The sequence below is a fragment of the Rhizobium sp. Leaf384 genome, assembly GCF_001424065.1.
In the GTDB taxonomy this organism is placed as follows: domain Bacteria; phylum Pseudomonadota; class Alphaproteobacteria; order Rhizobiales; family Rhizobiaceae; genus Ferranicluibacter.
In genome coordinates, this window is sequence record NZ_LMQE01000001.1 from 761,885 (window position 1) to 877,227 (window position 115,343).

At 66.1% G+C, this 115,343-nt stretch carries 95 protein-coding genes, 1 tRNA gene and 1 pseudogene (2 of these 97 running past the window's edge); 54 read left to right on the forward strand and 43 right to left on the reverse strand.

Going from position 1 to position 115,343, the window contains the following annotated elements:
• Positions 1-2,290, forward strand: the 3' portion of a protein-coding gene (locus ASG25_RS03585) for a glucose/quinate/shikimate family membrane-bound PQQ-dependent dehydrogenase (RefSeq protein ID WP_062469324.1). 35 nt of this gene lie to the left of the window's left edge; the window shows 2,290 of its 2,325 coding nt (coding positions 36-2,325); the start codon falls outside the window, past its left edge; the stop codon is at positions 2,288-2,290.
• Between the two features lie 130 nt (positions 2,291-2,420).
• Positions 2,421-4,088 (forward strand): ABC transporter ATP-binding protein, encoded by a 1,668-nt coding sequence (locus ASG25_RS03590; RefSeq protein ID WP_062469327.1) that lies wholly within the window; start codon positions 2,421-2,423, stop codon positions 4,086-4,088.
• Between the two features lie 99 nt (positions 4,089-4,187).
• Here ASG25_RS03590 and ASG25_RS03595 read toward each other — a convergent pair whose 3' ends face one another.
• On the reverse strand, positions 4,188-5,150 hold the full coding sequence (locus ASG25_RS03595) for a pyridoxal-phosphate dependent enzyme (protein WP_062469330.1): 963 nt from the start codon (positions 5,148-5,150) through the stop codon (positions 4,188-4,190).
• Positions 5,151-5,239: 89 nt separating this feature from the next.
• Here ASG25_RS03595 and ASG25_RS03600 point away from each other — a divergent pair, with 89 nt between their 5' ends.
• From ASG25_RS03600 to ASG25_RS03610, 3 genes are all read left to right on the forward strand, one after another.
• Positions 5,240-5,701 (forward strand): Lrp/AsnC family transcriptional regulator, encoded by a 462-nt coding sequence (locus tag ASG25_RS03600; RefSeq protein WP_062469332.1) that lies wholly within the window; start codon positions 5,240-5,242, stop codon positions 5,699-5,701.
• Between the two features lie 94 nt (positions 5,702-5,795).
• A complete protein-coding gene (locus ASG25_RS03605; protein ID WP_062469336.1) occupies positions 5,796-6,245 on the forward strand; it encodes a helix-turn-helix domain-containing protein in 450 nt (149 codons plus the stop codon).
• A gap of 423 nt (positions 6,246-6,668) precedes the next feature.
• A complete protein-coding gene (locus ASG25_RS03610; protein WP_347360110.1) occupies positions 6,669-7,136 on the forward strand; it encodes a GNAT family N-acetyltransferase in 468 nt (155 codons plus the stop codon).
• A 398-nt stretch (positions 7,137-7,534) separates the two neighbouring features.
• Here ASG25_RS03610 and ASG25_RS03615 read toward each other — a convergent pair whose 3' ends face one another.
• The 4 genes from ASG25_RS03615 to ASG25_RS03630 form a co-directional block, all read right to left on the reverse strand.
• Entirely contained in the window at positions 7,535-8,449 is a 915-nt protein-coding gene (locus ASG25_RS03615) for a cytochrome c (RefSeq protein WP_062469339.1), read from the reverse strand.
• 337 nt (positions 8,450-8,786) lie between these two features.
• Positions 8,787-9,221: a cytochrome c gene (locus ASG25_RS03620; RefSeq protein WP_062469341.1), complete on the reverse strand. Its 435-nt coding sequence runs from the start codon at positions 9,219-9,221 to the stop codon at positions 8,787-8,789.
• 252 nt (positions 9,222-9,473) lie between these two features.
• On the reverse strand, positions 9,474-10,310 hold the full coding sequence (gene blaOXA, locus ASG25_RS03625) for a class D beta-lactamase (protein ID WP_062469344.1): 837 nt from the start codon (positions 10,308-10,310) through the stop codon (positions 9,474-9,476).
• Between the two features lie 189 nt (positions 10,311-10,499).
• Positions 10,500-11,162 carry a LysE family translocator gene (locus tag ASG25_RS03630; RefSeq protein WP_062469347.1) on the reverse strand — a complete coding sequence of 221 codons (663 nt, stop codon included), beginning with the start codon at positions 11,160-11,162 and terminating at the stop codon, positions 10,500-10,502.
• A gap of 142 nt (positions 11,163-11,304) precedes the next feature.
• Between ASG25_RS03630 and ASG25_RS03635 the strand changes: the two genes are divergently transcribed.
• Positions 11,305-12,000: a YafY family protein gene (locus ASG25_RS03635; protein ID WP_062469350.1), complete on the forward strand. Its 696-nt coding sequence runs from the start codon at positions 11,305-11,307 to the stop codon at positions 11,998-12,000.
• A gap of 90 nt (positions 12,001-12,090) precedes the next feature.
• Here ASG25_RS03635 and ASG25_RS03640 read toward each other — a convergent pair whose 3' ends face one another.
• Entirely contained in the window at positions 12,091-12,690 is a 600-nt protein-coding gene (locus tag ASG25_RS03640; protein WP_062469353.1) for a superoxide dismutase, read from the reverse strand.
• Between the two features lie 264 nt (positions 12,691-12,954).
• On the opposite strand from ASG25_RS03640, the pseudogene ASG25_RS03645 reads away from it, so the two are divergent.
• Both ASG25_RS03645 and ASG25_RS03650 read left to right on the forward strand, forming a co-directional pair.
• Positions 12,955-14,172, forward strand: a pseudogene (locus tag ASG25_RS03645) (hypothetical protein); the annotation flags it as partial.
• 428 nt (positions 14,173-14,600) lie between these two features.
• Entirely contained in the window at positions 14,601-15,386 is a 786-nt protein-coding gene (locus ASG25_RS03650; protein ID WP_062472071.1) for a hypothetical protein, read from the forward strand.
• Between the two features lie 121 nt (positions 15,387-15,507).
• Here ASG25_RS03650 and ASG25_RS03655 read toward each other — a convergent pair whose 3' ends face one another.
• On the reverse strand, positions 15,508-16,392 hold the full coding sequence (locus ASG25_RS03655; RefSeq protein ID WP_062469359.1) for a branched-chain amino acid aminotransferase: 885 nt from the start codon (positions 16,390-16,392) through the stop codon (positions 15,508-15,510).
• 304 nt (positions 16,393-16,696) lie between these two features.
• Between ASG25_RS03655 and ASG25_RS03660 the strand changes: the two genes are divergently transcribed.
• The 4 genes from ASG25_RS03660 (at position 16,697) to ASG25_RS03675 (ending at position 19,868) form a co-directional block, all read left to right on the forward strand.
• Positions 16,697-17,737: a zinc-dependent alcohol dehydrogenase family protein gene (locus ASG25_RS03660; RefSeq protein WP_062469362.1), complete on the forward strand. Its 1,041-nt coding sequence runs from the start codon at positions 16,697-16,699 to the stop codon at positions 17,735-17,737.
• A gap of 154 nt (positions 17,738-17,891) precedes the next feature.
• Positions 17,892-18,455, forward strand: a complete 564-nt coding sequence (locus ASG25_RS03665) for a hypothetical protein (protein ID WP_062469366.1) — start codon at positions 17,892-17,894, stop codon at positions 18,453-18,455.
• Positions 18,456-18,457: 2 nt separating this feature from the next.
• The gene (gene tam, locus ASG25_RS03670) at positions 18,458-19,243 is read left to right on the forward strand and encodes a trans-aconitate 2-methyltransferase (RefSeq protein ID WP_062472075.1); all 786 of its coding nucleotides are present in this window, start codon (positions 18,458-18,460) and stop codon (positions 19,241-19,243) included.
• 226 nt (positions 19,244-19,469) lie between these two features.
• A complete protein-coding gene (locus ASG25_RS03675; protein ID WP_062469370.1) occupies positions 19,470-19,868 on the forward strand; it encodes a response regulator in 399 nt (132 codons plus the stop codon).
• Between the two features lie 70 nt (positions 19,869-19,938).
• Here the strand turns inward: ASG25_RS03675 and ASG25_RS03680 are convergent, their stop codons facing one another.
• Positions 19,939-20,763, reverse strand: a complete 825-nt coding sequence (locus ASG25_RS03680) for a gamma-glutamylcyclotransferase (RefSeq protein ID WP_244479305.1) — start codon at positions 20,761-20,763, stop codon at positions 19,939-19,941.
• Positions 20,764-21,057: 294 nt separating this feature from the next.
• Positions 21,058-21,963, reverse strand: coding sequence for a LysR family transcriptional regulator (locus ASG25_RS03685; protein ID WP_062469373.1), 906 nt, complete (start codon positions 21,961-21,963; stop codon positions 21,058-21,060).
• Positions 21,964-22,114: 151 nt separating this feature from the next.
• Between ASG25_RS03685 and ASG25_RS03690 the strand changes: the two genes are divergently transcribed.
• Entirely contained in the window at positions 22,115-23,299 is a 1,185-nt protein-coding gene (locus tag ASG25_RS03690; RefSeq protein ID WP_062469376.1) for an MFS transporter, read from the forward strand.
• 192 nt (positions 23,300-23,491) lie between these two features.
• Positions 23,492-24,328, forward strand: a complete 837-nt coding sequence (locus ASG25_RS03695; RefSeq protein ID WP_062469378.1) for an aldo/keto reductase — start codon at positions 23,492-23,494, stop codon at positions 24,326-24,328.
• A 110-nt stretch (positions 24,329-24,438) separates the two neighbouring features.
• On the opposite strand, the gene ASG25_RS03700 is transcribed toward ASG25_RS03695, so the two are convergent.
• A complete protein-coding gene (locus ASG25_RS03700; RefSeq protein WP_062469380.1) occupies positions 24,439-24,825 on the reverse strand; it encodes a DUF2780 domain-containing protein in 387 nt (128 codons plus the stop codon).
• Between the two features lie 261 nt (positions 24,826-25,086).
• Here ASG25_RS03700 and ASG25_RS03705 point away from each other — a divergent pair, with 261 nt between their 5' ends.
• From ASG25_RS03705 to ASG25_RS03725, 5 genes are all read left to right on the forward strand, one after another.
• Positions 25,087-26,739 carry a helicase HerA-like C-terminal domain-containing protein gene (locus ASG25_RS03705; RefSeq protein ID WP_062472077.1) on the forward strand — a complete coding sequence of 551 codons (1,653 nt, stop codon included), beginning with the start codon at positions 25,087-25,089 and terminating at the stop codon, positions 26,737-26,739.
• Between the two features lie 432 nt (positions 26,740-27,171).
• Positions 27,172-27,381 carry a cold-shock protein gene (locus ASG25_RS03710; protein ID WP_062469383.1) on the forward strand — a complete coding sequence of 70 codons (210 nt, stop codon included), beginning with the start codon at positions 27,172-27,174 and terminating at the stop codon, positions 27,379-27,381.
• Between the two features lie 672 nt (positions 27,382-28,053).
• Positions 28,054-28,272, forward strand: coding sequence for a hypothetical protein (locus ASG25_RS03715; RefSeq protein WP_062469385.1), 219 nt, complete (start codon positions 28,054-28,056; stop codon positions 28,270-28,272).
• A gap of 1,010 nt (positions 28,273-29,282) precedes the next feature.
• Positions 29,283-29,573, forward strand: a complete 291-nt coding sequence (locus ASG25_RS03720; RefSeq protein WP_062469388.1) for a hypothetical protein — start codon at positions 29,283-29,285, stop codon at positions 29,571-29,573.
• 485 nt (positions 29,574-30,058) lie between these two features.
• Positions 30,059-30,769 carry a helix-turn-helix transcriptional regulator gene (locus ASG25_RS03725; RefSeq protein ID WP_062469391.1) on the forward strand — a complete coding sequence of 237 codons (711 nt, stop codon included), beginning with the start codon at positions 30,059-30,061 and terminating at the stop codon, positions 30,767-30,769.
• Positions 30,770-30,804: 35 nt separating this feature from the next.
• Here the strand turns inward: ASG25_RS03725 and ASG25_RS03730 are convergent, their stop codons facing one another.
• Positions 30,805-32,580, reverse strand: coding sequence for a flagellin (locus ASG25_RS03730; RefSeq protein WP_062469394.1), 1,776 nt, complete (start codon positions 32,578-32,580; stop codon positions 30,805-30,807).
• 339 nt (positions 32,581-32,919) lie between these two features.
• Between ASG25_RS03730 and ASG25_RS03735 the strand changes: the two genes are divergently transcribed.
• Entirely contained in the window at positions 32,920-38,475 is a 5,556-nt protein-coding gene (locus ASG25_RS03735; protein ID WP_062469397.1) for a DUF3320 domain-containing protein, read from the forward strand.
• Between the two features lie 97 nt (positions 38,476-38,572).
• Entirely contained in the window at positions 38,573-39,796 is a 1,224-nt protein-coding gene (locus ASG25_RS03740) for a hypothetical protein (RefSeq protein ID WP_062469400.1), read from the forward strand.
• Between the two features lie 347 nt (positions 39,797-40,143).
• Here ASG25_RS03740 and ASG25_RS03745 read toward each other — a convergent pair.
• Positions 40,144-40,218, reverse strand: a tRNA-Gln gene (locus ASG25_RS03745).
• A gap of 523 nt (positions 40,219-40,741) precedes the next feature.
• Here ASG25_RS03745 and ASG25_RS23380 point away from each other — a divergent pair.
• Both ASG25_RS23380 and ASG25_RS03755 read left to right on the forward strand, forming a co-directional pair.
• Positions 40,742-41,038 carry a cupin domain-containing protein gene (locus ASG25_RS23380; protein WP_062469403.1) on the forward strand — a complete coding sequence of 99 codons (297 nt, stop codon included), beginning with the start codon at positions 40,742-40,744 and terminating at the stop codon, positions 41,036-41,038.
• A complete protein-coding gene (locus tag ASG25_RS03755; protein WP_062469405.1) occupies positions 41,035-41,970 on the forward strand; it encodes an MBL fold metallo-hydrolase in 936 nt (311 codons plus the stop codon). Before ASG25_RS23380 ends, ASG25_RS03755 begins: the two co-directional genes overlap by 4 nt.
• A 273-nt stretch (positions 41,971-42,243) precedes the next feature.
• Here ASG25_RS03755 and ASG25_RS03760 read toward each other — a convergent pair whose 3' ends face one another.
• On the reverse strand, positions 42,244-43,218 hold the full coding sequence (locus ASG25_RS03760) for a DUF1499 domain-containing protein (RefSeq protein ID WP_062469408.1): 975 nt from the start codon (positions 43,216-43,218) through the stop codon (positions 42,244-42,246).
• A 565-nt stretch (positions 43,219-43,783) separates the two neighbouring features.
• On the opposite strand from ASG25_RS03760, the gene ASG25_RS03765 reads away from it, so the two are divergent.
• Positions 43,784-44,197, forward strand: coding sequence for a hypothetical protein (locus ASG25_RS03765; RefSeq protein WP_062469411.1), 414 nt, complete (start codon positions 43,784-43,786; stop codon positions 44,195-44,197).
• Positions 44,198-44,415: 218 nt separating this feature from the next.
• Here ASG25_RS03765 and ASG25_RS03770 read toward each other — a convergent pair whose 3' ends face one another.
• The 5 genes from ASG25_RS03770 to ASG25_RS03790 all read right to left on the reverse strand — a co-directional run bounded on the left by ASG25_RS03770 (position 44,416) and on the right by ASG25_RS03790 (position 54,475).
• Complete coding sequence (locus tag ASG25_RS03770) at positions 44,416-46,275, reverse strand: GGDEF domain-containing protein (RefSeq protein ID WP_062469414.1); 1,860 nt, start codon at positions 46,273-46,275, stop codon at positions 44,416-44,418.
• 74 nt (positions 46,276-46,349) lie between these two features.
• Positions 46,350-49,025 (reverse strand): pyruvate, phosphate dikinase, encoded by a 2,676-nt coding sequence (gene ppdK, locus ASG25_RS03775; protein ID WP_062469417.1) that lies wholly within the window; start codon positions 49,023-49,025, stop codon positions 46,350-46,352.
• A 194-nt stretch (positions 49,026-49,219) separates the two neighbouring features.
• Entirely contained in the window at positions 49,220-52,684 is a 3,465-nt protein-coding gene (locus tag ASG25_RS03780; protein WP_062469419.1) for a chromosome segregation SMC family protein, read from the reverse strand.
• A gap of 153 nt (positions 52,685-52,837) precedes the next feature.
• On the reverse strand, positions 52,838-53,689 hold the full coding sequence (locus ASG25_RS03785) for a DsbA family protein (protein ID WP_062469422.1): 852 nt from the start codon (positions 53,687-53,689) through the stop codon (positions 52,838-52,840).
• A gap of 276 nt (positions 53,690-53,965) precedes the next feature.
• Positions 53,966-54,475: a DUF721 domain-containing protein gene (locus ASG25_RS03790; protein ID WP_062472080.1), complete on the reverse strand. Its 510-nt coding sequence runs from the start codon at positions 54,473-54,475 to the stop codon at positions 53,966-53,968.
• Positions 54,476-54,593: 118 nt separating this feature from the next.
• Here ASG25_RS03790 and mutY point away from each other — a divergent pair, with 118 nt between their 5' ends.
• The 3 genes from mutY to ASG25_RS03805 all read left to right on the forward strand — a co-directional run bounded on the left by mutY (position 54,594) and on the right by ASG25_RS03805 (position 57,603).
• Positions 54,594-55,775, forward strand: coding sequence for an A/G-specific adenine glycosylase (mutY, locus tag ASG25_RS03795; RefSeq protein ID WP_062469426.1), 1,182 nt, complete (start codon positions 54,594-54,596; stop codon positions 55,773-55,775).
• Between the two features lie 16 nt (positions 55,776-55,791).
• Complete coding sequence (locus ASG25_RS03800) at positions 55,792-56,415, forward strand: HAD family phosphatase (RefSeq protein ID WP_062469429.1); 624 nt, start codon at positions 55,792-55,794, stop codon at positions 56,413-56,415.
• A 156-nt stretch (positions 56,416-56,571) separates the two neighbouring features.
• On the forward strand, positions 56,572-57,603 hold the full coding sequence (locus ASG25_RS03805; RefSeq protein ID WP_062469431.1) for a calcium-binding protein: 1,032 nt from the start codon (positions 56,572-56,574) through the stop codon (positions 57,601-57,603).
• Between the two features lie 551 nt (positions 57,604-58,154).
• Here the strand turns inward: ASG25_RS03805 and ASG25_RS03810 are convergent.
• Entirely contained in the window at positions 58,155-59,309 is a 1,155-nt protein-coding gene (locus ASG25_RS03810) for a site-specific DNA-methyltransferase (protein ID WP_062469434.1), read from the reverse strand.
• Positions 59,310-59,705: 396 nt separating this feature from the next.
• Here ASG25_RS03810 and ASG25_RS03815 point away from each other — a divergent pair, with 396 nt between their 5' ends.
• A complete protein-coding gene (locus tag ASG25_RS03815) occupies positions 59,706-60,401 on the forward strand; it encodes an HAD family hydrolase (protein WP_062469436.1) in 696 nt (231 codons plus the stop codon).
• Positions 60,402-60,519: 118 nt separating this feature from the next.
• On the opposite strand, the gene ASG25_RS03820 is transcribed toward ASG25_RS03815, so the two are convergent.
• Both ASG25_RS03820 and ASG25_RS03825 read right to left on the reverse strand, forming a co-directional pair.
• On the reverse strand, positions 60,520-61,806 hold the full coding sequence (locus ASG25_RS03820) for a calcium-binding protein (RefSeq protein ID WP_062469437.1): 1,287 nt from the start codon (positions 61,804-61,806) through the stop codon (positions 60,520-60,522).
• Positions 61,807-62,068: 262 nt separating this feature from the next.
• Complete coding sequence (locus ASG25_RS03825; protein WP_062469438.1) at positions 62,069-62,620, reverse strand: hypothetical protein; 552 nt, start codon at positions 62,618-62,620, stop codon at positions 62,069-62,071.
• A 280-nt stretch (positions 62,621-62,900) separates the two neighbouring features.
• Between ASG25_RS03825 and thrC the strand changes: the two genes are divergently transcribed.
• The 4 genes from thrC (at position 62,901) to ASG25_RS03845 (ending at position 69,239) form a co-directional block, all read left to right on the forward strand.
• Positions 62,901-64,307, forward strand: a complete 1,407-nt coding sequence (gene thrC, locus ASG25_RS03830) for a threonine synthase (RefSeq protein ID WP_062472083.1) — start codon at positions 62,901-62,903, stop codon at positions 64,305-64,307.
• Positions 64,308-64,322: 15 nt separating this feature from the next.
• The gene (locus tag ASG25_RS03835) at positions 64,323-65,624 is read left to right on the forward strand and encodes a pitrilysin family protein (protein ID WP_156379835.1); all 1,302 of its coding nucleotides are present in this window, start codon (positions 64,323-64,325) and stop codon (positions 65,622-65,624) included.
• 88 nt (positions 65,625-65,712) lie between these two features.
• Complete coding sequence (locus ASG25_RS03840) at positions 65,713-66,324, forward strand: GNAT family protein (protein ID WP_062469439.1); 612 nt, start codon at positions 65,713-65,715, stop codon at positions 66,322-66,324.
• A gap of 53 nt (positions 66,325-66,377) precedes the next feature.
• The gene (locus ASG25_RS03845) at positions 66,378-69,239 is read left to right on the forward strand and encodes an EAL domain-containing protein (RefSeq protein ID WP_062472088.1); all 2,862 of its coding nucleotides are present in this window, start codon (positions 66,378-66,380) and stop codon (positions 69,237-69,239) included.
• A gap of 202 nt (positions 69,240-69,441) precedes the next feature.
• Here ASG25_RS03845 and ASG25_RS03850 read toward each other — a convergent pair whose 3' ends face one another.
• From ASG25_RS03850 to ASG25_RS03860, 3 genes are all read right to left on the reverse strand, one after another.
• On the reverse strand, positions 69,442-70,551 hold the full coding sequence (locus ASG25_RS03850) for a putative zinc-binding metallopeptidase (RefSeq protein ID WP_062469440.1): 1,110 nt from the start codon (positions 70,549-70,551) through the stop codon (positions 69,442-69,444).
• Between the two features lie 419 nt (positions 70,552-70,970).
• Positions 70,971-71,162, reverse strand: coding sequence for a CsbD family protein (locus tag ASG25_RS03855; RefSeq protein WP_062469441.1), 192 nt, complete (start codon positions 71,160-71,162; stop codon positions 70,971-70,973).
• 249 nt (positions 71,163-71,411) lie between these two features.
• Complete coding sequence (locus tag ASG25_RS03860) at positions 71,412-72,011, reverse strand: YqgE/AlgH family protein (RefSeq protein ID WP_062472091.1); 600 nt, start codon at positions 72,009-72,011, stop codon at positions 71,412-71,414.
• Positions 72,012-72,243: 232 nt separating this feature from the next.
• Between ASG25_RS03860 and ASG25_RS03865 the strand changes: the two genes are divergently transcribed.
• Positions 72,244-73,236 carry a protein-disulfide reductase DsbD domain-containing protein gene (locus ASG25_RS03865; RefSeq protein WP_062469442.1) on the forward strand — a complete coding sequence of 331 codons (993 nt, stop codon included), beginning with the start codon at positions 72,244-72,246 and terminating at the stop codon, positions 73,234-73,236.
• A 121-nt stretch (positions 73,237-73,357) separates the two neighbouring features.
• Positions 73,358-73,843, forward strand: coding sequence for a peroxiredoxin (locus ASG25_RS03870; RefSeq protein WP_062469445.1), 486 nt, complete (start codon positions 73,358-73,360; stop codon positions 73,841-73,843).
• 225 nt (positions 73,844-74,068) lie between these two features.
• On the opposite strand, the gene rnhA is transcribed toward ASG25_RS03870, so the two are convergent.
• The 12 genes from rnhA to coxB form a co-directional block, all read right to left on the reverse strand.
• Positions 74,069-74,527 (reverse strand): ribonuclease HI, encoded by a 459-nt coding sequence (gene rnhA / locus ASG25_RS03875; protein WP_062469448.1) that lies wholly within the window; start codon positions 74,525-74,527, stop codon positions 74,069-74,071.
• Entirely contained in the window at positions 74,524-75,504 is a 981-nt protein-coding gene (locus ASG25_RS03880; RefSeq protein ID WP_062469451.1) for a homoserine kinase, read from the reverse strand. The genes rnhA and ASG25_RS03880 overlap by 4 nt, the downstream gene beginning before the upstream one ends.
• Positions 75,505-75,582: 78 nt before the next feature.
• Positions 75,583-76,623: a 4-hydroxy-3-methylbut-2-enyl diphosphate reductase gene (gene ispH, locus ASG25_RS03885; protein ID WP_062469453.1), complete on the reverse strand. Its 1,041-nt coding sequence runs from the start codon at positions 76,621-76,623 to the stop codon at positions 75,583-75,585.
• 269 nt (positions 76,624-76,892) lie between these two features.
• Positions 76,893-77,672 carry an SURF1 family protein gene (locus tag ASG25_RS03890; protein ID WP_062469456.1) on the reverse strand — a complete coding sequence of 260 codons (780 nt, stop codon included), beginning with the start codon at positions 77,670-77,672 and terminating at the stop codon, positions 76,893-76,895.
• Positions 77,673-77,676: 4 nt separating this feature from the next.
• Positions 77,677-78,075, reverse strand: coding sequence for a DUF983 domain-containing protein (locus ASG25_RS03895; protein WP_062469460.1), 399 nt, complete (start codon positions 78,073-78,075; stop codon positions 77,677-77,679).
• A gap of 334 nt (positions 78,076-78,409) precedes the next feature.
• Positions 78,410-80,386 (reverse strand): HAMP domain-containing methyl-accepting chemotaxis protein, encoded by a 1,977-nt coding sequence (locus ASG25_RS03900; protein WP_082479899.1) that lies wholly within the window; start codon positions 80,384-80,386, stop codon positions 78,410-78,412.
• Between the two features lie 371 nt (positions 80,387-80,757).
• Positions 80,758-81,633 (reverse strand): cytochrome c oxidase subunit 3, encoded by an 876-nt coding sequence (locus ASG25_RS03905; protein ID WP_062469462.1) that lies wholly within the window; start codon positions 81,631-81,633, stop codon positions 80,758-80,760.
• Positions 81,634-81,759: 126 nt separating this feature from the next.
• Positions 81,760-82,416, reverse strand: coding sequence for a cytochrome c oxidase assembly protein (locus ASG25_RS03910; RefSeq protein ID WP_082479901.1), 657 nt, complete (start codon positions 82,414-82,416; stop codon positions 81,760-81,762).
• A gap of 13 nt (positions 82,417-82,429) precedes the next feature.
• A complete protein-coding gene (locus tag ASG25_RS23095; protein WP_062469465.1) occupies positions 82,430-82,570 on the reverse strand; it encodes a hypothetical protein in 141 nt (46 codons plus the stop codon).
• Complete coding sequence (locus ASG25_RS03920) at positions 82,570-83,523, reverse strand: heme o synthase (protein WP_062469467.1); 954 nt, start codon at positions 83,521-83,523, stop codon at positions 82,570-82,572. The genes ASG25_RS23095 and ASG25_RS03920 overlap by 1 nt, the downstream gene beginning before the upstream one ends.
• A 329-nt stretch (positions 83,524-83,852) precedes the next feature.
• A complete protein-coding gene (ctaD, locus tag ASG25_RS03925) occupies positions 83,853-85,544 on the reverse strand; it encodes a cytochrome c oxidase subunit I (protein ID WP_062469470.1) in 1,692 nt (563 codons plus the stop codon).
• Positions 85,545-85,562: 18 nt separating this feature from the next.
• On the reverse strand, positions 85,563-86,456 hold the full coding sequence (gene coxB / locus ASG25_RS03930) for a cytochrome c oxidase subunit II (protein WP_156379847.1): 894 nt from the start codon (positions 86,454-86,456) through the stop codon (positions 85,563-85,565).
• Positions 86,457-87,147: 691 nt separating this feature from the next.
• Here coxB and ASG25_RS03935 point away from each other — a divergent pair.
• From ASG25_RS03935 to ASG25_RS03950, 4 genes are all read left to right on the forward strand, one after another.
• The gene (locus tag ASG25_RS03935) at positions 87,148-87,687 is read left to right on the forward strand and encodes an invasion associated locus B family protein (RefSeq protein WP_062469475.1); all 540 of its coding nucleotides are present in this window, start codon (positions 87,148-87,150) and stop codon (positions 87,685-87,687) included.
• A gap of 118 nt (positions 87,688-87,805) precedes the next feature.
• Complete coding sequence (gene tldD, locus ASG25_RS03940; protein ID WP_062469478.1) at positions 87,806-89,221, forward strand: metalloprotease TldD; 1,416 nt, start codon at positions 87,806-87,808, stop codon at positions 89,219-89,221.
• Positions 89,222-89,464: 243 nt separating this feature from the next.
• Positions 89,465-90,376 carry a hypothetical protein gene (locus ASG25_RS03945; protein WP_062469480.1) on the forward strand — a complete coding sequence of 304 codons (912 nt, stop codon included), beginning with the start codon at positions 89,465-89,467 and terminating at the stop codon, positions 90,374-90,376.
• Positions 90,377-90,612: 236 nt separating this feature from the next.
• On the forward strand, positions 90,613-91,650 hold the full coding sequence (locus tag ASG25_RS03950; protein ID WP_062469483.1) for a polysaccharide deacetylase family protein: 1,038 nt from the start codon (positions 90,613-90,615) through the stop codon (positions 91,648-91,650).
• A 45-nt stretch (positions 91,651-91,695) separates the two neighbouring features.
• On the opposite strand, the gene pdxH is transcribed toward ASG25_RS03950, so the two are convergent.
• Positions 91,696-92,316 carry a pyridoxamine 5'-phosphate oxidase gene (gene pdxH / locus ASG25_RS03955; RefSeq protein ID WP_062469486.1) on the reverse strand — a complete coding sequence of 207 codons (621 nt, stop codon included), beginning with the start codon at positions 92,314-92,316 and terminating at the stop codon, positions 91,696-91,698.
• Between the two features lie 103 nt (positions 92,317-92,419).
• On the opposite strand from pdxH, the gene ASG25_RS03960 reads away from it, so the two are divergent.
• From ASG25_RS03960 to ASG25_RS03975, 4 genes are all read left to right on the forward strand, one after another.
• Positions 92,420-92,890 carry an RT0821/Lpp0805 family surface protein gene (locus ASG25_RS03960; RefSeq protein ID WP_062472097.1) on the forward strand — a complete coding sequence of 157 codons (471 nt, stop codon included), beginning with the start codon at positions 92,420-92,422 and terminating at the stop codon, positions 92,888-92,890.
• 184 nt (positions 92,891-93,074) lie between these two features.
• Complete coding sequence (locus tag ASG25_RS03965; protein WP_082479903.1) at positions 93,075-94,238, forward strand: DnaJ C-terminal domain-containing protein; 1,164 nt, start codon at positions 93,075-93,077, stop codon at positions 94,236-94,238.
• A gap of 341 nt (positions 94,239-94,579) precedes the next feature.
• Positions 94,580-95,398: an enoyl-ACP reductase FabI gene (fabI, locus tag ASG25_RS03970; protein ID WP_062469489.1), complete on the forward strand. Its 819-nt coding sequence runs from the start codon at positions 94,580-94,582 to the stop codon at positions 95,396-95,398.
• Positions 95,399-95,485: 87 nt separating this feature from the next.
• Positions 95,486-96,070: a histidine phosphatase family protein gene (locus ASG25_RS03975; protein ID WP_062469492.1), complete on the forward strand. Its 585-nt coding sequence runs from the start codon at positions 95,486-95,488 to the stop codon at positions 96,068-96,070.
• Positions 96,071-96,092: 22 nt separating this feature from the next.
• Here the strand turns inward: ASG25_RS03975 and ASG25_RS03980 are convergent, their stop codons facing one another.
• Positions 96,093-96,353: a DUF1344 domain-containing protein gene (locus ASG25_RS03980; protein ID WP_062469494.1), complete on the reverse strand. Its 261-nt coding sequence runs from the start codon at positions 96,351-96,353 to the stop codon at positions 96,093-96,095.
• A 259-nt stretch (positions 96,354-96,612) separates the two neighbouring features.
• Between ASG25_RS03980 and ASG25_RS03985 the strand changes: the two genes are divergently transcribed.
• From ASG25_RS03985 to ribB, 3 genes are all read left to right on the forward strand, one after another.
• Positions 96,613-99,360, forward strand: coding sequence for an EAL domain-containing protein (locus ASG25_RS03985; protein WP_062469497.1), 2,748 nt, complete (start codon positions 96,613-96,615; stop codon positions 99,358-99,360).
• A 131-nt stretch (positions 99,361-99,491) separates the two neighbouring features.
• Complete coding sequence (gene aroC / locus ASG25_RS03990; protein WP_062469500.1) at positions 99,492-100,589, forward strand: chorismate synthase; 1,098 nt, start codon at positions 99,492-99,494, stop codon at positions 100,587-100,589.
• Positions 100,590-100,689: 100 nt separating this feature from the next.
• Positions 100,690-101,790, forward strand: coding sequence for a 3,4-dihydroxy-2-butanone-4-phosphate synthase (gene ribB, locus ASG25_RS03995; protein ID WP_062469503.1), 1,101 nt, complete (start codon positions 100,690-100,692; stop codon positions 101,788-101,790).
• 92 nt (positions 101,791-101,882) lie between these two features.
• Here ribB and ASG25_RS04000 read toward each other — a convergent pair whose 3' ends face one another.
• The 3 genes from ASG25_RS04000 to ASG25_RS04010 form a co-directional block, all read right to left on the reverse strand.
• The gene (locus ASG25_RS04000) at positions 101,883-102,209 is read right to left on the reverse strand and encodes a HepT-like ribonuclease domain-containing protein (protein WP_162242164.1); all 327 of its coding nucleotides are present in this window, start codon (positions 102,207-102,209) and stop codon (positions 101,883-101,885) included.
• A 41-nt stretch (positions 102,210-102,250) separates the two neighbouring features.
• Positions 102,251-102,601 (reverse strand): hypothetical protein, encoded by a 351-nt coding sequence (locus ASG25_RS04005; RefSeq protein WP_062469509.1) that lies wholly within the window; start codon positions 102,599-102,601, stop codon positions 102,251-102,253.
• 119 nt (positions 102,602-102,720) lie between these two features.
• A complete protein-coding gene (locus ASG25_RS04010) occupies positions 102,721-103,965 on the reverse strand; it encodes a winged helix-turn-helix domain-containing protein (RefSeq protein WP_062472103.1) in 1,245 nt (414 codons plus the stop codon).
• Positions 103,966-104,130: 165 nt separating this feature from the next.
• On the opposite strand from ASG25_RS04010, the gene ASG25_RS04015 reads away from it, so the two are divergent.
• From ASG25_RS04015 to ASG25_RS04035, 5 genes are all read left to right on the forward strand, one after another.
• A complete protein-coding gene (locus ASG25_RS04015; protein ID WP_062469512.1) occupies positions 104,131-104,811 on the forward strand; it encodes an ABC transporter ATP-binding protein in 681 nt (226 codons plus the stop codon).
• Positions 104,805-105,410, forward strand: a complete 606-nt coding sequence (locus tag ASG25_RS04020) for an energy-coupling factor transporter transmembrane protein EcfT (RefSeq protein WP_082479904.1) — start codon at positions 104,805-104,807, stop codon at positions 105,408-105,410. The genes ASG25_RS04015 and ASG25_RS04020 overlap by 7 nt, the downstream gene beginning before the upstream one ends.
• Before the next feature lie 35 nt (positions 105,411-105,445).
• Complete coding sequence (locus tag ASG25_RS04025) at positions 105,446-106,009, forward strand: biotin transporter BioY (protein WP_062469515.1); 564 nt, start codon at positions 105,446-105,448, stop codon at positions 106,007-106,009.
• 193 nt (positions 106,010-106,202) lie between these two features.
• Positions 106,203-107,132: a histone deacetylase family protein gene (locus ASG25_RS04030; RefSeq protein ID WP_062472110.1), complete on the forward strand. Its 930-nt coding sequence runs from the start codon at positions 106,203-106,205 to the stop codon at positions 107,130-107,132.
• Positions 107,133-107,161: 29 nt separating this feature from the next.
• Positions 107,162-107,431, forward strand: coding sequence for an exodeoxyribonuclease VII small subunit (locus ASG25_RS04035; protein WP_062472113.1), 270 nt, complete (start codon positions 107,162-107,164; stop codon positions 107,429-107,431).
• 5 nt (positions 107,432-107,436) lie between these two features.
• On the opposite strand, the gene ASG25_RS04040 is transcribed toward ASG25_RS04035, so the two are convergent.
• Positions 107,437-108,609, reverse strand: coding sequence for a thioesterase domain-containing protein (locus tag ASG25_RS04040; RefSeq protein WP_062469518.1), 1,173 nt, complete (start codon positions 108,607-108,609; stop codon positions 107,437-107,439).
• 289 nt (positions 108,610-108,898) lie between these two features.
• On the opposite strand from ASG25_RS04040, the gene ASG25_RS04045 reads away from it, so the two are divergent.
• The 4 genes from ASG25_RS04045 to ASG25_RS04060 all read left to right on the forward strand — a co-directional run bounded on the left by ASG25_RS04045 (position 108,899) and on the right by ASG25_RS04060 (position 114,767).
• Positions 108,899-110,257 (forward strand): APC family permease, encoded by a 1,359-nt coding sequence (locus ASG25_RS04045; RefSeq protein ID WP_062469533.1) that lies wholly within the window; start codon positions 108,899-108,901, stop codon positions 110,255-110,257.
• A gap of 347 nt (positions 110,258-110,604) precedes the next feature.
• A complete protein-coding gene (gene dxs, locus ASG25_RS04050; RefSeq protein WP_062469536.1) occupies positions 110,605-112,533 on the forward strand; it encodes a 1-deoxy-D-xylulose-5-phosphate synthase in 1,929 nt (642 codons plus the stop codon).
• A 171-nt stretch (positions 112,534-112,704) separates the two neighbouring features.
• Positions 112,705-113,520 carry a TlyA family RNA methyltransferase gene (locus tag ASG25_RS04055; protein WP_062469540.1) on the forward strand — a complete coding sequence of 272 codons (816 nt, stop codon included), beginning with the start codon at positions 112,705-112,707 and terminating at the stop codon, positions 113,518-113,520.
• On the forward strand, positions 113,517-114,767 hold the full coding sequence (locus ASG25_RS04060) for a class I SAM-dependent RNA methyltransferase (protein WP_062469542.1): 1,251 nt from the start codon (positions 113,517-113,519) through the stop codon (positions 114,765-114,767). Before ASG25_RS04055 ends, ASG25_RS04060 begins: the two co-directional genes overlap by 4 nt.
• A gap of 115 nt (positions 114,768-114,882) precedes the next feature.
• On the opposite strand, the gene ASG25_RS04065 is transcribed toward ASG25_RS04060, so the two are convergent.
• Positions 114,883-115,343 carry the 3' portion of a crotonase/enoyl-CoA hydratase family protein gene (locus ASG25_RS04065; RefSeq protein ID WP_062469545.1) on the reverse strand. The gene runs 292 nt beyond the window's last position, so 461 of the gene's 753 nt are visible here — the last part of the coding sequence; its start codon lies beyond the right edge, outside the window; it ends in the stop codon at positions 114,883-114,885.

Here is a 115,343-nt window from a genome sequence, read left to right on the forward strand (position 1 = left end):
AGGACTGGGGCTCGCCGGCTTCGGGGCCTGGCTCGCCGTTCTCGGCGGCAGCTGGTACTACGTGCTGGCCGGCTTGGCCTTTCTCGCGACGGCCATCCTCCTGTCGCGCCACAGATCCTCGGCGCTGACCGTCTACGCGGTGTTCATTCTCGCCACGCTCGGCTGGGCCCTATGGGAGGTCGGTTTCGACTGGTGGCAGCTCGGCCCGCGCGGCGGCGTCGTCATCCTGCTCGGCCTCTGGCTGCTGCTGCCGTCCATCCGCAAGCCGCTCGGCTTCACCAGCCCGACGGGCCACGTGTACCGCGCGAGCGGCTGGCCGCTCGGCATCGCCGTCGTCCTGTCGGTGGCCGTCGCGGTCTACTCGATGACGCAGGATCCGCTCGACATGGCCGGCACCCTGCCGACCACGGTCGCCAATGCGACACCAGCCCTCGGCGGCAACGTGCCGGACGGCGAATGGCACCAGTATGGGCGCACGCAATATGGCCAGCGCTATTCGCCGCTCGCCCAGATCACCACGGCCAACGTCTCGGACCTGAAGGAAGCCTGGCGCTACCAGACGGGCGACGTGAAGCGGCCGGAAGACGTCGGCGAAACGACCTATCAGGTGACGCCGCTCAAGATCGGCGAGACGCTCTATGTCTGCACCCCGCACAACTGGGCGATCGCCATCGATGCTGCGACCGGCAAGGAAAAGTGGAAGTTCGACAGCAATTCCGGCATGAACCCGGACCGGCAGCACCAGACCTGCCGCGGCGTCAGCTACTACAAGGACGCAGCCGCTGCCCCGGGCAGCGCTTGCGCCTCCCGCGTCTACCTGCCCACCTCAGACGCCCGCCTGATCGCGCTCGACGCCGAGAACGGCCAGGTCTGCACCGGCTTTGCCGACCAGGGCACGCTGCATCTGGAAAGCGGCATGCGCTACCAGCCGGCCGGCTACTATTACTCGACCTCGCCGCCCGTCATCACCGGCAACAAGATCATCATCGGCGGCGCCGTCAACGACAACTATTCGACGCAGGAACAGTCGGGCGTCATCCGCGCCTTCGACGTCAACACCGGCGCGCTGATCTGGAACTTTGACAGCGGCAACCCGGACGCGACCGCGCCGCTGCCGGAAGGCCAGCACTACACGACCAACTCGCCCAACAGCTGGTCGGTGTTCTCCTATGACGAGGCGCTCGGCCTCGTCTACATCCCGCTCGGCAACCAGGTGCCCGACCAGCTCGGCATGAACCGCAGCGAGAACGTGGAGAAGTTCTCCTCCTCCATCGTCGCGCTCGACATCAACAGCGGACAGCTGCGCTGGGTCCGCCAGACCGTGCATCACGATCTCTGGGACATGGACGTTCCCGCCCAGCCCGTGCTGCTCGACATCGACGGTCGTCCGGCGCTGGTCGGCCCGACCAAGCAGGGCGATCTCTACGTGCTCGACCGGCGCACCGGCGAGCCGATCATCCCCGTGAAGGAAATCCCCGCGCCCTCCGGCGCGATCCCGGAAGATTTCACGGCACCGACCCAGCCGATCTCCGACCTGACCTTCTCGCCGCCGCCGCTGACGGACAAGAACATGTGGGGCGTGAGCATGTTCGACCAGCTCGCCTGCCGCATCCAGTTCGAGCGGCTGCGCTATGAAGGCCGCTACACGCCGCCGTCGCTCGAGGGATCGCTGATCTATCCGGGCAATTTTGGCACCTTCAACTGGGGGTCCGTCGCGGTCGATCCGGAAAAGCAGCTGATGTTCGGCATGCCCACCTATCTTGCCTTCACCTCGCAGCTCGTGCCGCGGGATCAGGTTCCGCCGAAGGGTCAGGACCAGAAGGGCAGCGAGCAGGGCCTCAACCGCAACGACGGCGCGCCCTATGGCGTGTTCATGGGACCGTTCCTCGGGCCGCTCGGCATTCCCTGCCAGGCGCCGCCCTGGGGCTATGTCGCGGGCGTGGACCTGAAGACCGGCGACATCGCCTACAAGCACCGCAACGGCACGGTCTACGACATGACGCCGCTGCCCCTGCCCTTCAAGGTCGGCGTTCCCGGCATCGGCGGCCCGATGATCACCAAGGGCGGCGTCGCCTTCCTCGGCGCGGCGGTCGACAACTACCTGCGCGCCTACGATCTCTCGAACGGCCGCGAACTCTGGCGCGGCCGCCTGCCGGCCGGCGGCCAGTCCACGCCGATGACCTACAGCACCCAGGACGGCACCCAGTATGTCGTGATCGTCGCGGGCGGCCATGGCTCGGTCGGCACCAAACCCGGCGACTACATCATCGCCTACACCCTGCCGAAGTAAGGCCGGGTCTAAAACGCGCAGAAAGCCCGGCCGCGAAATCGCGCCGGGCTTTGTCGTGAAAAGCGGTTACGGCACTTCTTGGATCATAAGAATCATCTAATACTTGCGCTCCGAAGCCTCGGAGCATCTGATGTCGTCCTCACCGCCCGCGCTTGTGCGCAGTCTTCTCATCGATTTCTGGCGCGCATCGCGGCTGACGCTGTTTCTGGTCGCGGCGCTCGTGGTCGCAGCCTCGATCTCCACTGTCGCAGCACCCTATCTTTTTTCCCGCTCCATCAATCGCCTGGCAGGCGGCGGCGTGCCGGAAGCGCTGGTTTACGGGCTCCTTGCCTATGCCCTGCTGCTCGGCATTTCGACGGCACTTTCAACCGCGCAGATCTATCTGGCGCAGGTTTGCACGGAGAGCCTCGGCCTCATCGCGTCCACCGTCTTCTTCGGACGACTGCTGCACAAGACGGCCCCGTTTTTCGTCGAGCATAATTCGGTAGAGATAGAAAGCGCCGGTCAGCGGGGCCAGGATGCGCTGCTCATTCTGGTGCATCTGGCGCTGGCACTGCTAATCCCCGGTGTCGTGCAGATCGTCCTCACCCTGGCGCTACTGGGCGCAACGGTCAGCCTCGATATCGTCGGCGTGGTCACGGCTTACGGCATCGTCTATGTGCTGCTCGCCGTCATCTCTAACCGTCGTACACGAGTCTATTTCGAACGGGCCATCGCGGCCGGGCAGGACAATGCCCGCTTCATCGGCAATGCCATGAACGGCATGGAGACCCTGCGCCATTTCGGCGCTCATGGCTGGCTGCGGACCATCTTCCGGAACAAGGCGCGCGACGTGTTCGAGAACTGGCGGGCCTACTGCCTCGTCCGCATCGGCATAACCAGTCTTCAGGCAGGAGCGCTTACGATCCAGATGGCCGTCACCTTCCTCATCCTCATGCCGCGCATGCGGGCCGGCGCGATTTCGGTCGGCGATATCGTTCTTTTCAACGCCCTTCTGCTGCAACTCAACCAGCCATTCGAGGCCATCGGTCACATGATCAACGAAATTGCGATCTCGCGTGGCAATCTTGCGCCGATGCGGACGCTGTGGATGGCGCCGGAGGAGAGCGTCACCCTGTCGGGCGAGCCTCTGCATCTCCCCACGGGAACGGTGCGTTTCGACGCGGTGTCCTATCGCTACGACAATGGGCGCGGCGTCCATAACATCAGCTTCACCGCCACGCGCGGCGGCATCACCGCCCTGACCGGCGAAACCGGCGCCGGGAAATCGACCGTCTTCCGGCTGGCGCTGAAATCGCTGGAGCCGCAGCGGGGCACCATCACCGTCGACGGCAGGCCGCTCTCCAGCCTCGACCGCGCCGACTGGTACGCCCGCATCGCCGTGGTGCCGCAGGATATCATGCTGCTGAACGACACGCTCGCCGTCAACATCGCACTTGGCCGCTCGCTCGACCCTGAACGCCTGCGCCGCGCCGTGTCGCAGGCAGCGATCCTCGACACGATCGACGCATTGCCGGACGGCTTCGAGACGCCGGTGGGAGAACGCGGACTAAAGCTCTCGGGCGGCGAGCGCCAGCGAATCGCCATTGCCCGCGCGCTTTACGGCGATCCCGACATCCTGTTTCTCGACGAGGCCAGTTCGGCGCTGGACGCAGCGACCGAGCAGGATATTCTCCAGCATCTCCGCGAGATCTCCGACCGCGTCACCGTTATCGCGATCACCCACCGCACCGCGATGATCCTGCCCGGAGATACCGTGGTCCGCATCGTGGCCCCGGTCTCGGCCGATGTCGCTTGACTGCCGGAAAGCAGCCGGGATCTTCTAAAGAGCGTTGCGTGAAAAAGGATTCACGCAACGCGCTTTCAGGTCTTGTTCCTCATTGCGCCGGCCGATCGCTCAGGAAAGCCAGCCTGCGATCTGCGCTTCGGTGAGGTTGCCGCCGCAGAGGGCGGTCGCCACGCGCTGGCCCTTGAGGCTTGCGGCCTGCGTGAGAATAGCCGCGAGGCCAGCCGCCCCCGCCGGTTCGACACGGCGACCCCAGGTTCGCTCGGCAAACCGCATCGCCTGCACGATCACGTCGTCGTCGACGAGCACGACCTCGTCGACCGTGTCGCGCAGCCAATCGACGGCGGAGGGCACGGGGATGCGGACCGCAATCCCGTCGGCGATCGTGTTGCCGTCCGGCGTTGCGATCGCCCGGCCCGCCCGATAGGACAGCGCCATGCAGGGCGCGCCGGTGGCTGCGACCGCGACCACGCGGGTTTGCGGTGCCCGCGCCTTGAACCAGCACCCGATGCCGGCCGCAAGAGCGCCGTTGCCGAGGGGGATGTAGACGACGTCGAGCGCATCGACGGCCTCGCTCAGCTCGGCTGCGATCGTCCCCGCACCTTCCGCAATCGCCGCATGTGCACCGTCCTCCACGAAGGCGAGATCGCGGGCGCGGGCATGGTGTCGTGCGGCGTCCTTTGCCGCATCGAAATCCTCTCCGGCGAGATGGACCTCTGCGCCCAGCCGGCGCATGGCCGCAATCTTCAGCGGATTGGCGTTGACGCTGGCAAAGACGACGAGGGATCGCCCGTGCCGCGCGGCGTTATAGGCAAGGCCCTGCCCGAAATTGCCGGCGGACGCCGTGACCAGAGGGTCTCTGCCGGCGGCGCCCGTCTCGGGCGTGCCGTGCGCAAGATAATAGCCCGTGCCGCGGCCCTTGAAGCTGCGGATCGGATTGTCGGTCTCGTCCTTGGCAAACAGCATGAGGCCGGCGGTCGGACAGGACAGCAGCGGGCTGTTCAGAAAGACGGGGTCGATGAGCTGTCGCGCCGCGCTGATGTTGTCGTGGGAAAGTTCGGGTTCTCGTGTCATGGGCTTAGGATACGACAGCCGGATGCGGTAAAACCCTCATCTTGGAGATCGACACGCCGATAATCCGCGTCGAGGAGACATGTGACGCCATGGACGATGTGGACAGACGGATCCTGCAGGCGCTGCAGGAGAATGCCGACCTGCCGGCAAAGCGCCTCGCCGACATGGTCAACCTCTCGACCTCGGCCGTCGAGCGGCGCATCGGCCGGCTGAAGCAGGACGGGACCATCCAGAAGATCGTCGCCGTGATCGACCCGAAGGCGGTCGGCCGGCCGCTGTCCATTCTGGTGGAGCTGGAGATCCAGAACGAGCATCGCCACACGCTCGACCAGTTCCAGCGATGGCTCGACCAGGCGCCGGAGATCCAGTCGTGCTGGTACGTCACAGGGGATATGGACTATGTCCTCCTCGTCGTCGTGCGCGACCTTGCCGATTACAACGCCTTCATCGAACGCCTGATGAGCGAGCAGCAGGCGCTCGTGCGGAAATACAGGAGCATCATCGCCCTGAAGACGATCAAGCACGGGCTGGCGCTGCCGCTCGAGGCGTGAGACACGCCACCCGGCAAGGCCGAGCTTTAAACCGGCGGCGGTCGCGCCTATCTCAGGGCCAGCGGCCTTCCCTGCCGCGCGGAGACCACGGGCCATGTATTCGATCGGCGATCTGTCGCGGCGCACCGGCGTGAAGGTGCCCACCATCCGGTATTACGAGCAGGCGGGCCTGATTGCGCCGGCCGAGCGCACGGAGGGCAACCAGCGGCGCTACGAGAAACGCGCGCTCGACCGGCTCGCCTTCATCCGCCACGGGCGCGATCTCGGCCTGTCGATCGAGGCGCTGCGCGATCTGATCGACCTCAGCGATCACCCGGAAAAGCCGTGCGCGCGCGCCGATGCCATCGCCGTCGAGCATCTGGCCGCCGTTCGGGCGAAGATCACGCAGCTGCAGCGGCTGGAGCATGAGCTGGAGCGGATCGTTTCCCATTGCACCGGCCATACCGTCGAGGATTGCTATGTCCTGCGCGCCCTGTCGGACCATGCGCTCTGCGACGGCGAGCACGCCCGGCCTCTGGAAGAGACGCAGGTGCCGACGCGCTGACCTGCCGCATTGGGCATATGCGTGGGACATGTGCATGGAGGCACGCGCCGCCGCGCGGGCCTGCAGCGACGGGAGGCCGACATTGACAGGGACCGCAAAAGGGGCCATGACAGTTCCATGATCACGACCGCAACCCGTGCCCGCTGGTATTTTACGCTGCATTCATAGATGCGGCTGTCTGATCACGTTCAACAAGCCGCCGCCAGGCGGCTTTTGTTTTGACGGGTGCCTGGGGCGGATCAGCTTCAGGAAACCACGATGCCGACCCTGTCTTCCCCGCCTGTCTCACATCCGGCTGTCTCACATCCGCCAGTCTCACATCCGCCTGACCCGACCCGGCCAAGCTCGGCCCGGCCAAGCTCAGACCGGACAAGCGCGCAACAGCTCGGCTCGCCGGCCGGCCTCGACCTGCAGGCTGCCGCCGTGCCGGACCGCGCGCCGCTGGTCACGATCCGGTCCGCCCGCGCGGGCGATATCCCCGCGCTCTGCGTCATGATCGCCGAGCTTGCTGCGCATCATGGCGACACGGCTCCGCTCGACGCGGACACGCTGGCGCGCGACCTGTTCGGGCCGGTGCCGTGGATCACGGCGCTGGTCGCCGAGGCGGCGGGCACGCTGATCGGCTACGCCATTCTCGTGCCGCTCTACCGGGCGCAGCTTGGCGTGCGCGGCATGGACCTGCACCATCTCTTCGTGCGCGACGCCCATCGCGGCACCGGCATCGGCCGCCACCTCGTGGCAAAGGCGCGCCAGGAAGCCCGCCGCGCCGGCTGCGCCTATCTCTCGGTCAGCGCCGCCACCGGCAATGTCCAGGCGCACCGTTTTTACGAAAGCGAGGATTTCACGCCGGGTCCGGTAACGGGAATGCGGTATGTGCAGGCCTTGCGATAGGCGTGCGCGCGTCCTCCCAATGGCACAGCTGGATCTCGCCGGCGCGTTCCCGGCGCGACCAAGGGGTCTGCCGTTCATGACGGCCGCCCCGCCCTGGATCGCCGGCCCGGAAACGCCTCGTCTCTGAAGGAGGCCCGGTCTGCGAAAGCGGACCATAAGCCTGGTGCTGATCTTTCGGCCCTGCCGCACCAGCCTGTGCGAGGTGGTCGAAAAACAGCAGGGCTTTCTCCCGACGCCGGCGTCAGGCGATCCGTCGCGCGGCCGTTTCGAAAAATCCGGATGGTGGAGACACCCCCATCCCAAACCCTCTGCGGCCCCCTTCTTGTCAACCGCGCCTCATGCCTGTCGCCCGACACGCGTGCAGCGGTTTCGGGAAACGACAGGCATCAAGACGCGCTTCAGCGGGCCGGCACGGCCTTCAGATAGGCGGCGATGGCTTCGCGGTCGGCGGCGGGGAGCTTGGCGATGTTCTTCTGGACCTCGACCATGGAGCCGCCGACGCTGTCGAAATCCGGCGTGAAGCCGGTTTCGAGATAGTTGGCGATATCGGCCTCGCTCCAGCTGCCGATGGATTTGGAGCCGGGGGTGATATCGGGGATCTGGCCCTCGCCCTCCGGGTTCGGCGCGCCCGCGAGCCACAGGTCGGTCTTGAAGCCGCCCAGCGCATTGCGCGGGGTGTGGCATTCGCCGCAATGGCCGGGGCCTTCCACCAGATACTGGCCGCGCACCAGCTTTGCATTCGCCTGGTCGATCGGCACGCGCGCCTTGTCGCTGTAGAACAGCAGCTTCCAGCCGCCGAGCGAGGCGCGGATGTTGAACGGGAACGGCAGCTCATGCGGCGGGGCGACATTCGCGCTCTTCGGCAAGGTCTTGATGAAGCCGAAGAGGTCGTTGACGTCCGTCTGCGTCAGCCGGGCATAGGAGCCGTAGGGAAACGAGGGATAGAGGTGCTCGCCCTCCGGTCCGACGCCGCGCGTCATGGCGTTGCCGAACTGGGCGAGCGTCCAGCGGCCGATGCCGGCGGTGTCGTCGGGCGAGATGTTGGGCACGTGGAAGGTGCCGAACGGGCTCTTCAGCGGCAGCCCGCCGGTCAGCACCAGCTTGGCATCGCCCTCCGAACCCGGCGCCGCATGGCAGCTCGTGCAGCCGCCAGCCCAGAACACCTGCTCGCCATGGCCGAGATCCGGATCGCCGAGGCCCTCCCAATGCGCGGCCGGCCAGGGTTCGGGCTTGGTGACGAACCAGGTGCCCCCCGCAACCACGATGCCGAGGAACAGCACGGTCGAGACAAATGTGCGCGCGCGACGGGCCATGCGGCAGATCCTTGTGGTCGGGCGCCGGGGTCCGGGAACGCGGTGCCGTTGAGCTCGAATGACGATGGGCGGATGGCGGGCGGTGTCGCGGCCGGGCGGCCGACGCTGCCGGGCAGATGCGCAGACGACGCTGACGGCCGGCCGAATGGTCACAGCCGGCGCCGACGCGTCGCCTCAGGACAGGATCCTCGCGGGATCGCCATTCCCGTTGACAGGACGGAATCCCCTGCGGGGTCGCCATTCCTTCTGATAGGACGGGATCCCTTGCGGGATCCCGAGGCGTCTCGCGAGGCAGGCCCCTTGCGCGGGCGCAGGGGGCCCCTGGCCGGTTTGCCGCCTACTTCTTGAGGCGGTAGACCTGATGACAGTCGCCGCAATGCGGGCCGAGCTTGCCGATCGCCAGGCCGAGGGCGGCGGGATCGGCGGGCAGCTGCGCCAGAACCATGTCGGCATCGGCCGCCAGGCTTGCGGCCTTGGCGTCGAAGTCTGCCTTGTTTTCCCAGATCTTCGGGCTCGCTTCGGAATTGGCTTCCGATCCCGCCGGGAACTGGTCCGGGAAGGCCTTGATGCTGGTCGAGATCGTCGTCAGCGATGCCTTCACCAGATCGGCATCGAAGGGCTTCTGTCCCTTGGCCATGGCCGAAAGCGCGCCCATCGAGCCGCCGATCTTCTTCATCAGGCCTTCGCGCACCTCTTGCGGCTCGGCGGCCGTCACGGCACCGGCAGCAAGCCCCGTCAGGGCGGCCGCGAGAAACAGGGGTCTCAGTTTCATGGAATTCCTCTCTGCTATCGAGGTGCGTTTGCAGGCGCCTCGCCGTCATACATGGCCGAGCGAGACGACCGACTCCTCCGGGACGCGCGGCCATTTCGTCGCAGGCATCTTGGCATCTTCTCGGCGCGTTGAAAGTAAAATCTTTGCGAAAGGCGAGACGCAAAACAGTTGGTCGACAGGCTTTGGACAACCGGCTTCGGCCGACGGGTTTGGCCGACGGGCTTTGACCGACGACGTGTGGGGGAACAGGCCTCAGCGACCGAGCGTGCGCGACAGCGCCGGCCATTGCGCGATCAGCGCATCGCGCGTCAGCACGCCGGGCGAGGTCTTCGTCTGCTCGCGCGTCCGGATCAGGCGGGCGAAGACCACGGCCCCGTCCGCGTGCCCCTTCTGTTCGGCCCAACCGACATACCAGCCCCAGCCATGGGCATAGTCGAAGCTGCGATCCGCGCGGCGGGGAAAGGCGGCACCCGTCTTGCCGTGCAGCGTCCAGTCGCCGGCATCGCGGCGTTCCACGATGCGCCGCGTCTTTTCGATCGCCTCGGCCCCGACCGGCAGCGTGCCGTTGACGAGGCCGCGCAGGAAGGCGACCTGCTCGCGCGGCGAGATCTGCAGCGAAGAGGCGATCCAGGCGCGTTCCAGCCCGTTGTCGAAGCCGGGATCGCCCGAAAGATCGGCATTGCCGTATTGGAAGGCACGCGCATAGCGCTCCAGCGTGTCGCGGCCGAGATCGCGCGTGATGCGCTGGGAATACCAGACGACGGAATAGCGCAGCCAGTCGGTCGGGTTGGTATCGCGCAGCCAGTTGGCCCCGCCCCAGTCCGGATCGCCCTTCTGGTAGGCGAGGACGGGCGTCGTTTCGTCTTTGAGAAATTTCGTGTCGTAGCCGATCAGCGCCAGCGGGATCTTGAAGGTGGAGGCCGGCGTCGTGCGCGTGGCGCAGTCGCCCTCCTCGACCAGCACCTTGCCCGTCGCGGCATCGAGCATGATCGTGCAGGTGACGTCGACATCCTCCGCTGCCGCGGAGGCGGCCAGGGAATGGGAGGCGGTCGCGGCCAAAAGGGCGCAGGCGAGGAGAAGACGATGCAAGCCGATAGTCCTTTCGAAACAGGATGGTACGCGCACCATGCGGCAAAAGGCGGCATCATTGCGGCGCGGCAGGGATCGCCGGCCCGGTCTCCAGTGAAACTTCAGACTTACGAACAACACGCGCGGAAGTCTTTCCGCCACGCGCTGGAGCCAACGCCCTGAAGTCCCAGCCTGATAGCCCAAGTTCCGTCATGCCCCTCCCCACCCGGCGGTCCAGACGGTCAGCGCCGCGACCGCAATCAGCAGCCCGCCGACCCCGCGACCGATCAGCGCCGTTACCCGGGGGTGCCCCGAAAGCAGCGTCCGGCTTCGACCGGCGGTGAAGGCAAGGGTGCCGTAGACGCCGAGCTGCGTCGTCGCCGTGATCATCGACAGGATCGCCGCCTGCACGCCGATCTGCCCGTAATGCGGCTTCAGGAACTGCGGGAATACGGCCAGCATGAAGAGATAGGCTTTCGGATTGAGGAGGCAGGTGATGGCGCCGCGCCGGAAGAAGCTCCAGCCCGATGGCGCACGGGCGGCGGGCGAGAGCGTTTCCCCGCCCGGCGCGATCGGCGCGAGACGGACGCTGCTGCGCACGAGCGAGAGGCCGATCCACGCGATATAGGCCGCGCCGGCCAGCAGCAGCACGTCGAACAGGTGCGGCACGTAACGGACGAGCGCGCTGATGCCGATCACGGCATAGATCGTGTGGACCACGCCGCCCGCCATGACGCCGGCCGTCGCAAGGATGCCCGCTCTCCGGCCGCCGGAAAGCGCGCTGGACAGGACGAGCGCCATGTCCATGCCGGGCACGATGATGATGCCGAACAGCAGGGTGAAGAAGAGCCAGAGATTTTCGGCGTAGGTCATGCGGGATCCTTGTTGCCTTCCGGGACGCGACGGGATCAGGGCAGCGGCCACGGAGGCCGCCGGTATCCCGTCATCGCGTTCGTGCTATAAATCCAGGCTCCTGACAGGGTGGTGTCAGTTGGGTTCAGCGGCGTGAGGGAACATGCGCAAGGCATCGCGGCTTTTCGAAATCATCCAGATGCTGCGGCTTGCCCGACGGCCGTTGACGGCGGCGGGGATGGCCGAAAGGCTGGAGGTGACGGTCCGCTCGGTCTATCGCGATATCGCGGCCTTGCAGGCGATGCGCGTGCCGATCGAGGGTGCGCGCGGCCTCGGCTACATTCTGCGGCCCGGCTTCGACCTGCCGCCCCTGATGTTCTCGATCGAAGAGATGGAAGCGCTGGTGGTCGCCCTCGCGCTGCTGGAACGCTCCGGCGATCCGGAGCTGCGCGGCGCCGCCCGCCGGGTCGGCGACAAGATCGCCGGTGCGGTGCCCGCTCCCCTCGGCCGCGCGTTCGCCAGCCGCGCGCTCCATGCCTGGGGTGCCATTCCCGATCCACCGGAGGGGATCGACCTCGCGCTCGTCCGCCGCGCCATACGCGACGAGCGCAAACTGGTTCTCGATTACCGCGACGAACAGGGCGAGGCGACGGAGCGGACCGTCTGCCCGCTCGCCGTCGTCTATTATCCGGAAACGACGGTGATGATCGCGTGGTGCGAGCTGCGGCACGCGCTGCGGCATTTCCGGACCGACCGTGTGGAGCACTGCGAACCGACGACTGCGTCCTTCGCCGGTGCGGGTGACCGGATGCGGGAGAGCTGGATCACCGGCTGGAGCCCGCCGCCTGTCGCCTCGTGACGGCGCGACAACCGGGCGCGCCAGCGGATCAAACACGCCGCATAAAAAAGCGGGACCCGAAGGCCCCGCTGTTCGTCGTTCAGAGCCTGATCAGGCTGCCTTTTCGTAAAGCTCCAGGACGTAGTCCCAGTTGATCAGGTTGTCGATGAAGGCCTCGAGGTACTTCGGGCGGGCGTTGCGGTAGTCAATGTAGTAGGAGTGTTCCCAGACATCGACGCCGAGCACCGGCGTTGCACCGTGGACGAGCGGGTTTTCGCCGTTCGGGGTCTTGGCGATCTGCAGCTTGCCGTCCTTGACGGCGAGCCAGGCCCAGCCCGAGCCGAACTGGCCGACGCCGGCCGCGATGAAGTCGGCCTTGAACTTGTCGTAGCCGCCGAGATCGGACTTGATGGCCGCGTCGAGCTTGCCCGGCAGCGACGTGCCGCCGCCGCCCTTCTTCATCCACTTCCAGAAATGCAGATGGTTGTAGTGCTGACCGGCATTGTTGAAGAGTGGCTGGTTGGTGCCGTAGGACTTCTTGACGATCTCTTCGAGCGAGAGATCGGCCAGCCCGGCCTCTTCCGCCAGCTTGTTGCCGGCCGTCACATAGGCCTGATGGTGCTTGTCGTGATGATATTCGAGCGTCTCGCGCGACATGTAGGGGGCCAGCGCATCGTAATCATAGGGAAGCGGGGGAAGTTCGAAGGCCATGGCGGTTCTCCTCTTGGCATCGGAATTCATTCGCGAAATCGTCCGGGGAACATAGGCACCGCGCTTGCCGGAGGCAACCGGCGGCGCTCCTAAATTCACCGCACCGCGTGAAATGGTTTTCCGGACACGCCGGATCACGACAGCGTCATCGCAGCGTCCTTGCGCGGGGCGAAGCCCCCGAACCCGGTCGCGCACGGGGTGCGGCCTTCATTTCGCCAGTTTCTTAAGCCTCTGTTAAGACTTTCGAAACCAAGGGAATTTTCCATGGCGCTAGGCGCTTCGCATCGACTGCAGGACGGCATCGAGGCCGTCGAGACCATGACGCGTTTCGCGCTTGCCGTGCTGTCGCTCGCCTCCGGCGTCTACACCTATCTCGGCGTTCGCTCGATCCTCGACGGGTCGGCCACCTCCGTGTTCTTTGCCGCCCTGATCTATTCCAGCGCCGTCTCCGTCGCGATCTATGCGTTCTGGAGCTACATGGCGCGGTTCTATCCGCATGTCACCGGCACCGCCGGGCGGGGCGCCATGATCGGCGTGATGGCGCTCGGCTGCGCCATGATCATCGCCATGTCGAGCTGGCTCAACGCGGCTGCCCTTGCCGGATCGGCCGCCCTCGAGCAGCATCTGGCCGAGACGCTGGAAGACTACACGGCCGATCTCGACAAGGCGCACCAGAATGCGCTGGCCGCCCAGAGCCTGCTGCCCGACATCCAGCGGACGCAGGAACGCTTCCAGCGGCTGGCCGACCAGGAGCGCGAAACCGGCGCCCTGACGGGAACCACGGGCGCGGGCAGCGTCGTGCAGCTGCTGTCGCAGATGGCCGCCCAGCTGACCGAGCTCGAAAACGGCATCACCGCCTCGCGCGAACGGGTCACCACCCTGTTCGACGATGGCCGCAAACATCTCGAGACCATGCGCACCCTGGTCTCGGCCCCCGGCGCGATCGACCCGCGCGCCGACCAGTTCTCGGCCGAAGTCGTAGCGCTGTCGGGCGTCATCACCTCGCTGCAGCAGACGTCCATCGCCCCCTCGGTCAAGCGCGCGGCGGAGGATCTCTCGCTCGGCTTCATCGCGCCGATCGCCGATGGCGATGCACCGGACCTTGCCAACCGGCAGGACCGGGTGATGGAAACGATCCGCTCCTCGGTCGCCGCGCAATCCCGGGTCCTGTCGACGGCCGCGGACGAGATCCTCGCGCGCGAACCCGTCGCCGACCGGCGCTTCGTGCCCCTATCCTCGGCCGAAGCCGTGCTGCGCTACGCCTCGGACTTCATTCCGAGCTGGGCCGGCGCCATTTCGATCGACCTCCTCCCGGCCGTGCTCGTCTTCATGCTGTCGATCGTGCATGCGGCGCTGCGCCGGCAGGAACAAACCATGCCCTTCGCGCAGCGCATCACCGCGGCCGAACTGCTCGAGGCGATCGAGGTGCAACGGGCGCTGACCCGCAGCGGTGTGGATATCGAGGCGATCGCGCGGGGCGACGGACCGGTGCCGGAAAGCCGCGCCCAGGAGGAGCGCCGTGCCAGAGACGAGCACGCGGCCCGGGACGAGCGCAAGGCCCGGGACGAGAATACGGTCCTGGACGCCGCTGCGCCCGCCACGGCAGACACCCCCGAGCCGACCAACATCACGAGCCTCGACATCGCCGCAAAGGGTCCGCCGCGGGCGCCACGCTCCGGAACACCCGCATGAGCCTGACGGCGGACGACGGCGGAGCCGCCGGCGACGGGCATCGGGCACGTTCGGAGGGGGCACGTTCGGAGCGTGCACGACCGGCAGGGGCACGACCGGCGGGGTCACGACCGGAGCGGGCGCGCGTGCTGGCGGAACGGCCGACGACGACCGGCACGGGCTTTGCGGAGACGGCGCGGACGGTGCTCCACCGTCTTGCGCGGCTGGACGACGGGCAGATGATGCGGGCTTTCTTCTACGGGCTGCTGGCCGCCGCGCTGGTCTTCGTGCTGATCGACTGGCGGACCATCAGCCAGGAGGCCGCTCTCGTGCCGGCCTATGATCCGGCGAGCCCGTCCAGCGAGCCGGTGCTGCCGCCCGCACTCACCACCGGCGAGCCGGAGGACGCGCCCGGCGAGGTGACGACCGATCCGGAAGTGCTGAAGCAGGCGATCCGCTTCGAGCTGCAGCCGGGCGGCATCCTGCTTGCCAAGGGGGCGATCGATCCCGGAGCGGCCGTGCGGTTCGCCGCGGAGATCGAGGCCCGCGGCGAATATGTGAAGGTGGTGAGCCTCGATTCGCCCGGCGGTTCGGTCAGCGACGCGCTCGCCATGTCGAAGCTCGTTCGTGACCGGCAGCTGTCCACGCGGGTCGACAAGGGTGCGCTCTGCGCCTCCTCCTGCCCTCTCGTGCTTTCCGGCGGCGCGGAGCGGACGGTGGCCGAGGGCGCGGTCGTCGGCGTGCACCAGGTGTTCAACGGCTCGCGCGAGAAACTTTCGCCGGAAATGGCGATGTCCGAAGCCCAGCGCACCACCGCCACCGTGACCCGCCATCTCGACGCCATGGGCATCAAGCCCGGCCTCTGGCAGCGCGCCATGGACACGCCCCCGGACCGGCTGGCCTATCTCAGCGTCAAGGAGATGCGGGACTTTGCCCTGACGACGGACATAACGACGAGCGGGACGACAAGCGAGGCGACAGGCGAGAAGACGGGCGGGACCAAGGCGGCGGCATCGGCCCGTTAGGCACTGTGCTTTCGGGCCGGCGGCACCTCATGCCGCTGCCGCGACCGTCTCCCCGGTCACGTCTCCCCGGTCACGCGGGGGAGCGGCGGGCCCGGAACGGCCGCCCCGCTCTCCCGACCGCTCAGAAATCCGAGCCGTTGCCGTGCGCCCAGTCCATGTAGACCTCGAGCGCCTTCTTGCCGACCGGGCCTTCCTGGACATGGTGGTCGTCGAGGCGGATGACCGGGACGATCTTGGAATAATTGCCGGAGGTGAAGATCTCGTCGGCCGACAGGAAGTCCTCGACCGTGAGCGTGGTTTCGCGCACGTCGAGCCCTGCGCGGCGCAGCAGGGTGAGCACGCGGGAGCGGGTGATCCCGGCGAGGAAGGTGCCGTTGGCAAGCGGAGTGAAGACGACGCCGTCCTTGACCATGAAGATGTTGGACGAGGCGGTTTCCGCCACGTTGCCGTTCATGTCCTTGGCCAGCGCATTGTCGAAGCCGCGGGCGCGGGCCTCGAGAATCATGCGGCCGGAATTGGGATAGAGGCTGCCGGTCTTGGCCGTGGTCACCGCGACCTCCGGGCTCGGACGGCGGAAGGGCGAGACGGTCAGCGAGGACGGCTGCGCCGTGTTCATCGGCGCTTCGAACAGGCAGAGCGCAAAGCGCGTGGAGGCCGGATCGGCGGCCACCACCGAGCCCGGCATGCCGTGTTCGGCCCAGTACATCGGCTTGATGTAGATTGCGGTCTTCCCGTCGAACCGCTTGACGCCTTCCCAGGCGAGCCCTTCGATATCCTCGGCGGCGACGACCGGATCAAGGCCGAGCGCCAAAGCCGACCGGTTGACCCGCTGGCAGTGCAGGTCGAGATCCGGGGCGATGCCGTCGAACCAGCGCGAACCGTCGAACACGGTGGAGCCGAGCCACATGGCATGGGAGGTCGGCCCGATCAGCGGCGGATTGCCCGCCACCCATTCGCCGTCGACGAAGGTCCAGGTGGTGCTGCGCGGTGACGTATCGACGGCCATGATGGTCTCCTGAGTGTCGGTCTTGCGTTCGGTCTCGAAAGGCGTTGCCGGGGGTCTCGCCCCCGGATCGATGTCGGGCGGCGGTGATCGCACACCGTCCCATCCCTGCCCTGTCTTTTCGCATAGCCCGGAATCGGAGAACAGAGGTGAATGAATCGATCAAAACTTCTGATCGACCCGATCTCCGGGCTTTGCCCCCGCGCCGCGTTTGGGTTAGGCAGAGGCGACGCTTTTTGACCCCAATCCCTTGAAGGCCCTCCAGCACCCCCAAACCCTTCAAGCACCCCAGCCCGCGGAGACGGCCATGCGCGCCATGTATTTCGACACGTTCGGCAAGACGCCGGAGATCCGCGACGTGCCGGACCCCGAGCCCACGGAGGGCGGCGTCGTCGTCAAGGTCGAGGCGACAGGGCTCTGCCGGAGCGACTGGCACGGCTGGATGGGCCATGACCCCGACATCCGCCTCCCGCATGTGCCCGGCCACGAACTTGCCGGCACCGTCGTGGCGCGCGGCCGCGGCGTCCTGCGCTACAAGGTGGGGGACCGGGTGACGGTGCCGTTCGTGTCGGGCTGCGGTCGTTGCCCGGAATGTCGCTCCGGCAACCAGCAGGTCTGCCCCGACCAGTTCCAGCCGGGCTTTACCCATTGGGGCTCGTTTGCCGAATATGTCGCGATCGACTTTGCCGACGAGAACCTCGTGCTTCTGCCCGACGACATCGATGCGGCCACGGCGGCGAGCCTCGGATGCCGGTTTGCCACCGCTTTCCGGGCGATCGTCGACCAGGGCCGGGTGCGGGGCGGCGAATGGGTGGCCGTGCACGGTGCCGGCGGCGTCGGCCTGTCCGCCGTCATGATCGCCTCGGCCATGGGCGCGAACGTGATCGCCATCGACATTGCCGACACCAAGCTGTCCTTCGCCCGCGAGATCGGCGCGGTGCAGACCATCAACGCCACGCAGACGGGCGATGTTGCCGAAGCCGTGCGCGCGATCACCGGCGGCGGCGCGCATCTGTCGATCGACGCCCTGGGATCGCCGGTCACCTGCTTCAACTCCATCCGCAACCTGCGCCGGCGCGGCCGCCACGTGCAGGTGGGGTTGATGCTTGGCGACCACGCGACGCCGCAGATCCCCATGGCGCAGGTGATCGGCCAGGAGCTGGAGATCTATGGCAGCCACGGCATGCAGGCCTGGCGTTACGAGGCCATGCTGGCGCTGGTCGCGTCGGCCAAGCTTGCCCCGCAAAAGCTGATCGGCCGGCATCTATCGCTGGAGGAAGCCGTGCCCGCGCTCGCCACGATGGACACCGCAACCGACCTCGGCATCAGCGTCATCACGACGTTCTGACGGGCGGCCGGCAACCCTCGTCGCGCGCGGCGCATGCGTGAGGGCGCACGCGTGGGCGGCGTGTCCGTGCGGGGCGCGCCGCGGAGACTTTGCTCGATCCAGCTTCGGATGCTAATTTGCGGGCCGGGGCAGACACAGAATCACGAGGTGGATCATGGCACGCACAGCGCAGAAGCCGGACGAGGATGCCCTTTTTTCGCCGGTGCTGCTTCCCAACCCCCACCATCCGCACGGCTGGCCCCTCTCGATGATGGTGAGCTCCCAGACCGAGGCGCGGCACAATCGCGCGCTCTGGGCACCGACCCATCTCATTTCCATCCGGGCGCCGGACACCAAGCTCCTGTCGATGATCGACCTTCCCGACGACAGGCATCTGCCGCTGATCTTCGGCGACACGATGGACCCGGAGGACCGCGATGCCGCACGCCTTCCGGCGATCACCGCGGCCTTCGCCTTCATCGACGGCCTGCCCGCGGATGCCCGTCTCCTGGTGCACTGCCTGCGCGGCATCGGTCGCTCCACGGCGCTGACGCTCGGCATTCTCGCGCGGTACATGGACCCGGACGCCGCCGCTGCCGCCCTGCACGCGCTCCGGCCGGATGCCAAGCCGAACCGGCATGTCGTCGGCCTCTGCGACACGGCGCTGGGGCTGAAGGGCAAGCTCGCCAAGCAGGCGCTGCGCTTTCCGGCAAAGGTCTGGAAGCCGGCAAAGGCATGAGCATGCGCTGGTCGGCCGCCCAATATCTGGCATTCGAGGACGAGCGGACGCGGCCGGCGCGCGATCTGCTGGCCCAGGTCCCCCCTCTGCCGGAGGGTCCGCTGTTCGACATCGGCTGCGGGCCCGGCAATTCGACCGAGCTGGTGGCCTCGCGGTTTCCCGATGCATCCCTCAGCGGCATCGACGGCGATGCGGACATGCTGGCCGCCGCCCGGCGACGCCTTCCCGATATTCCGTTCCACCATGCCGATCTCACCGACTGGGAGCCGGACGCCCCGCCGGCGCTGATCTTTGCCAATGCCGTGCTGCAATGGATGCCGGATCCGGCCGCGAGCATCGAGAGGCTCGCCCGCATGCTGGCGCGCGAGGGCGTCCTTGCCGTGCAGATGCCGGACAATCTCAACGAACCGACGCATCGCGCCATGCGCGACATCGCCGCCGAGCCGATCTTTGCAGAGGCCTATGGCGCAAGCCTGCCGAACCGGAGCGGCGTTGCGACCCCGGAGCGGCTGATCGACCTTCTGTCGCCGATCGCGGACCGCGTCGATGTGTGGCACACGATCTATCATCACCGCCTCACCGGGGCGGAGTCCATCGTCGACTGGGTCAAGGGGACAGGCCTGCGCCCCTATCTCGCGCCGCTGCCCGAGGCGCTCCGGCAAGAATTTCTTTTGCGGTACCTGGAGCGTATCCGAAAGGCGTATCCGCCCCTTTCCGACGGCCGCGTCCTTTTGCGCTTCCCCAGGTTGTTTCTGGTCGCGGTGCGCAAGGGAGACGTGCCAGCGTAACCGCGGGAACACAAACCTAGCTATTGCGTTTCGCGGTTTCATACAGAACGATGACAGGGAAACAACGGCCGAAGCATGAAACTGCTTGCCTGCTTCGCCGCCGCGGCTCAAAACAGACTACGCCTTTTGCTCAAGATATCGTGATCCATGATCGCACGCCTTCCATACCATCTCACGCCACACGGTGTCGCCGCGCCGCTCGCCCCTGCATGTCGGGACACCTGAGATGATCGGAGGATCCAAAACGTCGCCGCCGGTCGTGCTGGTGGTCGAGGATGAACCGCTTCTGCGGATGATGGCGGTGGACCTGATCGAGGAGGCCGGCTACGCCGTCATGGAGGCGAGCAATGCCGACGAGGCCGTTCATCTGCTCGAAACCCGCCTCGACATCCGCATCGTGTTTACCGACATCGACATGCCCGGCAGCATGGACGGGCTGAAGCTCGCGGCCGCCATCCGCGACCGCTGGCCACCGATCGAGATCATCATCACCTCCGGCGCGGTGACCAATGCCGTGGCGCAGCTGCCCGACCGGGCGGTGTTCTTTCCCAAGCCCTACGATCACGGCCGGCTGCTGTCGACGCTCCAGACCTTCGCGAACCTGCCGTCGCTGCCGGGACTGTAAGGCACCGACGTCGCCTTCGGCCGGTTGGCCCGTGATCGTCTCAGTCCCCAACCTTTCGACCGGACCGGGCTCAGGCCGGGCCGCCAGCCTTCCCGCCGCCGACCTCTTTGACGGGTGCCGCCTCCAGCGCGGCTTCGGCCTCGCGCGACACGGGCGTCGACGCCCCGCCTTCACCGTATAGCGCGCGGATCTCGTCGGCCACGAGCGCCTGCAGGCGCCAGAGATTGCGGTCGTGGATTCCCACGGCTTCGAGGTGGAGAACGGTGTTGTAGAGATATTCCGCGCCGGAGCCGACATGGCCGCAGGCGCGCGCCAGGATGCGGGCGACCTCCTCCAGCGGCAGGCGGGAAACCGCGTCGTGGCCGGTCGAGCCGAGCCAGAAACCGAGGACGTCGACGGGGCCTTCCGGCGTGCGCACCGGCATCCAGCGGACGGTGGAAATGGTTTCGCGCGAGGACAGTTCGCGGCGCAGCAGGCGCTCGATCTGGGCGATGCGATCGCCGTCCGCCAGGCGGTAGATCACGCCGTCGCAGCGCCCGCCCCGTTCCAGCGCCATCATCAGCCCGGGAGACGCGGGCGAGCCGCGCCAGCGGTCGATCTTCAGCGAGAAGGCGCGGTGCCAGCCATAGGCGGTGGCGCGGCGGCTTTCCACGGGCTCGAACTCCGGCTTCCAGATCAGCGAGCCATAGGCAAAAACCCAGAGCGGCGCACCGTGCGACTGCGCATCGAGCTCGAGAGCCAGTCTCCGGTAATCCGCGTCCTCCATCGGCGTCAGCCGCGCATCGAGGCCGGGATCGGGCTCGTCGCGATAGCAGAGCGCGACCAGCTCCGGGGTCAGCGACATCTGCCGCTGTCGTGCGCGGGGCGATCGGGATGCAGGGGGAAGTGCGGACATGAAGGCAGGTTTCCTTGCGGACATCGAACCCTCCTCCCGACGGGATCGAAGGCCGAAGCCGGGCGTCTGTCAAGACGATACGGCAACATCGATGCTGCGCTGCCTTGCTGCCACAGGCGATCACGGCGCGCAACCGCGTTGCTCTCCTGCTGCTTCCCTTAAGACTCGGCTCTGATGCTGCTCCCCTTCTAATGCTGTCGGGTGCTGCTGTCGGGTGCTGCTCCCCCGGCCCTTTGTCGCCCGCTCTCCCTTTCGGCCCCGGCCCCGGCGCCAGTGCCGGCCCCCGGCGGAGTCTCAGGCGGGGTCGATGCGGGCGACCAGGAAATCGATGAAGGCGCGGATGCGGGCTGCAAGATGCTCGTGGCTGGCAAAGACGGCGTGGATGGTTTCCCGGTCGGCCGGGCGATGCGCCTGAAGAATCGGCACGAGACGCCCGGCATCGACATCCGGCTGGATGTGGAAGGCACCGATGCGGCCGATGCCGACGCCGTCGAGACAGAGGCGGCGCATGGTGGCCCCGGTGTTGACAAGGACGGCCGGCTCGAACGGGCGCTGCACCGTCGCGCCGCTTCGCGGGTCGAGAAAAGGCCATTCCGTGCGCATGCCGGGAATATTGAAGCCGAGGCAGGCATGCCGGGCAAGATCGTCCGGCGCCTGCGGCGTCCCGTGGCGAGAGAGATAGTCGGGAGAGGCGACAAGGAGCCGATGACTGTCGAGCAGCTTTCGCGCCTTCAGCGACGTGTCCCGGAGCGCGCCGGAAGAGCGGATGGCGATATCCGTGCGGTCTCCGACCAGATCGACCACGTCGTCGCTGAGCGAGAGATCGAGCCGCACATGCGGGTAGAGGCCGCGGAACTCACCGACCAGCGGCAGGATGAAGCGCTCGGCAAAGGCCATCAGCGCGCTGACCCGCAACAGGCCCCGCGGAACGGCCTGGGCGCCGCTGGTCACCAGACGCTCGGCATCGTCGATGTCCGCGAGAATGGCGCGGGCGCGGGCGAGGTAAAGCTCGCCTTCGGGCGTCGGCTGCAGGGTGCGGGTGGTGCGCACCAGAAGCCGCGTTCCCAGCCGGTCCTCCAGCCGGGCGACGAGCTTGCTCACGGCCGATGGCGACAGCCCGAGCCTGCGCGCGGCCGCCGAAAAACCGCCCCCGTCGACGGCCGCGACGAACACCTCCATCTCGCCCGCCCGGTTGTCCATGCGTCCCTCCTATCTATGAAACAAAATCACAGATGATTATCCGATAGGCCGGATTATCGCACAAGCGGGCACCGCCTATATCTTCGGCCATTCCGCGTCGCCCGCCTTCGCAGCGCCGACGCCTCCCGTCCGCACCCCATGGAGGCCGCTCATGCCCCTTGCCCTTCTCGCCCTGACGATCGCGGCCTACGCGATCGGAACCACGGAATTCGTCATCGTCGGTCTGTTGCCGACGGTCGCCCGCGATCTCGGCATCACACTGCCGATGGCCGGCCTCATCGTCTCGATCTATGCGCTCGGGGTCACCTTCGGCGCGCCGATCCTGACGGCACTGACCGGCCGCATCGCGCGCAAGCCGCTGCTTCTCGGGCTGATGGCGCTGTTCATCCTCGGCAACGCGCTGGCGGCGCTGTCGCCGGGCTACGGCATCCTGCTCGTCGCCCGCGTTCTCTCGGCCTTCGCACATGGCGTGTTCTTCTCGGTCGGCGCGACGATCGCGGCAGGACTGGTGCCCGAAAACCGCCGCGCCTCGGCCATTGCGATGATGTTCATGGGGCTGACGGTCGCCATCGTCACCGGCGTCCCGCTCGGCACGCTGATCGGACAGACCTTCGGCTGGCGGGCCACCTTCGCCGCCGTCGCCGGTCTTGGCGCCGTCGCCTTCGCCGCCATCGCGGTCCTGCTGCCGGCCGATCTGCCGTCCAGCCCGCCGGCCAGGCTTCTCGACCAGGTCAAGGTTCTCGGCAGCGGACGGCTGCTCCTCGTCTTCGGGATGACGGCGCTCGGCTATGGCGGGACCTTCGTCACCTTCACCTATCTCGCGCCGCTTCTGGAAGAGATCACCGGCCTCTCCGCCTCCGCCGTCAGCCTGGTCCTCGTGCTCTACGGCCTCGCCATCGCGGCCGGAAACCTGGCCGGCGGCCGGTTGGCCAACCGCCATCCGGTGAAGGCGCTTGCCGCCCTGTTCACGGCGCAGGCGCTCGTTCTCTTTGCGCTCACCTGGACGGCCAGCACCACGATCCCCGCGCTCGTCACCCTGACGGCGCTCGGCTTCCTGTCCTTCGCCACGGTGCCGGGTCTGCAGCTCTACGTCGTGGAACTCGCCCGCCAGCAGCGCCCGGCCGCCGTGGACGTCGCCTCGGCGCTCAATATTGCCGCCTTCAATCTCGGCATCGCCGTCGGGGCCTGGATCGGCGGCCTCACCGTCGCCTCCCCGCTCGGCCTCGGCGCCACGCCCTGGGTCGGTGCGCTCATCGTGCTCGGGGCGCTCGGCCTGACGCTCGTCAGCGGACATCTCGACCGCCGGACGCCCGCTGCGGCCCCGGTCTGTGCCTGACCGCTTTTGCGGAACCTCCACGGCTCCGCGACATTAGGGTCTCTTCGGGAGCGGCGCGCGTGCGACGCTCTCGAAAGACAAATGAATGAATCCCTTACATGCATGTCAGCATCCTCTTGTAGAGGATGAGTGCTGCCCTTCCCCGCCCCTGCCGAACCGTGCGCGGGGCCCTTCGACAGAGGAACCATCGTCATGAAACATGTCAACGCCCATGGTGCCGAGATCCCCGCGCTCGGTTTTGGAACCTTCCGCATGCCCGGACCCGAAGTCCTCGACATCGTGCCGAAAGCGATCCAGCGCGGCTTCCGCCACGTGGATACGGCGCAGATCTACGGCAACGAAGCAGAGGTGGGAACCGCGATCCAGCAATCCGGCGTGTCCCGCAACGAGATCTTCCTGACGACCAAGGTCTGGCCGGAGAAATACGCCCGGTCGAGCTTTGCACAGTCGGTGGACGAGAGCCTGACGAAGCTGAAGACCGATCATGTCGACCTGCTGCTGCTGCACTGGCCGCGGGGCAGCAGCGTGCCGCTGGAAGAGCAGATCGAGGGGCTCAACGCCGCCGTGAAGGCCGGCAAGACTCGCCATATCGGCATCAGCAATTTCAACACCGAAGCGATGCGGGCGGCAAGCCGCCTGTCGGATGCGCCGATCGTGACGAACCAGATCGAGTATCATCCCTATATCGATCAGTCGAAGGTGCTGGAGACGGCGCGCGACCTCGGCCAGTCGATCACGGCCTATTACGCCATGGCCGACGGCCAGGTGCCGAGAGATGCCGTGCTCAACGACATCGGCAGCCGCCACGGCAAGACGGCCGCGCAGGTCGTGCTGCGCTGGCTGGTCCAGCAGGATGGCGTCATCGCCCTCTCGAAGACGTCGACGGAAGCCCGGCTTGCGGAAAATCTCGGGATCTTTGACTTCGACCTTTCGCCGCAGGAGATGCAGGCCATCCACGCTCTCGCCCGCCCCGACGGCCGGATCGTCAATCCCGGCCATCTCGCCCCGACCTGGGACGCGGCGGCCTGACCCGAACGACAAAAACCCGCCGCGGGTCAGAAGACCTGCGGCGGGACAGCCTTGCGTGAGAGGTGGATGCGGCCCCTGCGGGGCAGCCGATCCGGCTCAAACGAATTGGGTCAGACGAACTGGCGGAGGCCGGGGACGGAGTTGATCACCGCATCGACCGTTTCGTCGCCGGCATGTTCGCGGGCGTAGGCGAGCGTTTCCTTGGCAAGTCCGGTGATCTCGCCCATGGACAGGCCCTGGCCCATCAGCTGCTGGCCGAGCGCCATGACGCCGCCGCCGACAGCGCCCATGACCTTGCCGAGCAGGCCGGTCTTGGCGCCTTCGCCATTGAAGCGGGCAACGAGATCGGGGGCGCCGGGCACGGCCTCGATCATGCGGGCCACGGGACCGGCATCGGCTTCCCGCTGCAGGAAGCCCAACATCATGCCGATCGCCTTTTCCGCCCTGTCCGGCTCGATGCCGACATTGTCGGATACGCGGGTGACCAGTTCGCTCATGCTCTTCTCCTCGGCAGCGAATAACGTTCACGTCAACGTAAAGGGATAGGCGGAGAAATCAAGCGGTTCGCAGCGGTTTTCAACCGCGTGCTGGCACCCGCGAGGCGGACCGGCCAGCGTCTCGGGGCGGGCATGCCGAACGAGCGCATGCGGTCCCTGCCTTGGGGCGGCGGTCCCCACCCCAGGGCAACAGTGTGCTTGTCTGGTTGCCGACAACGTATACTATCCCGGCACAACAAGCGAATGGATCCCGACATGGCACTGCTGCAGCCCGGAATGCTCTACCTCGGCACGAGCCGCAAACCGGACGACACGCTGAACCGGCCCGAATATCTCACGCTGAAATACGGCAACCGCCACGGACTGGTGACGGGCGCCACAGGCACCGGCAAGACGGTGACGCTGCAGGTTCTCGCCGAAGGCTTTGCCAGCGCCGGCGTGCCGGTGTTCTGCGCCGACATCAAGGGCGACCTTTCGGGCATCGCCGCCCGCGGCGAGCCGAAGGACTTCCTTGTCAAACGCGCCGCGGAGATCGGGCTCGACCCGTACGAGCTTACGCAGTTTCCGGTGATCTTCTGGGATCTCTACGGCGAAAAGGGCCACCGCGTGCGCACCACCATGTCGGAGATAGGGCCGTTGCTGCTCTCCCGCCTGATGAACGCGACGGACGCGCAGGAAGGCGTGCTCAACATCGCCTTCAAGATCGCCGACGAGGGCGGCCTGCCGCTGCTCGACCTCAAGGATCTGCGCGCGCTTCTGACCTATATGAGCGAGAACGCCAGCGCGCTCTCGGCCACCGTCGGCCTGATCTCCAAGGCGTCCGTCGGCTCCATCCAGCGCGAACTTCTCATTCTCGAGCAGCAGGGGGCCGAGCATTTCTTCGGCGAGCCGGCGCTGAAGGTTACCGACATCATGCGGGTGACGCCCGAGGGGCGCGGCACGATCTCCGTGCTCGCCGCCGACAGGCTGATGATGAACCCGCGGCTCTACGGCACCTTCCTGCTGTGGCTGCTGTCGGAGCTGTTCGAGGAACTGCCGGAGGTGGGCGACCCGGACAAGCCGCGGCTGGTGTTCTTCTTCGACGAGGCGCACCTTCTGTTCAACGACGCGCCCAAGGTGCTGCTGGAGCGCATCGAACAGGTGGTGCGGCTGATCCGCTCGAAGGGCGTGGGCGTCTATTTCGTCACGCAGAACCCGCTGGACGTGCCGGAAACCGTGCTGGCGCAGCTCGGCAACCGGGTGCAGCACGCGCTGCGCGCCTATACGCCGCGCGAGCAGAAGGCCGTGAAGACCGCCGCCGAGACCTTTCGCGCCAATCCCGACTTCGACTGTGCCGCGGTGATCACCCAGCTTTCGACCGGCGAGGCGCTGGTCTCGACGCTGGAGGCCAAGGGATCCCCCTCCATGGTGGAGCGCACGCTCATCCGTCCCCCATCGGCCCGCGTCGGCCCGCTGACCGACGCCGAGCGGGCGCAGGTGATGGCGCTGAGCCCGGTGGCCGGCATCTACGACCAGGATGTCGATCGCGAATCGGCCTACGAGATCCTCGCCGCCCGCGCCGCCCGGGCGAGCGCGCAGGCGGACGCGGCGCGCCGGGCGGCGACGCCGGACGACGAAACGCCGGAGCACGGGACACCAGATCACGGAACACAGGGGGAGGACGCCCCTGCCCGCCGCCGCTGGACGCTGCCGGGCTTCGGCGACGATGCGGCGTCCGGTGCCGGGCCGCGTGCTGACGATGACGCCGGAAGGAGCCGGAAGCCGACGCGCGCGGGCACGGCAGAGCGGCCGCGCAGCACCGGTTATCAGCGGGAAACCGTGGTGGAGGCTGCCATGAAGACGGTGGCGCGCACGGTTGCAAGCTCGCTCGGCCGGGCGCTGGTGCGCGGCATCCTCGGCAGCCTCAAGCGCTAGGCGCCCGCCCGGGGGGCTCCTTCCGGACGAAGCCCCAAAACCAACGTCAAGATCGAGGCCAGGATCGAGGCCAGATCGAGGCCCCCGTTCGCGCGAACGGGGGTGCTAGGGAAGAAGACCCCCGGCCGCACCGGATGCGGGCGGCCGGTTTTCCGGCCAAGCGCTTCGTCTGCCGCATGGCGCAACCGGCTTGCGGCCGGGATTCGTCCGGGATTTTCTTGGTGTTGCCGGCCCGGGATCCGCCGGCGTTCTTGCAAATTATTGCCGACGTCTTGCAATTGTCGGGGGGATCGTCTATCTCATGTCTATCGATCTTGCATTTTGAGCTTTGCTCCCGCGCAACGCGCCGTTCAATCTTCTCTTTCAACGTCGATCTATCACCGCCCGCACGTTGCGAGCGCATCTTCATCACGATTGAAAAGGAATCACGTCGTGGCAACAGGTACCGTAAAGTTCTTCAACGCAACCAAGGGCTTCGGCTTCATCGCTCCGGACAACGGCGCAAGCGACGTTTTCGTGCACATCTCGGCTGTTGAGCGCGCCGGCATGCGTTCGCTGAACGAAGGCCAGAAGGTCAACTTCGAAATCGTTCAGGATCGTCGCAGCGGCAAGAGCGCTGCCGACAACCTGTCTGCAGCCTAATAGGCCGAATTTCGTTTCCGGCGCCTGACCACGGATGTACTGGCAGAAACCGTCGAGACGATATCGAGAAGGTCGGGAATTTCCCGGCCTTTTTTTATGCCCGTCTCCCGCACCATCGCGCTTCGCTCCCTCTTTAAAGCGCTTGGCGTGAAAAAGGAGTCACGCAACGCGCTTCAAGGTCTTGTTGTGATGCATGTCGTTTCCCGAAACCGCTGCACAGGTTTGGGCGACATGCATGAGGGTTACCGGATCGGGGTCGTCAGATCGGGGTCGGCAGATCGTGGTCGGCAGATCGGGCGGCCCGTGCCGTTTGACCGCGCATGGCCATCGGCTGCGACCCAGCGACGCATCTGCGGGGGCCACGCGCCATCCTGTATGTCGCGCGCGGCGCTTCCGGTTTGTTTTCGAATGCGGTAAGATGCTGCTATGATTGCGGGATGCCGGCGCCGGACAGGCAGACGGAGGTCCGCTCGACGAAGACGCACCCCACCCGGGACTGCGCGAACCGACGTCCCGACCCTTAAGACCCGGTCGCGCCCTGACCCGGGGACGGCCGTGCGCCCCGCGCCGAACGGCACATGCATCCGGCGGACGGGCTCGAGACCGACAACAGACTTTGCGATCGTGGCCGACCGGCCCTCGACGCCCCACATCTTCTCAAAGGAGAACGCCTTGGTTCCCGCCGATCGCCTGTTCAAGACCGAAGCCCGCCCCGCCAATGCCAAGGCGACGCAGACCGATTCGGCATCCCGCTCCATCATCGAGGTCGAAGCCGCCCAGCGCCGCGCAAAGACCGAGCGCCTGAAGCAGGCCCGGATCGCCCAGGAGGCCAGCCAGCCCGCCCCCGAAGCCCCCGTCAAGAAGACCGCCAAGCCCCGCAAGAAGGCCTGACGTTCCTGCTCGGCCGCGCTTGACCGCCAAAGGCCGGCTCCCCGGCTCCAGCCTGGCCGGCAAAGCGCCAACGCAGGATGGATTAGCACGCGCCGACGCAGGATTGATTAGCACGCGCCAATCCCGGATTGGCGGGCAAGCGTCAATCTCGGGTTGCCTGTAAGCGCCGATCCCGGATCGCCCGCAAGAGATCCCGGGCCCCGGCGGGGTGCCGGTTCCCAGACGCAGGCATCGCCGCTCCGCATGGACCGGCACGGCGTCGATCCTGGATTGGCCAGCAAAACGCCCATCCCGGACCGCGGCAAGCGCCGCCCCTGGATCGCCGCGTGGCGCTGGTCCCGGTGTGTCGGCTGAAACCACGCAGCCTTGCGCGTACCGCGACAGCCCCTTGCTGGCCGCTGGCCCGGCCTCCCGGCGGTCGCTGACGGCCTGTTGTCTCCTATAACTGCCGGCTGCCGCGCCCGCCTGCCGCCTGGCCGCTCGCTTCCGGCCGCTGCCGCGCCCCCCTACCGCCTATCGCTCGCCTCCGGTCGCTGCCGCCCCCCCTACCGCCTGCCGCTCGCTTCCAGCTGCTGCCGCGCACCTCCTGCCGCTTGGCGCGCACCTCCGCCACTGCCGCGCACCTCCCCTCTCCTGCTGCTCCTCATACCCCGTTCCCCAGCCGAAAAAGCTGGCTGCGGCAGGACAGGCACGCCGTGCCGTGTCCGACGGCCGGGCTGCGATTTGCGGAAGATACGGTCGACAGGCATGCCGCGCCGCCGGAAGCGCCGCGCGGGCGACGGAAAGCCCGTCGCCCGCCAAGGCATGACCGAGCTCTGCCCTTGTCTCTGTCCCCTGTCTCTGTCTCTGTCCCTTGTCTCCGTCCAGCTCTGCCCCCTTGTCTCTGCCCCGTGCGTGCCCTCGCGTATGTCCCCGTTTGCACCCCGTATGGTCCTCATGCCGGCGTCCGGTTTGGCCCTTGTATCTGCACGATGTCTAACCATCTATGATCTCCAGACAGGAGACCAGGATTGTCCGACTTCATCAGCACCCTCTTTGCCATCTTCGTCGTTACCCCCCTGCAGACCGAATTGCTGGAGCGCCTGCAGGGCATGCCCTCGGCAGAGCTCATCCAGGCCGGGCGCGCCTGCATCGCTGCGGAAGGACCGCGCCTTCTCCAGATGGCGCAGGACAACTGGGGCTGGGCCGCTGCCCAGGCGCTGGGCGTCACCACCGGCTTCGTCGATCCGGCGACGCTCCTCTCGACCCAGAACAGCGACTGCGGCGTCGTGCGCAACGCCTTGCTGAACCGGGCAGCCTGAGCGGAAGGGCGAGCCCGCAAACCACCCGGCACGCCGCCGGTGCGGTCTTTCAGCGAAGGATGGACCATCAGGGTGGCTGGGCGCGCCAGGATTCCCAGCCGGGGAACCGGCCTCTTTTCAAGCCCTTGAGAAGGTTCATACATCCTGATCACCGGATATCAGTGTCAGACAGTCTTTCAAGACATGTCGGCGACACAGTCCGGGGTTATTCTCGGGACATCATCATTTTCTGCGAAATGCCACGGGCCGACGGCTTGCGGGACAGATGCCTTGTTTGGTGACGGCGGTGAGCGCGCTTGGGCGAGCAGCGCTCGCCTGTTCGAGCGCCGGATGGGACGCTCTCTCTACTCTATGCGCCAGCGCGTTGAATTCCCGTTCAGGCCGTAATTCTCCGGTGTCTAAACACGGTAAGAGTTTCTTTACCTATTGCCGAGCAACCCATTTTTAGGTGTAGTCGCCCTGCATTCGATAATCTCTGGTTGGTCATGGCGAAAGAAACACCCTTCAACGCGGTCACGCGCAAAATGCTCGATTCCTGGCTTCAGACAAGCGCTCAGAAGCCCGCGGCTGCGGCCATCATCTACCGCGACATCCTCGACCTGTTGTCCATGAAGATGCGACTGACGGTTTTTTCGATCAACAGTGACAATCCCCTCGACTGGCATATGAAGGCGATCCGGCATTCCGGGTTTACCTCTCGCATCCTGAACATCAACAAGATTTTCGCCGACTGTTACGTCGGCGAATTCAAAGACCAGTCGTACATGCGCGACGCCGTCATCCCGCGCCTCCAGCAGGTGCTGGAGACACAACAGCCCGCCATGGAGCTCGTCAAGACCCGCCTCCTTGGCGTCAATCTCGGCTATGACCGCATTCTGATCCCCCAGCGCAATGCCGGCCGGCCCGAGTGGATCATCTCGTCGTCCTACGCCCAGTTTCTGCTCAGTTCGCCGCAACATCGGGAGACGCTCGACGTTGCCGATGAAGCGATCATTCAATTGCTGATCGAGGGCGCGACGGCGAAGGAGATCGCGGTAACGCTCGAAATCTCCCACCGCACGGTCGAACATCGGCTGGAGAGGATGAAGGAACGATACGGCGCGCGGAACACGGTGCATCTGGTCGCCATGCTGATCGCGACGCATCTCGATCGGACGCATGTCGATCGGACGCAGGTCGGGGATCGCGGACGATAGACCCGCGAACCCTCATCACCCCTGTGACGCGAGGTTCAGCGGAAGAGACTCATGATGTTGCCGGCATCAGCGTTGGAGATGGCCAGAGCCTGGATGGCGAGCTGTTCCTGAGCCTGAAGCGCCTTGAGCCGCGCCGACGTCTCGTTCATATCCGCATCGACCAGTTGCCCGATGCCCTTGCCGATCGTCTCGACCAGCGTCTCTGTGAAACGCGTCTGCAGATCCACCCGCGCCTTCAGGGCGCCGAGCATTGCCGCACCATCGATGACCTTTTGGCTCATCAGGTCGACGTCTACGATGTATTTCTTCAGCGCTTCCGGATGACCAACGATGTCAATGTCGAAAATGCCGACCTGAGGAATCGGCTCGATGTTGACGGCGACATCCCGGAAATAAACGCCCGTCCGCGAACCGTTCTGCCGGTCCACATCGGGGTCGGTTCTCACCGAAACGGTGTTCGCATTTGTTGCTTCGATGAAGGTGTCCGGGCGCGTAATCAACGTGTTGAGAATTTGCGCCCATTGCGCCGACGTCTCGATCTTTCCGTCGGTCGTTCCCAGAACGGAATTGACCAAGGCGCGGTCGATGCGGTGGGACGTCGGCGTCTCCTCGTTGAAGTTGAAATCAAACGTGATCTCCACGGAATGATAAACTTCGAACGGCTCGAAGGTCAGGTTGAGCGATGAACCGCGCTCCCCGTAATCCAGGTCGTCATGCAGCCCTCCGCTTCCGACCGTCGACACGAAGTTGGATATCTGGATGGCCGATCCGTTGGGGTCGTTCATCTCCCGCGAAGAGAGGTAAAACCTGTTATAGATCGGGTCTGAGGAGATGTTGAGAGCCGGGTTCGAGTAATGATACGCGTAAGCCTCAGCACCAAGGATTCTGATCTGGCTATCGAGCACGTCGGCCATCTCGAACCTGGTGTTGATCTTTCCCGCGTTTGCAGGAAGGACGCTGTCCACCACGCCGCGGTCGATCGTGATGGAATAGGAGTTTCCTGGCGCATAGGGTGCCGGACTGGGCGACGACGGGTCTTCAGCGTCCAGCATCAGATCGAACGTCATTCGGTCGCTTGCGGTTGCGAAGTCGAGAGGCCCCGAAAAAGCAAAATCGAGCCATCCCGTGTAGCCACTCCCTGCACGGCCTGTCGTGTACCCCGTGGGCGAGTAACCAGGTTCTCCAATCTGAGCCGATGAAAAGGTCCGGATACCGGCAATCGATTTCGGGCTTCTCGGGTCAGGCTCGAGAATTCCGCCGCCCTCTTTATTGAACAACGACGTTGCCAGGTGATCGACAGTCATCGTGCCGATGTCGACGCCGCCGGATTCCGACCTGCTGAACGAGGCGACGAGCGTGCTCGAACGGTTCGGCAGCGTCGTATCGATCAAACCCGAGATGTCCGTGTTCAGCCAGTTCTCGCCTGCAAAACTAGCGGAATCGGCGATATCGCGCGTCGACTGAGCGAACTGGCGTATCTCCTTCTGGATTTTCGCCTTGTCCACCCCGGGCTCTGCCGCCGCAATCAGCCTGGTCTTGATCTCGTCGAGCGCATCCTTGACAGCGGACATCGCCGAATAGGAAACATCGACCTTTGCAGCGGCAAGTCCCAGTGCATCCTGAACTGTGGCTATCGCCTTTTGATCCGAACGCATGGTCGTCGATATCGACCAGTAGGCGGCATTGTCGGCAGCGGTCTGTATGCGAAGACCGGACGATATCTTTCCCTGCTCGCCAGCGAGGCTGGAACCGATGCTTCGCAACGTGCTGAGAGCGGCCATGGCCGATGTATTGGTCAGTATGCTTGTCATGTCCGAGCCACGGTAAGGTTGTTTCAAGGTGGCATCGTCATGTGCCCGGTGCGGTCATGCCGCCCTTGCACCATGGTTCACAGTTCCCTAACGGAAATTACAAAGTCACAGGGTAGAAATACGGCAGGAGACACAATCCGGTTGTATTGGCGAACATTGGCTCGCCAAAGTTCTCATCGGCAGGGCGGCACCTGGCACAAGCCTCTGTATATTAGATGTTTTTCATTTTCTCATGGGGGGCTAAATTTGCGCGGGAATTGTGTGGTTGTTTACACGCCCTACTAGACACCCCTCGCTCTTTGTCTCATCAAATACAACGGGTGGACGGGGAGACAGGCCATGGACGAGCGAAGCATTGATGGGTCGAATGCGGTCGAGGCGTCCGTTTTCGCCAGCAGCCTGTCCGTCGAGGCCAAGATCGAACGCGCACGAATGGAGCTGCTCGATCTCTCGGCCCGCAACCGGCTGCTCAACGTCCCGCGCTTTTCCAAGAGCGCCAAGACCATCGACATCGTAGAGGAACGCGCTTCCGAGGTTTTTCGCATCCTCGTAACGGAGGCCAAGGCGATGACCTTTCTCGCCGGCGCGAAGGGGCGTGCGGTCAAGGGTGAAGACGGCACGGAAGAAGAGCTGATCGAACTGGCGCTACCGGACGACGACGATCGCGACGAGAGCGGCCGGCTCGTGCGTCATGCGGATACGAAGCTCCAGACGCGCATGACGCCGGCAGCGTTGCAGAAAAGGCTGCTCGATCTCTATTTCGACGCCCGGACGCTCGAGGAGGAACAGGGCGTCAATATTCTCTTCCTCGGTCTCGGGACGCTGAAATGGATCGACCCGAAGAACCCGGACAATATCCGTTATGCCCCGCTGGTTCTGGTTCCGGTGTCGCTGGAGCGCGGGACGGCGGCCGAGCGCTTCCGGCTGAAGGCGCGCGCCGAAGACTTCTCGTCCAACCTTTCGCTCCAGGCCTATCTCGAGCGCGAACATACGATCAGGATGCCCGACTTCGAGCCATCCGACGAGTTCTCGCTGGAGGACTATGCGGCCAAGGTTGCCGAAAGCATCGCGATCAAGCCGACATGGTCGGTGCAAACGGACGATATCGTTCTCGGGTTCTTTTCTTTCGCCAAGTTCCTGATGTACCGGGACCTCGACCCGGCCCTCTGGCCCGCCAATGCGAAGTTCACGGATCGGCCGCTGATCACCTCGCTGGTGTCGAACGGGTTCTCGCGCACCGAGGCGCTGCTGTCGGAAGACGCCAAGATCGACCCTCACATCTCGCCGGCCGAGATGACGCATATCGTCGATGCCGACAGTTCGCAGACGGTGGCCATTCACGAAGTCCGCAAAGGCCGCGATCTGGTGATCCAGGGGCCGCCAGGAACGGGCAAGTCGCAGACGATCGCCAACATTATCGCCGCGGCGGTTGCGGATGGTAAGACCGTGCTGTTCGTGGCCGAGAAGATGGCAGCTCTTGAGGTGGTCAAACGACGTCTCGATCAGGCCGGCGTCGGGGATGCGTGCCTGGAACTTCACAGCAACAAGGCCAACAAGCGCGCCGTTCTCGGGGAACTGCGCCAGACCTGGGAGCTCGGTGCACCCAAAGGGGATCGCAGCGCCATCCTGCTCGAACGGCTGACGGAGGTGCGCGACAGGCTGAACGCCCATCCCGAACGGCTTCATCGCGTCCACCAGCCCTACAATCTCTCGCCCTATCAGGTGACGGGGCATCTCGCGCGCCTTCGGCGTGCCGGCCTTCCGCCATCCGATATCGCGCTGCCGATCGCGACGACCTGGACGCCCGAGACGCACATGCGCATCGCGGCCCTCCTGTTGGAACTGGGCGAGCGGATCAAGGATATCGGACGGCCCATCGACCATCCATGGCATGGCATCGGCCTCACAGGCATCAGTCCGCTCGATCTAGACCGGCTGATGACGCGGATCTACGGTGCCGCCGAAGGTATTGAGCGTTTCCGGCTTGCCGCTTCCGACCTGGGCGGTCGGCTTCACCGGCCCGAGGTTTCCTCCGTCGCGGCGTTTCTGCGCGAGGCGGAGCTTGCGGAGCGGATCGCCACCTGCCCTGAAAACCTCTCGGCCAAGGCGCTGGCCGATCCGATCTGGGAGATGGACAGCGTCGGCGTCGCCCGTCTCGTGGAGGACGGAAGCGCCTACAAGGCGCTGACGGACAGGCTGGGCGACAGCGTGACGCCGCTCGCATGGACGGCGGAGACGGAAACATTGAGACTCGCCTTCTCGCGGCTGCCGGAAGGCTTTCCGCAGGAGGCGTTCGGCCATCTTCACGCTCTGGATGCAACCCTTCCCCGGTTCCTTCACGCGGCCCAGGCGCTGCGCAGCCTGCTCGGCGTCAACGCCTCGCCAACCCTCGGCTCGATCGACCGGCTGATCGTCATCGGCCAGCGCGTTGCCGAAGCGCCTGATGCCAGCCCGGACGCCTTTGTCGCCGCCATCTGGGAACGGGGACTCGAACAGGCGAGCGATCTCGCGGAAGCTGTCGCGACCCTCCGCCAGATCAGGGCGGAGCTTTCCGGCAAGATTGCCGATCAGGCTTGGGACCTCGATCTCGCGCCTGCCCGCATGGCCATCGCGGTCCATGGCAAGCGCTTGCTCCGGTTCACAAGCGGCGACTGGCGGGCGGCGCGCGCGCTGCTGAAAACCGTGCTTCCAAGTGAGATCACGCCGGATGAGACCGTTCGGCTGCTCGATCTCCTGCAGAAGGGCAAGGATGCCCGTGCCATCGTGCGGGACGGTGATGGACTCGGCCGATCCGCGTTTGGCGCGGACTGGCGGGGTGAGCGTTCCGACCCGAAGCCGCTGGAGAACCTTGTTCTCTGGATGCGCAGCCTGCGGGGTGTCGGTGCCGAAGCGCGCGTGATCGCCAGCCGTCTCTCCGACAAGGGTGCCGTATCATCGCGTTGCGAGCAGCTGAAAGACCAGCTGGACGAGGCGCGCCGGCTGCTTCAGGCCTTCTGGACGAGCATTGGCCACGAGGCCGCACGGCTCTTCCCGGATGCGCTGAGCGTCGACGAGGTCAGCCTTGTCACTGCCGCCAAGGCAGCCCGCGACTTGAGCGAAGCGGACAAGGCCTTTGCTCCGCTCGTCAAACGACCTCTGGAAACCGTTGACGCACGGGTGGCGCTGCTGGATATGCTCGCATCCGCCAGGCGTCTGAGGACGGAACTGACAGAACGCACTCCCATCGGGCACGCTGCGTTCCGGTCACTCTGGCAGGATGAAGCGTCCGACTGGGCCGCTCTTGCGGGTGCTCTCAACTGGACACGCGAGAATGCCGATATCCGGGTTGCGGCCTCGCAGGTCGACGACAGACAGGGCGCTGCGGAGAGTGCCGCCAAGGGCCGCACGTTTGCCGCAAGCCTGACCGCTGACCTCGATGCCCTTTTCGAGGCACTGGTGGTTAATCGGGTCATCGTGTTCGGTACCGACGATCTGGTCTCCGTGGCCTTGCCGATCCTGTCCGAGCGCCTTTCCGTCTGGCGCGCGGCAGAGGAGCAACTCTCGAAGTGGGCGGCCTATAAGGGCCGCGCCGAGGAAGCATCTAAAACCGGGCTCGGCGATATCGTGGCGCGGCTTGACGACGGCCGGGTCCTGCCGGACGCCGTTATTCCGTATTTCGAGATGGCCTTCTACGAGGCCCTGCTTCGTCACCAGACGGGCTCCGATCCGGAGATCGGACGCTTCGACGGCGAGGTGCATGGACGGTTGGTCGGCGAATTCGCGCAGCTGGACCGCGACCGCATGGCGCTCTCGCGGCTGGAGGTCGTGCGCGCGCACCACAAGCGCCTGCCTGGTATCAGCGGCATCGGCCCGGTCGGCGTTCTCCGGGGCGAAATGGCCAGGCGGAGCAAGCATATGCCGATCCGCCAGCTCATGCAGAGAGCGGCACCGGCCATCCAGGCGCTAAAACCCGTCTTCATGATGAGTCCGCTGTCCATCGCCCAGTTCCTGCCGCAGGGTCTTTTCCAGTTCGATCTCCTCGTCATGGACGAGGCCAGTCAAATCCAGCCGATCGACGCGCTGGGCGCCGTCGCCCGCGCCAATCAGGTCGTCGTCGTCGGTGACGAGCGGCAGTTGCCGCCGACCAAGTTCTTCTCGAAGATGACGTCAGGTTCGCAAGAGGATGACGACGATGCCGATGGCGCGCAGGTGTCCGATATCGAAAGCATTCTCGGCCTCTTCTCCGCGCGCGGCCTGCCCGAACGCATGTTGCGCTGGCATTATCGCAGCCGCCACCAGTCGCTGATCGCGGTCTCCAACAGCCAGTTCTACGAGAGCAAGCTCTTCATCGTTCCCAGCCCCTACACACAGGAAGCGGGCATGGGGCTGCGCTTCCACCATGTGCCGGGCGGCGTGTTCGAGGAGAGCGTCAACAAGGTCGAGGCGAAGGTCGTTGCCGAAGCGATCATTCGCCATGCCAAGCAGTTTCCCGCTTTGTCGCTCGGCGTCGCCGCCTTCTCGATCAAGCAGCGTCGCGAAATCCAGGACCAGCTCGAGCTGCTGCGTCGGCTGAACCCGGAGACGGAAGACTTCTTCCATGCCCATCCGAACGAGCCGTTTTTCATCAAGAACCTCGAAAACGTGCAGGGCGACGAGCGCGACGTGATCCTCATCTCGGTCGCCTATGCGCGCAATGCGCAGGGGTACATGGGCATGCGCTTCGGACCTCTGGGCGCCGAAGGCGGCGAGCGGCGACTGAACGTTCTGATCAGCCGGGCGAAGCGGCGCTGCGAGGTGTTCGCTTCCATCACCGATGAGGACATCGATCTTGAACGCGGCAAGGGCAAGGGCATCTTCGCCTTCAAGCTCTTCCTCCACTATGCCCGGACCGGCCGTCTCTCGATGGCGGAGCGGAGCGGACGCGACATGGACAGCGTGTTCGAGGAACAGGTGGCGGCAGCCCTGCTGGAGAAGGGATATCAGGTGCATCCGCAGGTCGGCATTGCCGGCTTCTTCATCGATCTTGCGGTTGCCGACGCCGAAGTGCCCGGCCGCTATCTCATCGGCATCGAATGCGACGGCGCCTCCTATCATAGTTCACGCTCGGCGCGGGATCGCGACCGGTTGCGCCAAGCGGTGCTGGAGGACCACGGCTGGACCATTCACCGCATCTGGAGCGGCGACTGGTTCCAGCGCCCCAAGGCAGAGCTCGAACGTCTCGTCGCCGCCATCGAGCGCGCCAAGGCAGACGCCCAGTCCGGCGCAGCCGATCACGCCCTTTCGGCGAGGGCCGTGCCGGTCGAGATCGTGACGGTCGAGCGCACCGACGTGACGGAGATCGGACTGGAGCACAGCAATGCCCCGAAGGTGGATCGCCACTATAAACAGGCGGACCTTCGCCCCGTGATCGATGGTGAGCTCCACGAGCTGCCCACGGGGAAGATGGTGAAGCTGGTGACGGAGACCGTGGAAGCCGAAAGCCCGGTTCATCGCGACGAGGTCGTTACGCGGATCAGGACGGCCTGGGGCCTGCAGCGCTCCGGGCATCGCATCGATACCCATGTCGGCAACGCCATCGCCGTCGCCGTCACCTCGGGTGTGATCCAGCGTGACGGAGATTTCCTGCTCTGGTCAGACGCTCCCGTTCCCTTCCGGGACCGCTCCTATGTCGCATCCCTCAGCCTGCGCCGTATCGAGATGCTGCCGCCGATGGAAATCGACGAGGGCCTGAAGGTCATCCTTCGCCAGAGCTTCGGCGCAACGAGCGAAGAAGCCATCAACGCGGTCTCTCGAGCGCTCGGCTTCAAGTCGACCAGCGGGCAACTGCGGGAGCTCATTCTCTCGCGAATCAACCAACTGCGAGAGGATCAGGTTCTGCTCGAAGGGAATGGTGTGTTGACCGTTCGGGAGACGTAGCGCCCGTCTGCTGCCATCGGAGGCATAGCTGGATGCCTCTCCAACTCTATCCTTTACGACCACCGGACTTTGTCCGGCACGCCATCCGGAGAAGTCCTTGTCTCGACAACATGCCGCGCCCGTCATCCTTAGGGATAGCTGCACCACCACGCTTCGTCCTATGAGCCTCACCGCAGCGTTGGATGGCGTCAGCGAAGCGCAGATTCAGGACCTCGTTCACAGGCATCCGGGATCGCTGCCGATCGATGAAATCGACCCCTCGTTCAAGAACCCGATCGCCATCTGCCGGGAGCTCAGAACCCAAGCCGGGCCGATCGACAACCTTCTCGTGACGGCGTCCGGCCTGCCGGTCCTGGTCGAATGCAAACTCTGGCGAAACCCGGAAAGCCGCCGCGAGGTCGTGGGTCAGATCATCGACTACGCCAAGGAACTCAGCCGCTGGACGTCGTCGGACCTCCAGCGTGAGGTGGGCCGACGCCTCGGCGTCACCGGCAACGCCATGCTCGACCTCGTGCGTGCCGTTGACCCCTCAGTCGACGAGATCGCCTTCAATGACGCGCTCAGCCTCAATCTTCGTCGCGGACGGTTCCTGCTCCTGATCCTGGGCGATGGCATCCGCGAAGGCGTCGAAGCCATCGCCGAATATCTGCAACGCCATGCAGGTCTGCACTTCTCTCTCGGCCTCGTCGAGATGCCCATCTTCACCCTGCCGGATGGTGGCCTGCTCGTCACGCCGCGCGTGCTGGCAAGAACCACCTCGATCACCCGGACCGTGGTCGTGGTGCCTGAGGGTCACCGCGTCGTTGATGTCGAGGATACGGTCGACCAGGTCGGCGATGATCTCGACCCCGAGCGTGAAGCCATGGGGTCCGAACGCCTGCAGTTCTGGAGCGACTTCCTGAAGCACCTCAAGCTCGACGACCCCGAGCAGCCGTTCCCCAAGGCGAGCCGTGGAGGCTACATCTCGGTCATGCTCCCTGCCCCGAACAGCAGTTCCTGGCTGACCGTCTACCGCGAAAAGTCCAAGAATACCCTCGGCGTCTTCCTGTCCGGCAGCCGCAACAGCGTGGGCGAACGCGCCGTGCAAGCAATCGTGGACGCATGGTACGACATTAAAAACGAACTTGGGGAGACTGCGACGATCATTGACCGAAGCGGACGCGCGACCGTATCGGACAGCAGAGCCTTCCCTGCGTTGAACACACCCGAAGGCCGGGACGCCGCGTTTTCGTGGCTGGCCGAGCGGGTCAACACGTTTGTCAACGTTGTCAGACCGCGTGTTCGATCGGTCGTGATGGATGAAGGAGAGAGCGGCCGCTGACAAGCACCGATGGAGCTTCGGCTTTTTGACTATGCGGCTTGATGAGGTCGGCCCGCGCTCTTGAAGAAGATGACTCTTAACAGGGATATTGCGATGGCAACTTTTGCCGAACGACCCATCTGAGGCCGATTGCGCAGAAACGACGAAAGTTTGCCACCTCGTAGATTCGGCGTTGCGACGACTATGCGTTAACTACCACTGATAACGTCTCGCCTCAGTTTTTGAGCTCTACAGGCTGCAAGTGGTCGAATAGCGAACCCGACTACGCGGAGATTATGCATCCACTTCGATTCCCAGCCAAGCTTATGCGCTGGAGAACGTGGATTTCCGGGCTGAAAAGGAGTTGCTGGCTGGGGCGCCAGGATTCGAACCTGGGAATGCCGGTACCAAAAACCGGTGCCTTACCGCTTGGCGACGCCCCATTGCCGGTCCGGCTGCGGTGATGGCCGGGTGTTGGGCTGATAGCAAAGCGTGAGGGCGGGGACAACGGGTAAGTTTGCCGGGTCTCAAGTTTATCCGGTCTCACGTTTATCGGGTCTCCTGTTTGTCAGGTCTCCTGTGTATTGGGTCTCATGCCGCACCCCTGCCGGGCCGGCATGCGTCCGGTGGGTTTGGGCCGTGTGCCTGTTCCCTTGGCGCCTGTTTCCCTAGGCGCCTGTCGCCGCTTGTGCCGTTTCCGCCGGAGGTGGGCATCGCGCGTCCCTCTCCTCTCCGTTGAGGCACGGGATGACGGTCGCTGCACTTTCGGTCGGAAGGGTTTTAAGGCTAGAGTTGCGTCGAGGCACAGCGCGGCTTCCGGGCCGGGCCGGGCGTCACGGCGTTTCCGACGCTCGTCGGGGCGCTCCGGGGATGGCTTCTGGGGATGGCTTCCGGGGATTGCTTCCGGCCGCACGGACGAAGCGCGCCGCCGTGTTGACGATCGGCCGGGATGAAGGAGACGGAGACATGGCAGGATATCAGGCTCGGATGCCGGCGCGGCCGACGGTGATCAGCGACGACGCGCTGATGCGCGTCACCCAGTGGGATTTCGCGCCGGGTGCGCACACCGGGCATCATGTCCACGGCCTCGGCTATATCGTCGTGCCGATGACGGATTGCCGTTTCCGGATCGAGGATGCCGAGGGCGTGCGGGAATTCGATGTGGCCAAGGGCGCGGTCTACAGGCGCGATGCCGGCGTGGAGCACGATGTGATCAATGCCGGCGATGCCCCGATGAGCTTCATCGAGATCGAACTGAAGTGAGCGCTGCCCTTCCCGACAGCGACGAGGCGGAGCCGCGCTTCGAGCAGGCCTTCGAGCCTTCCTACGGCGAGGCGGTCGCGGTTGCCAAGGGGGTAACGCGGCTGACGGTCGGCAATCCCGGGCCGTTCACCTTCCATGGCACGAACAGCTATCTCGTCGGGGAGCGGACGCTGGCGGTGATCGATCCCGGCCCGCTCGACGATGCGCATCTCGCCGCGCTCTTGCGGGCGATCGACGGGCGGCCGGTCAGCCATATCCTCGTCAGCCACACCCACCGCGACCATGCGCCGCTGGCGCGGGTGCTGCAGCGCCATGTCGGCGGGGTGATCGCGGCGGAAGGGCCCCACCGGGCTTCCCGCCCCCTGCATGACGGCGAGGTCAATCCGTTTTCGGAAAGCGCCGACCTCGATTTCACGCCCGACCTCCGGCTCGGCCACGGCGCAGCCCTTGCGGGCGACGGCTGGACGCTAACGGCGCTGGCCACGCCCGGCCATACGGCCAACCACCTCGCTTTCGCCCTTGAGGGGACGGGCATCGTCTTTTCCGCCGATCACGTCATGGCCTGGGCGACCAGCATCGTCGCGCCGCCGGACGGCGCCATGCGCGACTACATGGCCTCGCTCGACCTGATGCTGGCGCGCGACGACCGGCTCTACCTGCCCGGCCATGGCGGGCCGGTGACGGAACCGGCAAAGTTCCTGCGCGGGCTGCGCGCGCATCGGCGCATGCGCGAGCGGGGCGTGGTGGAGCGCATCCGTCGGGGCGACCGGGAGATTTCGCAGATCGTGCAGGCGCTCTATGCCTCCACGGACCCGCGCCTGCATGGCGCGGCCGCCCTTTCGGTGCTGGCCCATCTCGAGGATCTGGTGGAGCGCGGGCTCGTCTTCACCGACGGCCCGCCGGCGCTGACGGGACGCTACCGGCCCGCCTGACGGACCTTGCCGCGACGACCGCGCGTCCGCGCCGGACAGAGCGACACCGGATGGGGCGCACCGGCCAAAGCACACCGGAGAGGGCGGCACCGGACGGAGCGGCACCCGGCGGGGCGACACCGGACAGGGCGGCACCGGACGGAGCCGACAGCCGGTCGCGCGCAGCGACGACCGCCGTGCATTTTCCAAGCTCGGTGCCGTTCGAGGCTGGGTGCCGTTCCAACCTCCGCGCCTTCCAAGCTTTGCGTCAGGCCGTGGGCCGGCGTGTCGTGCTCAGTCGCCGGCGATGCCGAGAAGCTCCGCGTCGAGCGCATGCAGGACGTCTTCGGCCGTCATGGCATCGAGGCCCAGATCGTGGCGGCCGAGGCGGGAGGCGACGCGAATGTCGACGAAGGTGGTTTCGGACTCTTCGCGCAGACGGATGACGAGATCGAAGCGGAAGCCGACGACGGGGCTGCGGCTTTCTCCCTGCAGCAGGATGTCGCCCGCCTTTCGCCCGGGCGGCAGCGGCACCAGGGGCCCGAGATCCGGCTTGGGGCGCGAGAGCGGAATGGGCACCGGGCCCGGATCGCCCGAGGGTGCCGTCGCGCCTGCCCGTCCGGATGCGCGTCCCCGGGTCTTGCCCTTCGGCCCGCCCTCCGCATCCGTCGGCGGCTCCGTCTTCACGGCGAGATCCTCGAAATCGGGCTCGGCATTCTCGAGGCCCTCTTCCGCGACGATTGCGATTCCCGACTGTTCGGCGACCGTGCGGACGCCCGCAAGAACGCGGTCGAGCGCGCCGTCGTACCGACGCCCTGTCAGCGCCGGATAGGCGCGTGCCTGCGCCTGCCGGTCGGCAACGGTGGGGGCCTGCGGGGTGAGCCACCCCGCTTCGATCGGACGGTCGCGGATGAAGGGCGGCGGCGTGACGAGATCGGTCGAGACATCGGAAAGGCCGGGCTTGTCGACCAGCTGGAAGGCTGCAAACCCCGCGACGCCGAGTGGCAGCGCCGCATAGACCAGCGCCATGGTGGAGGCGATGCCGCCCACGGCCGCCACCTGCCACAGGCGGACGAAGCCGACGACGGCCAGGATGACGGCCAAGACAGCCAGAACCGCGCTGGCAAGGGCCAGCGTGACGAAGAGCGTGCTCGACAGCGAGCCGAAACGATGCGCGGCGAGCGACAGGACGAAAAGGGCGAAGGCCAGCCGCGCGACATGGCGCGCCCAGCGGGCCGCGTAGGAGATCGGGCGTTCATAGGTGATCATTGCCGGCCGAACCCTCGTCTTTCCCGCATCTCTGCCATCGCAGCCGCTGCCCCGTCCTGTCGGATCCCGCCCCCCGACCGCCTGCGGGCCCCGGTCCTGGATCGTGACGGCGTTGCGACCTGCCGTCTGCCGTCGCCCTGTCCTTACACAATCCGGCGCGTCATCCAAGGCTGCAATCGCGGCGCTTCCAGCGGCATCGGCCGAACGACGGCGCGAACCGCGCCTTTGCCACCGGCCGGGCATGCGTGGGGACGGTCCGCATGCCCCGGATGCGGCTGCAGGGGCCTTGGCACATGCAGGGGACATGGAACCTTTATCTGCCTGCCACGTTGACAAGCGCTTCGCGATCGACCGCAACCGGGAGACGCGCTGCCACGGAATTGACATACTTGTTAACGACATTTCCCGTGACCTGCAGCCTTCCGCCCGGCGCGGCTTGCGTTCAGTGGCCGACTGACAAAGACCGGGCGTCTGACAAAGAGTGTCTGAACATGTGTGGCTGGCCGGATGGGTCCGGTCGCACTGTCTGGCCGGTTCGCACCGGTTGCAAAGGGGGATGAGGACCATGCGTTCTGCCAATATCGATGGTGAGGCCGCCCGGAGCGGTCCGGATGCCGGCGATTTCGAGTTCACAATGGAAATGCTGGAGCTCGAACTGTCGCTGGACGGTATCGTGCTCGACGGCCTGGCCGGCAGCAGCCTTGCCAGCGATGGCCTTGCCTTTTCCGATCGGGTACGGGCCGCTGCGGCGGACCTCAACGGCGCCTTCCTGTTCGACCTCCCCGCCTCTGGGCTGGTCGAGAACTGCCAGCGGATCGCCGTGCTGCGGATTCCGCGGGACAAGGACATGGGCGCGGAGACGATCTTTGCCTGCCTGGAGGCGGACGGCACATCGATCCGCATCGAGAAGCCCGACGAGCGCACCCTGGGCCTCGCAAACTTCGCCCAGGCCTTCGTGGACGTCTTTCAGCGGATCTGATGCATGTCGCCCGAACGTGTGCAGCGGTTTCGGGAAACGGCATGCGCCACAACAAGACCTTAAAGCACGTTGCGTGTACCCTTTTAACGCCAACGCTTAGACCTTGCCCGCCGCGGCGGAACGCCTTGTCCTGAGAAGGGACGTTCGAGAGAACGCCGAAGCCGTTGGACCTCACCCTGTCGCTCGGGGCGACCACGTGTGTCCGGGGCTGCCGCGCTTTATCCCGCCAGCGCCTGCAGCCGGTGGGCCTGCGGCGATGCGTCCGTCCGGGCCATGGCGTCACCGTAGAGGCGGTAGGTGTTGCGGCCGCCCCGCTTGGCCTCGTAAAGCGCGGCGTCGGCCTGGGCGCAGAGCTGCGCAAAGCTTGCGGCCTCCGCGACCGATCCCGCATCCTGCCCCGAAGCCTCGTCCGCGCCCGCTTCACACAAGGCATCCATCAGGGCAAGGCCAATGCTCGCGCCCACGTGGACCGGCAGACCACCGATGATGATCGGCTTGTTGAACGCCCGCAGAATGCGACGGGCAAAGGCCTGGAGATCGGCAGCGTCGAGACCGCGGGTGCAGATGGCGAATTCGTCGCCGCCCAGGCGCGCGAGCAGGGCCTGCGGCCCCACCACGTTCGACAGACGCGAGGCGATCTCGCGCAGCAGCTGGTCGCCGGCGAAGTGGCCATGCGTATCGTTCACGGTCTTGAACCCGTCGAGATCGAGATAGAGCACGCCGACACGGCTTTCCGGCGTGTCTCCTTCGATCCGGCGCTCCCCGCCATCGCCAGCCACCGCGGAGGCTTCCGCGAACCGCTCGTCGCCGAGGCCGAAAAAGCGGGCGCGGTTGAAAAGACCGGTCAGAGGATCGGTTTCGGCCCGGAAGCGCAGCCGCTGGGTCAGCTCGCGACGCTCGGACAGCTGGGATTCCAGCCGGGAGATCGCGTCGAAGAGATCGTTCAGTTCCTGCGTATCGGCATGGCGGGCCGCACGCGGCAGCGGCCGTTCCTCGGCAAGCCCGACGATCATCGCCTGCGCCGTCAAAAGCGGACGCAGGACGGAGAGGAAGAGGCGCCGCATGACGACGACCAGCAGCACGAGCACGAGCAGCGTCGCCGCGACGATGCCGACCAGCCGCAGCAGGGCGAGATCGCGGCTGTGGCCGATATCCGTGACCATGTTTCCGATCGCGGCCTTGCGCAGGTCTTCCAGCGGCAGGAGGGTCGGGACGTAGAGGCCGGTGAGCTCGGCCGGAGCGATGCTGTAGTGTGCGGCGCTGCGCCCCTCCCGCGTCAGCCGCTCGATCAGCCCGACGCCGCGGCCGATGAAGCGGCGGCGCACCTCGCCCATCTGCTGGCGCAGGTCCGCATCCGCGATGTCGAGCCGCGCACCCAGCATCTGCACGAGCTGGTCGATCCGGCCCCGCGTCCGGTTAACGCTGTCGACCGCTTCGGGCGACAGGGCGAGGCCGCGCGACACGCTGGGAACGACATAGCTTCCGAGCCGCCCTGCCTGCTCGCGAAGCTCCGTGGCGATCAGCGCCGTGAAAACGCTGCGGGACAGGGTCGGATTTCGCGCTTCCAGCAGGGCCGCCGCCCGGGCGACGGAAGGCTGGATCGCGTCGACGATGGCGAACATCCGGTCGATCGCATCCGCCATGATGTCGAGCGACCGCTCGGCCTGCGGCATGGCCGCGATGGCGTCGATGCGCGCACGCGCACTCTCCAGATCGGCCTTGAGGCTGCGCAGCGTGCCGGGCGCCGTCGCCAGGGTCGCGGCCCGGTCGACCACGGACAGGGCGGCATCGGTCGTGCGGCGGGCGAGCCGCAGCCGGGCGGCGACAGCAGGATCGGATCCCGCCTCGACCGACATCAGGACATTGGACGGACCGCGCTCGGCCGACAGGGCGTGCGTCGCCACAAGCAGTGCTTCATAGTCGCGAACCGCGGCCAGGCTGTCTTCCGCATCGAGAAAGGCCTGGACCGAGGGCGCCACGATCCAGAGGGCCATGACGAGAAGCGCCATCGACAGCAGCAGGCAGGCGTGTCGCCATTTGCCATACAGGGATCGCGCCTGTCGCTTGACCTGGTTCATCGCCGCCTTCCTTAAGCCTCGCCTCCTTGAACCGATACTCATGAACCTTTAAGCGGCGGTGAACACCCTAAAAATCAGGCCCCCGAAATCTTGCCGCTGATGGCCGCCTGCGCCGCGGCCAGACGGGCGATCGGTACGCGGAAGGGCGAGCAGGAGACATAGTCCAGGCCCGTCTCCTCGCAGAAACGGATGGACGCGGGATCGCCGCCATGCTCGCCGCAGATGCCGAGCTTCAGGCCGTTCTTGGTCCGCCGTCCGCGCTCGGCGGCGATCTGGATAAGTTCACCGACGCCGTCATAATCGATGGAAACGAAGGGATCGCGGTCGATGATGCCCTTCGTGCGATAGGTGTTCAGGAACTGCGCGGCATCGTCGCGCGAGATGCCGAAGGTGGTCTGCGTGAGGTCGTTCGTGCCGAAGGAGAAGAAGTCCGCGGATTCGGCGATGACATGGGCGCGAAGTGCCGCACGCGGCAGCTCGATCATGGTGCCCACGAGATAGTCGATGCCCACGCCGGCCTCGGCGAGGATTTCGGCGGCCACCGCGTCGATGCGCGCCTTGACGTAGTCGAGCTCGGCTTTCAGGCCGACCAGCGGCACCATGATTTCCGGCACGACCGGCGCGCCCGTCTCCCGCGCGGCCAGCACGGCCGCTTCGAAGATGGCGCGGGCCTGCATTTCCACGATCTCGGGGTAGGAAATGGCCAGCCGGCAGCCGCGATGGCCGAGCATGGGGTTGAACTCGTGCAGCGCATCCACCCGCTGGCGCAGCACGAGTGGCTTCATGCCGAGCGCCACCGCCACATCCGCGATCTCCTCTTCGGTCTTGGGCAGGAACTCGTGCAGGGGCGGATCGAGCAGGCGGATCGTCACCGGCAGGCCGTGCATGATGGAGAAGAGTTCCGTGAAATCGGCCCGCTGCATGGGCAGGAGCTTGGCGAGAGACGCGCGCCGTCCGGCCTCGTCGGCCGCAAGGATCATCTCGCGCATCACGTTGATGCGCTCGCCCTCGAAGAACATGTGCTCGGTGCGGCAGAGGCCGATGCCTTCGGCCCCGAAGGAGCGCGCGGCGCGGGCATCGGCCGGGGTGTCCGCATTGGTGCGCACGGTCATCCGCCGGCTGGCGTCGGCCCATTCCATGATGCGGCCGAAATCGCCCGAGAGCTCCGGCTGGACCATGGAGACGCGGCCCTTGAGCACCTGGCCGGAGGATCCGTCGATGGTGATGACATCGCCGCGGGCAAAGGTGACGCCGGCGGCCATCAGCGTCTCGTTGCGCAGGTCGACCCGGATGGAGCCGGCGCCGGAAACGCAGGGGATGCCCATGCCGCGCGCGACCACAGCCGCATGGCTCGTCATGCCGCCGCGGGTGGTGAGGATGCCTTCGGCCGCATGCATGCCGTGAATGTCCTCCGGGCTCGTCTCCACCCGCACCAGAATGACGGCGCGGCCTTCCTTCTTGGCAGAGACGGCCTCTTCCGATGTGAAGACGATCTCGCCGGTCGCCGCCCCGGGAGACGCGGGAAGGCCGGCGCCGATGATGTCGCGGCGGGCGGCAGGGTCGATCGTCGGATGCAGCAGCTGGTCGAGGGCGGCCGGGTCGATGCGGGCCACCGCCTCGTCCCGCGTGATCAGCCGTTCGTCGGCCATGTCGACTGCGACCTTCATGGCCGCGCGCGCCGTGCGCTTGGCCGCACGGGTCTGCAGCATCCACAGCTTGCCCTGCTCGATGGTGAACTCGATGTCCTGCATGTCGCGATAATGGCCCTCCAGCCGGTCGCAGATGGCGCAGAGGTCGGCAAAGGCATCCGGCATGACCTTTTCGAGCGAGGGGCGATCGGAGCCCGAGGCGATGCGGGCGCTCTCCGTGATGTTCTGCGGCGTACGGATGCCGGCGACCACGTCCTCGCCCTGCGCATTGACGAGGAATTCGCCATAGAGCGCCTTTTCGCCGGTCGAGGGATTGCGCGTGAAGGCGACACCGGTGGCGGATTCGTTGCCCAGATTGCCGAACACCATGGTCTGAACGTTCACCGCGGTGCCCCAGTCGGCGGGAATATCGTGCAGATGGCGATAGGTTGCCGCACGCGGGCTCATCCAGCTGGCAAAGACGGCGCCGATCGCGCCCCAGAGCTGAACGGCCGGGTCCTGCGGAAAGCCTTGGCCGGTCTCCTCCTCGATGACATCCTTGTAGCGGCCGACGAGGCGGCGCCATTCGCTGTCGGTGAAATCGGTTTCCTGTTCCTTGCCGGTGCGGCCCTTCTCGTCCTCCAGCAGTTCGGCAAAGACCTCATGGTCGATGCCCATGACCACGTCGCCATACATCTGAATGAAGCGGCGATAGCTGTCCCAGGCAAAGCGTGCATCGCCGCTGTCGCGCGCGAGCGCCTCGACCGTGGCATCGTTGAGGCCGAGATTGAGCACCGTATCCATCATCCCGGGCATGGAGGCACGGGCGCCGGAGCGCACCGACAGGAGCAACGGCCGTTCCCCATCGCCAAAACGCCGGCCGGCCATGTCCTCGACGATGGCGATGCCGGCGCGCACGTCGGTCTTCAGGCTGTCGGGAAGGCAGCGGCCGTTTTCAAAGTAAAGGGCGCAGGCGCGCGTGACGATGGTGAAGCCCGGCGGCACCGGCAGGCCGAGACTGCACATTTCCGCAAGATTGGCCCCCTTGCCGCCGAGGAGGTCGTGATCCAGCGCCCGCCCCTCGGCCTTGCCTCCGCCGAAAGCGTATACCCACTTCTGCATGTCCGTCTCCACCCTGAGACGGTCGTGCCCGATGTCGCATGTCTGCAACCTCCGGCCTGGTCCGCCTCTTCTCCCCCTTCACGCTACAGCATCGACCACCGATTAGGAATGCTGCGCCTGCGGTAATATTGCTGCATTGCAGCAAAATTGTTGCGGGGGCGCGCCCGATCACGGTCACATGCCGGCGTGACGGGTCACACCGCCTCGCGCAGCTGCTCCGCCGTCTGCAGATCCACCGACACCAGCTGGCTGACCCCCTGTTCGGCCATGGTGACGCCGAAGAGGCGGTTCATGCGGGCCATGGTGATGGGGTTGTGGGTGATGATGACGAACCGGGTCTCGGTGGAGGCGGCCATTTCGTCCATGAGGTTGCAGTAGCGCTCGACATTGTGGTCGTCGAGCGGAGCGTCCACCTCGTCCAGCACGCAGATCGGCGCGGGATTGGTCAGGAACACGGCAAAGATCAGCGCCATGGCGGTCAGGGCCTGTTCGCCGCCGGACAGCAGCGTCATGGTCTGCGGCTTCTTGCCCGGCGGGCGGGCGAGGATTTCGAGACCGGCATCGAGCGGATCGTCGCTTTCGATCAACTGCAGCTCCGCCGTTCCGCCGCCGAACAGGTGGCTGAACAGGCGCTGGAACTGAGCGTTGACGATCTCGAAGGCAGCGAGCAGCCGTTCGCGGCCCTCGCGGTTGAGATTCTGGATGGCGCTGCGCAGCTTGCGGATCGCGTCGATCACGTCCTCGCGCTCCTTGAGAAGCGCCGCGAGCCGCGCGGAGAGCTCCGCCTGCTCCTCCTCGGCGCGCAGGTTGACGGCGCCCAGCCGCTCGCGCTCGATCTTCAGGCGTTCGAGATCGCGTTCCACGCTGCGCGGATCGGCCGGCAGGGCCTCGGCGGCCCGGCCCGTCAGGCGCAGCACTGCGTGCGGCGCGACCGACAGCGCCTGCTGGATCGCCGTCTCGACCGCCACGCGCTTTTCGCGCGCCGACATCAGCCGCTCCTCGGCGCGGCCGCGCTTTTCGCGGGTCTCGGCCAGTTCGGAGAGGGCCGTCGCGGCCAGCCGATCGGCATCACGCTGGCGGGTTTCGGCTTCCACGAGCCTGTCGGCCGCCGCCCGGCGGGCCGCTTCCGTGTCCGACAGGGCGCTCATCAGGGCACGCCGCTTCTCGTCGAATTCGTCGGGCGCATCGAGAATGGCCTCGAGTTCGTCACGCGCCTCCGCCTCGCGGTCGCGCAGCGTGGTGATCTGGTCGTCGGCACTGGCGGCACGGCTCGCCCAGGTCGCGCGCTCGGCATCGATCGCCCGCAGCCGGCGGGTCCGTGCATCGCTCTCACGGGTCAGGCCGTCGGCGAGCGCACGCGCTTCGGCCATCGCCGAGCGGTCGGCAGCGACCTCCGAGCCCTTGGCGGCAAGGCGGGCGTCGAGGCCGTCCAGATCCGGGGCGTCCTCGAGCGCCGCCGCGGCATCCTCGAAGGCGGCCATCGCCTCGTCGCGCTGCTCCTCGATCCGGGCAGAAGCCTCAACCAGCACCGCGCGACGGCGAGCGAGATCGCCCTCTGCCCGCTCGGCGGCAGCCAATGCATCGCGGGCCTCCGAAAGGCGGCGGATCGCCTGCCGCTCGGCTTCGCGCGTCCCGCGCACGGCCTCGTCGGCGGCCCGGATGGCCCCGGTCGCCGCCTCCAGGCTGCGCTGGCAACGTTCCAGGGCTTCGCCGGCCTCTGCGATCTCGGCGTCCAGTTCGATCAGCCGATTGCGGTTTTCGAGCCGCAGGGTGGCGGCGCTCGGCGCGTCGGCACCGGTGACATGGCCGTCCCAGCGCCAGAGGGCACCGGCCCGCGTCACGAGGCGCTGGCCGGGATGAAGCGCGGGAAGCAGCGTTTCCGCCTGCCCGTCGCCTGCAACGAGGCCGACCTGCGACAGGCTGCGGCGCAGCGCCTCGGGCGCCGTGACATGGTCGAGCAGCGGGGCGACGCCCGGCGGCAGGACCGGATCGGCCGGCCCGGAGCCGGGATCGCGCCAGTGGACGGGAGCGGACGGATCGAGCGGGGACTCGAGGTCATCGCCGAGCGCGGCCCCGAGCAGCATTTCATAGCCGCGCTCCACCGTGATGGCGTCGACCACCGGCCGCGCGCCACCGGCAAGCGTGGCCGCGTCGAGAAAGCGGCGAAGGGTGCGCGCTTCGGTGTCGGCCGCGCTGAGGCGTGCCCGTGCGGCCTCGAGCGGGCCACGGGCCTCGGCCTCGCGCGCACGGGCTTCACTGAGCGCCGCCTCGGCCTGCGCGATCGCCTCGGCGCGCGCCTCGAAATCGGATTGCGCATCGTCGACCGCGTCGCGGTGCGTGTCGAGGTCTGCGAGGCCGGCGATCTCCCGGTCGAGCGCGGCGATGTCGGCGGCCTGGTCGGAGATCTGGCGCGACAGGCGCATCTGCCGGTCGCCGAGGTCACGGATGCTGCGCTCGAGCTGGCCGCGAGCGGCGGCGGCTTCCGCGCGCTCGGCCGTCAGCGAGGCCAGCGCCCGCTCGCTGGTCTCGAGCCTGTCCTGCGCCTCGGCTAGACGTGCCCGCGCCTCCTCCGCCCGCTCCCCGGCCTCCTCGGCGTCGGCCAGCAGCGCTTCGGCTTCGTCCTCCAGCCGCGCAACGGCGCCGGCGTTTTCGAGCGCCAGCCGCTCTTCGCGGGCGATGTCCTCGCGAAGCTGGGCCAGGCGGCGCTGCAATTCATCGCGCCGGCGCAGCGTTCGGTTCATGTCCTCGTCGAGCTGGGTGCGGGCGATCTGCAGCCGCTGCAGGGCGGCGGCCGTGCGGGCCTCCTCCTCGCGCAGGTCCGGCAGCCTGAGGCTCGAAATGGCCTGGGTCTTTGCCGCCTCCATCTGGGCCTGCGCCTTTTCGGCGACCAGCGAGGTTGCCCGGTTGAGCAGGCTGTCCGCCTCGCTTTCGGCCTGCTTTGCCTCCACCCAGCGCATGTGGAACAGCATGGCCTCGTGGGCGCGGATCTCGGCGGAAAGCATCTTGAAGCGGCTCGCCTGCCGCGACTGGCGCTTCAGGCTCTCGATGCGGCTCTCGAGTTCGGCCGTGACCTCGTCCAGCCGTTCGAGGTTGGTTTCGGCGCCGCGCAGACGAAGCTCGGCCTCGTGGCGGCGCGAATGGAGACCGGAAATGCCCGCGGCCTCTTCCAGCAATTGGCGGCGGGCCTGGGGCTTGGCGGCGATCAGCTCGCCGATGCGGCCCTGCCCGACCATGGAGGGCGAACGGGCGCCGGTCGAGGCGTCCGCAAAGAGCAGCTGCACGTCCTTCGCGCGCGCTTCACGGCCATTGATGCGGTAGACCGAGCCGTTCTCGCGCTCGATGCGGCGCGTGACCTGGATCTCGTCGCTGTCGTTGAAGGCCGCGGGGGCGGTGCGGTCGGTATTGTCGAGATAGAGGCCGACTTCGGCGGTGTTGCGCGCCGGGCGCTTGCCCGAGCCGGAGAAGATGACGTCGTCCATGCCGGACGCGCGCATGTTCTTGTAGGAGTTCTCGCCCATCACCCAGCGAAGGGCCTCGACGAGGTTCGACTTGCCGCAGCCGTTCGGCCCGACGACGCCGGTCAGCCCGCGCTCGATGACGAATTCCGACGGCTCCACGAAGGACTTGAAGCCGACCAGCCGCAGCTTGGTGAATTTCATGGCGTCCCGCCGTTCACGCGCCGGCGAGTCCTTGGATAAACGCGGGTCCCTGGATAACGGAGGGTCCCCGGATAAAGGCGGGTGGTCGCGAGAAGGGCAGCGGGGATCGCACGGAAAAACGGCACGGTTTCCCGTGCCGCAACCGGGGGCGACTTACAGCAGAGGGTCGATAAGGGCCGACATGGTGTCAACCGACATGTCTCCGGAATAGCGCTTGCCGTTGATGAAGAAGGTCGGCGTCGAAGCCACCTTGTAGTCCTTCATGCCCTTCTGCATCACGGCATTCACATCATCCAGAAGCTTCTGGTTCGTCAAGCAGGCCTCGAAGCTCTCCTGTGAAAAACCGGCGAGCTTGGACATCTGCAGCAGGGCGTCGCGGCCGTTCTGCGCGGCAGCCCACTGCTCCTGCTGCTTGAAGAGCATGGACACCATCGGGAAATACTGGCCTTCAGGCGCGCAGCGCGCCAGCATGAAGGCGGCCGCAGCGCGGGGATCGAACGGAAACTCGCGCAGCACGAAGCGCACCTTGCCGGATTCCACGTACTTCGCCTTGATGGCGTCGAAGGTCGTGTTGTGGAAATGGGCGCAATGCGGGCAGGTCATCGACATGTATTCGACGATGGTAACCGGGGCATCGGCCTTGCCGATCGCCATTTCCGGCAGTGCGCCGGGTTCCATCAGCTTGGAAAGCTCCACCTCGCCGTCGGCCTGGGGAAGCTCCGGTGCGGCCGCGGGGGCTGCGGCCTGGGCCATCTGGGTCTGGGCCTGGGTCTGAGAGGGGGCGGGCGCCGAAGACGTCGCAGGGGTCGCGCTGGTGGAGGATGTGGTCATCGCATCCGCCGGCTTCATCTCGGTCTTGGTTGCGGTATCGACCGTCTGGGCGGGCGCCTGTGCATTCGCCGTCTCCTTCTTCTCGTCGCTGCAGGCGACGAGCGCGAGCGCGACGGTGGCAATGGCCACACCGCTCGAAAGGCGTTTCAGCAAGGTCATTTCGGAAAGGGACATGATTCACCTGTTCAAGCGGAGACGGGCCTCTGCGATATCGCGCCGGCCGGGACCGGACAAGGGGCCCCCATGGTGCATCGTTCAAAGAATTGTGAGGCATTTGTGGCGCGGGAACGCCTGACGGACGAAAGACGGCCTTGGCGACGACGCCGGGTCGGCTCTGAAGCCCCGTCGGCGGCGTCCCGACCACCCCTCCCTTAAGCCTGGCAAAGCTTGGGAAAGCCTGGCCAAGCCTGCAAAAACAAACGGGGACCTTGCTCGGAAGGGCGATACCGCCTACCGCGTCTTCCCGAGCACGGCCGTGCCAAGCCGGGTCAATGCCGCCTTCAGGCCTTCGTCCTCGATCTCCGCCGTCAAGGCGGCGAGATGACGGGCGGGCTGGCCGGTGAGCGGACGCGGGGCACGACGGGCGCGGTTCTGCGGCGTGACGGGCTTCTGGACGATGCGGACGCGATCGATGGCGGGAAAGCCGAAAAACCCGTTGATGCGCTGGACGAGCTCGCCTTCGGCATGGGCGAGAAACAGGGCGCGGGCGCCGTCGCAGGCAATGGTGAGGACGCCCGGCTGGTGGCGGCTGTCGCCCGTCATTTCCGAGACGCGCCGCGGCCAGGCGATCTTTTCCGGGCGCGTGCAGTCGGCAAAAGCCTCTCCGGCGATCTCATCCCAGGAGCCGAGCAGCAGCGTGCTGATGCCGGCGCGTTTTGCCAGAACCGGATCGAGCAGCCCGTTGGCGACCTCGCTGATCTGGCGGACCCCTTTCGGGGTATAGGGCTTGGAAGGCGCCATGCGGTTGTTCCCGTGGTGAATGATGTCGAAGCCCTTACCCGCCGAGGCCGTTTCGGCTATGACGCTCGGCGCGGCGGCGTGCAGGGATTCATAGAGCATGTCGGCCTCAAGGACCATGATGCAAGGTTTTCCGTCCACGGCAGAGGCGCTGCCCGTCGAAGCGTCCAGATCCGGCCTGCCGGCAGGCTCTGCCGCCGCCCTGCTGCTCGACTGGTACGACCGCAACCACCGCGTGCTGCCCTGGCGCATCACCCCGGCCATGGCTACAGCCGGCCGGCGGCCCGACCCCTATCACATCTGGCTGTCGGAGGTCATGCTGCAGCAGACGACAGTGCAGGCGGTGAAGGCCTATTTCGAAAAATTCCTGGCGCTGTGGCCGGAAGTGACGGATCTGGCCGCAGCCGATACCGAGGACGTCATGAAGGCGTGGGCGGGGCTCGGATATTATGCCCGGGCCCGCAACCTCAAGGCGTGCGCCGAACAGGTGGCGAGCCGGCATGGCGGGCGCTTTCCCGACACGGAAGACGGATTAAGGGCGCTTCCGGGTATCGGCGACTATACCGCCGCCGCCATCGCCGCCATCGCCTTCAACCGGCAGAGCGCCGTGCTCGACGGCAATGTCGAGCGCGTGGTGTCGCGGCTCTACCGCGTGGAGACGCCGGTGCCGTCTGCGCGTCCCGAACTGCGCCGGCTGGTCGCGGCCCTGACGCCGGCCGACCGGCCCGGCGATTTCGCGCAGGCCATGATGGATCTCGGCTCGACCATCTGCACGCCGCGCCGGCCGGTCTGCGCGCTCTGTCCCCTCCAGGCGGACTGCCACGCTTTCAAGGCAGGCGACCCGGAGCGCTTTCCGGTGAAGCTGGCGAAGAAGGCAAAACCGGTGCGCTACGGCACGGCCTTTGTCGCCACCGATGCCACGGGGGCCGTCTATCTCAGCAAGCGCGGCGACAAGGGCCTGCTCGGCGGCATGACCGAAGTGCCCTGCACCGACTGGACGACCGATCCTGCGGCCACGCCGACGGCGCCCTTTGTTTCCGAGGCTGACCCGGCCCGCGCGATCGCCTGGCGCGACTGCGGCGGGATCGTGCATGTGTTCACCCATTTCGAGCTGCGCCTGGCCGTTCTCCACGCCGAGGTGGAGCGGGACGCGATTTCGGCCAATGGCTGGTGGGAGCCCCGCGCCACGCTGGCTGCGCAGGCCTTGCCGACCGTGATGAAGAAGGCGATCGAAAAAGCCCTGCCCGGCAGCTTCAGCCCCAAATCTTCGAAAAAAGCCGGATCAGACCAGGCCCGATCTTGAAACAGGAGAGACATCCATGACCGACGCGACCACGCCCATCCGCCATATCGTCTTCGACATCGGCAAGGTGCTGATCCATTACGATCCGCATATCCCCTTCAGCCGTCTCATTCCCGACGAGGCCGAGCGGAATGCCTTCTTTGCGACCGTCTGCACGCACGAGTGGAACCTCGAACAGGACCGCGGCCGCACCTGGGCGGATGCCGAAGACATGCTCGTCGCGCAGTTTCCCGAGCAGGAGGCGAATATCCGCGCCTTCCGCATCCACTGGGGCGAGATGGTGCCGCATGCCTACGAGGAGAGCGTCGCGATTCTCGAAGCTCTGGTCGAAAAAGGCTATGACGTGACGATGCTGACCAATTTCGCGGTCGACACCTTCGCCGAGGCGCGCGCACGCTTCGCCTTCCTCAACCTGCCCCGCGGCGTGACGGTTTCCGGCGAAAAGCGTCAGATCAAGCCCGACCGCGAGATCTACGAGACGCACCAGACGACCTTCGACCTCGACCCCGCCGCCACCCTCTTCATCGACGACAGCCTTGCCAATGTCGAAGGCGCACGGGCGGCCGGCTGGCAGGCGGTGCAGTTCATCGACGGGCCGACGCTGAAGGCCGATCTCGCACGGTTGGGCCTGCCCGTCTAGCCGCCCGTTCCTCGGCATAAGGCCCGACGGCCGGGGGCTGAAGCGAATGTGCCTTTTTCATATCACTGAAAAGCCATGTTTGGTTCAGCCGACGTTCACCTCGGTAGTGTACTCTCGGCGTGTCATCTTGACCGATCATTCTGCGAGGACGCTTTCATGGCGAAGTATTACGGCACCAGCGGCAACGACATCCTGACCCAGAACAACCTCGCCGAGGTGTCGATCTACGGTTATGGCGGAAACGACACGATCTACCTCAACCGCACCGACAGCCTGGGCGGCTTCAACTACGTGGATGCGGGCTCCGGCGCCGACCGGGTCGTCAACTATTACGAAGGCGGCAACGACATCTTCCTCGGCAGCGGCAACGACCTCTACGTCGCCGACATCCGTGCCGGCGACAGCAAGGCCTATGACATCGTGTCGGGCGGCGACGGCAACGACCGCTTCGAGGTGAATTCCGAGGCCAGCGTCTACAAGGGCGATGCCGGCAACGACACCTTCGTATCGGTCGGCTACAACAACACCTTCAATGGCGGCTCGGGCATCGACACGATCAGCTACGAGATGCAGGACCAATACGCCTCGCAGCGCGGCAAGGGCGTCGACATCGATCTCGGCAAGGGCACGGCCGTCATCGACAGCGACCAGATCGAGACCCTCATCAGCATCGAGAACGCCACGGGCACGAACTCGGCCGACGACATCACCGGCTCTTCCGTCCGCAACGTGCTGAAGGGCCAGGGCGGCGCCGACGACATCTATGGCCTCGGCGGCAATGACAGCCTCTATGGCGGCAGCGGCAACGACCATCTCTATGGCGGCTCGGGCGACGACGACATCACCGGCGGTTCCGGCTCCGACTATCTGAACGGCGGCTCCGGGGCGGATATCTTCTACTTCGACAGCGTCAGCGACAGCTGGGTCGGTAGCCTGCGCGACGTCATCGCCGATTTCCGGCCGGGCGAAGGCGACCTTATCGACCTCGGCAACATCGATGCCAACACGCGCTCGGGCGGCAACCAGTCGTTCGACTATATCGGCAGCCACGGCTTCACCCAGCATGCCGGCGAACTGCGCTTCTCGAACGGCATTCTCTCGGGCGACGTCAATGGCGACGGCCGCGCGGACTTCGAAATCCGCGTCAACGGCGTCACCAAGATGTATGCCGACGATTTCATTCTCTGACACAGGCGAACATGCCGCCCTCGGGGCCTTCGGGCTTCGGGGCGCGCTGGGGCCTTTTTAGGCTCTCGGCCCGAGAAACAGGTTCCTGGAAACAGCAACGCCCGGCGGCTTGTTCAAGCGGCCGGGCGTTCCAGATTCCTCCGGGACTGAAGGTACGAAACCGGAGGAAAAACGACTGCCGGCGGGATTTCCCGTCGATAGGTCGCACTCCCGCTTCGTCTTGGGACGACGGCGCCGGCAAAGCCGGAACCCCCGTCCGCATCGCGGTCTGCCGGTGGTTGATCACACGGCGGTATCGCGGATGCGAGACTAGCGGCGAAGACGTTAATTTCTCTTAAACAATGCGGAGAGAATCCGGCGAACACAGCCGGTCCCGCACACACGCGTTCGCGGCCGGTCCTCAGGCCGTTGCTGGAGGTGATACGCTACCGCGCCGAAGGGCAGTTGCCCCTGCAGGCCATGTCAGTGTTTCCGCCGGCCTTGTCCCTCGCCTTGCTTGCGGGACGAGGAAGAGCGGCAGCCGGATGAGCGGCTGCCGCAGGCCTTGGGCATCATCCCATGCGCGCCATGTCGGCGCGGATGACGCTGCGCAGGTCGTCGATCGGCTTCAGCACGCCGCCATCGTCGTAGTGCCAGAAGGTCCAGCCGTTGCAGGCATCGAAGCCCTGTACCTTGGCGCCAAGGCGGTGAATGGAGCCGGCCTCGCCGCCGGAAGCGAGCGTTCCATCGGCGCGCACGATGGCGCTGTGCCGGCGACGCGCGTCGGTGAGGACCGCGCCGGGCTTGATGAGGCCGCTTTCCACCAGCACGTTGAAGGCGACGCGCGGCTCGGCGCGCTTGCCCGTCATCACCGACAGCGTGGCGCCGCCGAGCGGCTCGACCGCCGCGATGCGGGCGCGGGCCGCGTCGATATAGGTCTGCTCGCGCTCGACGCCGACATAATGCCGGCCGAGGCGCTTGGCGACGGCACCCGTGGTGCCCGAGCCGAAGAAGGGATCGAGGACGACATCGCCCGGCCGGGTGGAGGCCATCATGACGCGGGCGAGCAGCGCTTCCGGCTTCTGGGTCGGGTGGACCTTGTCGCCGTTCTCGTCTTTCAGGCGCTCGCCGCCCGAGCAGATCGGGAAGACCCAGTCGGAGCGCATCTGCACGTCGTCGTTCGCAGCCTTCAGGGCATCGTAGTTGAAGGTATACCCCTTGCCCTTGGCATTCGGGCTCGCCCAGATCAGCGTCTCATGCGCGTTCTGGAACCGGCGACCCTTGAAGTTCGGCATCGGGTTGGTCTTGCGCCAGACGATGTCGTTGAGGATCCAGAAATTCAGGTCCTGCAGGATCGCGCCAACGCGGAAGATGTTGTGGTAGGAGCCGATGACCCAGAGCGTGCCGGTGGGCTTCAGCACGCGGCGGCAGGCCAGAAGCCAGGCGCGGGTGAAGGCATCATAGGCTTCGAACGAGGCGAACTGGTCCCAGGCATCGTCGACGGCATCGACCAGCGACTGGTCCGGCCGGTGCAGGGCGCCACCGAGCTGCAGGTTGTAGGGCGGATCCGCGAAGACGACGTCGACCGAATTGTCGGGCAGCTTCTCGAGGGCGGAAACGCAATCGCCCTTGATGATGGTGTCGATCCACGCACGGGAATCCCGGTCGGAACCGGCGGCGGGGGAGATTTCAGCAGACAAAACGACGGAAGACTTCAGGGACACCATGACTACTCGCTGATACGCTGACTCTGGGACACAAATTCTGCTGCTATGGTTACCGAGTTTGGTTACCAAAGCCTGAAGAGGCGGAAAACTTGCGTGAAAAACCGACGGATGGACGCGCACCGCACGTGACGTCTGCCGGTCAGCACGGGATTTGCGGCATTCGGGCCCCTTGCGTGGATCGACACGGCGTGCACGACCCTTTCCCGGGCCGGGTGTTCCTGTCCGCGGGTCCGGCACCGATCGCCATTGTCCTCCGTGGTCTCGCGTGGTCTCCCGTGGTCTCCCGTTTGCGCCGGCTCCGCCGGGGGCGTCAGCGCGTTTCCGTCGTTCCCCGCATTGTCCCGCGCCGCCCCCTCGTGTAAAGCGCGGGCATTCCCATTCAGCAGAGATGTTCCCATGTCCGGTATCGACCTCATCATCTTCGATTGCGACGGCGTGCTCGTCGACTCCGAGATCATCGCTTCGGAAGTGGAAGCAGCGCTGCTGACGGAGGCAGGGTATCCGATCTCCACCGAGGAGATGGCCGAGCGCTATGCCGGCATGACCTGGCAGAACACGCTGCTGGCGGTCGAACGCGAGGCGACGATCCCGCTCTCGGCGAGCCTCCTGTCGCGCCACAGCGAGATCCTCGACCAGCGGCTGAAGGACGACGTCCAGATCATCGACGGGGTCAAGGCGGCGCTGTCGCAGATCCGGCTGAAGAAATGTGTCTGCTCGAACTCCACCTCCGAGCGGCTGGCGATGATGCTCGGCAAGGTGGGGCTGAAGGACCTGTTCGGTCGCAACATCTTTTCCGCCCGCGACCTCGGCGAGGACAAGGTAAAGCCGAAGCCCGACATCTTCCTGCACGGCGCGGCCCAGATGGGCATCGATCCGTCGCGGGTGATCGTGGTGGAGGATTCCGTGCATGGCGTCCACGGCGCCCGTTCGGCCGGCATGCGCGTCATCGGCTTCACCGGCGCCTCGCACAGCTACCCCTCGCATGCGGATGCGCTGACCGAGGCCGGGGCCGAGACCGTGATTTCCCGCATGACCGCCCTGCCCGCCACCATCGAGGCGCTGGCCGAATGGTCGGAGGAGCTGGGCGCCTGACCCGGCGCTGTCCGGCACCACACCGCGGCGGCCGTTGAACCGCCGCCGCGCGCATGCGGTCTGAGGGCCGGAGACGCTCCGGCCCCAGAGACTTGGACCTTGGACCTTGGCCCTGGCCCTAGACGATCAGGAAATCGTCGGCCGTCATCCTGAGATTGGTCGAGACCGTGGCAAACAGCACGGCAGCGGCGCCGTTCACGCCGTCGGCGTCGTAATAGAGGTTGCCGGTGCTCGACTGGTAGATGATGTGGTCATTGGCATCGACGGCCTTGCCGGTCGTGTTGATGACGAACTCCCCGGCGGCAAGAACGCCGGTCTTGGCAAACACCTTGAACACCGCGTTTTCCAGCTGGATCGTATCGTCCGCCACGACGAAGTCCGCGATGGAGTCGTGGTTGGTGCTGCCGTTCGGCGCGACGTCGAACAGGAAGCTGTCCTTGCCTGCGCCGCCGCGCAGCGTGTCGTTGCCGCCGCGACCGGCCAGGAGGTCGTTGCCCTCGTCGCCGCGCAGGAAATTGTCGACCGCGCTTCCGAACAGCTTGTCCGCGAGCTCCGTGCCGCGCGCGCCTTCGATGCTGATCAGCTTGTCGGTCTTGCCGAAGCCGTCGGTGGCCGTGCCCTTGGCCAAATCCACGGTCACGCCGCTTTCGCCGCCGCGGCGCATGTCGCGATGGTAGGTCACCATGTCGAAGCCGCCCTTGCCGTCGATCGTGTCCTTGCCGCCGAGGCCCATGAACGTCTCGTCTCGCGACGAGCCGGTCATCACGTCGGCAAACAGGGTGCCGCGGAATTCCTCGATGTTCTTGAAGGTTTCCTTGTTGCCGTACTGGTCGGTCACGGTGCCGGCCGTTGCGTCGAGCACGATGCCGCGCACGCTGTCGCGCGTGTAATAGCTGTCCTGGAAGCTGATCGTGTCCCAGCCGTCGCCGCCGTCGTAGGTATCCTTGCCGCGCCCGCCTTCCATGTAGTCGTCGCCGGCGCCGCCCTTCATGATGTCGTTGCCGCTGAAGCCATACATGTCATCGCCACCGGCCGAACCGGTGATCGTGTCGTTGCCCTGCATCAGCCAGTCCTGGAAACTCCAGGCGTCATAGGCCTGGGCCGCGTCGCTCAGATCGGCATAGGACAGGTTGAGGCCAGAAATCGTCTGGAAGACGGTGCCGGTCTTGGTAAGCAGCTGAATGCTGGTGACCGTGCCGGAAACCGGGTCCTTCTGGCTGTCGAAGGCGAAGCCCGAGCCGAGGACCTTCACTTGAAGGCCGTTGTCGAGGTCGTAGATCGCCTGCTTCGTCGTGCTCGAATTGTAGCGCAGGCCGCCCTCGCCGATATATTCGGCAATGGACAGATTGTAGTCGCCGTTGAGAGGATAGAGATTCTTCGGAAAGGAATACGTCCAGACTGCCATGGTTAAAGCCCCCTTAAACCTAATTTAAGGAATTCTTAACATGCGTTAGGAAAAAGAAAAGTCCCCCGCTGCAGGTTTGGTTACCGTTCGCGACAACAAACGCAACCAGCTCCTGCGCGCAGCCGCGAAAGGGCGCAGACCACAGGCCCGACAGCCATCGGCCAGACGCCGGCAGCCATACGCCGGCAGCCAGACGCCGGCAGCCAGATGCTAGCCGCCGGATGCCGGCAGCCGTGCCGGGGCGAACGGCCGGGTCCGTTCCCTATTTTTTCTTCTTGCTGGACGTCGGGGCCGTGTCGAAGCCGACATAGACCTTGGCGAAGTTGCCGGCGCCGCCACTGATCGGGGCGGATTTGGTGAAGATGAACTGCTGGGCGCCGGCGCCGGCCGCAACCGTCACCGGAAGCTGCGTCACGTCGGAAAAGAGCGTGTTGTCGCCGTCGCTCGCGGTGACCCGGATCGGCAGGTTGATGGTGCCGGGACCGCCGGCCGGACCGGAGGTGACGCGGCCCTGCACGACGACGTTGACGGTCAGCGTCGTGTCGCTCTGCACGCACTGGCGCGTGGAATCGGCGAGCGAGGCCTGGTAGACGATCTGCGTCGGATCGTCCTTGGCGCCCTTGGCATAGGTGCGGTAGACCGATGTCGCATCGCGCATCACGACCTGGGGGCACGCGGCCTGGATGACGGCGGGCGTGGCCGATGCGGCGCTGCCGCCGGCCTCGATCGCGCCGCCCGTGTCCGGCGTATTGCAACCGCCGAGCGCCAGGAGACCGACGCATGCCGCGATGCGGCTGACTGTATGACCCACCATTCGAATCCGACCCCCTGTCGCTGCCCGCGCTCTCACGGCGCGTGTCCGTCGCTGCCCGCAGAGCCGGTCCCGTCTGCCGAAAGGCAGGCTTTCCAGTGCTGCGGCGATGGTCTATAGCAGCGGCGCGCCGGAAAATCGATTGGACTCGCGCGCGTTCCGGTCGATTTTTGCACGGGCTGCGTTCGGCTCCGGCCTCCTCTCTCGGGGCTTGTGTTTCGGCCAGAGCAGCGTTGCCGGCAAAGACGCGCAGAAGACGGCGACGAAACGCACGCAGACGAGGATGACGACCGTGAAGTATGTTTCGACCCGGGGCGAGGCCCCTGCGCTCGGTTTCAGCGATGCCCTGATGGCGGGCCTTGCGCGCGACGGCGGACTTTATGTGCCGGAGACGTGGCCGACCTTGTCGAAGCGGGACATCCGGGCTCTGCGCGGCCTCTCCTACCAGGAGGTCGCCTTCCGCATCCTGACGCTGTTCATCGATGGCGAGATCGAGGATGCGACGCTTCGCGCGATGATCGACGAGGCCTATGCGACCTTCCGCCATCCGGCCGTGGTTCCGGTCGTGCAGACCGGGCCGAACGCCTTCGTCATGGAGCTCTTCCACGGCTCGACGCTTGCCTTCAAGGACGTGGCGATGCAGCTGCTCGCGCGGCTGATGGACCATGTGCTGGCGACGCGCGACAGCCGCGCCACCATCGTCGGCGCCACCTCGGGCGACACCGGCGGTGCGGCGATCGACGCCTTTGCCGGGCGCGACCGCACCGATATCTTCATCCTGTTTCCGCATGGCAAGGTCTCGCCGGTGCAGCAGCACCAGATGACGACGTCCAAGGCGGCAAACGTCCATGCGATTGCGATCCGTGGCAATTTCGACGATTGCCAGACGCTGGTGAAGGACATGTTCAACGACGTGGCGTTTCGCGACCGCGTCCATCTGTCGGGCGTCAATTCGATCAACTGGGCGCGCATCATGTCCCAGATCGTCTATTACTTCACGACGGCCGTGGCGCTCGGCGGGCCCGACCGGAAGATCTCCTTCACCGTGCCCACCGGCAATTTCGGCGATATCTTCGCCGGCTACGTGGCCATGAAGATGGGCCTGCCGATCGCGCGCCTCGTGGTTGCCACCAACGAGAACGACATCCTCGCCCGCACGCTGAAGACCGGGCGCTACGAGATGCGCGACGTGCGCGCGACCACCTCGCCCTCGATGGATATCCAGATCTCCTCCAACTTCGAACGGCTGCTGTTCGAGGCCTTCGACCGGGATGCGGGCAAGGTGCGCGCGGCCATGGGCGGGCTCAAGCAGTCGGGCGCCTTCGAGATCGAGGAGACGGCGCTGAAGATGATCCGCAGCCTCTTCCGCGCGGGGCGCGCGACGGAAAAACAGGTGGCGGACACCATCGCCAGGACGCTCGCGGAAACGGGGTATCTCCTCGACCCGCACAGCGCCATCGGCGCCTTCGTTGCCGCCAAGCATCTGAAACCCAACGCACCTATGGTGACGCTGGCGACGGCCCATCCGGCCAAATTCCCCGCCGCAGTAAAATCGGCGAGCGGTATTGACCCGGCGCTTCCGACGTGGCTTGCTGACCTGATGGACAGGGAGGAGCGCTTCGACGTTCTGGATCCCGAGCTGAAAGCCGTCGAGGCCTATATCGGCGAGCACGCCCGTATCCGGAACTAGTGCGCAGAAAGACCGATGATGAAAGTTGAGTGCACCCGGCTTGCCTCCGGGCTGACGGTCGTTACCGAAACCATGCCGCACCTGGAAAGCGTTGCGCTCGGCACGTGGATCAAGTCCGGCTCGCGCGACGAGACCATCGCCGAACACGGCATCGCGCATCTTCTGGAACACATGGCCTTCAAGGGAACGGCGTCGCGCTCGGCGCGCGACATTGCCGAGCAGATCGAGAATGTCGGCGGCGAGGTCAACGCGGCGACATCGACCGAGACGACCTCCTACTATGCCCGGGTGCTGAAGGACGACACGACGCTCGCCATCGACATCCTCGCCGACATCCTGACCGAGTCGTCCTTCGACGAGGAAGAACTGGAGCGCGAGAAGAACGTCATCCTGCAGGAAATCGGCGCGGCGAACGACATGCCCGACGATGTGGTGTTCGACCGCTTCGCCGAAACGGCGTTTGCCGGCCAGATCGTCGGCCGGCCGATTCTCGGCACGCCGGAAACGGTCATGTCGTTTTCCTCCGACCAGATCCGCAGCTATCTCGGACGCAACTACACGACGGACCGCATGTTCGTGGTGGGTGCCGGTGCCGTCGATCACGACGCCTTCGTGGCGCAGGTGGAGGAGCGTTTCGCCAGCCTGCCGCAGCAGCCCGCGGAAGCCCCGATCCTCGAAAAGGCCCGCTATACCGGCGGCGACACCCGCGAGGACCGCGATCTGATGGACGCGCAGGTCCTGCTCGGCTTCGAGGGCAAGGCCTATCATGCGCGCGATTTCTACTGCTCGCAGATCCTGGCCAATATCCTCGGCGGCGGCATGTCCTCCCGGCTCTTCCAGGAGGTGCGCGAGCATCGCGGCCTCTGCTATTCGGTCTATGCGTTCCACTGGGGCTTCTCCGACACCGGCATCTTCGGCGTCCACGCCGCGACCGGCGGCGAGAACCTGCCGGAACTGATGCCCGTCATCATCGAGGAGCTGCGCAAGGCCGCCGATCACATCCACCCGCAGGAGATCGACCGCGCCCGCGCGCAGATCCGCGCCCAGTTGCTGATGGGGCAGGAAAGCCCCGCGGCACGCGCCGGACAGATCGCCCGGCAGATGATGCTCTACGGCCGGCCCATCCCCAACGAGGAGCTGATGGAGCGGCTGTCCGGCATCACCGTGGAGCGTCTCACCGATCTCGCCGGCCGCCTGTTCTTCGACACGGTGCCGACGCTGTCGGCCATCGGCCCCGTCGACAAGCTCGCCCCCATGGCCGACATTCTCGGCGGCCTCGCCAAGGCGCCGGCCCTGCCGCGGGCAGCCAACGGCTGATCGCGTCCCGCGCCTGTCCCTTGCTGAGATCCCGGCCTTTCCCGAGGCCGAAGCCCCAACCAATCCAACCGGCGATGCGGAGGCGTTCATGACACGATCGGTGTTTCGGTTTCTGTCACGACAGCCGGACCCGGTCAGGATCGAGAACGACACGCATCTGCTGCGCCTGCCGCGCGGGTCCGACTACCGGCAATGGTTTGCGTTGCGGCGGGAGAGCCGTCCGTTTCTCGAGCCCTGGGAGCCGACATGGCGGGCGGAGGAAATGACCGAAAGCGCCTTCCGCGCTCGGGCGGTGCGCAGCGAGCAGGAATTCCAGTCCGGCCAGGCCGTTCCCCTGTTCGTGTTCGCCCGCGACACCGAGACGCTGCTCGGCGGCCTCACGATCGGCTACATCCGGCGCGGCGCAGCGCAATGCTGCATGATCGGCTACTGGATGGGCGAGCGTTTCGCCGGCCAGGGGCATATGTCCGCCGCGGTCCGGCTCTCCATCCCCTACATCTTTTCGACCCTTCAGTTGCACCGTATCGAGGCAGCCTGTATTCCGGAAAACGACAGGAGCATCCGGCTCCTTGAAAAGGCCGGCTTTCATCGCGAAGGCTACTTGCGGGAATATCTGAAGATCAATGGGCAGTGGCGCGACCACCTGATCTTCTCCCTTCTTTCGCGTGACATCGCGCCCAACAGGACTGCTAGCGAGTGACCCATCCCTTCCGTCCGACGCGTCTGCCGTCGATCCGCAGGCTGCCCGGGCTGATGCTGGCCCTGCTGCTCGCGATGATCGGGCTCGGCGGCGGCCAAGCCCATGCCATCGAGCCCGTGAAGATTTCGCGCGAGGATACCGCGCTCGACCTGACCGCGACGACCGAGATCTACACCGGCCGCGGCGAGGCCTTCCAGGTCTCCACGGCGCCCGGCACCGACGGCATCGTGCGGCGGATCGAGGTGCGCTCCAGCGCCGACAACCACCAGGGCGACTGGGCGGTGTTCGCGCTCGCCAACGTCTCGGAAGAGCAGCTCGACCGGGTGATCGTCGCGCCGCATTTCCGGCTGGTGAACTCGAAGATCTTCTGGCCGGACCTCGGCTCGCAGCGCATCCTCTCCATCACCCCGTCGGAAGGCTTCGCGCTCGACCGGCAGCCGAGCGAGGAAGCCGACGTCTTCCGCATCACGCTCAATCCGGGCTCGGTCATCACCTTCGTCGCGGAACTGGCGACGCCTGACCTGCCGCAGATGTATCTCTGGGAACCCGACGCCTACAAGGACACGGTCAACGCCTTCACGCTCTATCGCGGCATCGTGCTCGGCATTGCCGGCCTGCTCGCCGTGTTCCTGACCATTCTGTTCGTCGTCAAGGGCACCTCCATGCTGCCGGCGACGGCGGCCCTGGCCTGGGCGGTGCTCGCCTATATCTGCGTCGATTTCGGCTTCCTGTCGAAGCTGATCGCCATTACGGCGGGGGACGAGCGCATATGGCGCGCGGGAACCGAGGTGTTCCTGGCGGCGGGTCTCGTGATCTTCCTCTTTACCTATCTCAACCTTAACCGCTGGCACCAGCACCTCTCCTATGCGACGCTTGCCTGGATTCTCGGTCTCGGACTGCTCTTCGGCGTGGCGATCTACGACCCTGCGATCGCGGCGGGCATTGCGCGCATTTCCTTCGCGCTGACGGGCACGGCCGGCATCTTCCTGATCGCCTATCTCGGACTGAACCGCTACGACCGCGCGATCCTGCTCGTGCCGGCCTGGCTTCTGACGCTGGTCTGGCTGTTCGGCGCGTGGCTGACGGTCACCGGGCGGCTGTCGAACGACATCGTCCAGCCCGCGCTCGGCGGCGGGCTCGTGCTGATCGTGCTGCTGATCGGCTTCACCGTCATGCAGCATGCCTTTGCTGGCGGCGCTTACAGCCAGGGGCTGTTTTCGGACCTCGAGCGCCAGTCGCTGGCGCTGACGGGCTCGGGCGACACGGTGTGGGACTGGGACGTGGCGCGCGATCGGGTGGTGACCATTCCCGACGTGTCGCAGCAGCTCGGCCTTACGCCCGGCGCCATGCACGGCCCCGTGCGCAACTGGCTGCCGCGGCTGCACCCCGACGATCGCGACCGCTTCCGCGCAACGCTCGACATCCTGCTCGAGCACCGCCGCGGCCGTCTCAATCATGATTTCCGGATCCGCGCGGAAGACGGGCACTATCACTGGCTCTCGATCCGCGCGCGGCCGGTGCTCGGCGCCAACGGCGAGATCATCCGGTGCGTCGGCACGCTGGTGGATATCACCGAGCAGCGCAACTCGCTCGACCGGCTGCTGCACGACGCGCTGCACGACAACCTGACGGGCCTGCCCAACCGGCAGATCTTCCTCGACCGGCTGCAATCGATCCTGGCGCTGGCGCCGGGTGCGAACGGCGTGCGCCCGACGGTGATCGCGATCGACATCGACCGCTACAAGCAGAACGTCAACGACGTGCTCGGCATCGCGGCTGGCGACAACATCCTGATCGCGCTGACACGGCGGCTGCGGCGGCTTCTGAAGCCGCAGGACACGCTGGCGCGGCTCGGCGGCGACCAGTTCGGCCTGATCCTCATCTCGGAGCGCGATCCGGCCAAGGTGGCGGACTTCGCCGAGGCGATCAGCCGCGCCATCATGGTGCCGATCAGCTTCGGCAACCGCGAGATCAACCTGACGGCCTCCGTCGGCCTGGTCTCCTGGGTGGACCAGAGCCAGAGTGCGGCCGGGCTCCTGGACGATGCCGAACTGGCGATGTTTCGGGCCAAGAAGGCGGGCGGCAACCGCGTGGAGCCCTATCGGCCGGCCTTCCGCACCTCCGGCACCGATCGTCTGCAGCTCGAGACCGACCTTCGCCGCGCGATCGAGCGCAACGAGCTCAGCCTCGTCTACCAGCCCATCGTGCGCCTGAGCGACGCGGAAATCGCGGGCTTCGAGGCCCTGATGCGCTGGGACCATCCGAAGCGCGGAAGCATTCCGCCGTCCGAGTTCATTCCGATTGCGGAAAGCTCCGAGGTCATCAACCAGCTCGGCCTCTTCGCCTTCGAGCGGGCGACGAGCGATCTCGGGGAATGGCAGATCCAGACCGGACAGCTGCCAATCTTCGTCTCGGTCAACCTGTCGAGCGGCCAGCTGCTCAACAACGACCTGCACGACGACATCCGCGCCATCCTCCACAAGAACCGCTGCGATCCCGCGCAGATCATGGTGGAGCTGACGGAATCGCTGATGATGGAAAACCCCGAGCAGGCGCGCCTCGTGCTGCAGAAGCTGCGCGACAGCGGGCTGAAGCTCGCGCTCGACGATTTCGGCACCGGCCACTCGTCGCTCGCCTATCTCACGCGCTTCCCCTTCGACACGATCAAGATGGACAAGGCGCTGGTGAAGGACGAGAGCGACAAGCGCACCATCCTCCTGCGCTCCGTCATCAACATGGCGCGGGAGCTGGACATGCAGGTCGTGGCGGAAGGCATCGAGTCCGAGGAAGACGCGATCCAGCTCGGACAGATGGGCTGCCACTACGGCCAGAGCTTCCTCTTCGGCCCGCCGATCGCCTCCGACCTCATCCAGCGGCTGCTGAAGGAGCGGTTTCCGTTGATGAAACGGGCCTAAGGCATGTCGCCCGAGATACAGCGGTTTCGGGAAACGGCATGCAGGACACAAGACTTCGAAGCGCGTTGCGGGAATCCTTTTTCACGCAACGCGCTTTTCGCATAACGGCGGGACCCGCACGCGCCGGCGGTTAACCAGCACGTTGCGGATCGCGACGGGCGAGACCGGCTGCGCTTGCCGGCTCACCCCTGGCAGCTTGATTTTAAGCCGCCGTCTGCACGGGCTTTGCTGCGCCAGTCAACTCCCCCCGGCCGGCCTTGCGGATCAGGCGGTTGAGGAACTGGAGCTTCTGGACGACCGGGATCGAGAGCACGAAGGGATAGCTGTCGGTCTGTCCCATCGAGCGCTGGATGCTGTTCAGGGCCACGCTCAAGGGAACCCAGGCATCGACCAGCGTCTGCGCGTCCTGGACGTTGTAGGGATCGAAATCGACCTCGGCCGCCATTTCCTCGTGACGGCGCGGGTCGGTCGAGAGGCCGAAGGAGCGCGCGGTTTCCAGCGTATCGACGATATGGAAGAAATGCGCCCAGCACTCGGCGAAGTCCTCCGACGGATGGCAGCTGGCATAGGTCGAGATGAAGCGGTTCTGCCAGTCGGCCGGCGGTCCCTGCTCGTAGTTGCGCTGGAGGGCGGCCGCATAGTCCTCGCGTTCATCGCCGAAAAGGGCGCGGGCCTCCGCCAGCGTTTCCTCGTCGCGGCAAAGCTGGGCGAAGTAGAAATGGCCGATCTCGTGGCGGAAATGGCCGAGCAGCGTGCGATAGGGCTCGCCCATGGACACGCGGATGCTTTCCCGCGTGGCATCGTCGGCTTCCGCCGCGCGCAGGCTGATGAGTCCGTCTTCGTGACCGGTCATCGCGGCCTGGACGACATTGCCGTTGGCATCAACCTCGTCGGCGAGGAAATCGAACACCAAGCCGCCCTGCGGATCGACGTCGCGACCCGGACGCGGCAGGTTCCAGCGCAGGAGCGAGTAGAACAGGTGGCGCTGGGCCTGCCCGATCTTCTGCCAGCGCTGCACGCCTTCCGGATTGTCCGTGACGGGGACGATGTGATTGTAGCTGCAGGCGACGCAGTAGGTGTTCGCACTCTCGGCCGGGACGAGCCAGTTGCAGATATCGTTCATGGCATTGGCGCAGAACCGAACGGAGGTGTCGGCCGCGCCGATCACGCTCCACAGGTCGCCACCCGCCGGTGCCAGCGCCTTCATGGTCAGGGCGCCGGTGTCGAAACCCAGCCTCGAGCCGCAATTCACGCAGGTTCTATTGTCGAAATGGACAGAATTTCCGCAATTCGTGCAGGTAAAAAGCTTCATGGTCGTATCGTCCCTGTGCCATCCCCGCGGGTCGGCTGCTGTTTGATGTGGCTTGGTATATGGGTCTGAATGGATGCTTGCTCAAATGGGTCGATCTTGTCTGCGCCGGCCTAACCCTGCCCTCGCCGAATTTGGTTGGGCAAAGCCGCCGTCCCCAGGACCTTGCCAGCGCCGTCTTTGCGGTCCGCAGGCCTCCGGCGACGTGACGCCGGCCATCCGCGCCGTTGAGACGCCCTGAACACGGGCGGCTTAAACGCGGTATTTTGATCCTTGACGACGGGCCCTGGGGCCAGACGAGGAAATGCCCGCCGGCGCGAAGCACAGCGGGCATTCGGCGCACATCGCCATCCAGTTGAACCCGTCAGGACGGCGACGGTTGCGCACCTCGGTGCTACGGCACGCGCCGTAGCGAAACTTTCCTAGAGGCGATCGACGGCACCCTTGACGGTGTCCTTCGCCTTGCCGGAAGCCTGCTGGACTTCGCCCTTGACTTCCTGTGCCTTGCCTTCGGCCTGCAGGCGCTCGTTGTCGGTCATCTTGCCGACGCCCTGCTTGACATTGCCTGCTGCCTCGTTAGCGAGACCGGATACCTTGTCGGACATGCTACCCATGTGCGTAACTCCCTGTCTTGGCAGCGCTGCTTGATTGCTGTGCCGCTTGCCTTGGAAACGGGGCGTCGGACAAAATGTTCCGCGATTTATTGATGATGCCGTCGGGAAACTTGCGTCTTTGGCCGCGACGTCATGACGGCATGAAGCACTTTGCGGAAAGGATCCGGCAAACGGCCAGACGCCGCAAGACCGCACGCAGAAAAGACACCAAGCCGTCAGGCGTAGCCGGCCGTCAGGCGTAGACGTCCGTCAGGCGTGGCCGGCCGTCATCGACAGCATGGCGGGGGCGACCCCCATTCCAGCGAGCGCGCGATCGTATTTGTCGCCGAGGTCGCGATCGAAGATCAGGTCCTCATTGGCCGGGCAGGTCAGCCAGCCATTGCCGGCGATCTCGGCCTCCAACTGGCCGGCGCCCCAGCCGGCATAGCCGAGCATCATCATGGCGCGCGAGGGGCCGGTTCCCCGCGAAATCGCGCGCACGATGTCGAGCGTGGCGGTGAGGCAGATGTCATCACTGACGGGAATGCTCGATTCGCTCAGATAGTCGTCGGAATGAAGCACGAAGCCACGACCGGTCTCGACGGGCCCACCGGTCTGGATCTGGAACGTGCGTGTGCGCTCCGGCAGCCGGATGGCCTGCAGGCGATCGACGATCTCGAGATGCAGCAGCACGTCGGGAAAGGTCAGCTGCTGCGGGCGATTGAGAATGAAGCCCATCGCGCCGTCGTCCGAATGGGCGCAGACGAAAATGACGGTGCGTGCAAAGTTGCTGTCGACCATGCCGGGCATGGCAATCAGGAATTGCCCATCCAACATGCCCCGTTCGCGGTTCTTCTGGAATGTCGCCATCATGGTACCCGTGCCCTTGTTCCCGGTTGAGATCTGTCCCGCCTTCTCGATGCCTGCCGTCGTCTGGTGTCCGTGTCGGTGTGCGATGCCTGCGCCGAAACCGTCCTCTCCTTCAGGAAGCTGGCCCAGAGGAAGCTGGCCCAGAGGAAGCTGGTTTGCTGCCGTTCGTTCCCTCGCTTGCGCAGGGTGGACGGGAAAGACGCGTTCTCTCAGGCCGCGTCTTCAAGAAAAAGTGCGCGACACCCAGCGCCGCCGCACCCTGCCGATCTTCTCCGATGTCGCCAAAACCGCTATGGCTCTGTCGATGATCGAGCGCCGTATCCTGCAGAGTTTGACCTATTCGTCCCGTGTGGCAACCCTTTTCGCCGTCTTTTTTTTCGCATGCGCAGCAGGCCCGGACACCGCATCGGCCGCGCGCAGCGCCTGGGTGGATACGGCCGGCGGCGGGATCCGGCTCGTCACGGGCGCGCGGCTGGCGGATGGCACCCTGCCGGCGATGCTGGAAATCCGGCTGGAGCCGGGCTGGCGCACCTACTGGACGGACCCGGGAGCAAGCGGCATTCCCCCGGAGGTGACGATCACCGCGACAGGACCGGGCGCTGATGACTTCGTCTATTCCGGCCTGCGGTTGCCGCCGCCGAAGCGGTTTGCAGAGGGGGATCTCACCTATACCGGCTACGACCAGCCGGTCGCCTTTCCGCTGCTTCTGAAGACCGGCACCGGGGGGTCGGGGAATTCGGGCGCATCCGGGGCCCTGACGCTGGAGGCCTCGGTGTTTCTCGGCATCTGCAAGAGCATCTGCATCCCCGTGCAGGCGCAGCTCGACGTCGCGCTTGCAGACGCGCAGGCGGGGGCGGCCGCGGACAATCCGCTGGACACAGCGCGCGTCCGATCCGCCTTTGCCGCCCTGCCCGCGCCGCCGTCACCGGATTTCAACGTGGCCGAGGCGCGCTTCGACGCAACCGGCCACGCGATCGCCCTGGCCCTGACGCTGCCGGAGGGTGCGACCCTGTCGGACGTCTTTCTCGCGGCGCCCTCCGGCTATGCGTTCGGCCCCCTGCAGAGCGAGACCGATGCGACAGGGCGGACGCAGGTCCGGATCCCCACCAAACGGCCGCTCAAGGCGTCGGGCCTTCCGGCCGACGGCAGCATCCGGGCGACGATCAGCGTGAAGCGGCCGGGCGGGATGGCGGCCATGGAAACGCCGCTTGTCTTCAAGCCCTGACCATCTATATCCTCGCTTTGCGCCGTCTCGGCGCACGGTTTTTCCACGGAGCCCGACCGCGCTCCGCGCCGTCACGCGAGCCCCATCCCCCCAAAGCCACTCCCTGAGCGAGGACCTCCCTTTGACCATTTCGATCGGCGACAAGATTCCATCCGCGACCTTCAAGGAAAAGACGGTCGACGGCCCGGTGGAGGTAACCACCGACGCCCTGTTTTCCGGCAAGCGCGTTGTGATCTTCGGCGTCCCCGGCGCCTTCACCCCCACCTGCTCGCTCAACCATCTGCCCGGCTATCTCGAGAACCGCGATGCGATTCTCTCCCGCGGGATCGACGACATTGCCGTCGTCGCCGTCAACGACATCCATGTCATGGGCGCCTGGGCCACCGCGTCGGGCGGCATGGACAAGATCCACTTTCTGTCCGATTGGGATGCGAGCTTCACCAAGGCGCTCGGCCTCGACATCGACCTGTCGGCCGGCACGCTCGGCCTGCGCTCCAAGCGCTATTCCATGCTGGTCGACGACGGCGTGGTGAAGACCCTGAACATCGAGGAAAGCCCGGGTCAGGCAACGGTCTCCTCGGCTGCCACGATGCTCGAGCAGATCTGACGATGGCCTGTGCGGCAGCCCCTCAACCGGCTGCCGCCACCCTCTCCCCGCGTGCGGGGCCAAGGGACAGAAAACACGGGGCAGGGAACAGGGGATACGGAGCACGGCGCTCGCCTCCCCATCATCGCCTGATGAAAGAGCCCCAGGCCGTGTTCTCGCGCAGGCCGTGTTCTCCCGCACACGGTCGCGGCAGCGGATCGGGAGCGGCCTGCTCCCGGGGCGATCTCACCCCAGCTTTACGCCACGCTTCGTCTTGAACGGTTCCATGCCCTTGCGGGCCAGTTCGTCCGCGCGCTCGTTCTCAGGGTGTCCGGCATGGCCCTTGACCCAGTGCCAGGTGACCTTGTGGGTGCGGTTGGCGGCGTCGAGCGCCTGCCACAGTTCGCCGTTCTTCACCGGCTTGCGGTCGGCCGTCTTCCAGCCGTTCTTCTTCCAGCCGTGGATCCACTTGGAGATCCCGTCCATGACGTATTTGCTGTCCGTGTGCAGGTCCACCTCGCAGGGCTCCTTCAGCGAGGTGAGCGCGGTGATGGCGGCCAGAAGCTCCATGCGGTTGTTGGTGGTTTCCGCCTCGCCGCCGCACAGGTCCTTTTCGGTCTCGCCATAGCGCAGCACGGCGCCCCAGCCGCCCGGACCCGGATTGCCCGAGCAGGCGCCGTCGGTGAAGATGTCGATATGTTTCATGCGTCGGGTTCCGAGATCGTCAGGCCATATTCGAGCGCCGAGTGCACCGAGCGGTGAAACTGCAGCTTGCGGAGATATTCGAGCGGGTCTTTCTTGACCACGAGCGCACCGGCCGGCGTCGTCAGCCAGTCGTAGAGCCGCGTGAGGAAGAAGCGCAGGGCCGAACCGCGGGCCAGCAGCGGCAGGGCCGCGATCTCGCCGGCCGTCAGCGCGCGGACCGACTGGTAGCCGGCCAGGAGCGCCATGCCCTTGGTCATGTTGAACGCCCCGTCCTTCTCGAAGCACCAGGCATTGAGGCAGATCGAGACGTCATAGGCGAGGAGGTCGTTGCAGGCGAAATAGAAATCGATGAGGCCCGAGAGATGTTCGCCGAGGAAGAAGACGTTGTCGGGGAAGAGATCGGCATGGATGACGCCGGAGGGCAGATCGCGCGGCCATTCCGCTTCGAGATGGTCGAGTTCGGCCGCGATCTCGGCGGCCACGCCGGGCTGCACCTCGTCGGCGCGGCCCTTTGCCTTGTCCCAGAGCGGGCGCCAGCCGGAGACGGAGAGCGCATTCTTGCGCGACAGGGCGAACCCCTCGCCGTCGACATGCATCTCGGCCAGCGCCCGGCCGACCTCGCGGCAATGGGCGGCCTCGGGCTTGCGCAGCCACATGCCCTCCAGAAAGGTGATCATGGCGGCGGGGCGGCCCGACAGCGTGCCGAGCAGCGCCCCGTCGGCACGCGCAAGCGGCAGCGGGCAAGTGAGCCCGCGATCGGCCAGGTGCTGCATCAAGCCGAGGAAAAACGGGAGATCGCCGGCATCCACCCGCTTTTCGTAGAGCGTGAGGATGTAGGCGCCCGTGGTGGTGTGGAGCAGGAAATTGCTGTTTTCCACGCCCTCGGCGATGCCCTTGTAGGAGGTGAGCTCGCCGACCTCGTAGGGACCGAGGAACTGCCGGAGGTCGTCCTCTGAGATATCGGTGTAGACGGCCATCGGGAGCGCCTCGCTTTCTGGAAGATCGGGGTATGGCCGGAGCCTGCGGTCCGGCCGTGGCTCAGCTTCCGGCGAGGCTCAGTCGCCGTTGACGAATGCCATGTCGGACGGGGTAAGCGGCACATGGCGCAGCTCGCGGTTGACGAGGAAGTTTTCGGTTTCCTCCACCGTATCGGCCAGTTCGACCACGGCATCGTAGCGCAGGCGAAACGCCTCGATGATCTCGTTGACGATGACCTCCGGCGCGGAGGCCCCGGCCGACAGGCCCACAGTGCGGATCTCGCCGAGATGGTCCCAGTCGATTTCGGCCGCGCGCTGCACGAGCACCGACTGGCGGGCCCCGGAGCGGAGCGCGACCTCGACGAGGCGCTTGGAATTGGACGAATTGGGCGCGCCAACGATCAGGAACAGGTCGCAGCCGGGCGCGGCCTGCTTCACGGCCTCCTGCCGGTTGGTGGTGGCATAGCAGATGCTGTCGGCCGCAGGCGCGGTGAGGTTGGGAAAGCGCTCGTGCAGGCGCTTGATGACGCCGGCGGTGTCATCGACCGACAGCGTCGTCTGGGTGACGAAGCCGAGATTGTCGGGATCCGGCGGGGTATAGGTCTCCACGTCGTCGACGGTTTCGACGAGCGAGACGCTGCCCTCCGGCAACTGCCCCATGGTGCCGATGACCTCGGGATGGCCGGCATGGCCGATCAGCACGACGTGGCGGCCCATGCGGTTGTGGCGCATGGCCTGCTTGTGCACCTTGGAGACCAGCGGGCAGGTCGCGTCGAGATAGAAGAGATTGCGCTGGTCGGCATCGGCCGGCACGGATTTCGGCACGCCGTGGGCCGAGAAGACGACCGGTTGCTTGCGGTGCTCCGGCGGAATCTCGTCGAGTTCCTCCACGAAGATCGCGCCCTTGGCCTCGAGCCCTTCCACGACATAGCGGTTGTGCACGATCTCGTGGCGGACATAGACCGGCGCGCCGAATTCCTTGAGTGCGAGCACAACGATCTGGATCGCGCGATCCACGCCCGCGCAGAAACCGCGCGGACCGCAGAGGCGGATCGTCAGCGCGGATTTCGACGAACCGGGCGCCTGCGAAGCGGGCTTGTCAGGGGCACGAAATTCCATGGATGAAGACGCCAAGACTGTGAACGGGAGTGCGAGCATCGCCCGACCGCCTGCACCGAACGGACGGGCGCAGGGAACGACGATGTCCCCTATATAGCGGCGCTGACACGGGGCACAAGAAAGAACAGCGGCCACCGCACGGCAAACCGGCAGGACTGCCGCCGATCAGCGGACGCCCGGCGCTTCCCCGCGCGGCCGTCGCGGGCCGCGTCGGCGCCCGCCTTCTGCCCTTCGCCGTTCCGCGCGTCCCTGGACACATGGGCCCCCGGCTACCTGGCCTCAAATCCGTGGCCCGGGCGCGCCTCGGCCCGCCGGCGAAAGACGAACACGCCGCTGACGGCAAGGAGGGCTGCCGCCAGACCGTACCAGGTCAGGGCATATTGGAGGTGGTTGTTCGGCAGGTCGAACTGGGTAACGCCGCCGACCGGCAGGCCGCCCGGATTGGGCGTCGCATCGGCATCGACGAAGAAGGGCAGCGTGCGCGCCGCCGAAAGGCCAGAGGCTGCCGTCATCGCCGTCCAGTCCTTCCAGTAGAAGATGTTCTTGGCGATGTCGTTTTCCGGCACGACCCAGGAGGGCTTGGCATCCAGCCGAGCGCGGGCAAGGCCCGTGATCGTCACCGGCCCATCGCGCTGGCTTCCCGGCCGGGTGGCGGGTTCCTTGCGCTCATAGGGCACGAAGCCGCGATTGACGAGGACGGCGCGGCCGTCGGCAAGCATCAGCGGGGTATAGACGTAGAAGCCCGTCTGTCCGTCATAGGTCGCAAAGAAATGCCGCTCGCCGCTGTTCCGGAACGTGCCGGAGAGGCGGACCGAGCGATAGTCGATCTCCGTGCCGGATACAGCCAAAGCGGCGATGGCATCGATGTCGGCGGGCGGGGCATGGCGCCGCTCGTCGATCGCGGCCAGCAGGCCCTCCTTCCAGTGGAGGCGCTGCATCTGCCACGTGCCGAGCCCGACCAGCGCCGCAAACAGGCCGACGAGCAGGATGCCCGACAGCAGGCGGGCCACAGGCCCGCGCAAACGGCGCGCCGGGCCGGACGATGCCATCGGCTCAGCCACGATCGATCTCGCCGGGCCGGGCATTGTTGCGATATTGCAGATCGATCAGCACGCCCTTCAGCATGCGCGTCAACGCGAGCGACAGGACGATGGCAAGCGGGATCCAGAGCAGGAAGTGCAACCACAGCGGCGGGCTGTAATTGACCTCGGCCCAGAGGGCGGCTCCCACCGTGATGAAGCCGATGATCAGAATGACGAAGACGACGGGACCATCGCCCGCGTCGGCAAAATCATAATCGAGCCCGCAGGCGGCGCACCGCGGGCGCAGCGCGAGATACCCGGCAAACAGCTTGCCCTCGCCGCAGCGCGGGCAGCGTCCGCGCAGGCCCGCCTTGATGGGATCGACCGGCGGGTAATGCGCGGTGTCGTGACGGTCCGGTTCTGCGGTCATGTCTCGCCCCTCTCGGCGTCTCCAGTATAAGCCGGTTTACAACGGCCGGACGGCCGGGGATATCCCCGAAAGAGAAGGAAAAGCCGGCGCGCACCGGGTGGGACGCTTTGCCGCTGCCGACCCTGACGACCCTGCCGTCCCGTGCGGCTCCGCCCGGGCCCCTCGTCCCTTTCGATCCGACCGGGTCCGATCGGGTCCGATCCGGGACTTGGGGTTCCAGATGCCGGCCCGAGAGGCGGACGCATATCTTCCCCCCGCAGACTGCGGGGATCTAAAGGGTGGCAGGCGGGAGGGAGGCAGGGAGGCGCTGGCCTCCCGGCGCGGGTGGATCCGCTCAGAACTCCTCCCAGGACGCGCGATCCAGAGCCGCATTGCCCTGAACCGCAGGCCTGCGGCGCAGCGTGGTCTGGGCCGAGGTCGAGGTCGGGACCGGGGCTTGGGCTTGGGCCGGGGCCGCCATGCCGGGTCCGGAGGCCCGCAAGGCGCCGGCGGTCTGCCGGAGGGCTGCGGTCTGGCCGGTCGCGCCGCCGAGCTTGAACTGCGACACGAGATCGCGCAGCTTGCCGGCTTCGACCGCCAGCGACGCGGATGCGGCCGTCGACTGCTCGACCATGGCGGCATTCTGCTGGGTGGTCTGGTCGAGCGCGTTGACGGCCTGGTTGACCTCGGCGAGCCCGAGCGACTGCTCCCGGGCGGAGGTCGCGATGGCCTCCACATGGGTGTTGATCTCGGTGATGAAGTTGCCGATCGTGTTCAGGGCTGTGCTGGCGTCGCGCACCAGCCGGACGCCGTTCTGGACCTCGTTCGACGAGCTCTGGATCAGGCCCTTGATCTCCTTGGCGGCCTGTGCGGACCGCTGGGCGAGTTCGCGAACCTCCTGGGCAACGACCGCAAAGCCTTTTCCGGCATCGCCCGCACGCGCCGCCTCGACGCCGGCGTTGAGCGCCAGAAGATTGGTCTGGAAGGCGATTTCGTCGATGACGCCGATGATGTTGGAGATCTGCTGCGAGCTTCCCTCGATCCGCTCCATCGCCTCCTCGGCGTGGGACACGACCTTGGCCGAGCTGACGGCGCCGTCATTGGCCTGCGTTGCGACCGAGCGGGCTTCCGAGGTGCGCTTGGTCGAGGCGTTGACATTGGCGGTGATCTCGTCGAGCGCAGCGGCGGTCTCCTCGAGCGAGGCGGCCTGCTGTTCGGTGCGCTTGGAGAGATCGTCGGCGCCGGCCGAGATTTCGCGCGTGCCGCTGTCCATGGTGGAGATGCTCTCGGCAATGGCGCTGAGCGTGGAGCCGAGCTGGCTGACGGACGTGTTGAAATCGTGACGCAGGGCCTCGAACTCAGGCGCAAAGGCCTCGGTCAGCTGGAAGGCGAGATCGCCGGAGGCGAGCCGCTGCAGACCGGCGGCCAGACCGGAGGTTGCAACCTGCAGCCGCACGGTGGCGTCGGCCTCGGCCTGCTTCTGGTCGGCGATGCGGTCCGCCTCGCTCTGCACCCGGGCAGCCTCGGCTTCCGCCTCCATCCGCTTGTTGGCGATGGCCGCCTGGCGGAAGACTTCGACGGCGCCGGCCATGGAACCGACCTCGTCGGTGCGGTCGGCGAAGGGAATGACCGAGACGGTGTCGCCCTTCGCCAGATTGGCCATGGCACCGGTGATCCGGCGGATGGGGCGGGCGACCTGGCTGAGCGCGAGGTAGATGGAGAGAATGCCGATCAGGACAGCAGCGCCTGAGAGGACGATGGCAAGCTGGATCGCGGTCTGGATCACCTGCTGGTTTGCATCGCCCTGGCGCACCGCCGTGCTGCGGCTTTCCGCGACGATGCCGTCGATAATGGTGTTCAGCCGGTTCGCCAGGACCTTCATCGCGGGGCTCTGCAGCACCGCCTGCGCCTCCGTGTTCCGGCCAGCGCGGGAATGCGCCAGCAGCTCGTCTGCCGCGTCGAAATATTTCTGCATCGTCTGACGGAAATCGTCGAGTTCAGCCCGTTCGGCCGGCTCGCTGATGACCTTGGCATAGGCGTCCATCGCGCTTGAAATGTCGGCACGGGATTTCGCGACAAGGTCTTCCGCCGAGGAGAATTCCTGCGGCGTGTCGGCGAGGATATGGTCGCGCAGTGCCAGACGCAGGTCGCCCAGCGCGACATTGACCTGCTGGGAGTTGGCAAGCGATGGCATGAGGTGCTCGACGATCATGCCGCTGTTCCGATCGATGGTGCGCATCGATCCGATCGACAGGAAGGCGAGCGTGGCGGTGATGGCAAACAGACCGGCAATAGTCCCGGTCAGAGATAGGCCGATGCTTGGTCTCTTCATGGTCTTCGTTCCTACGATGGAAAATGAACCCCGTCGGACCTTAGCATTTTAGCACTTAATAAAATAGAAATACCGAAGAGACAGTTTTGCCGGTGTGGGCGCGTGCAGGATGCCGTTGGCAAGCGTCTGCCGAGGCGCCTGGCGAGGCCAAGATCGCCGTGAGAATCTGGAACATCCGCAGGATTGGGGGCACAGGCAAGATCGGGTCTTGCGATCGCTTCGGGCGCGATGGCCGGGCATGTGGCGACGGCGCGATGGCCGTGCGGCCGGTCACGGCGCGATGGCCGTGCGGCTTGTCATGGCGTGCGACCGATGACCGGAAGGCAAAGCACGACGGACGCCGCGGCGTCCGTCGTCACGTTCAGGGCCGATCAGCCGGCGAGCGGTGCGCCCCATCCACCCCAGATGTAGATGGAGAAGAAGAGGAAGAGCCAGACGACGTCGACGAAGTGCCAGTACCAAGCGGCGGCTTCGAAGCCGAAATGCTGCTGCGGCGTGAAATCGCCCTTCAGCGCCCGGATGAGGCAGACCGCGAGGAAGATGGTGCCGACGAGGACGTGGAAGCCGTGGAAGCCGGTCGCCATGAAGAAGGTGGCGCCGTAGATCGAGTCCTTGAAGGCGAAGGGCGCGTGGGCGTATTCATAGCCCTGGACGAAGGAGAACAGCACGCCGAGCAGGACGGTCAGCGTCAGGCCGCTGACGAGGCCCTTGCGGTCGCCGTGCAGCAGGGCATGGTGCGCCCAGGTGACCGTCGTGCCCGACAGGAGCAGGATGACGGTGTTGTAGAGCGGCAGGTGCCAGGGATCGAGAACCTCGATGCCCTTCGGCGGCCACTGGCCACCGGTAAAGGCTGTCCGGGTCGCCTGGATCGCCTCGCCCGGAAACAGGCTTGCATCGAAATAGGCCCAGAACCAGGCGACGAAGAACATCACCTCCGACGCGATGAACATGATCATGCCATAGCGCAGGTGCAGCGAGACGACGCGGGTGTGGTGACCTTCATGGGCCTCCTTCACCGTATCGGCCCACCAGGCGTACATGGTGTAGAGAACGATGGCGAGACCGATGAACAGGATCCAGGGATTGGCCCATTCGAGGCCGAACATCTTGAACGACCCGCCCGAGAGATAGCGCATATAGGCGACGCCGCCGAAGGCCATGACAAACGCGCCGATGGAGGCAAGCAGCGGCCAGGGGCTGGGATCGATGATGTGATAGTCGTGGTTCTTCTGATGCGTGTCGGCCATGTGATTCTCCCCGTCGTCCCCTCGCCTGAAGCGGTCCGGCGTACCGGTGCCACTCTTTCCGAACAGCCCTGTTTTTTCAAGCACTGTCCGTCTGCTGATCTCATTTCCCGCAGGTGTCTGCGGGCCTTACAGTTTTCCGGTCGTCGCCGCCGGTTGGTCCGTCTTCAGTGCAGCGACCGGCTTTGACGGCTGGCGCGCATAGAAGGTGTAGGACAAGGTGAGCGTGCCGATGTCCTTGGTTTCCGCCGCCTTGACGATCTCCGGATCGACGTAGAAGACGACCGGCATCTCCAGTTCCTCGCCCGGCTGCAGCGTCGTCTCGGTGAAGCAGAAGCACTGGACCTTGTTGAAATAGGCGCCGCCCTGCATGGGCGTGACGTTGAACACGGCCTGACCGGTGGTCGGGACGTCGGCCATGTTGCGGGCCTTGAACTCGACCTGCACGGTTTCGCCGATCTTCGGCGAGATCTCGCGCACGACCGGCGTGAACCGCCAGGGCAGATCGCCGGACACGTTGGCATCAAAGGTGACGCGGATGGTCTTGTCGAGAATCGTGTCGGAGGCCTGCTCGACGCGTTTCGTCGTGCCGTTGTAGCCGGTGACCTTGCAGAACATGTCGTAAAGCGGAACGGCGGCGTAGGCCATGCCGACCATGCCGACGACGAAGGCGACGCAGGCGCCGACGATCACGCCGTTGCGGCGCTCGGGCTGGGCCGCCGTGGTGCGCGCCGGTGCGGCGGCCGGGCCCGTTCTGCCTGCTGGTGCTGCCGGTTGCGGTGTCATGGGCACGCCTCTCCTACTGCGCGAGGCCGTTCGAGAACTTGACGAGCGTGACGACGTAGAACAGCGCCACCAGGCCGAAGAGCACGAAGCCGAGCGCGATGTTGCGGCCGCGGCGGGCCCGCTTCTGGGCCGGCGTAAGCGTGACGAGATCCATCAGAAGCCCTTTCCGAAGGCCTGCAGCAGCGCGAGGACCGCGCGGTCGGCGAGCAGCGCCGAGAAGATTGCAAAGAGATAGACGAGCGAGAAGGCAAAGAGCTTCTTGGCCGGAACCATCTTTTCGTCCGTCTCGGGCATGGACTGAACCTTGACGGCATACCAGACGAAGCCGAGGCCGAGGGCCAGCGCCACGGCGCCGTAGCCGAGGCTCGCAAAGCCGAGCAGGGTCGGACAGATGCCGGCAACCGCGGTCAGGACGGCATAGACGAGGATCTGGACCTTGGTGGCGGGAATGCCGCGGACATTGGGCAGCATGGGCACGCCGACCGCGCCGTATTCGCCCATCTTGAACAGCGCCAGCGCCCAGAAATGCGCCGGGGTCCACAGGAAGATGATGAGGAAGAGAACAAGGCTTTCGATCGAAACGCCGCCGGTTACGCAGGCCCAACCGATCATCGGCGGGAAAGCGCCGGCCGCACCGCCGATGACGATGTTCTGCGGCGTCGCCCGCTTCAGCCACATCGTGTAGACGACGGCATAGAAGAAGATGGTGAAAGCGAGGAAGCCGGCGGCGAACCAGCCGACGACGAGACCGAGGATGCAGACCGAGAAGGCCGAGAGCGTCAGGCCGAAGCCGAGCGCTTCCTGGCCGGTGATGCGGCCTGCGGGAATGGGCCGCGTCGCCGTGCGCTTCATCACGGCATCGATATCGGCATCGTACCACATGTTGAGGGCGCCGGAGGCACCGGCACCGACTGCGATGCAGAGGATGGCGACGAAGCCGATGAAGGGATTGATGGTACCCGGCGCAAGCACCATGCCGGCGAAAGCCGTGAAGACGACCAGCGACATGACGCGCGGCTTGAGGAGCGCCCAGTAATCGCGCGCCGAGGCCTCCGACAGGCGGAATTCGCCGTCATTGAGGTTTCCGGTGGTATCGATGACGGTCATTCCAGCTGTCTTCCTTCAAGCGTTTTCGGGTGGGGCTTCCGGCCCCTGCTCCGGCGACACGTGCGCCCGAAGGCTGCCTCACCGGGCCATTCCCATGACAGGCCGTGCCCTGTGTCTGCCCTGACCCGGGCCTTCACTTTGGCCCTTCACCCTGGCCCCTTCACCTTGGCCCCTCCCCCTAGCAGGGCGAGGAAACAGGCCTCAAGCCTGCGGCCACGATGCGGGGATCCGGGCGGTCGCCGCGTGTCCCTTCGCCCCGCACCGCGGGGACAAGGTGCCGGGCGGCGGATGAGGGGCGCGCCACGTGAGCGCCCCCTCTTCCTTGGCCCTTACCGGATGCGGGGCAGCTGCTCCCACTGGTGGAACGGCGGCGGCGAAGACAGCTGCCATTCCAGCGTGTTGGCGCCTTCGCCCCACGGATTGTCGCCGGCGACCCGCTTCTTAGAGAAGGCCTCGAACACGCCGTAGAGGAAGATCAGCACGCCGACGGCCGAAATGTAGGAGCCGATCGAGGAAACGAAGTTCCAGCCCGCGAACGCATCGGGATAGTCGATGTAGCGGCGCGGCATGCCGGCAAGGCCGAGGAAATGCTGCGGGAAGAACACGAGGTTCACGCCGATGAACATGACCCAGAAGTGCAGCTTGCCGATGAACTCGTTGTACATGTAGCCGCTCATCTTCGGGAACCAGTAGTACCAGCCTGCGAAGATGGCGAAGACGGCGCCGAGCGACAGAACGTAGTGGAAGTGCGCGACCACGTAATAGGTGTCGTGCAGGGCGCGGTCGAGACCGGCATTGGCCAGCTGGACGCCCGTGACGCCGCCGACCGTGAACAGGAAGATGAAGCCAATCGCCCAGACCATCGGCGTCGCGAAGCGGATGGAGCCGCCCCACATCGTCGCGATCCAGGAGAAGATCTTCACGCCCGTCGGGATGGCGATGACCATGGTGGCGAACACGAAGTAGCGCTGCGTGTCGAGCGACATGCCGACCGTGTACATGTGGTGCGCCCAGACGATGAAGCCGACGGCGCCGATCGCCACCATCGCGTAGGCCATGCCGAGATAGCCGAAGATCGGCTTGCGCGAGAAGGTGGAGACGATGTGGCTGATGATGCCGAAGCCGGGCAGGATGAGGATGTAGACCTCGGGGTGACCGAAAAACCAGAACAGGTGCTGGAACAGGATCGGATCGCCGCCGCCTTCGGGCGCGAAGAACGACGTGCCGAAGTTGCGGTCCGTCAGCAGCATGGTGATGCCGCCGGCCAGGACCGGCAGGGACAGGAGCAGCAGGAAGGCGGTGATCAGCACCGACCAGGCAAAGAGCGGCATCTTGTGCAGCGTCATGCCCGGAGCGCGCATGTTGAGGATGGTGGTGATGAAGTTGATCGCACCGAGGATCGAGGACGCGCCGGCAATGTGCAGGCCGAGAATCACGAGATCCATGGCGGGCCCGGGTTGCCCCGCTGTCGAGAACGGCGGGTAGATCGTCCAGCCCCCGCCCGCACCGTAGCCGCCGGCCGGACCTTCCACGAACATGGAGAGAAGGACGAGCAGGAAGGCCGGGATGATCAGCCAGAAGGAGATGTTGTTCATGCGCGGGAACGCCATGTCCGGTGCGCCGATCATGATCGGCACCATCCAGTTGGCAAAGCCGCCGATCATCGCGGGCATGACCATGAAGAAGATCATGATCAGCGCGTGCGCGGTCGTGAACACGTTGTACATGTGCTTGCCGCCGTCGATGGCAGCGTCGCCCTCGAAGCCGTAGACCATGGACGCCAGACCGTGGAAGATCTGGATGCCCGGCTCCTGCAGCTCGGCGCGCATGAAGACCGACAGCGTGCCGCCGATGATGCCCGCGAAGATCGCGAAGATCAGGTACAGCGTGCCGATGTCCTTGTGGTTGGTCGACAGGAACCAGCGCTGGAAGAAGGTCAGCGGCTTGTGGACGTGGTCATCATGCGCGTGATCGAGCGAATGATCGTGAAGGTGATCGGTGTGCGCGGTTGTTCCGGCCATTGTTTCCAGCTCCCCGAATTACTGTGCGGCGGCGGCGGCGACGTCAGTCGTCTTCACCGCATCGACGGAGGCCATCAGGGCCTTGTTGGCGTCGCCGATATTGGCGGCAGCGGCGGTCAGCCAGGTGTCGTATTGCTGCTGGCTGACGACGCGGATGGCGATCGGCATGAAGGCGTGGTCCTTGCCGCAAAGCTCGGAACACTGGCCATAATAGAGACCCTCGCGATCGGCCTTGAACCAGGTCTCGTTGAGACGACCGGGCACGGCATCGATCTTGACGCCGAAGGACGGCATGGCGAAGGCGTGGATCACGTCGGCGGCGGTCACGAGCACGCGCACCGTCTTGCCGACGGGCACGACGACCTCGTTGTCGACGGCCAGGAGGCGCGGATAGGCGCTCTTGTCTTCCTTGCCGAGGGCGGCGCGGTCTTCTTCCTTCATCAGAAGGCTGTCGAAGGAGAGCGGCGTTTCCCCGACTTCATATTCATAGGACCAGTACCACTGGTTGCCCGTGGCCTTGAGGGTCAGGTCCGGATTGGCCGGCGGTGTCAGCTGCGCGGTCAGGAGCTGGAACGACGGAATGGCCAGGAACAGAAGCACCACGACGGGGCCGACGGTCCAGGCGATCTCGATCGCGGTGTTGTGGCTGGTGCGCGAGGGAACCGGGTTCACCTTCTCGCGGAACTTCAGCACGACCACGACCAGCAGGGCCAGCACGAACAGCGTGATCGGGATGATGAACCACAGCGTGTAATGCTCGAACCAGGTAACCTCTTCCATGATGCCGGTCGCGGCCGCCTGGAAATTGGTCTGCCACTCGACCGGCTTGTCCGCGAGCGCCGTGCCCGCGGAAAGCAGACAGCTTGCCGCCGTCACACATGCCGCGAGACCCGCAAAAGCCTTGTTTCTCACCATTCGTAATTCCCCTCTCCATCCCGCTCTCGCCGGATCGGACAATCTCCGCCCTTTACAGCGCTTCAAACCACAGTTTGACCAGTGCCGCAACATCTCTCCGCGCACCGCAGGCAACGGTCCGCTCCTCGTGCGCAGAATGCCACAGAAGGACCGCCGCCGCCACCGGGGGACACAGCTTCTCCATGCGGCATTTTGCGCAGCGCGGGGCGGCATTTTGCGCAGCGCGGGTGTGGCGTGTCCCGAAATGCTCGAGCGGTATCCCGCGCAGCGCGGGGCGGCATTTTGCGCAGCGCGGGTGTGGCGTGCCCCGAAATGCTCGAGCAGTATCCCGCGCAGCACGGGGCGGCATTTCGCGCAACGCGGGGGCGGCATGTCCCGAAACGCTCGAGCGGTATCCCGCACAGCGCGGGGGCGGCATTTCGCGGTGAGTGTGGACAGAGCCCGTGCGCGCGGGATAGATGGAGCCGCAGACGGGATGCCACGGTGCCAAGGGCTGGAACATGCGGGTCGCATTTCCGCCACACCGCCCTTTGATAGAACGTCGCCTGCCTTCCACGGGACACCGCGAAAGCCGGGCGACACGAGACGCGCTCCGCCCCGACAGGGGTTCACAGGCCCTTCCGGGGGTTTTCATTTCCGGGCCGGCCCTTCAAGAATAGCCGGACTGATTCGGTAGTTTGAGGTTTTCATGGGCCTGTCCCCGCTTTTTCGCCCGTCGATCATCGGAGTTGCCCTCGCTCTGGCGCTGCCTCTGGGCCTCCTGCCCACGGGTGCCATGGCGCAGCAGACGCCCGCGGCCCCCGGCACCGTCAAGTCGAACCACGGCGCCTGGTCGATCGTCTGCGACCAGCCGGCCGGCGCATCGGCCGAGCAGTGCGCATTGATGCAGAACGTGATCGCCGAGGACCGGCCGGAGGTCGGCCTGTCGGTGGTGGTGCTGAAAACCGCCGACCGCAAGGCAAAGATCCTGCGGGTTCTCGCGCCGCTCGGCGTGCTCCTGCCGAACGGGCTCGGCCTCAACGTCGACGGCAAGGATATCGGCCGGGCCTATTTCGTCCGCTGCTTCTCCGATGGCTGCTATGCCGAGGTGGTGCTGGAGGAAGAACTGCTCAAGACCTTCCGCTCCGGCGCGACGGCGACCTTCATCGTCTTCCAGTCGCCCGAGGAAGGCATCGGCATTCCCGTCGACCTCAAGGGATTCGGCGAAGGCTACGACGCCCTGCCGTAAACCGGCAATGCCGCAAGACGACGCGCCCTGCCGTGCCGGAACGAGCATGCGACCCGCCTTGCCCCTCCCCCGGCGCGTGCCTACATAGCGGCTTCACCCAGTCTGACGGAGATGCTCCATGAACACCGATCTCATCACCCTGTTCGATGGCGACGAGGCGACGGTGCGACGCATTCTTGCCGAGACCCTGAAGGGCGCCGATGACGGCGAGCTGTTTCTGGAACACATCCAGTCCGAATCGCTCTCCTTCGACAATGGCCGCCTGAAGGGTGGCAGCTTCAACACGGACCAGGGTTTCGGCCTGCGCGCGGTGGCGGGCGAAGCCGTCGGCTACGCGCATTCCGGCGATCTCTCGCTGGCCGCGCTGAAGCGCGCATCGGATGCCGTGTCCGCCGTGACGCGCGGCTATGCCGGCTCCTATGCCGCAGCCCCGCAAAAGACCAATCGCCGGCTCTATGGCGACGAGAACCCGATCGGCGAGCCGAGCTTCGAGGCGAAGGTCGCGCTTCTCTCCAACATCGACGCCTATGTCAGGGCCAAGGACCCGAAGGTCCGCCAGGTCACCGCCTCGATCGCCGCGAGCTGGCAGGTCGTCGATATCCTGCGCGCCGACGGGGCGCATGTGCAGGACATCCGGCCGATGACGCGGGTCAACGTCTCCGTCGTCGTCGGCGACGGCGACCGGCAGGAAGCCGGCTCCTACGGATTTGGCGGACGGCGCGGCTTCGGCGATCTGATCACCGGCGAGACCTGGCGGCACGGCGCCGACGAGGCCCTGCGGCAGGCGCTGGTCAATCTCGAGGCGATCGACACGCCGGCCGGCACCATGGACGTGGTGCTGTCGTCGGGCTGGCCGGGCGTCATGCTGCACGAGGCGGTCGGCCATGGGCTCGAAGGCGACTTCAACCGCAAGAAGACATCCGCCTTTGCCGGCCTGATCGGCGAACAGGTGGCGGCCAAGGGCGTGACTGTGGTGGACGACGGGACGATCGAGTCCCGCCGCGGATCGCTGACCGTGGACGACGAAGGCACGCCGTCCGCCTCCAATGTGCTGATCGACGACGGAAAACTGGTCGGTTACATGCAGGATCGGCAGAATGCGCGCCTGATGGGCATGCAGGCCACCGGCAACGGACGGCGCGAATCCTACGCCCATGTGCCGATGCCGCGCATGACCAACACCTACATGCTGGCCGGCGACAAGACGCCGGAAGAGATCATCGCATCGGTGAAGCGCGGCATCTATGCCGTGTCCTTCGGCGGCGGCCAGGTGGACATCACCTCCGGCAAGTTCGTCTTCGGATGCACCGAAGCCTATCTGATCGAGAACGGGAAGGTCGGCGCTCCGGTGAAGGGCGCCATGCTGATCGGCAACGGGCCGGACGCCATGAAGCGCATCACGATGATCGGCAACGACATGGCGCTCGATACCGGCATGGGCAATTGCGGCAAGGGCGGCCAGTGGGTGCCGGTCGGTGTCGGCCAGCCGCACCTGCGCATGAACGACATGACGGTCGGCGGCACGCAGGCCTGACCGGCGCGTCGTCGTCTCACGCAAAAAACGTTCGGCATCCAGCGAATCGGCAAGGTTCGCTCGATGTCGTGCGCAGTCGAACGGAACTTTTCCATATCCTTGTGGTTGATGCAGGTCATAACCGGACAGTACGTCCGGACAGCAAGGAGAGACATCATGGGACGCGGAATTCTGCTCTGGCTTCTGGGGATTCCGATCCCGATCATCATCCTCATCATGCTGTTCGTGCGCTAGGAGGCAGAGATGGCAAAGCCTCTCACCGCCGCCATTCCCGCGGCGGCAGCCTCCGTGTCCTCGGCCGAATCGGCGAAGTCCGCCGTCAGCTGGGGCGCGATTTTCGCAGGTGCCGTGGCCGCCTCGGCCCTGACCCTGCTTCTTACCCTCCTCGGCTCCGGTCTCGGCCTCAGCGTCGCGTCGCCGTTCGGCAATGACGGTCCGTCGGTCACCACCTTCGCCGTGTCCGCGGCCGTCTGGATCGTCATCGTGCAATGGCTGTCATCGGCCTTCGGCGGCTACATGACCGGACGCCTGCGCACCAAATGGAGCGGCATCCACAATGACGAGGCGTTCTTCCGCGACACCGCCCATGGCATTCTCGCCTGGGCCATCGCGACCCTCGTCGCCGCCGGCCTGCTCGGCTCGGTCATCTCCTCCACCATCGGCACCGGCGTACAGGCGGCAGCCTCGCTGACCGGCACGGCTACCGCCGCAACGGTGGGCGCAGCGGCCACCTCCGACACCGCCGGCAATGCGACGTCCTATTTCGTCGATACGCTGCTGCGTCCGGCGGATCCGCGCACCGCGCAGACGGGCCCGAATGCTCCGGACGCCACGTCCGAGGTTTCGCGCATCCTGATGAACGGGGCGACGACCGGCACGATCCCGGAAGGCGACCGCACCTATCTGTCGCAGCTGATCGCGGCTCGCACGGGCCTTTCGGAAGCCGATGCCAACACGCGCGTCGACAGCGTTCTGAAGAGCATCGAGGATGCGAAGACGGCCGCTGCGGATGCCGCCGAGACGGCCCGCAAGGCCAGCGCCACCACCGCCCTCATCGGCGCCGTGTCGCTGCTGATCGGCGCCATCTGTGCCGGTATCGGAGCTGCCCTCGGGGGTCGCCAGCGCGACGACGACAACCTCTATATCCGTCGCTAGATCATCCGATCATTGAACGAACCCGGCGGGCCGCGAAAGCGGCCCGTTTGCGTTCGGTCATGCTTCCCTAATTTGCCCGACATCGCAGCTTGGTCAGCCATTGCCTCAACTCACCGGCGCACCCGGCGACGCGTAGGACGATGCACGGTTCCCCTGCATGGGACCATGTACGACAGGCCGCGTTCAGGGAGCCTTTACCCCGCGCGTCCTACAGTTGCCGCCCAACAGAGGCGGGAGTGTCGGACATCGTGAAGCCGTTGATCAGGAGAGGCGTCATTGCCGGCGGGCTGGCCGTGTCGCGCGGACTTTCGGCCCTGGGGCTGATGCAGGGTGCGCGCGGGCGCGGATCGATCTTCACGCTGCACCATGTGCGCCCGGCCTCCGCCCGGCTGTTTCCCGCCAATACCCATCTCGACATCACCCCCCGATCGCTCGATGCGGCGATCGTCCGGCTGAAGCGGGACGGCTACCGTTTTCTCGCGCTGGCCGATCTTCCCGCGCATCTGGCGAGCGCGGATGCACAGCCGGTCGCCGTCTTCACGCTCGATGATGCCTATCGCGACAATCTCGACCATGCCGCGCCGGTCTTTGCCCATCACCACGTGCCGTTTACGGTTTTTGCCACCGAAGGCTTCGTGCGGCGTACGCACAGCCTCTGGTGGGAGACGCTTGCGGAGCTGTTGCAGGCGAAGCCGCGGCTGACCTTCGATTTCGGGGACGGGCCGGAGCGCATCCATCTCCAGACGCCGCAGCAGATGCAGGCCGCGTTCGCGCGTTTTGCCCGCTTCGTCCATGCAACGGACGAGGCCGTCGCCGTTGCCGCGATCGACCGGCTATCGCGCGCCGAAGGGCTCGACCCCCTGGCGCTGACCGACCGGCTGACGCTCGACGCTGCCGGGCTGGCCACGCTTGCGCGCCAGCCGTTCGCCGCGATCGGGGCCCACACGGTAAGCCATCGCGCACTTGCGCGGCTTGAAGATGCCGAGGCCGAGACGGAGATCTTACGCTCGGTCGAGGCCATCGCCGGCATCACCGGAACCCGCCCGACGACCCTTGCCTACCCGTACGGCGACGCGCGCGCCGTCTCTGCCCGCGACATGCGTCTTGCCGAACGGCACGGGCTGCTCGCCGTCACCACGCAGCCGGGAACCCTTGGCGGACACGCGCATCCGGCCGCCCTTCCCCGCATCTCGATCAACGGCCATTTCCAGGCGCCGGGCGATGTGGCCGCGCTCGCCTCGGGCATTCCCTTCCGCCTGATGAAGGCGGGCTGACGCCCGCCTGATCCCGAAGCCCGCCTGATCCCTTTGCAGCGACCTTCAGGGATACATCCGCACCTTCGACCAGTCTCCCTCCGCCTCGGGGCGGCGAAACTCGATCCGGTCATGGAGGCGAAACGCGCCGTCCTTCCAGAATTCGATCGAGACGGGGCGGATGCGGAAGCCGGACCAGTAGGGCGGGCGCGCGATCTCGCCGATCGCATGACGCGCCGTGAACTCGGCGACGGCCTTTTCCAGCGCGAAGCGGCTTTCGAGCGGGCGCGACTGCTTGGAGGCCCAGGCACCGATGCGGCTGCCGCGGGCGCGCGACTGGAAGTAGGCATCGGCTTCGGCGTCGCTGACGATCTCCACCGTGCCGCGCAGCCGCACCTGCCGGCGCAGGCTCTTCCAGTGAAAGCACATGGCCGCCTTGCGCGTCGCCAGGATCTCGCGACCCTTCTGGCTCTCGAAATTCGTGTAGAACACGAAGCCGTCGGCATCGAAGCCCTTCAGAAGCACCATGCGCACATTGGGCAGCCCGTCCGGATCGACGGTGGCGAGCGCGACGGCGTTGGGATCGTTGATCTCGCTCTTCTTCGCCTCCTCCAGCCAGCTGCCGAACAGCGTAAATGGTTCATTTTCCTCGGTGAAGTCACCAGTTGTTAACCGGGTTTCCGTCATAATTCAGTTTCCAATGCAGGCTGCCGATGCTGACGCCAATGTAAGCCTCGGACATGCCGTTTCGAGCGACACCGCATTCATTTTCGAGTTCGACAGGGTGACCGTGAAAGACATAGCAAAACGCGTCTGCGACACCAAGCTCTTCTCCCGATCCGGCCGTGGGCGTTTCCGTCGCATGGCCGGCGCAGCCGCGCTTGGCCTGTGCGTCGCGGGGCTCTCCGGCTGCATGGGCAACGGCATCGGCCTCGGTGACGCGGCCGGCGTCGACAGCGTGCGGACCGGCTCCATCCCGGCGCCGGCGAGCCCGGCCATGGCCGATGCCGCCGCCGTGCAGACTGCGGTCCTGACCGCCGACGTGGCCGAGGTCGCCCACAATCCGATTCCCTGGGCCAATGCACAATCCGGCAGCGCCGGCGTGATTTCCAGCATCCAGGAGCGCACGGACGGGGCGACGGTCTGCCGCCGCTTCACGACGACGCGCCATTCCTATCAGGGCATCGCCAAGTTCGACGGGAATACCTGCCGGACGGGCGACGGCGACTGGACACTGACCAGCTTCGCCCCGCGCAGCTGACGTGCAGACCGCCATCGCGCGTCGTCGGGCGCAGCCCGGCCGCGCCTCGATCCGTCAACCCTTTCTTTACCCTTCGCGCAGGTAAGCCGCCGCGTTCGCACGGGATAAACCTGTCCTTAAGGGGCGGCTTTTCATCATCGCTGCCGGCAATGGCGAACCCGTTGTCGCCCGACGAGGATGAAGAATGAAGATGTCGATGCAGGATCCCTACGCCGTTCTCGGCGTGCGCCGCAATGCGGGCCCCGACGAGATCAAGGCTGCGTGGCGTGCCGTGGCCAAGGCCGTTCATCCCGATCAGAACCGCGAAGATCCCACGGCCACCGCCCGGTTCGCCGAAGTCGGCCGCGCCTACGAGGTCCTGAAGGACCCGCAGATGCGCAATCGCTACGACCAGGCGCGCCGCGATGCCGATCTGCGCCGCATGGAAGAGATGAAGCGCCGCGCCGACCGCGCGCGGGCACCCGAACAGCCCGTGGGGCCGGAGACCGCCGAAGAGGCGGTGTCGCGCATCTTCGGCACCGACGATGCCAAGACCGAGGCTGCAAAGCCGAAGGCGCAGAGGGCTGCAGCCCCGCGCCCGGCCCCCGCGCCGAAAAGCGAGACGGTGTCGAACGAGGCAAAGCCCGCTGACGAGGCGACGCCGCCCGTCGAGACGACGGCCGATGCCGCAACACCCAGCGCGCCCGCCGGCCCGAGCATCCTTGCCCGGGCAGCTGCGCCGGCCGCCGAAATCGTGTCCAGCCTTTTCCGTCGGATCCTGCCCGTCTCGGGCGAAACCGTGGACCGGGCCGGCGAGAAAGCGGGCGACAAGACTGGTGACAAGCCAGGTGACAGGCCGGGTGAACGCGTGCCGGATCTGGTCTGCGAGGCGGTCGCGACCGTCGAAGACGTCATCGGACGGCGGCGCGTGACGGCGATGCTGCCCGACGGCCAGATGCTGAAGGTGGTGTTGCCGCCCGGCACGACAGATGGCAGCCTGATCCGCCTGCGCGAGCAGGGCTACCGGCAGGGCACGGCGCGCGGCGACGCGCTCGTCAGCATCCGCATCGCGCGGCATGAGCGCTTTCGCGTCGAGGGCACCGACCTGCGCACCACGCTCTTCCTGTCGCTGCACGATGCCGTGCTCGGCTGCAGCACGACGGTGGCGACGGTGACCGGACAGGCAGCGGTCGTCGTCCCGCCCTGGTCCGGCCCGGACAGCCCCTTGCGCATTGCCGAGCAGGGCCTGCCGACCGCCGACGGACGGCGCGGCGACCTGATCGTCGAGCTCAGCCTGACGCTCGGCAAGCGCCCCGACCGGAAGCTGGTGGACCTGATCCGCAGCCAGCGCGACGGTCTCGTTCTCTAACCGCAGCCGTCCCTGCCCGGACCGTTCCGGCCTGGGGCGCCCGGCTATGCCCCGTCCCGCCTGGCCTTGCAGGGAAAGGCGCGGGAATGCCGGCGGAGCCCGGCGCTTTCTGACGGACGCGTGCGATTCGCGGTGGACACTGACCGTTTGTTACCGGTCCTAACAGTTCCTGATCCTTCACAAGCTTGAACGCCTTGTAAGCCTATGCCATAGCGAGGCCTCGCAAACCGGCCCGCCTCTCGCTTGCGAGCGGGTGCGGACGCGTTCCGGTACTGTATTTTCAAGCAAGATTTCGACTGGCGCCTGCCGGTCCGATCCAGAGGCATTCGGGGGCAGACACGATGGCGCAGACATCCGGTTTGATGAGTGGAAAGCGCGGCGTGATCATGGGCGTCGCCAACAACAGGTCGATCGCCTGGGGAATCGCCAAGGCGATCCATGCACAGGGTGCCGAGATCGCCTTCACCTATCAGGGTGATGCGCTGAAGAAGCGTGTCGAGCCGCTGGCCGCCGAACTCGGCGGCATTCTCGCCGGCCATTGCGACGTCTCGGACGAATCGACCATCGACGCCGTGTTCGACCATATCGAGAAGACCTGGGGCAAGATCGACTTCGTCGTCCACGCCATCGGCTTTTCCGACAAGGACGAACTGACCGGCCGCTACGTCGACACCTCGGCCGACAACTTCGCCAAGACCATGCAGATCTCCGTCTATTCCTTCACCTCGGTCGCGCGCCGCGCGGAAAAGCTGATGACCGACGGCGGCTCGATGCTGACCATGACCTATTACGGCGCCGAGAAGGTCATGCCGAACTACAACGTCATGGGCGTCGCCAAGGCCGCGCTCGAGGCCAGCGTGAAGTACCTCGCGGTCGACCTCGGCCCGAAGAACATCCGCGTCAACGCCATTTCGGCCGGCCCGATCAAGACGCTGGCCGCCTCCGGCATCGGCGACTTCCGCTACATCCTCAAGTGGAACGAATACAACGCGCCGCTGCGCCGGACCGTGACGATCGAAGAGGTCGGCGATGTCGGCCTGTACATGCTGTCGGACCTGTCGCGCTCAGTGACGGGCGAAGTGCACCATGCCGACAGCGGCTATCATGTCGTCGGCATGAAGGCGGTCGACGCGCCGGATATCGCCGTCGTCAAGGACTGACCTCCCGTCCGATCGCAGATGCAGGGCGCCGGGAAACCGGCCCCCTCCCCGCGGGCGATCCCGTTCTCCTCTTCAGCAGGCATTGCGATGTTGATCTACATGATCCGCCACGGCCAGACGGATTGGAACGCGGAAATCCGCCTCCAGGGCCAGAAGGACATTCCCTTGAACGACACCGGCCGCGACCAGGCGCGCGGCAATGGCCGGGCCCTGGCCGCACGCTTGGGGACGGCGGCCGGCACCTTCGACTATGTGGCAAGCCCGCTCGGGCGGACGCGCGAGACGATGGAACTGCTGCGCGGCGCGATGGGCCTCGACCCCGTGGCCTACCGGATCGACGAGCGGCTGAAGGAAGTGTCGTTCGGCGACTGGGAAGGTTTCACGCTCGAGGAGCTGGAAGCGAGCGTGCCGGACCGGGTGGCCGAGCGCGAGGCCTCGAAGTGGGACTTCATCCCCCCGGGCGACGACGCCGAGAGCTACGAGATCCTGTCCTGGCGGATCGCGTCCTGGATGAAAGACGTTGCGGTCCCCACCGTCTGCGTCAGCCATGGCGGCGTCATCCGCAGCGTGTTCAAGCTTCTTGGCGCCATGGCGCCGGAGGAGGCCTCGATGGGCGCCATTCCGCAGGACCGGATCCTGAAAATCGAGAACGGCACGGTCGACTGGGTCTGACGACGCAGAGCGCGGTCGGACCCTACTGGACGACCTCGAGATCGTTGATGACGCGCTTGCCGTCGACTTCGGTGTAGAACACCACCACCTTGACGCCGGCCTTGAGGCCTTCGAAGTTGAACTCCTCGGGCGCCTGATAGCTCTTTCCGTCATCCAGCGAGAGGCTGAGGCGATCCGTGTCGATGCTCGTGATCGTGGCCTCGACGTCGGCGCTGTCGGCAAAGGCTGCAAGAGGGGCGAAGAAACTGGCGGTCGCCATCAATGTCGCAACGACGAAACGCATCTGTGTCTCCCTCTTACCGTTTGATTCACTGTCCGAATATGATGCAGTTTTTGGGCGTCGATTGTGGCAAAAATTCACCATCCTTGTGACAATCCGATGAGCATGTGACGGCGGGACCGGTTCCGGAGAACATGGTTAACCAAGCGTTGACGCAGCGGGCGTCCGGATGAGGGAGACCCTCGGCCTTAGCCCGCAGTGCATAAGATGTTGTTAATCTTCGAGCACTACTCTCGGTCGCTTTCAACGGGACGTCTGCTGCATGGCCGGAATGGGGAACAATGTTCGCGCCAAGGCGGCGACGATCGGGCGCTTCTGCCGTTCCTCCCTCGTGCCCTCCCTGCTGGCGCTCATCGCCCTCCTGTCGGCTGGATACGTGTATGAGACGCAGAACAGCGCCAATTTCCGTCAGGCGCTGAAGAGCGACGCGGAGAACACGCTCGGCCTCGTGGCGGCGCAGATCCAGGCCAATATCGAGAGCAACACGGCCGCGCTTTCCGGCCTCACCAACGACATCGCGCTCGACGGCGACATGTCCCCATCGCGATTTCAGGCGATCGCCACCCGCATCATGGAGCGCAATCCGGGCATCCGCCGTATCGGCCTTGCCCCGGGCGGGGTGATCTCCCGCGTCATGCCGAGCCGGGAGCATGAGCGGATCGTCGGCACGCGGCTCGACACGTTCTATTCGCAGCGCACGGCCGCGCGCCGCGCGCAGGCCCGCGGCCGCGCCGCACTCGGGAGCCGGATCATGCTTCCCGACGGCTCCGCCGGGTTCGACGTCTATTTGCCGGTGTTCTCGGGCCCGAGCGGATCATCGGCTTTCTGGGGCTTCGTCGAGGCGGTGATCGACGAAAACGCGATCCATCTCGGCGCGCACCTGACGACGGGGATCGAACGCGGCGCTGCTGCCGGCACCGTCGCCAACCGGGGGATCGGCAGTGGAAGCGCGGTGGTGGCCAGGCGCAGCACGCCGATCCTGCTCGCCATCCGGGACATTTCCGACCCCGCCAATATCGGCGACGCCTTCGTCGGCCGGAACGCGACCTTCCAGACCGAGCATGTGCTGCAGGAGGTCGCGCTGCCCGGGGGCACGTGGCAGATCGCGGGCGTGCCCGTCGGCGGATTCGACCAGGCGCCCGACAACGAAGCCGAAATCGCCCTGATCCTTTTCGGCTGCGCCGTGGCCGTCCTCGTGCCGATCGTCCTGACCTTCGGGATGATGGGGGAGCGCCGGCGCGCCGTCGCCGCGCTGGACTGCCGCAACCGCGAATTCCTCGCCATGTCGCATCGGCTCAACCTGGCGCTCGAATGCTCCCGCTTCGGCGTGTGGGAAATCGATCTCTTCACGGGGGCGCGCAGCTGGGACGACCGGATGTACCATCTTCACGGCCTTCCCGCGGGGAACGGCACGCCCGGTGCCGATGGCTGGAAGACGCATGTCCATCCCGACGACCTGCCCCAGGCGGAAAAGGCGCTGAACGAGACGGTGCTCTATCTGGAGCGCTACCAGACCGATTACCGCGTGGTCGTGCCGACGGGCATCCGCCATATCCGCCACATCGGCGCCATCAACACCGGAGCCGGTCACCGCCAGACCGTGACGGGCATCAGCTGGGATATCACCGAAGACGTGCGGCTGACGGAAGCGCTGCGGGAGGCCAAGGCGCTCGCCGAGGCGCGAACCGCGGAACTGGCAACGGCCAAGGACCGGATCGAGCACAATGCGCTGCACGACCCGCTGACCGGGCTCGGCAACCGGCGAATGCTGGACGCGGCGCTTACCACCCTGCTTAACCGCGACCCCGGGGAGGCGACGGACGTGGCGCTGCTGCATCTGGATCTCGACCGCTTCAAGCAGATCAACGACACGCTCGGACATGCCGCGGGCGACGCCATGCTGATGCACGCCTCGAAGGTGCTGAAGACGGAGGCCGGCGCTGACGATCTGGTTGCGCGGATCGGCGGGGACGAATTCATCGTGCTCGTGACCGATCCCCGGCCCGGCCAGCTGGAAGCCCTGTCCGACCGCATCATTGCCCAGATGCGGCAACCGGTGGACTACCAGGGCTTCGTCTGCCGATTCGGCGTCAGCATCGGCATTGCCGTCAGCCGGGGGGCCGACGCCGACCTCCGCCGGCTGCTCGTCAATGCCGACATCGCGCTCTACCGCGCCAAGGAGAAGGGCCGCAACCGCTTCGAGTTCTTCAGCGAGGCGCTCCAAAGCGAGATCGTCAACAGCAAACGCATCGCCGACGAGATCCTTGAGGGCATCGAGAAGGGCGAGTTTACGGCCTGGTACCAGCCGCAGTTCACCGCTGAAACGCTGGAGCTCTGCGGCGTCGAGGCGCTGATCCGCTGGAACCACCCGCGCGAAGGCGTCCTGACGCCGGACAGGTTTCTCTCGATCGCGGAGGACCTGAACGTCGTCGCAACGCTCGACAAGATCGTCATGGAGCGCGCGCTGACGGACATGATGCTGTGGACCGCTGCCGGCATCACCGTTCCCCGGATCTCGGTCAACGTGTCCGCCCGCCGGCTCAGCGACGAGACGCTGCTCGCCTCCCTGACCGGCCTTGCCTTCCGGCCGGGGCAACTCTGTTTCGAGCTGGTCGAGGCCATCTTCCTCGATGGCGACGATGCGATCATCACCGCCAACCTCGCCGGCATCGCCGCCCTCGGCATCGACGTCGAGCTCGATGATTTCGGCACCGGTCACACCTCGATCGTCAGCCTCCTGAAGATCCGGCCGAAACGCCTGAAGATCGACCGGCAGCTCGTCTCGCCCATCATCGGCTCCCCGCGCGAGCAGGCGCTGGTGCGCGCCATCATCGACATCGGACGGTCGCTCGGCATCGGAATCGTGGCGGAAGGGGTGGAGACGCTGGCGCATGCCGAAATGCTGGCCGTGCTCGGCTGCGACATCCTGCAGGGCTATGCCTTCTCCAAACCCGTACCCGCCGACGCGCTGGCCCGCGCCGCGGCCACGCAGTGGCAGCTCGCATCCTGACCGGCCCCCGGGCGACGCCGTGTTTTTCTGCGCAAAGCGTTTCCGCCCGGCAACTTATGCAGTAAGAGTGTCCGCGCAAGAACGGGTGCCGCCAGTCGGGGCCGCCCGCAGCAGACAATGGTTGCCGCAGCATGTCGCATAATACGTTCGGTCATCTCTTTCGCGTCACGACATGGGGCGAAAGCCACGGCACGGCGCTCGGTTGCGTCGTGGACGGGTGCCCTCCGGGCATTCGCTTCACGCTGCCGGAACTGCAGGCCTGGATGGACAAGCGCAAGCCCGGCCAGTCGCGCTTCGTGACCCAGCGCCGCGAGGACGACCTGGTGCGCGTGCTGTCCGGCGTGATGCCGGACGCGGACGGCGAAACGCTGGTCACCACGGGCACGCCGATCTCGATGCTGATCGAGAACACCGACCAGCGCTCCAAGGACTACGGCGATATTGCGCGGCGCTACCGCCCGGGCCACGCCGACTATACCTATGACGTCAAATACGGCATTCGCGACTATCGCGGCGGCGGACGCTCGTCGGCGCGCGAGACGGCGGCGCGCGTGGCGGCCGGCGGGCTGGCGCGGCGCGTGGTGCCGGGCCTCACCGTGCGCGCGGCGCTCGTGCAGATCGGCCAGCATCGCATCAACCGGGCGAACTGGGACTGGTCGGAAGTCGGCAACAATCCGTTCTTCGCGCCGGACCCCGCCATCGTTCCGGTCTGGGAAGACTATCTCGACGGCATCCGCAAGGCGGGCTCGTCGGTCGGCGCGATCATCGAGGTCGTGGCCGAGGGCGTGCCGGCCGGCATCGGAGCGCCGATCTATGCGAAGCTCGACCAGGACATCGCCGCCAACCTGATGTCGATCAACGCCGTCAAGGGCGTCGAGATCGGCAACGGGTTCGAGGCGGCCGGCATCACCGGCGAGGAAAATGCCGACGAGATGCGGATCGGACCGGACGGCAAGCCGGTGTTCCTGTCCAATCACGCCGGCGGCATTCTCGGCGGCATCTCGACCGGACAGCCGGTCATCGCCCGGTTCGCCATCAAGCCGACCTCCTCGATCCTCACCGAGCGGCGCTCGATCGATGCGGACGGCCAGGAGGTGGACGTGCGCACCAAGGGCCGCCACGACCCCTGCGTCGGCATCCGCGCCGTGCCGATCGGCGAAGCCATGGTCGCCTGCGCGATCGCGGACCACTATCTGCGCGACCGGGGCCAGACCGGCCGTCTTGATTGAGCAACGTCGGCAGAGCCGGCAGAATTTAGAGAGGTCGGCCTTGCCGACGCTGTGAGACCAAGAGGCCCGAGCGGCCGCCTGTCAGAAGAGGATCCCACCCATGTCCTTCGATCAGAAGCGCGTCGTCGATGCCATCCGGGCGTTCGAAGCCGGAGAAATCGTCGTCGTCACCGATGATGACGGCCGCGAGAACGAGGGCGACCTCATCGTGGCCGCCGTTCACTGCACGGCCGAGAAGATGGCCTTCATCGTGCGCCATACCTCCGGCATCGTCTGCGCCCCCATGCCCAAGGAAGAGGCCAAGCGCCTTAACCTCAACGCGATGGTGGCCGACAACGACAGTGCCCATACGACGGCCTTCACGGTCAGCGTCGACTTCAAGCATGGCACGACGACCGGCATTTCGGCCGACGACCGGACCCTGACCGTGCGCAACCTTGCCAATCCCAATGCCGGCGCCTCCGATTTCGTCCGCCCGGGCCATATCTTCCCGCTGGTGTCGCGCGAAGGCGGCGTGCTGATGCGCTCGGGCCATACCGAAGCCGCGGTCGATCTCTGCAAGCTTGCGAGCCTGCCCCAGATCGGCGTGATCTCGGAACTCGTCAACGACAACGGCACGGTGATGCGCGGACCGGATGTCGCGGCTTTCGCACAGGCGCACGGCCTCAAGCAGCTCTCGGTCGCCGATCTCATCGCCTATCGCCAGCGCAAGGAAACGCTGATCCACCGCGGCGCGGTCTTCGATATCGACACGCCCTACGGCATGGCCAAGGGCCACGCCTTCGCGCTGCCCTGGGATCCGATGCAGCACCTCGCGGTGGTGTTCGGCGACATTCGTGACGGCGTCGACATTCCGGTGCGGCTGCATCTCGAAAATGTCGGGGCGGATGTCTTCGGCAAGGAGCGTCAGCTCGACCGGATCCTGAAGCGCATCTCCGACAGCGGCCGCGGCGTCGTGGTCTATCTGCGCGAAGGCTCGGTCGGCGTCGGCGCCTCGCAGACGGCGCGCAAGACGCTGCAGGATCGGGAAGGCCACAGCGAGGCGCAGGCCCGCGACAGCGAATGGCTCGAGATCGGTCTCGGCGCCCAGATCCTGAAGGACCTCGGCATCTCGTCCATCAAACTCCTGTCGACCCGCGAACGCCATTATGTCGGACTGGAAGGCTTCGGGATCGAGATCTCGGAAACGATCCTCCTCTAAGAGCTCGCTCCGGGAGACGCCGGCCGGGATCAGACCGGGGCCTCAGATGCCGGCATCAGACGAGGGCCTCAGTTGCTGGCATCAGAGGGGCCTCAGATGCCGGGATCCTCGGTCGCGGCCTCCGCGATCGCATCGGGCAGCATGATCATCAGGGCGGGGACGGCATGCTCGAGCGTCGCCCAGATCGTGTCGACATTGAGCGTGGCGAAGCCACGGACGATGTGGTTTCGCATGCCCTTCATGTTCGGCCAGGGTATGCCGGGAAATCTCTCGGCAAAGGAACGATGCTCCTGGAGAATGCGCGCGGCGCAATCGCCGATGATCAGGAGGGTGAAGAGGCACGCCTGACGGGTTTTCTGGTCTTCCAGAAACTGCTCGCGATCCATGCCGTGGCAGAATCGACAGGCCCAGTCAGCCATGTCTTGCATCTCCTGCAGATGCAGAACGGCACGTCTCGCACTCATACAGGCATGGCTTCCTTCAGGACCTTCGTTCGCAGGCTCTCCGGCAACCCGCCCGACGTCATCACCGACACCGGCATCCCGAGCAGATCCTCCAGCGCGACCTGAAGGCCGCCGATGTCGAAGAGGGTGGTGCCGGGGCGGTCGTCGACGAGAAATTCGAGTTCGCCCCTGTCGGTCTCTCTGTCTGTCTCTCCGTCGATCTCCCTGCCGGCTTCCCTGCCGGACTCGCTGTCAGCGTCGAGGTTTTCACCCGCCGCGCCGACGAGCCGCGGGTTGGACAGGTCGAAACGACGAACCAGCGCATGGACCGCGTCCCGGTGTTTCTCGATGGCAGCGGCCGGCGTCATGTCAGATCCTCGTTCTCCGGCCTATCCTAGCCGGATCGCAAGACCCTTTCAACAGGGAATGCTGAAATACACAGCCGCCGTTCCGGCCGTCGTGCGTCTCCCCTGCCCTCTGCTCGAGGTCACCGCCCTCGTTCCTCCGGCTGAATTTTCCCGTCGAGGTCTCTGGCCCCGCCGGGGTTTCTGGCCCCGTCGAACCATACCACCTGTTCGACGCCGGCGAAGCGGGCGATGCGGGCGAGCTCGGCGTCGAGGCGGGCATCGCGGGCGGCGGACCGGCGAATGCCGGGCTCCCACCACACGCGCTTGACCTCCAGCACGCCGGCCTTGCGGTTGGCCTTCATGTCGATGCGGCCGACGAGGCGGTCGCCTTCAAGCAGCGGGAAGACGTAGTAGCCGTATTGGCGCTTGGGCTCCGGGACGAAGATCTCGATGCGGTAGGAAAAGCCGAACAGGCGCTCGGTGCGGGCGCGGTCTCTGAGCAGCGGATCGAACGGGCTGAGGACGCGCAGGCGCGCTGGCGGCTCGTCGAGATGACCGAGCGTGTCGGGGAAGCCGGCCAGGGCATGGGCGGCGCGCGGGCGGCTGCCGTCGGCAGGCTCGATGACCACCGGCTGCAGCTCGTGCGCATGCGCCAGCACCCACTGCCGCGCATCGTCCGGCGTGATCAGCGCGAAGAAGGCGGCGAGCTCCCCATGGGTGGCGAAGCCGAGACGCTCGAGCGCCGCCCGGCAGCACCAGTCGATGAAGCCTTTCCGATCGACCTCGGACGTGCGGTACACCTCGGGGATGACGCGTTCGGTGAGATCGTAGATCTTCTGGAAACTGTCGCGACCGGCGATGGCCAGCGTGCCGGTGCGCCAGAGATATTCGAGCGCGGTCTTGGAGGGATGCCAGTTCCACCAGCCGCCGGAGGTGCGGTCCTCGTATTTGAAGTCGCGGGCAAGCACGGGGCCGGTCTCGGTGATCTGCCGCAGCGTCTCGTCGAAGGCATCCTCGAACCCCGCTTCCCGCCATTTGCGCCAGCGCTCGACCAGCGTTTCCCGTTCGCGGGCAAAGCGATGCTTCCAGTAGACGAAGAAGGCGCTCGGGATGATCGAGGCATCATGGGTCCAGTGCTCGAACAGCGCGCCATCCTTTTCGAGAAGCGCCGTCAGATGCTCCGGCCGGTAGGTCTGGTTGCGGGCATGCAGGATCATGTGGTGGGCGCGTTCCACCGTGGAGATGCTGTCGACCTGCACGAAGCCGATGCGCGTGATGAGATCGAGCAGGCCGTCCTTGCCCAGCGCCCGATTGGGCGGCGAGGCCAGGCCTTGCCGGTTGAGGAAGATGCGGCGGGCATCGCGATTGGAGAGGAGAATCGTCATGGCTTTGATCATGCTTTGTTCTGACAAAGAATCAACTGCCGGCAGAACCGGCAACAGCGCCCGAACACGCCATCTGCGATCCCCCGAACCCCGCTACCCGGGCTTGCCTTTCCCTCGCTTTGGCCTATGAACCGGCCATTCGCTGTCAGAGCCGAGGAGACGGGATTGGAGATCCGCTTTGCCGATTGCAGTGTGCGCTATGGCGACACCGTTGCACTGCAGCCGCTCGACCTGACGCTGACCGAGCGGCGGATCGGGGTGATCGGGCTCAACGGATCGGGCAAGACGACCTTCGTGCGGGCGATCAACGGGCTCGTCAAGCCGAGCCGGGGCCGCGTGACCGTGAACGGGCTCGACACGGTCGAGGACGGTCCGGCCGTTCTGTCCAAGGTCGGCTTCATCTTCCAGAACCCGCAGAACCAGCTGATCCTGCCGATCGTGGCGGACGATATCGCGCTCGGGCTGAAGAGCCGCGGCCTTGCCACGTCCGCGGTTGCCGCCCGCGTCGAGGCCGTTCTTGCGCGCTTCGACATCGCGCATCTGGCGCGGCGGCGGGTGCATGCGCTTTCGGGCGGCGAGACGCAGCTGGTCGCCATGGCGAGCGTGCTGGTGACCGAGCCCGACATCCTCATTCTCGACGAGCCGACCAACCAGCTGGACCTGAAGAACCGGAAGCGGGTGATCGACACGCTGGCGGGCCTTCCGGAAGCCGCCATCGTCGTCAGCCACGATCTGTCGCTGATCGAAAGCTTTGAACGCGTGCTCCTGTTCCATGAGGGCCGGCTGATCGCCGACGGCGCACCGGTCGACGTGGTCAGGGCCTATGAGGCGGTGGCCCTGTGCTGAAGAGCCTGCATGTCGAGGGCAGCACGCCGCTTCACAAGCTGTCCGTGCGGATCAAGCTTGCCGGCCTGTTCGTCGCCAGCCTGGCGATCTTCTTCACCAAAAGCCCTCTCCTCCTCGGCGGCGCCGCGGCGCTGGCGGCGCTCGTCTTTGCCAGCGTCGGGATGGCGCCGCGCGACGCAGCGTCGCGGCTTGCCTGGCCGCTCGTCTCCATTGCGCTGGTGGCGCTCGCCACGGGCATTTTCGAAACGCCGCTCGCCGGCCTCGCCACCTTTCTGCGCTTTGCCACGCTCATCCTCCTGGCTGCGGCCGTTACCGCGTCGAGCGAGACGGGGGATGTCATGGAAGAGGTGACCGTCCTCATGCGGCCGTTCGAGCGGCTGGGCCTCGTCAATGCCGCCGATATCGGGCTGGCGCTCGGACTGGTGCTGCGCTTCGTGCCCGACATCGCCCTGCGCTACGAAAGCCTGCGGGAATCGCATGCGGCGCGGGGCCTGCCGGTGCGTCCGCTGCGGATGCTGGCGCCAATGATCATCCTGACGCTGAAAGATGCGGACATGATCGCCATGGCCATTGACGCACGCGGTCTGCGCCGTCAGTAATTCGCGTCCATAAGACCTTTGTGAAAGGAGGGACAATGTCCACACGCGACCTGGTTCTCATCGCCCTGTTTACGGCCGTCATCGTCGTTCTCGGCATCATCCCGCCGATCACGCTCGCCTTCGTGCCGGTGCCCATCACCGCCCAGTCCATGGGCGTCATGCTGGCCGGCTGCATCATCGGCGCCAAGCGCGGCGCGCTCGCCTATCTCCTCCTCATTCTCATGGTGGCCGTCGGCCTGCCCGTGCTTTCGGGCGGTCGCGGCGGCCTTGCCATCCTGGCCGGCCCGACGGCCGGCTACATCGCGGGCTGGGTCGTCGGCACCTTCGTCACCGGCCTGATCGCCGAGCGGATCGTGCGCGAGGGCCAGGCCGGCGTGCACCAGATCGCCGGCTTTCTGCTGGCCTCGATGATCGGCGGCATCGGCGTCGTCTATCTCATGGGCACGATCTGGCTTGCCCGCAGCACGGGCATGGACTTCCTGGCCGCTCTCTCGGCAAACGCCGTCTTCCTGCCCGGCGACGTTCTCAAGGCCGGCATCGCGGCCCTTGCCGCCCGTGCCGTGCTCGTCGGCTACCCGCTGCTGCCGCAGCGGACCTGACGCCCGGGCGCACATGTCGCAGGGTGCGCAGGCAGCAGGGCGCCCGTCCCTGCTGCCTGCCGCTCATGCCGGCCGCATATGCCGGCCGCAGCCTCCCGTCGCTGCGGACCATGTTCTAACCTGCTCAATATGCTTGGTTATTTTATCCCGAAACCGGTTCCGGTCTGCCGCGTTTTGCGGTAGCTTGCCGCGCATGACAACGATCCTCTTTGAAAATCCCATCTTCCTCGAGCATCAGGTGCCCGAGGGTCATCCCGAGCGGCCGGACCGGCTGCGGGCGCTCAATCTGGCGCTGGAGCATGACCGGTTCTCGGACCTCGTGCGGCTGAAAGCGCCGCAGGGCAACGAGGATCTCGTGCTTCTCGCCCATCCGGAAGAGCATCTGCGGGCGGTCATGTCGGTGATCCCCGAAGAGGGCATCAACAGTTTCGAGGCCGATACGCATGCGAGCCCCGCCAGCCTGCAGGCCGCCCTCACCGGGATCGGCGGCGCCGTGGCCGCGGTGGATGCCGTCTTTACCGGCAAGGCGGACAATGTGTTCGTCGCCTCGCGGCCGCCCGGCCATCACGCCGAGAAGACGAAGGCGATGGGCTTCTGCTTCTTCAACAATGCCGCCATCGCCGCGCGCCATGCCCAGCGCGTGCACGGCGCCGAGCGCGTGGCGATCGTCGACTGGGACGTGCATCACGGCAATGGCACGCAGGACATCTTCTACGACGACGCGTCCGTGCTCTTCTGCTCGACGCACCAGATGCCGCTTTATCCCGGCACCGGGGCCAAGGACGAAACTGGACGGCACGACACCATCGTCAATGCGCCGCTCTCGCCCGATACGGGCAGCGAGCATTTCCGGGAGGCGTTCAAATCCCGCGTCCTGCCGGCGCTCGAGCGTTTCCAGCCGGATCTGGTGATCATCTCGGCCGGCTTCGACGCCCACCACCGCGATCCGCTGGCCCAGATCAACCTCGTCGGCGACGATTTCGACTGGGCGACAGGACGGCTGCTCGATATCGCCGGCAAGCATGCCGAGAACCGCATCGTCAGCCTGCTGGAAGGCGGCTATGACCTCGTGGGGCTCGCCGAATCGGCGGGCCTGCATATCCAGCGCCTGATGAGGGGATGACCGACATGGCAAACGACGCACGCACGCAGATGCCGGCCGACGGACCGGCCCAGACGGCCACCCCTGCCGACGTGGCATCGCTCTCCTTCGAACGGGCGGTCGAGGAACTGGAATCCATCGTCTCGGCGCTCGAGCGCGGAGATGTGGCGCTCGACCGGTCGATCGAGTTCTACGAGCGCGGGGAAGCTCTGAAAAAGCATTGCGAGGCCCTGCTCAACGCGGCGGAAAACCGCATCGAGAAGATCCGCCTCGACCGGACCGGCAAGCCGCAGGGCGTCGAGCCGCTCGACGGCGCCTGACGCGATCAGGCGGCGACGCTGCCCTCGTCCGCAGATGGCTGACGATCGGACGACGGCGCGTTGGCGGGCTGCAGATGCCGGTCCGTCAGGGCGGCGAGCTTGCGGGCGTTGCGCGCGACGATCATGCTGAGGTGATTGCCGGATGAGACGGTCCATGCGGCGTTCGGCAGATAGGGCTTCCAGATGCGCACGGCATCGCAATCGATCGGCGAGCCCGACGTCGAGGCGATGAACAGGAGCGGCCCGTCATAGATGCGCGGACGATACAGCCCCTTCATCTGCAGCAGCTGGCGGGCACGGGCATCATAGCCGGGCACGTAGTCGCCGGCCCATTGCGGCGCCCTTAACGGGTAGTCCGGCGTGCGCGGATCGGAAAAGCGAAAGAAAAACTGATGGCCCCGACGGGGCGGGCTGTGACGGAAGGCGGCCGCCGCCACGGCGTCGCGCAGGGACAGGCCGCCGCTATCGCGCGGCGTCTCGCAGGATGCCTCTGCGGAGCGCCGTCGACGCCGCATCCGTGCCGAGAGCTTGGCCAGCACCGAGCGCGCCTGGCGCATGACGGTCCGGCGCATCAGCCCGGCCCAGAGAGGCCAAGGCCAGCTGTGATCGTTCTGCGGCGGGTCGAGCAGCATCAGCGTGTCGATACCATCGCCTTCGGCCCGCAGCCGCCGCCCGAGCTCGAGCGCGAGCACGCCCCCGAACGAATAGCCGGCCAGCCGATACGGCCCCACCGGCTGGATCTCCTTCAGGGCGCGATAGGCCAGCGCGACCTCGTCGGCGACCTCCGGCGGATGGCTCGCCGGTCGGCCGAAATCCGTCAGCGTGATGCCGTAGATCGCACCGTCGAAGGCCATCGCATCCACGAGGTCCTGGGTTTCCAGGAAACAGTTGACGCCACCGGCAAACAGGAAGAGCGGACGCGCGCGGTCGCCGGCGCGCAGAAGGAGGATCTTGTCGTCCATCTGCAGACGATCCTGCGCGATGGCATCGACGATCGCGCGCGGCGTGCGATGACGGTAGAAGATGTTGACGTCGAGCTCGATGCCGGTCCTCAGCCAGAACAGCCGGATCAGCGCGAGCGCACGGTTGGCGTTCAGGCCCCGCTCCACCAGATCGTCGTCGTCGGCAATGGCGCTGCGCATCGTCTGCCGGCACAGGTCTGTCAGCGTCGTGAGCATCGCGATCGAACCCCGTTTACCTGCCGGACATCCGGCCACCGTTCGCGCCTGTCGCCGCGTCACACGGCCTGTTTATCCGGGAAGCCTTACGAAAACCTTGAATGCAGACGGTCTCGCCTGTCCGTCCCGCCTGCCCGCCCGCCTGCCCATCTCTGGCGAGTCGCGGCCGCCGATCATCACAACCCGCGCTCGCATTTCCAACAGGGCGCGGCGCAAGGATGCATCTTTCCTTCGCCGGCGGTCGAGCTATGTGTCTTGGCACAAGATCCAAGGGAGAAGGGGATTTTCGATGTCGGTTGAGGACAGACACGCGACGCAACCGGAACTGAAGCGCGTCATGGGGCCGGCGCTCCTGCTGCTCTTCATCATCGGCGATATCCTCGGCACGGGGATCTATGCGCTGACCGGACAGGTCGCGGGCAAGGTCGGCGGCATCGTCTGGCTTCCGTTCCTTATCGCCTTCGCGGTCGCGCTGCTCACGGCCTTCAGCTATCTCGAGCTCGTGACGAAGTATCCGAAGGCGGCCGGGGCAGCGCTCTACACGCACAAGGCCTTCGGCGTCCATTTCCTGACCTTCATCGTCGCGTTTGCCGTGATGTCGTCGGGCATCACCTCGGCGTCCACGGCCGCGCGGGCGTTTTCGGCCAATTTCACCGCGGCGCTCGGGCTCGACGTCGGCAACGCCATGGTCGTCCTGATCGCAGTCCTGTTTCTCGGGCTGGTCGCCGCCATCAATTTCCGCGGCGTCGGCGAGAGCGTGAAGCTCAATGTCGGCCTGACGATGATCGAGCTCACCGGCCTGCTGATCATCATCGGCGTCGGCTTCTGGGCGATCTTTCACGGCCAGGGCGACGTATCGCGCATCACGACGTTCACGCCGGCCGGCGACAGCAGCGTGTTCTGGTCGGTCATCGGTGCGACGACGCTCGCCTTCTTCGCCATGGTGGGGTTCGAGGATTCGGTCAACATGGCGGAGGAATGCAAGGATCCGAGCCGGATCTTTCCGAAGGTCCTGCTGACCGGCCTGCTCATCACCGGCCTCATCTATGTCCTCGTCTCCATCGCCGCCATCACGCTGGTGCCGGCTGCCGAGCTCAGCGAAGGCGAGACGCCGCTCCTGAAAGTGATCCAGGCGGGGGCGCCCGGCTTTCCGCTCAGCATCTTCGGCGTGATCACCATGCTCGCGGTCGCCAATTCCGCGCTGATCAACATGATGATGGCGAGCCGGCTGCTCTACGGCATGGCGCGGGAAGACGTCATCCCCGCCGTTCTCGGCCGCGTGCATCACGGACGCCAGACGCCCTACATCGCCATCGGCTTTACCACCCTTCTGGCCGTCGGCCTGCTCGTCTTTGCGGGCGGCGTGCCCCAGCTTGGCGGCACCACGGCGCTGTTGCTGCTCGGCGTCTTCGCCATCGTCAACGTCGCCGTCCTGGTGCTGCGCAAGGACACGGTCGCCCATCCGCACTTCCGCATCCCCACGGTCTTTCCCGTTTTGGGCGCGCTGACCTGCACCTTCCTCGCCGGTCCCTGGACCGGACGCGACCCGGTTCAGTATCTCATCGCCGGCGTCCTTCTGGCCATCGGCGTCGTGCTCTGGCTTGCCACCGTCGGCATCATGCGCCGGACGCAGGCCGCACGCGCTTGACGAACAGCGCGCTGACGCGGTGCACGGGTGCCGTGCACCGGGGCGAGACGGAGAGGCGCATATGCATCGCGCACCGAACTTTCGGGCGCGAAGTTTGTTGTAGGATCGAGACGGGGGTTCCGGTATCCTTCCCGGCACGCCTGACGCAGATTCGGGAGCGGAGAGGACGGACGATCCGCCCCGCTGCAGGGCCTTTCGGACACGTCCAGCAGGCAGGCTTTCACGTCCCGCTCCTGTGCAGGACGTGCAGCGACAGGCTTTTGCAATTCCCGCAAATTGCGATTAAGAGGCCTTTTTGCGAATGATTTCCATCGCGGCCCTTCAATGACCGCGGGTATGAGGACAGCGTGACCCAACCGAACACCCCGCCGTCGACGCCGCTTCTCGACAAGGTCAACCTACCCCGGGACCTCAAGGCCATCGACGACAAGGATCTGCCGCAGCTCGCCGGAGAACTGCGGGCAGAAATGATCGATGCGGTGTCGCGGACGGGCGGCCACCTCGGGGCCGGCCTCGGCGTGGTCGAGCTGACGATCGCCATCCACAAGGTGTTCGACACGCCGCACGACCGGCTGATCTTCGATGTCGGCCATCAGTGCTACCCCCACAAGATTTTGACCGGACGCCGGGACCGCATCCGCACGCTGCGTCAGGAAAGCGGCCTGTCGGGCTTCACCCGCCGGGCGGAGAGCCCCTACGATCCCTTCGGCGCCGCCCATTCCTCCACCTCCATTTCCGCCGGCCTCGGCATGGCGGTCGCCTCGGAGCTCCAGGGCGTGAAGCGCAACGTCATCTCCGTCATCGGCGACGGGGCGATGTCGGCCGGGATGGCCTACGAGGCCCTGAACAATGCCGGCGCGCTGGACGCCCGGCTGATCGTCATTCTCAACGACAACGACATGTCGATCGCGCCGCCGACCGGCGCCATGAGCGCCTATCTGGCGCGTCTGGCCTCCGGCCGGACCTATATGGGGTTCCGGGAACTGGGCAAGAAGCTGACGGCCTATCTCGGCAAGTCGGTCGACCGCGCCATTACCCGCGCGGTGGAGCATGCCCGCGGCTACGTGACCGGCGGCACGCTGTTTGAGGAAATGGGGTTCTACCATATCGGGCCGATCGACGGGCACTCGTTCGAGCACCTGCTGCCGGTGCTGCGCAACGTGCGCGACAATGCCCACGGTCCGGTGCTGATCCACGTGGTCACCCAGAAGGGCAAGGGCTACGCGCCGGCGGAAGCTGCGGCCGACAAGTATCACGGCGTCAACACTTTCGACGTCATCACCGGCGCGCAGGCGAAGGCCAAGCCCAATGCGCCCTCCTACACGGCCGTCTTTGCCGAAGCGCTGGTGCAGGAAGCCAACGAGGACGAGCGGATCGTCGCCGTGACCGCCGCCATGCCGGCCGGCACCGGGCTCGACAAGTTCGCGCTCGCCCATCCCTCCCGCATCTTCGACGTCGGCATCGCCGAGCAGCATGCTGTCACCTTCGCAGCCGGGCTTGCGACCGAAGGGTTGAAGCCGTTCGCGGCGCTCTATTCCACCTTTCTGCAGCGCGGCTACGACCAGGTGGTGCACGACGTGGCGATCCAGGGCCTGCCCGTGCGTTTCCCGATTGATCGCGCCGGCTTCGTCGGCGCCGACGGACCGACGCATGCCGGCTCGTTCGACACGACCTATCTTGCCGCCCTGCCCGGCTTCGTGGTGATGGCAGCCGCCGACGAGGCGGAACTGAAGCATATGGTGCGCACCGCCGCTGCCTATGACGAGGGTCCGATTTCCTTCCGCTACCCGCGCGGCGAAGGCGTCGGCATCGACATGCCGGTTCGGGGCGAAATCCTCGAGATCGGCCGTGGCCGCATCGTCAAGGAAGGCACCAAGGTTGCGCTCCTTTCCTTCGGGACGCGGCTTGCGGACTGCCTGCTGGCTGCCGAGGATCTCGACGCTGCCGGGCTCTCCACCACGGTGGCCGATGCGCGCTTTGCCAAGCCGCTCGACCACGACCTGATCCGGCGGCTCGCGCGCGAGCACGAAGTCCTGATCACCATCGAGGAAGGATCGGTCGGCGGCTTCGGCAGCCACGTGCTCCAGTTCCTCGCGCTCGAGGGGCTGATGGACGCCGGCCTGAAGGTGCGCCCGATGGTGCTGCCGGATATCTGGATGGAACAGATGAAGCAGGACGCCATGTATGCCCAGGCGGGCCTCGACCGGGCCGGCATCGTGTCGACCGTGTTTCGCGCGCTCGGCCAGAAGCGCGTCGGCCGCGGCGCTGCGAGCTGATTTCCGACGCTTCGGGCGACGCCGCGGAGCCGCCGCAAGCTAAAGCGTCTTGTTTTGATGCATGGCGTTTCCCGAAACCGCTGCACGCGTTCGGGCGACAGGCATGAGGCTTTGCCCCCGGATCGCGCAAAAGGCTTGTCAGCCGCGCGCTGACGCGCCATGACATGCGCCATGTCAAACGAACCGAAAACCACCGTCCGCCTCGACCAGCTCGTTCTCAACCTCGGGCTCGTCGCCAGCCGGTCGCGCGCACGCGACGCGGTGCAGCGCGGAACCGTGCGGGTGAACGGCCGTGTCGTCACCAAGCCGAGCTCCACCTTTCCCGAGGATGTGACGATCGAGATCGACGATCCGGTCCAGGCCTATGTGTCGCGCGCCGCCTTGAAGCTGAAGGCCGGGCTCGACCATTTCGCGCTGTCGCCGGAGGGACTGGACTGCCTGGATATCGGCGCGTCCACCGGCGGCTTTACCGAGGTGCTGCTGCATGCGGGCGCCGCCCATGTCATTTCGGTGGATGTCGGCCATGGCCAGTTCCATCCGCGGCTTGCGGCCGATCCGCGCGTGACCAACATCGAAGGCTTGAATGCACGCGTTCTCGACGAGGAGCATCTGGAGGATCGCGAGATCGGCATGGTCGTGTCCGACGTGTCCTTCATCTCGCTGAAGCTCGCCTTGCCCCCGGCGCTCGACCTTGCGGTGCCCGGCGCCCTGTGCCTGCTTCTGGTCAAGCCGCAGTTCGAAGCCGGCCGCGACTTCGTCAGCAAAGCGGGGCTTCTCAAGGACCCCTCGACCGCGCCGGAGGTTGCCGCCGAGCTGGAGCGCTGGCTGGTGGAGGAGATGGGCTGGGAAAGCCTCGGCCTGATCCCCTCCCCGATCGCCGGCGGCGACGGCAACGAGGAGTTCCTGCTCGCCGGCCGCAAGCCGCTGGACGACGATGCCGACGCTGATGCCGAGACGGACGACGACGCGGCAGAGGAAACGGCATGAGCGCGGAAACCGCGACCATCGAGCGCCTCGGCCTGCAGGGCGACGGCATCGTTGCTTCCGAGACCGGGCCGGTCTTCGTGCCCTTTACCCTGCCCGGCGAACGGGTGACGCTGGCCGTCAACAAGCAGCAGGGCACCGTGATGTCGCTGCTCGCGCCCTCGCCCGACCGTGTTGCGCCCGCCTGCCGGCATTTCGGACCGGAGGGCGAGAACGGCACCTGCGGCGGCTGCACGTTGCAGCATGCCGGCGACGACCTCTATCACGCGTTCAAGCGGCAGATCGTCGTCGACGCCCTGCGCTCGCGCGGCATCGAGACGGAGGTCGCACCGCTCGTGATCGCCCGCCCCGGCGAACGCCGACGCACGGTCTTCACCGCGCGGCGCACCGAAAAGGAGCTGCTGCTCGGCTACAACCAGGCGGAAAGCCACCATATCGTCGCCATTACGGAATGTCCCATCGCCAGCCCCGGCATCGTGTCGCGGCTGGCAACGATCCGCATCGTCGCGGCAGCGCTTGCGGCCAGTGCCGAGCCGTTCCGCATCACCGTGCTGGAGACGGCGGCCGGGCTTGATCTGGCCGCAGACGGCATCAAGGCGCTGTCCGACAGGCACCGCCAGCAGGCGATCGAAGCCGTGCTCAAGCTGCGCGGCATCGCCCGGCTCGCCGTCAACGGCGAGACGATCGTGGAACCGCTGAAGCCGCTTCTCACCTTCGACGGCATCGCGGTCTCGCCGCCGCCCGGCGGCTTTGCGCAGGCGAGTGCGGTTGCCGAAGCGGCGATGGCGGAGCTGGTGCTGGCGCACCTCGGAAAGGCCAAGCGTATTGCGGATCTCTTTGCGGGGACCGGCACCTTTGCCCTGCGCATGGCGCGAAAGGGCCGCGTGCATGCGGTGGAAAGCGAGGACAAGGCGCTGAAGGCGCTCGATTTCGCCGCCCGCAACACGCAGGGACTGAAGCCCGTCAGCATCGAGAAGCGCGACCTTTTCCGCCGGCCGATGATGACCTCGGAACTGAAGGTCTACGACGCCGTCGTCTTCGATCCGCCGCGTGCGGGAGCCGAGGCGCAATGCCGCGAACTGGCGCGCTCGACGGTGAAGACCGTTGTCGCCGTGTCCTGCAACCCGCAGACGCTGGCGCGCGATCTCGCGATCCTCATCGAAGGCGGGTATCGCGTCACCACCGTTACCCCGGTCGACCAGTTTCTCTGGTCAGCCCATGTCGAAGCCGTGGCAACGCTGACCCGCTGAGACCTGTCGACCTTTTCGCCATCGTGCGCCCGTGCCCATGTGCCCGTGCCCGTGCCCCTGCGCCCGTGCCCGTGCCCGTGCGCCGCGCTCCCGATGGTCGCGCCTGGGGTGTTCGTCAGCGCCGCGCGAGAAAAGCCATGAACGCGGCCTGCGCCTCGGCGCTTTTCAGACGGGCGGCGAAATGCTCCGCCTCGATGTCGATGCGCGCAAGGATTTCCGTGCTGTCGCCGCGCAGGAGCTGCCGGGCGATGCGTAGCGCCTGCGGCGGCTTGGCTGCGAGCAGCGCGGCGGCGGCGAGCGTTTCCTGTTCCAGCATTTCCGGCGCGACGGCCTTCCAGACAAGCCCGGCGGCGACGGCCTCTTCGGCCGCGATCGGCAGGCCGGCGGCGAGCAGCGCAAAGGCGCGCTGGTGGCCGACAATCCGGGGAACGAGCAGGCTGGATGCGGCTTCCGGGACAAGAGCCAGATCCACGAACGGGGTCCGCAGCTGGGTCCGGGTCGACACGACGGTCAGGTCGCAATGGAGATGGAGCGTCGTGCCGATGCCGATCGCAAGGCCATCGACGCCGGAGACGA

Coding starts and splice junctions, on each gene's coding strand:
- ASG25_RS03680 (WP_244479305.1), bottom strand. CDS start 20,763: ATGTCCGCACTTCCCCCTGCATCCCGATCGCCCCGCGCACGACAGCGG.
- ASG25_RS04045 (WP_062469533.1), top strand. CDS start 108,899: ATGTCGGTTGAGGACAGACACGCGACGCAACCGGAACTGAAGCGCGTC.
- ASG25_RS04005 (WP_062469509.1), bottom strand. CDS start 102,601: ATGACGCCGGCCGCTGCCATCGAGAAACACCGGGACGCGGTCCATGCG.
- ispH (WP_062469453.1), bottom strand. CDS start 76,623: ATGGAATTTCGTGCCCCTGACAAGCCCGCTTCGCAGGCGCCCGGTTCG.
- ASG25_RS03695 (WP_062469378.1), top strand. CDS start 23,492: ATGAAACATGTCAACGCCCATGGTGCCGAGATCCCCGCGCTCGGTTTT.
- ASG25_RS03735 (WP_062469397.1), top strand. CDS start 32,920: ATGGACGAGCGAAGCATTGATGGGTCGAATGCGGTCGAGGCGTCCGTT.
- ASG25_RS03640 (WP_062469353.1), bottom strand. CDS start 12,690: ATGGCCTTCGAACTTCCCCCGCTTCCCTATGATTACGATGCGCTGGCC.
- ASG25_RS03855 (WP_062469441.1), bottom strand. CDS start 71,162: ATGGGTAGCATGTCCGACAAGGTATCCGGTCTCGCTAACGAGGCAGCA.
- ASG25_RS03805 (WP_062469431.1), top strand. CDS start 56,572: ATGGCGAAGTATTACGGCACCAGCGGCAACGACATCCTGACCCAGAAC.
- ASG25_RS03935 (WP_062469475.1), top strand. CDS start 87,148: ATGGGCCTGTCCCCGCTTTTTCGCCCGTCGATCATCGGAGTTGCCCTC.
- ASG25_RS03605 (WP_062469336.1), top strand. CDS start 5,796: ATGTATTCGATCGGCGATCTGTCGCGGCGCACCGGCGTGAAGGTGCCC.
- thrC (WP_062472083.1), top strand. CDS start 62,901: ATGACGACCGTGAAGTATGTTTCGACCCGGGGCGAGGCCCCTGCGCTC.
- ASG25_RS03630 (WP_062469347.1), bottom strand. CDS start 11,162: ATGACCTACGCCGAAAATCTCTGGCTCTTCTTCACCCTGCTGTTCGGC.
- ASG25_RS03985 (WP_062469497.1), top strand. CDS start 96,613: ATGGCCGGAATGGGGAACAATGTTCGCGCCAAGGCGGCGACGATCGGG.
- ASG25_RS03760 (WP_062469408.1), bottom strand. CDS start 43,218: ATGATCACCTATGAACGCCCGATCTCCTACGCGGCCCGCTGGGCGCGC.
- ASG25_RS03665 (WP_062469366.1), top strand. CDS start 17,892: ATGGCACGCACAGCGCAGAAGCCGGACGAGGATGCCCTTTTTTCGCCG.
- ASG25_RS03780 (WP_062469419.1), bottom strand. CDS start 52,684: ATGAAATTCACCAAGCTGCGGCTGGTCGGCTTCAAGTCCTTCGTGGAG.
- pdxH (WP_062469486.1), bottom strand. CDS start 92,316: ATGACGGAAACCCGGTTAACAACTGGTGACTTCACCGAGGAAAATGAA.
- ASG25_RS03765 (WP_062469411.1), top strand. CDS start 43,784: ATGCGTTCTGCCAATATCGATGGTGAGGCCGCCCGGAGCGGTCCGGAT.
- ASG25_RS03615 (WP_062469339.1), bottom strand. CDS start 8,449: ATGGCCCGTCGCGCGCGCACATTTGTCTCGACCGTGCTGTTCCTCGGC.
- ASG25_RS03595 (WP_062469330.1), bottom strand. CDS start 5,150: ATGACACGAGAACCCGAACTTTCCCACGACAACATCAGCGCGGCGCGA.
- ASG25_RS03825 (WP_062469438.1), bottom strand. CDS start 62,620: ATGGTGGGTCATACAGTCAGCCGCATCGCGGCATGCGTCGGTCTCCTG.
- tldD (WP_062469478.1), top strand. CDS start 87,806: ATGAACACCGATCTCATCACCCTGTTCGATGGCGACGAGGCGACGGTG.
- ASG25_RS04060 (WP_062469542.1), top strand. CDS start 113,517: ATGAGCGCGGAAACCGCGACCATCGAGCGCCTCGGCCTGCAGGGCGAC.
- ASG25_RS03820 (WP_062469437.1), bottom strand. CDS start 61,806: ATGGCAGTCTGGACGTATTCCTTTCCGAAGAATCTCTATCCTCTCAAC.
- ASG25_RS23095 (WP_062469465.1), bottom strand. CDS start 82,570: ATGGATCTCGTCACGCTTACGCCGGCCCAGAAGCGGGCCCGCCGCGGC.
- ASG25_RS03685 (WP_062469373.1), bottom strand. CDS start 21,963: ATGGACAACCGGGCGGGCGAGATGGAGGTGTTCGTCGCGGCCGTCGAC.
- ASG25_RS03845 (WP_062472088.1), top strand. CDS start 66,378: ATGCTGGCCCTGCTGCTCGCGATGATCGGGCTCGGCGGCGGCCAAGCC.
- ASG25_RS03785 (WP_062469422.1), bottom strand. CDS start 53,689: ATGTCCCTTTCCGAAATGACCTTGCTGAAACGCCTTTCGAGCGGTGTG.
- ASG25_RS03810 (WP_062469434.1), bottom strand. CDS start 59,309: ATGGTGTCCCTGAAGTCTTCCGTCGTTTTGTCTGCTGAAATCTCCCCC.
- ASG25_RS03965 (WP_082479903.1), top strand. CDS start 93,075: ATGAAGATGTCGATGCAGGATCCCTACGCCGTTCTCGGCGTGCGCCGC.
- ctaD (WP_062469470.1), bottom strand. CDS start 85,544: ATGGCCGGAACAACCGCGCACACCGATCACCTTCACGATCATTCGCTC.
- ASG25_RS03980 (WP_062469494.1), bottom strand. CDS start 96,353: ATGCGTTTCGTCGTTGCGACATTGATGGCGACCGCCAGTTTCTTCGCC.
- tam (WP_062472075.1), top strand. CDS start 18,458: ATGCGCTGGTCGGCCGCCCAATATCTGGCATTCGAGGACGAGCGGACG.
- ASG25_RS04025 (WP_062469515.1), top strand. CDS start 105,446: ATGTCCACACGCGACCTGGTTCTCATCGCCCTGTTTACGGCCGTCATC.
- ASG25_RS04035 (WP_062472113.1), top strand. CDS start 107,162: ATGCCGGCCGACGGACCGGCCCAGACGGCCACCCCTGCCGACGTGGCA.
- ppdK (WP_062469417.1), bottom strand. CDS start 49,025: ATGCAGAAGTGGGTATACGCTTTCGGCGGAGGCAAGGCCGAGGGGCGG.
- ribB (WP_062469503.1), top strand. CDS start 100,690: ATGTCCTTCGATCAGAAGCGCGTCGTCGATGCCATCCGGGCGTTCGAA.
- ASG25_RS03910 (WP_082479901.1), bottom strand. CDS start 82,416: ATGACACCGCAACCGGCAGCACCAGCAGGCAGAACGGGCCCGGCCGCC.
- ASG25_RS03790 (WP_062472080.1), bottom strand. CDS start 54,475: ATGGCGCCTTCCAAGCCCTATACCCCGAAAGGGGTCCGCCAGATCAGC.
- ASG25_RS03700 (WP_062469380.1), bottom strand. CDS start 24,825: ATGAGCGAACTGGTCACCCGCGTATCCGACAATGTCGGCATCGAGCCG.
- ASG25_RS03835 (WP_156379835.1), top strand. CDS start 64,323: ATGATGAAAGTTGAGTGCACCCGGCTTGCCTCCGGGCTGACGGTCGTT.
- ASG25_RS03860 (WP_062472091.1), bottom strand. CDS start 72,011: ATGGCGACATTCCAGAAGAACCGCGAACGGGGCATGTTGGATGGGCAA.
- ASG25_RS03815 (WP_062469436.1), top strand. CDS start 59,706: ATGTCCGGTATCGACCTCATCATCTTCGATTGCGACGGCGTGCTCGTC.
- ASG25_RS03800 (WP_062469429.1), top strand. CDS start 55,792: ATGACCGACGCGACCACGCCCATCCGCCATATCGTCTTCGACATCGGC.
- ASG25_RS03905 (WP_062469462.1), bottom strand. CDS start 81,633: ATGGCCGACACGCATCAGAAGAACCACGACTATCACATCATCGATCCC.
- ASG25_RS03890 (WP_062469456.1), bottom strand. CDS start 77,672: ATGGCATCGTCCGGCCCGGCGCGCCGTTTGCGCGGGCCTGTGGCCCGC.
- ASG25_RS03880 (WP_062469451.1), bottom strand. CDS start 75,504: ATGGCCGTCTACACCGATATCTCAGAGGACGACCTCCGGCAGTTCCTC.
- fabI (WP_062469489.1), top strand. CDS start 94,580: ATGGCGCAGACATCCGGTTTGATGAGTGGAAAGCGCGGCGTGATCATG.
- ASG25_RS04000 (WP_162242164.1), bottom strand. CDS start 102,209: ATGGCTGACTGGGCCTGTCGATTCTGCCACGGCATGGATCGCGAGCAG.
- ASG25_RS03945 (WP_062469480.1), top strand. CDS start 89,465: ATGGCAAAGCCTCTCACCGCCGCCATTCCCGCGGCGGCAGCCTCCGTG.
- ASG25_RS03900 (WP_082479899.1), bottom strand. CDS start 80,386: ATGAAGAGACCAAGCATCGGCCTATCTCTGACCGGGACTATTGCCGGT.
- ASG25_RS04055 (WP_062469540.1), top strand. CDS start 112,705: ATGTCAAACGAACCGAAAACCACCGTCCGCCTCGACCAGCTCGTTCTC.
- ASG25_RS03655 (WP_062469359.1), bottom strand. CDS start 16,392: ATGGCCGTCGATACGTCACCGCGCAGCACCACCTGGACCTTCGTCGAC.
- aroC (WP_062469500.1), top strand. CDS start 99,492: ATGTCGCATAATACGTTCGGTCATCTCTTTCGCGTCACGACATGGGGC.
- ASG25_RS03840 (WP_062469439.1), top strand. CDS start 65,713: ATGACACGATCGGTGTTTCGGTTTCTGTCACGACAGCCGGACCCGGTC.
- ASG25_RS03590 (WP_062469327.1), top strand. CDS start 2,421: ATGTCGTCCTCACCGCCCGCGCTTGTGCGCAGTCTTCTCATCGATTTC.
- rnhA (WP_062469448.1), bottom strand. CDS start 74,527: ATGAAACATATCGACATCTTCACCGACGGCGCCTGCTCGGGCAATCCG.
- ASG25_RS03635 (WP_062469350.1), top strand. CDS start 11,305: ATGCGCAAGGCATCGCGGCTTTTCGAAATCATCCAGATGCTGCGGCTT.
- ASG25_RS03770 (WP_062469414.1), bottom strand. CDS start 46,275: ATGAACCAGGTCAAGCGACAGGCGCGATCCCTGTATGGCAAATGGCGA.
- ASG25_RS03920 (WP_062469467.1), bottom strand. CDS start 83,523: ATGACCGTCATCGATACCACCGGAAACCTCAATGACGGCGAATTCCGC.
- ASG25_RS04010 (WP_062472103.1), bottom strand. CDS start 103,965: ATGACGATTCTCCTCTCCAATCGCGATGCCCGCCGCATCTTCCTCAAC.
- ASG25_RS03730 (WP_062469394.1), bottom strand. CDS start 32,580: ATGACAAGCATACTGACCAATACATCGGCCATGGCCGCTCTCAGCACG.
- ASG25_RS03850 (WP_062469440.1), bottom strand. CDS start 70,551: ATGAAGCTTTTTACCTGCACGAATTGCGGAAATTCTGTCCATTTCGAC.
- mutY (WP_062469426.1), top strand. CDS start 54,594: ATGCAAGGTTTTCCGTCCACGGCAGAGGCGCTGCCCGTCGAAGCGTCC.
- ASG25_RS03650 (WP_062472071.1), top strand. CDS start 14,601: ATGATGCGGGCTTTCTTCTACGGGCTGCTGGCCGCCGCGCTGGTCTTC.
- ASG25_RS04040 (WP_062469518.1), bottom strand. CDS start 108,609: ATGCTCACGACGCTGACAGACCTGTGCCGGCAGACGATGCGCAGCGCC.
- ASG25_RS03975 (WP_062469492.1), top strand. CDS start 95,486: ATGTTGATCTACATGATCCGCCACGGCCAGACGGATTGGAACGCGGAA.
- ASG25_RS03690 (WP_062469376.1), top strand. CDS start 22,115: ATGCCCCTTGCCCTTCTCGCCCTGACGATCGCGGCCTACGCGATCGGA.
- ASG25_RS03725 (WP_062469391.1), top strand. CDS start 30,059: ATGGCGAAAGAAACACCCTTCAACGCGGTCACGCGCAAAATGCTCGAT.
- ASG25_RS23380 (WP_062469403.1), top strand. CDS start 40,742: ATGGCAGGATATCAGGCTCGGATGCCGGCGCGGCCGACGGTGATCAGC.
- ASG25_RS03600 (WP_062469332.1), top strand. CDS start 5,240: ATGGACGATGTGGACAGACGGATCCTGCAGGCGCTGCAGGAGAATGCC.
- ASG25_RS03660 (WP_062469362.1), top strand. CDS start 16,697: ATGCGCGCCATGTATTTCGACACGTTCGGCAAGACGCCGGAGATCCGC.
- ASG25_RS03895 (WP_062469460.1), bottom strand. CDS start 78,075: ATGACCGCAGAACCGGACCGTCACGACACCGCGCATTACCCGCCGGTC.
- ASG25_RS03620 (WP_062469341.1), bottom strand. CDS start 9,221: ATGAAACTGAGACCCCTGTTTCTCGCGGCCGCCCTGACGGGGCTTGCT.
- ASG25_RS03675 (WP_062469370.1), top strand. CDS start 19,470: ATGATCGGAGGATCCAAAACGTCGCCGCCGGTCGTGCTGGTGGTCGAG.
- ASG25_RS04030 (WP_062472110.1), top strand. CDS start 106,203: ATGACAACGATCCTCTTTGAAAATCCCATCTTCCTCGAGCATCAGGTG.